This is a genomic window from Marinifilum sp. N1E240, from assembly GCF_009295825.1.
Lineage (GTDB): Bacteria > Bacteroidota > Bacteroidia > Bacteroidales > Marinifilaceae > Marinifilum_A > Marinifilum_A sediminis.
Genome location: NZ_WHKF01000003.1, coordinates 115,343 through 230,685 on the forward strand (window position 1 = coordinate 115,343; position 115,343 = coordinate 230,685).

At 34.5% G+C, this 115,343-nt stretch carries 98 protein-coding genes, 1 tRNA gene and 2 pseudogenes (1 of these 101 cut by a window edge); 51 read left to right on the top strand and 50 right to left on the bottom strand.

Translation table 11 applies throughout. The features are described from left to right. Window positions 1-223 precede the first annotated feature (223 nt). Entirely contained in the window at window positions 224-799 is a 576-nt protein-coding gene (locus tag GCQ56_RS09485) for a Crp/Fnr family transcriptional regulator (RefSeq protein ID WP_152734236.1), read from the bottom strand. Between the two features lie 335 nt (window positions 800-1,134). Between GCQ56_RS09485 and GCQ56_RS09490 the strand changes: the two genes are divergently transcribed. Then, on the top strand, window positions 1,135-2,472 hold the full coding sequence (locus GCQ56_RS09490) for an MATE family efflux transporter (protein ID WP_152734237.1): 1,338 nt from the start codon (window positions 1,135-1,137) through the stop codon (window positions 2,470-2,472). A 26-nt stretch (window positions 2,473-2,498) separates the two neighbouring features. Here the strand turns inward: GCQ56_RS09490 and GCQ56_RS09500 are convergent, their stop codons facing one another. Continuing rightward, entirely contained in the window at window positions 2,499-3,746 is a 1,248-nt protein-coding gene (locus GCQ56_RS09500; RefSeq protein WP_152734238.1) for a hypothetical protein, read from the bottom strand. Window positions 3,747-4,266: 520 nt separating this feature from the next. Further along, entirely contained in the window at window positions 4,267-4,557 is a 291-nt protein-coding gene (locus tag GCQ56_RS09505; RefSeq protein WP_152734239.1) for a hypothetical protein, read from the bottom strand. Window positions 4,558-5,037: 480 nt separating this feature from the next. Here GCQ56_RS09505 and hpf point away from each other — a divergent pair, with 480 nt between their 5' ends. The 5 genes from hpf (at window position 5,038) to GCQ56_RS09530 (ending at window position 10,803) form a co-directional block, all read left to right on the top strand. Next, complete coding sequence (hpf, locus tag GCQ56_RS09510; RefSeq protein ID WP_299993572.1) at window positions 5,038-5,358, top strand: ribosome hibernation-promoting factor, HPF/YfiA family; 321 nt, start codon at window positions 5,038-5,040, stop codon at window positions 5,356-5,358. Window positions 5,359-5,502: 144 nt separating this feature from the next. Further along, complete coding sequence (locus GCQ56_RS09515) at window positions 5,503-6,048, top strand: RNA polymerase sigma-70 factor (RefSeq protein WP_152734240.1); 546 nt, start codon at window positions 5,503-5,505, stop codon at window positions 6,046-6,048. 190 nt (window positions 6,049-6,238) lie between these two features. Beyond that, a complete protein-coding gene (locus GCQ56_RS09520; RefSeq protein WP_193323760.1) occupies window positions 6,239-7,186 on the top strand; it encodes a FecR family protein in 948 nt (315 codons plus the stop codon). Between the two features lie 106 nt (window positions 7,187-7,292). Next, window positions 7,293-9,875 (top strand): TonB-dependent receptor, encoded by a 2,583-nt coding sequence (locus GCQ56_RS09525; RefSeq protein WP_227006042.1) that lies wholly within the window; start codon window positions 7,293-7,295, stop codon window positions 9,873-9,875. Between the two features lie 4 nt (window positions 9,876-9,879). Beyond that, on the top strand, window positions 9,880-10,803 hold the full coding sequence (locus GCQ56_RS09530) for a DUF4249 domain-containing protein (RefSeq protein ID WP_152734242.1): 924 nt from the start codon (window positions 9,880-9,882) through the stop codon (window positions 10,801-10,803). A 47-nt stretch (window positions 10,804-10,850) separates the two neighbouring features. Here the strand turns inward: GCQ56_RS09530 and GCQ56_RS09535 are convergent, their stop codons facing one another. Then, on the bottom strand, window positions 10,851-11,294 hold the full coding sequence (locus GCQ56_RS09535; protein WP_152734243.1) for a (4Fe-4S)-binding protein: 444 nt from the start codon (window positions 11,292-11,294) through the stop codon (window positions 10,851-10,853). 256 nt (window positions 11,295-11,550) lie between these two features. On the opposite strand from GCQ56_RS09535, the gene GCQ56_RS09540 reads away from it, so the two are divergent. Continuing rightward, window positions 11,551-11,623 (top strand) — tRNA-Trp (locus GCQ56_RS09540). A gap of 163 nt (window positions 11,624-11,786) precedes the next feature. Here GCQ56_RS09540 and GCQ56_RS09545 read toward each other — a convergent pair. Together GCQ56_RS09545 and purB are read right to left on the bottom strand one after the other, a co-directional pair. Further along, entirely contained in the window at window positions 11,787-13,610 is a 1,824-nt protein-coding gene (locus GCQ56_RS09545; protein WP_152734244.1) for an ABC transporter ATP-binding protein, read from the bottom strand. Between the two features lie 120 nt (window positions 13,611-13,730). Beyond that, entirely contained in the window at window positions 13,731-15,068 is a 1,338-nt protein-coding gene (gene purB, locus GCQ56_RS09550; RefSeq protein WP_152734245.1) for an adenylosuccinate lyase, read from the bottom strand. A gap of 210 nt (window positions 15,069-15,278) precedes the next feature. On the opposite strand from purB, the gene GCQ56_RS09555 reads away from it, so the two are divergent. From GCQ56_RS09555 to GCQ56_RS09575, 6 genes and pseudogenes are all read left to right on the top strand, one after another. Further along, the gene (locus GCQ56_RS09555; RefSeq protein WP_152734246.1) at window positions 15,279-16,064 is read left to right on the top strand and encodes an EI24 domain-containing protein; all 786 of its coding nucleotides are present in this window, start codon (window positions 15,279-15,281) and stop codon (window positions 16,062-16,064) included. 50 nt (window positions 16,065-16,114) lie between these two features. Further along, a pseudogene (locus tag GCQ56_RS20760) lies at window positions 16,115-16,492 on the top strand (SDH family Clp fold serine proteinase); the annotation flags it as partial. A gap of 171 nt (window positions 16,493-16,663) precedes the next feature. Then, window positions 16,664-17,542 carry a nodulation protein NfeD gene (locus tag GCQ56_RS20765; RefSeq protein ID WP_370452666.1) on the top strand — a complete coding sequence of 293 codons (879 nt, stop codon included), beginning with the start codon at window positions 16,664-16,666 and terminating at the stop codon, window positions 17,540-17,542. Then, complete coding sequence (locus GCQ56_RS09565) at window positions 17,535-17,960, top strand: N-acetyltransferase (RefSeq protein WP_152734248.1); 426 nt, start codon at window positions 17,535-17,537, stop codon at window positions 17,958-17,960. Before GCQ56_RS20765 ends, GCQ56_RS09565 begins: the two co-directional genes overlap by 8 nt. A 17-nt stretch (window positions 17,961-17,977) precedes the next feature. Then, a complete protein-coding gene (locus tag GCQ56_RS09570) occupies window positions 17,978-18,688 on the top strand; it encodes an MgtC/SapB family protein (RefSeq protein ID WP_227006043.1) in 711 nt (236 codons plus the stop codon). A gap of 57 nt (window positions 18,689-18,745) precedes the next feature. After that, window positions 18,746-19,615: a bifunctional 2-polyprenyl-6-hydroxyphenol methylase/3-demethylubiquinol 3-O-methyltransferase UbiG gene (locus GCQ56_RS09575; RefSeq protein ID WP_152734249.1), complete on the top strand. Its 870-nt coding sequence runs from the start codon at window positions 18,746-18,748 to the stop codon at window positions 19,613-19,615. A gap of 111 nt (window positions 19,616-19,726) precedes the next feature. On the opposite strand, the gene GCQ56_RS09580 is transcribed toward GCQ56_RS09575, so the two are convergent. The 6 genes from GCQ56_RS09580 to gldF form a co-directional block, all read right to left on the bottom strand. Then, window positions 19,727-21,523 carry a long-chain fatty acid--CoA ligase gene (locus tag GCQ56_RS09580; protein WP_152734250.1) on the bottom strand — a complete coding sequence of 599 codons (1,797 nt, stop codon included), beginning with the start codon at window positions 21,521-21,523 and terminating at the stop codon, window positions 19,727-19,729. Window positions 21,524-21,757: 234 nt separating this feature from the next. Next, window positions 21,758-22,369, bottom strand: a complete 612-nt coding sequence (locus GCQ56_RS09585; protein ID WP_152734251.1) for a fumarylacetoacetate hydrolase family protein — start codon at window positions 22,367-22,369, stop codon at window positions 21,758-21,760. Window positions 22,370-22,392: 23 nt separating this feature from the next. Further along, window positions 22,393-23,160, bottom strand: a complete 768-nt coding sequence (locus tag GCQ56_RS09590) for a 3'-5' exonuclease (RefSeq protein WP_152734252.1) — start codon at window positions 23,158-23,160, stop codon at window positions 22,393-22,395. Window positions 23,161-23,266: 106 nt separating this feature from the next. Beyond that, window positions 23,267-24,397: a DNA polymerase III subunit beta gene (gene dnaN, locus GCQ56_RS09595; RefSeq protein WP_152734253.1), complete on the bottom strand. Its 1,131-nt coding sequence runs from the start codon at window positions 24,395-24,397 to the stop codon at window positions 23,267-23,269. Between the two features lie 293 nt (window positions 24,398-24,690). Further along, on the bottom strand, window positions 24,691-26,385 hold the full coding sequence (gene gldG, locus GCQ56_RS09600) for a gliding motility-associated ABC transporter substrate-binding protein GldG (RefSeq protein ID WP_152734254.1): 1,695 nt from the start codon (window positions 26,383-26,385) through the stop codon (window positions 24,691-24,693). 4 nt (window positions 26,386-26,389) lie between these two features. Next, the gene (gene gldF / locus GCQ56_RS09605; RefSeq protein ID WP_152734255.1) at window positions 26,390-27,109 is read right to left on the bottom strand and encodes a gliding motility-associated ABC transporter permease subunit GldF; all 720 of its coding nucleotides are present in this window, start codon (window positions 27,107-27,109) and stop codon (window positions 26,390-26,392) included. A gap of 99 nt (window positions 27,110-27,208) precedes the next feature. Here gldF and GCQ56_RS09610 point away from each other — a divergent pair, with 99 nt between their 5' ends. Together GCQ56_RS09610 and GCQ56_RS09615 are read left to right on the top strand one after the other, a co-directional pair. Beyond that, complete coding sequence (locus tag GCQ56_RS09610; protein WP_152734256.1) at window positions 27,209-28,321, top strand: acyloxyacyl hydrolase; 1,113 nt, start codon at window positions 27,209-27,211, stop codon at window positions 28,319-28,321. Further along, entirely contained in the window at window positions 28,308-29,051 is a 744-nt protein-coding gene (locus GCQ56_RS09615; protein WP_152734257.1) for a GIN domain-containing protein, read from the top strand. Before GCQ56_RS09610 ends, GCQ56_RS09615 begins: the two co-directional genes overlap by 14 nt. A 1-nt stretch (window position 29,052) precedes the next feature. Here GCQ56_RS09615 and lpxB read toward each other — a convergent pair whose 3' ends face one another. The 3 genes from lpxB to surE all read right to left on the bottom strand — a co-directional run bounded on the left by lpxB (window position 29,053) and on the right by surE (window position 31,331). Further along, on the bottom strand, window positions 29,053-30,183 hold the full coding sequence (gene lpxB, locus GCQ56_RS09620) for a lipid-A-disaccharide synthase (protein WP_152734258.1): 1,131 nt from the start codon (window positions 30,181-30,183) through the stop codon (window positions 29,053-29,055). Between the two features lie 91 nt (window positions 30,184-30,274). Then, window positions 30,275-30,574 (bottom strand): hypothetical protein, encoded by a 300-nt coding sequence (locus GCQ56_RS09625; RefSeq protein WP_152734259.1) that lies wholly within the window; start codon window positions 30,572-30,574, stop codon window positions 30,275-30,277. After that, the gene (gene surE / locus GCQ56_RS09630; RefSeq protein WP_152734260.1) at window positions 30,558-31,331 is read right to left on the bottom strand and encodes a 5'/3'-nucleotidase SurE; all 774 of its coding nucleotides are present in this window, start codon (window positions 31,329-31,331) and stop codon (window positions 30,558-30,560) included. Before surE ends, GCQ56_RS09625 begins: the two co-directional genes overlap by 17 nt. Before the next feature lie 219 nt (window positions 31,332-31,550). Here surE and pheT point away from each other — a divergent pair, with 219 nt between their 5' ends. The 3 genes from pheT (at window position 31,551) to GCQ56_RS09645 (ending at window position 35,621) form a co-directional block, all read left to right on the top strand. Next, on the top strand, window positions 31,551-34,001 hold the full coding sequence (gene pheT / locus GCQ56_RS09635) for a phenylalanine--tRNA ligase subunit beta (protein ID WP_152734261.1): 2,451 nt from the start codon (window positions 31,551-31,553) through the stop codon (window positions 33,999-34,001). Window positions 34,002-34,314: 313 nt separating this feature from the next. Beyond that, on the top strand, window positions 34,315-34,848 hold the full coding sequence (locus tag GCQ56_RS09640; RefSeq protein WP_152734262.1) for a DUF4395 domain-containing protein: 534 nt from the start codon (window positions 34,315-34,317) through the stop codon (window positions 34,846-34,848). 104 nt (window positions 34,849-34,952) lie between these two features. Then, the gene (locus tag GCQ56_RS09645) at window positions 34,953-35,621 is read left to right on the top strand and encodes a PrsW family glutamic-type intramembrane protease (protein ID WP_152734263.1); all 669 of its coding nucleotides are present in this window, start codon (window positions 34,953-34,955) and stop codon (window positions 35,619-35,621) included. A 33-nt stretch (window positions 35,622-35,654) separates the two neighbouring features. On the opposite strand, the gene GCQ56_RS09650 is transcribed toward GCQ56_RS09645, so the two are convergent. Continuing rightward, the gene (locus tag GCQ56_RS09650; protein WP_152734264.1) at window positions 35,655-37,358 is read right to left on the bottom strand and encodes a PAS domain-containing hybrid sensor histidine kinase/response regulator; all 1,704 of its coding nucleotides are present in this window, start codon (window positions 37,356-37,358) and stop codon (window positions 35,655-35,657) included. A gap of 44 nt (window positions 37,359-37,402) precedes the next feature. Further along, on the bottom strand, window positions 37,403-40,015 hold the full coding sequence (locus GCQ56_RS09655; protein ID WP_152734265.1) for a chemotaxis protein CheB: 2,613 nt from the start codon (window positions 40,013-40,015) through the stop codon (window positions 37,403-37,405). Between the two features lie 369 nt (window positions 40,016-40,384). On the opposite strand from GCQ56_RS09655, the gene GCQ56_RS09660 reads away from it, so the two are divergent. The 6 genes from GCQ56_RS09660 to GCQ56_RS09685 all read left to right on the top strand — a co-directional run bounded on the left by GCQ56_RS09660 (window position 40,385) and on the right by GCQ56_RS09685 (window position 43,697). Continuing rightward, a complete protein-coding gene (locus GCQ56_RS09660; RefSeq protein WP_152734266.1) occupies window positions 40,385-40,690 on the top strand; it encodes a helix-turn-helix transcriptional regulator in 306 nt (101 codons plus the stop codon). Between the two features lie 75 nt (window positions 40,691-40,765). Next, the gene (locus tag GCQ56_RS09665) at window positions 40,766-41,002 is read left to right on the top strand and encodes a thioredoxin family protein (RefSeq protein WP_152734267.1); all 237 of its coding nucleotides are present in this window, start codon (window positions 40,766-40,768) and stop codon (window positions 41,000-41,002) included. A gap of 11 nt (window positions 41,003-41,013) precedes the next feature. After that, entirely contained in the window at window positions 41,014-41,481 is a 468-nt protein-coding gene (locus GCQ56_RS09670) for a nitrophenyl compound nitroreductase subunit ArsF family protein (protein WP_152734268.1), read from the top strand. Window positions 41,482-41,488: 7 nt separating this feature from the next. Continuing rightward, window positions 41,489-42,193 carry an aromatic aminobenezylarsenical efflux permease ArsG family transporter gene (locus GCQ56_RS09675; protein WP_152734269.1) on the top strand — a complete coding sequence of 235 codons (705 nt, stop codon included), beginning with the start codon at window positions 41,489-41,491 and terminating at the stop codon, window positions 42,191-42,193. Window positions 42,194-42,209: 16 nt separating this feature from the next. After that, the gene (locus GCQ56_RS09680) at window positions 42,210-43,247 is read left to right on the top strand and encodes a permease (RefSeq protein WP_152734270.1); all 1,038 of its coding nucleotides are present in this window, start codon (window positions 42,210-42,212) and stop codon (window positions 43,245-43,247) included. Window positions 43,248-43,274: 27 nt separating this feature from the next. Further along, complete coding sequence (locus tag GCQ56_RS09685) at window positions 43,275-43,697, top strand: thiol-disulfide oxidoreductase DCC family protein (RefSeq protein WP_152734271.1); 423 nt, start codon at window positions 43,275-43,277, stop codon at window positions 43,695-43,697. A gap of 57 nt (window positions 43,698-43,754) precedes the next feature. Here GCQ56_RS09685 and GCQ56_RS09690 read toward each other — a convergent pair whose 3' ends face one another. After that, the gene (locus GCQ56_RS09690; RefSeq protein ID WP_152734272.1) at window positions 43,755-44,849 is read right to left on the bottom strand and encodes a 6-phosphofructokinase; all 1,095 of its coding nucleotides are present in this window, start codon (window positions 44,847-44,849) and stop codon (window positions 43,755-43,757) included. Between the two features lie 299 nt (window positions 44,850-45,148). Between GCQ56_RS09690 and GCQ56_RS09695 the strand changes: the two genes are divergently transcribed. Next, window positions 45,149-45,649 carry an O-acetyl-ADP-ribose deacetylase gene (locus GCQ56_RS09695; RefSeq protein WP_152734273.1) on the top strand — a complete coding sequence of 167 codons (501 nt, stop codon included), beginning with the start codon at window positions 45,149-45,151 and terminating at the stop codon, window positions 45,647-45,649. Here GCQ56_RS09695 and GCQ56_RS09700 read toward each other — a convergent pair. From GCQ56_RS09700 to GCQ56_RS09710, 3 genes are all read right to left on the bottom strand, one after another. Next, the gene (locus tag GCQ56_RS09700) at window positions 45,642-46,076 is read right to left on the bottom strand and encodes a rhodanese-like domain-containing protein (protein WP_152734274.1); all 435 of its coding nucleotides are present in this window, start codon (window positions 46,074-46,076) and stop codon (window positions 45,642-45,644) included. The two genes, GCQ56_RS09695 and GCQ56_RS09700, sit on opposite strands and share 8 nt — an antisense overlap. A gap of 94 nt (window positions 46,077-46,170) precedes the next feature. Beyond that, window positions 46,171-46,638 carry an HAD family hydrolase gene (locus GCQ56_RS09705; protein ID WP_152734275.1) on the bottom strand — a complete coding sequence of 156 codons (468 nt, stop codon included), beginning with the start codon at window positions 46,636-46,638 and terminating at the stop codon, window positions 46,171-46,173. Between the two features lie 121 nt (window positions 46,639-46,759). Beyond that, window positions 46,760-48,391 carry a DUF3078 domain-containing protein gene (locus GCQ56_RS09710; protein ID WP_152734276.1) on the bottom strand — a complete coding sequence of 544 codons (1,632 nt, stop codon included), beginning with the start codon at window positions 48,389-48,391 and terminating at the stop codon, window positions 46,760-46,762. A 567-nt stretch (window positions 48,392-48,958) separates the two neighbouring features. Between GCQ56_RS09710 and GCQ56_RS09715 the strand changes: the two genes are divergently transcribed. Both GCQ56_RS09715 and GCQ56_RS09720 read left to right on the top strand, forming a co-directional pair. Then, a complete protein-coding gene (locus GCQ56_RS09715; protein ID WP_152734277.1) occupies window positions 48,959-50,338 on the top strand; it encodes a tryptophanase in 1,380 nt (459 codons plus the stop codon). Between the two features lie 213 nt (window positions 50,339-50,551). Further along, window positions 50,552-50,878: a hypothetical protein gene (locus tag GCQ56_RS09720; protein ID WP_152734278.1), complete on the top strand. Its 327-nt coding sequence runs from the start codon at window positions 50,552-50,554 to the stop codon at window positions 50,876-50,878. A 48-nt stretch (window positions 50,879-50,926) separates the two neighbouring features. Here GCQ56_RS09720 and GCQ56_RS09725 read toward each other — a convergent pair whose 3' ends face one another. Beyond that, window positions 50,927-51,613, bottom strand: a complete 687-nt coding sequence (locus GCQ56_RS09725) for a hemolysin III family protein (protein ID WP_152734279.1) — start codon at window positions 51,611-51,613, stop codon at window positions 50,927-50,929. A gap of 249 nt (window positions 51,614-51,862) precedes the next feature. Between GCQ56_RS09725 and GCQ56_RS09730 the strand changes: the two genes are divergently transcribed. The 4 genes from GCQ56_RS09730 to GCQ56_RS09745 all read left to right on the top strand — a co-directional run bounded on the left by GCQ56_RS09730 (window position 51,863) and on the right by GCQ56_RS09745 (window position 54,601). Further along, entirely contained in the window at window positions 51,863-52,750 is an 888-nt protein-coding gene (locus tag GCQ56_RS09730) for a hypothetical protein (RefSeq protein ID WP_152734280.1), read from the top strand. A 113-nt stretch (window positions 52,751-52,863) separates the two neighbouring features. After that, entirely contained in the window at window positions 52,864-53,622 is a 759-nt protein-coding gene (locus GCQ56_RS09735; RefSeq protein WP_152734281.1) for a DUF4197 domain-containing protein, read from the top strand. A 3-nt stretch (window positions 53,623-53,625) separates the two neighbouring features. Further along, the gene (locus GCQ56_RS09740; protein ID WP_152734282.1) at window positions 53,626-54,168 is read left to right on the top strand and encodes a GNAT family N-acetyltransferase; all 543 of its coding nucleotides are present in this window, start codon (window positions 53,626-53,628) and stop codon (window positions 54,166-54,168) included. 241 nt (window positions 54,169-54,409) lie between these two features. Continuing rightward, a complete protein-coding gene (locus GCQ56_RS09745; RefSeq protein WP_152734283.1) occupies window positions 54,410-54,601 on the top strand; it encodes a cold-shock protein in 192 nt (63 codons plus the stop codon). A gap of 188 nt (window positions 54,602-54,789) precedes the next feature. Here GCQ56_RS09745 and GCQ56_RS09750 read toward each other — a convergent pair whose 3' ends face one another. Continuing rightward, a complete protein-coding gene (locus GCQ56_RS09750; RefSeq protein ID WP_152734284.1) occupies window positions 54,790-55,248 on the bottom strand; it encodes a cold-shock protein in 459 nt (152 codons plus the stop codon). 287 nt (window positions 55,249-55,535) lie between these two features. Between GCQ56_RS09750 and GCQ56_RS09755 the strand changes: the two genes are divergently transcribed. Beyond that, the gene (locus GCQ56_RS09755) at window positions 55,536-56,003 is read left to right on the top strand and encodes a hypothetical protein (protein WP_152734285.1); all 468 of its coding nucleotides are present in this window, start codon (window positions 55,536-55,538) and stop codon (window positions 56,001-56,003) included. Window positions 56,004-56,084: 81 nt separating this feature from the next. Here the strand turns inward: GCQ56_RS09755 and GCQ56_RS09760 are convergent, their stop codons facing one another. The 3 genes from GCQ56_RS09760 to GCQ56_RS09770 are packed head-to-tail and all read right to left on the bottom strand — an operon-like array spanning window position 56,085 to window position 58,811. Beyond that, the gene (locus GCQ56_RS09760) at window positions 56,085-56,393 is read right to left on the bottom strand and encodes a hypothetical protein (protein WP_152734286.1); all 309 of its coding nucleotides are present in this window, start codon (window positions 56,391-56,393) and stop codon (window positions 56,085-56,087) included. A 10-nt stretch (window positions 56,394-56,403) separates the two neighbouring features. Then, on the bottom strand, window positions 56,404-57,477 hold the full coding sequence (gene cydB / locus GCQ56_RS09765) for a cytochrome d ubiquinol oxidase subunit II (protein WP_152734287.1): 1,074 nt from the start codon (window positions 57,475-57,477) through the stop codon (window positions 56,404-56,406). A gap of 2 nt (window positions 57,478-57,479) precedes the next feature. Then, entirely contained in the window at window positions 57,480-58,811 is a 1,332-nt protein-coding gene (locus GCQ56_RS09770) for a cytochrome ubiquinol oxidase subunit I (RefSeq protein ID WP_152734288.1), read from the bottom strand. A 422-nt stretch (window positions 58,812-59,233) separates the two neighbouring features. Between GCQ56_RS09770 and GCQ56_RS09775 the strand changes: the two genes are divergently transcribed. From GCQ56_RS09775 to GCQ56_RS09790, 4 genes are all read left to right on the top strand, one after another. Further along, a complete protein-coding gene (locus GCQ56_RS09775; RefSeq protein ID WP_152734289.1) occupies window positions 59,234-59,554 on the top strand; it encodes a DUF4405 domain-containing protein in 321 nt (106 codons plus the stop codon). 374 nt (window positions 59,555-59,928) lie between these two features. Further along, entirely contained in the window at window positions 59,929-60,489 is a 561-nt protein-coding gene (locus GCQ56_RS09780) for an AraC family transcriptional regulator (protein WP_227006044.1), read from the top strand. 96 nt (window positions 60,490-60,585) lie between these two features. Beyond that, window positions 60,586-60,810, top strand: coding sequence for a hypothetical protein (locus GCQ56_RS09785; RefSeq protein ID WP_152734290.1), 225 nt, complete (start codon window positions 60,586-60,588; stop codon window positions 60,808-60,810). Window positions 60,811-60,958: 148 nt separating this feature from the next. Further along, window positions 60,959-61,222: a hypothetical protein gene (locus tag GCQ56_RS09790; protein ID WP_152734291.1), complete on the top strand. Its 264-nt coding sequence runs from the start codon at window positions 60,959-60,961 to the stop codon at window positions 61,220-61,222. A gap of 88 nt (window positions 61,223-61,310) precedes the next feature. Here the strand turns inward: GCQ56_RS09790 and GCQ56_RS09795 are convergent, their stop codons facing one another. Together GCQ56_RS09795 and GCQ56_RS09800 are read right to left on the bottom strand one after the other, a co-directional pair. Further along, window positions 61,311-61,829, bottom strand: coding sequence for a GNAT family N-acetyltransferase (locus GCQ56_RS09795; protein ID WP_152734292.1), 519 nt, complete (start codon window positions 61,827-61,829; stop codon window positions 61,311-61,313). Window positions 61,830-61,837: 8 nt separating this feature from the next. Continuing rightward, a complete protein-coding gene (locus GCQ56_RS09800; RefSeq protein ID WP_152734293.1) occupies window positions 61,838-63,001 on the bottom strand; it encodes an ATP-grasp domain-containing protein in 1,164 nt (387 codons plus the stop codon). A gap of 164 nt (window positions 63,002-63,165) precedes the next feature. Here GCQ56_RS09800 and GCQ56_RS09805 point away from each other — a divergent pair, with 164 nt between their 5' ends. The 3 genes from GCQ56_RS09805 to GCQ56_RS09815 are packed head-to-tail and all read left to right on the top strand — an operon-like array spanning window position 63,166 to window position 65,357. After that, the gene (locus GCQ56_RS09805; protein WP_152734294.1) at window positions 63,166-64,107 is read left to right on the top strand and encodes an NAD(P)-dependent oxidoreductase; all 942 of its coding nucleotides are present in this window, start codon (window positions 63,166-63,168) and stop codon (window positions 64,105-64,107) included. 24 nt (window positions 64,108-64,131) lie between these two features. Next, the gene (locus GCQ56_RS09810; protein WP_152734295.1) at window positions 64,132-64,899 is read left to right on the top strand and encodes a type III pantothenate kinase; all 768 of its coding nucleotides are present in this window, start codon (window positions 64,132-64,134) and stop codon (window positions 64,897-64,899) included. Beyond that, window positions 64,899-65,357: a CYTH domain-containing protein gene (locus GCQ56_RS09815; RefSeq protein WP_152734296.1), complete on the top strand. Its 459-nt coding sequence runs from the start codon at window positions 64,899-64,901 to the stop codon at window positions 65,355-65,357. The genes GCQ56_RS09810 and GCQ56_RS09815 overlap by 1 nt, the downstream gene beginning before the upstream one ends. Here GCQ56_RS09815 and GCQ56_RS09820 read toward each other — a convergent pair. After that, window positions 65,328-68,438 carry a glycoside hydrolase family 3 N-terminal domain-containing protein gene (locus GCQ56_RS09820; RefSeq protein ID WP_152734297.1) on the bottom strand — a complete coding sequence of 1,037 codons (3,111 nt, stop codon included), beginning with the start codon at window positions 68,436-68,438 and terminating at the stop codon, window positions 65,328-65,330. The two genes, GCQ56_RS09815 and GCQ56_RS09820, sit on opposite strands and share 30 nt — an antisense overlap. A 487-nt stretch (window positions 68,439-68,925) precedes the next feature. On the opposite strand from GCQ56_RS09820, the gene GCQ56_RS09825 reads away from it, so the two are divergent. Further along, window positions 68,926-69,459: a hypothetical protein gene (locus GCQ56_RS09825; protein WP_152734298.1), complete on the top strand. Its 534-nt coding sequence runs from the start codon at window positions 68,926-68,928 to the stop codon at window positions 69,457-69,459. Here the strand turns inward: GCQ56_RS09825 and GCQ56_RS09830 are convergent. The 4 genes from GCQ56_RS09830 to GCQ56_RS09845 form a co-directional block, all read right to left on the bottom strand. Then, window positions 69,456-70,607, bottom strand: a complete 1,152-nt coding sequence (locus tag GCQ56_RS09830; protein WP_152734299.1) for a cysteine desulfurase family protein — start codon at window positions 70,605-70,607, stop codon at window positions 69,456-69,458. The two genes, GCQ56_RS09825 and GCQ56_RS09830, sit on opposite strands and share 4 nt — an antisense overlap. Before the next feature lie 15 nt (window positions 70,608-70,622). Then, window positions 70,623-72,560, bottom strand: coding sequence for an OmpA family protein (locus GCQ56_RS09835; RefSeq protein WP_152734300.1), 1,938 nt, complete (start codon window positions 72,558-72,560; stop codon window positions 70,623-70,625). Window positions 72,561-72,919: 359 nt separating this feature from the next. Next, window positions 72,920-75,784 carry a PD-(D/E)XK nuclease family protein gene (locus GCQ56_RS09840; protein WP_152734301.1) on the bottom strand — a complete coding sequence of 955 codons (2,865 nt, stop codon included), beginning with the start codon at window positions 75,782-75,784 and terminating at the stop codon, window positions 72,920-72,922. Between the two features lie 49 nt (window positions 75,785-75,833). Continuing rightward, window positions 75,834-76,874, bottom strand: coding sequence for a YiiX/YebB-like N1pC/P60 family cysteine hydrolase (locus tag GCQ56_RS09845; protein WP_152734302.1), 1,041 nt, complete (start codon window positions 76,872-76,874; stop codon window positions 75,834-75,836). Between the two features lie 248 nt (window positions 76,875-77,122). On the opposite strand from GCQ56_RS09845, the gene GCQ56_RS09850 reads away from it, so the two are divergent. The 3 genes from GCQ56_RS09850 (at window position 77,123) to GCQ56_RS09860 (ending at window position 82,554) form a co-directional block, all read left to right on the top strand. Then, a complete protein-coding gene (locus tag GCQ56_RS09850) occupies window positions 77,123-79,978 on the top strand; it encodes a 2-oxoglutarate dehydrogenase E1 component (protein WP_152734303.1) in 2,856 nt (951 codons plus the stop codon). A 115-nt stretch (window positions 79,979-80,093) separates the two neighbouring features. After that, complete coding sequence (gene odhB / locus GCQ56_RS09855; protein ID WP_152734304.1) at window positions 80,094-81,326, top strand: 2-oxoglutarate dehydrogenase complex dihydrolipoyllysine-residue succinyltransferase; 1,233 nt, start codon at window positions 80,094-80,096, stop codon at window positions 81,324-81,326. A 340-nt stretch (window positions 81,327-81,666) separates the two neighbouring features. Continuing rightward, window positions 81,667-82,554 carry a YitT family protein gene (locus GCQ56_RS09860; protein ID WP_193323761.1) on the top strand — a complete coding sequence of 296 codons (888 nt, stop codon included), beginning with the start codon at window positions 81,667-81,669 and terminating at the stop codon, window positions 82,552-82,554. A gap of 82 nt (window positions 82,555-82,636) precedes the next feature. Here GCQ56_RS09860 and GCQ56_RS09865 read toward each other — a convergent pair whose 3' ends face one another. The 4 genes from GCQ56_RS09865 to hutI all read right to left on the bottom strand — a co-directional run bounded on the left by GCQ56_RS09865 (window position 82,637) and on the right by hutI (window position 87,950). Continuing rightward, window positions 82,637-83,368 (bottom strand): DUF6261 family protein, encoded by a 732-nt coding sequence (locus GCQ56_RS09865; RefSeq protein ID WP_152734306.1) that lies wholly within the window; start codon window positions 83,366-83,368, stop codon window positions 82,637-82,639. A 442-nt stretch (window positions 83,369-83,810) separates the two neighbouring features. Next, window positions 83,811-84,458, bottom strand: a complete 648-nt coding sequence (locus GCQ56_RS09870) for a hypothetical protein (protein WP_152734307.1) — start codon at window positions 84,456-84,458, stop codon at window positions 83,811-83,813. 380 nt (window positions 84,459-84,838) lie between these two features. Then, window positions 84,839-86,539, bottom strand: coding sequence for a glutamate formimidoyltransferase (ftcD, locus tag GCQ56_RS09875; protein WP_152734308.1), 1,701 nt, complete (start codon window positions 86,537-86,539; stop codon window positions 84,839-84,841). Window positions 86,540-86,696: 157 nt separating this feature from the next. Further along, complete coding sequence (hutI, locus tag GCQ56_RS09880; RefSeq protein WP_152734309.1) at window positions 86,697-87,950, bottom strand: imidazolonepropionase; 1,254 nt, start codon at window positions 87,948-87,950, stop codon at window positions 86,697-86,699. Between the two features lie 291 nt (window positions 87,951-88,241). Here hutI and GCQ56_RS09885 point away from each other — a divergent pair, with 291 nt between their 5' ends. Continuing rightward, entirely contained in the window at window positions 88,242-89,837 is a 1,596-nt protein-coding gene (locus tag GCQ56_RS09885) for a YfcC family protein (protein ID WP_152734310.1), read from the top strand. A 61-nt stretch (window positions 89,838-89,898) separates the two neighbouring features. On the opposite strand, the gene GCQ56_RS09890 is transcribed toward GCQ56_RS09885, so the two are convergent. Together GCQ56_RS09890 and GCQ56_RS09895 are read right to left on the bottom strand one after the other, a co-directional pair. Further along, window positions 89,899-91,278, bottom strand: coding sequence for a RagB/SusD family nutrient uptake outer membrane protein (locus GCQ56_RS09890; RefSeq protein ID WP_152734311.1), 1,380 nt, complete (start codon window positions 91,276-91,278; stop codon window positions 89,899-89,901). 16 nt (window positions 91,279-91,294) lie between these two features. Then, entirely contained in the window at window positions 91,295-94,318 is a 3,024-nt protein-coding gene (locus GCQ56_RS09895; protein WP_152734312.1) for a TonB-dependent receptor, read from the bottom strand. A 714-nt stretch (window positions 94,319-95,032) separates the two neighbouring features. Here GCQ56_RS09895 and GCQ56_RS09900 point away from each other — a divergent pair. Continuing rightward, window positions 95,033-95,227, top strand: a pseudogene (locus GCQ56_RS09900) (YfcC family protein); the annotation flags it as partial. 58 nt (window positions 95,228-95,285) lie between these two features. Here GCQ56_RS09900 and GCQ56_RS09905 read toward each other — a convergent pair. The 3 genes from GCQ56_RS09905 to GCQ56_RS09915 all read right to left on the bottom strand — a co-directional run bounded on the left by GCQ56_RS09905 (window position 95,286) and on the right by GCQ56_RS09915 (window position 100,485). Further along, a complete protein-coding gene (locus tag GCQ56_RS09905) occupies window positions 95,286-96,686 on the bottom strand; it encodes a RagB/SusD family nutrient uptake outer membrane protein (RefSeq protein WP_152734314.1) in 1,401 nt (466 codons plus the stop codon). Window positions 96,687-96,705: 19 nt separating this feature from the next. Further along, complete coding sequence (locus GCQ56_RS09910) at window positions 96,706-99,708, bottom strand: TonB-dependent receptor (protein WP_152734315.1); 3,003 nt, start codon at window positions 99,706-99,708, stop codon at window positions 96,706-96,708. Between the two features lie 606 nt (window positions 99,709-100,314). Continuing rightward, the gene (locus tag GCQ56_RS09915; protein ID WP_152734316.1) at window positions 100,315-100,485 is read right to left on the bottom strand and encodes a DUF362 domain-containing protein; all 171 of its coding nucleotides are present in this window, start codon (window positions 100,483-100,485) and stop codon (window positions 100,315-100,317) included. Between the two features lie 181 nt (window positions 100,486-100,666). Between GCQ56_RS09915 and zupT the strand changes: the two genes are divergently transcribed. Further along, entirely contained in the window at window positions 100,667-101,485 is an 819-nt protein-coding gene (zupT, locus tag GCQ56_RS09920; protein ID WP_152734317.1) for a zinc transporter ZupT, read from the top strand. A gap of 12 nt (window positions 101,486-101,497) precedes the next feature. On the opposite strand, the gene nth is transcribed toward zupT, so the two are convergent. Next, the gene (gene nth / locus GCQ56_RS09925) at window positions 101,498-102,160 is read right to left on the bottom strand and encodes an endonuclease III (RefSeq protein ID WP_152734318.1); all 663 of its coding nucleotides are present in this window, start codon (window positions 102,158-102,160) and stop codon (window positions 101,498-101,500) included. 154 nt (window positions 102,161-102,314) lie between these two features. On the opposite strand from nth, the gene GCQ56_RS09930 reads away from it, so the two are divergent. The 5 genes from GCQ56_RS09930 (at window position 102,315) to nadD (ending at window position 107,819) form a co-directional block, all read left to right on the top strand. Continuing rightward, a complete protein-coding gene (locus tag GCQ56_RS09930) occupies window positions 102,315-104,180 on the top strand; it encodes an ABC-F family ATP-binding cassette domain-containing protein (RefSeq protein WP_152734319.1) in 1,866 nt (621 codons plus the stop codon). Window positions 104,181-104,262: 82 nt separating this feature from the next. Then, window positions 104,263-105,603 (top strand): MATE family efflux transporter, encoded by a 1,341-nt coding sequence (locus GCQ56_RS09935; protein WP_152734320.1) that lies wholly within the window; start codon window positions 104,263-104,265, stop codon window positions 105,601-105,603. A gap of 112 nt (window positions 105,604-105,715) precedes the next feature. Beyond that, entirely contained in the window at window positions 105,716-106,594 is an 879-nt protein-coding gene (locus tag GCQ56_RS09940) for a YicC/YloC family endoribonuclease (RefSeq protein ID WP_152734321.1), read from the top strand. Window positions 106,595-106,673: 79 nt separating this feature from the next. Continuing rightward, window positions 106,674-107,240, top strand: a complete 567-nt coding sequence (gene gmk / locus GCQ56_RS09945) for a guanylate kinase (RefSeq protein WP_152734322.1) — start codon at window positions 106,674-106,676, stop codon at window positions 107,238-107,240. A gap of 3 nt (window positions 107,241-107,243) precedes the next feature. Beyond that, a complete protein-coding gene (gene nadD / locus GCQ56_RS09950; protein ID WP_152734323.1) occupies window positions 107,244-107,819 on the top strand; it encodes a nicotinate (nicotinamide) nucleotide adenylyltransferase in 576 nt (191 codons plus the stop codon). Window positions 107,820-108,092: 273 nt separating this feature from the next. Here nadD and GCQ56_RS09955 read toward each other — a convergent pair whose 3' ends face one another. From GCQ56_RS09955 to GCQ56_RS09985, 7 genes are all read right to left on the bottom strand, one after another. After that, entirely contained in the window at window positions 108,093-110,156 is a 2,064-nt protein-coding gene (locus GCQ56_RS09955) for a pitrilysin family protein (protein WP_152734324.1), read from the bottom strand. Between the two features lie 68 nt (window positions 110,157-110,224). Further along, window positions 110,225-111,550: a pitrilysin family protein gene (locus GCQ56_RS09960; protein WP_227006045.1), complete on the bottom strand. Its 1,326-nt coding sequence runs from the start codon at window positions 111,548-111,550 to the stop codon at window positions 110,225-110,227. A gap of 258 nt (window positions 111,551-111,808) precedes the next feature. Next, window positions 111,809-112,360, bottom strand: a complete 552-nt coding sequence (locus tag GCQ56_RS09965) for a 2-oxoacid:acceptor oxidoreductase family protein (RefSeq protein ID WP_152734325.1) — start codon at window positions 112,358-112,360, stop codon at window positions 111,809-111,811. Between the two features lie 34 nt (window positions 112,361-112,394). Continuing rightward, the gene (locus tag GCQ56_RS09970) at window positions 112,395-113,168 is read right to left on the bottom strand and encodes a thiamine pyrophosphate-dependent enzyme (RefSeq protein WP_152734326.1); all 774 of its coding nucleotides are present in this window, start codon (window positions 113,166-113,168) and stop codon (window positions 112,395-112,397) included. A gap of 3 nt (window positions 113,169-113,171) precedes the next feature. Beyond that, a complete protein-coding gene (locus tag GCQ56_RS09975; protein ID WP_152734327.1) occupies window positions 113,172-114,257 on the bottom strand; it encodes a 3-methyl-2-oxobutanoate dehydrogenase subunit VorB in 1,086 nt (361 codons plus the stop codon). Window positions 114,258-114,306: 49 nt separating this feature from the next. After that, complete coding sequence (locus tag GCQ56_RS09980) at window positions 114,307-114,534, bottom strand: ferredoxin family protein (protein WP_152734329.1); 228 nt, start codon at window positions 114,532-114,534, stop codon at window positions 114,307-114,309. A 192-nt stretch (window positions 114,535-114,726) separates the two neighbouring features. Then, window positions 114,727-115,343: the final stretch of a pyridoxal phosphate-dependent aminotransferase gene (locus GCQ56_RS09985; RefSeq protein ID WP_152734330.1), read on the bottom strand. The gene runs 712 nt beyond the window's last position; the window shows 617 of its 1,329 coding nt (coding positions 713-1,329); its start codon lies off the right edge, out of view — the gene reads right to left on this strand; it ends in the stop codon at window positions 114,727-114,729.

Below are 115,343 nucleotides of genomic sequence, written 5' to 3' on the forward strand. Positions count from 1 at the left end.
AACTTTTTTTAGGGAATAAACAATAAATCATTCCTAATTCCTGCCAATTAATTAGCTTCCCGTAAATAGTTTCACTCCTATACAAGCCACATTTTTTTTAAAGCTTTCTCCTCCGAAAGTGGTAACTTAGGCGAATACCGAAAAGTTTGAATCATGAAATACTCAAACATATTGTTGCAGTATAACTCATGAAGTATTCACAAAAAATTGTTGTTTTCACCTCCTATCTTCCGCCCAATTCTTTTCTTAATCGACTTATGGTAACAGCCGATACCCCCAAATAGGATGCAATATCTTTTAAGGGTACTCTTTCCTTCACATTCTGATTTTGTCCAATTAAGCTGAGATATTTTTCTTTCGCTGTTAATGCCTTATACTCATCCAATTCCTTTACTGTTTTTATAAAAACATTTTCCATGAAGCAACGTCCCCAATTTGCCCAATCCAAATAATCCTGAAACAAAGATTTCACATGAACTATTTTCACTCTATAAAACAAACTATCTTCAATCAATTCGGTGGTTTCGTGCATATACGACATGTTGATATAAGAATTTAGAGAAAAACAAATGTCGCCTTCGAAACCGAACCAAACCACTTGTTTGTTGCCCTTATCATCGATATAATGATTCTTCACAGCTCCTTTTTCGATAAAATATAAAAAAGGTGACGACCTATGTTCATGTATCAAAATATCGCCCTTCTTCAAACGGAAAGGTTCAAGCTCACTAATGATAAGATCTTTGCTTTGATTCGACAACTTATAATACCTATCGATGGCAGACATTACATTCCTCATAAAAACAATTTTCGATTAAGACTTAACAAATGTAAAGCAAAAAGCTATTAGACTAAAATATATTTGCAGTCAGAACAAACAGGGTATAGAAATACAACGACTCGTTTGCATCGGATATTTGTTTTGCCACATTTCACAGCTTGAAATCCGTAACGCCAGTTTCGAAAAGAGTACAAAACAAAAGAGGTAAACTATAGGGTAAGCTTTCGTTTTATTCCCATTTCATTTATTAACAACATCTGTATTTCAATTGCAGAATATCTTATTTGTTTGTGAAAATATCACTTAGCATTTAAGATATAGGATTGAGTATACAGGTCAATTTTAAGCTTATTATGAGATTTTGGAAGCAAGAAACTGGTGAATACAAAAAGACACTTTCACTAAGCATTCCTGTGATTATCGCACAGGCAGGACAAATTACCGTCGGATTAATCGACAATGTAATGATTGGACAATTGGGTACCATACCCTTTGCCGCGGCATCATTCACAAACACCTTATTCAGTCTGGTATTGATATTCGGAATGGGATATTCCTTTGCCTTAACCCCGCTAATTGGCAAAAGCTGGGGCGAAAAAGATCACGATTCAATAGGATCATGGATAAAAAATGGGATACTCGCCAATGCCTTTATGGGCGTAGCTTTAGCCTTACTATTACTGATTTTATATGTATTGATTCCTTACATGGGACAACCCGAATCCATCCTGAAACCTTCGCGGGATTATTTGGCAATATTAATGACATCGGTAATCCCAATGATGGTATTTTATGGCTACAAACAATTTGCCGAAGGTGTGGGCGATACAAAAACAGCCATGAAAATTATGCTTTGGGCTAATGTGATAAACACGATGGGTAATTATGTGTTTATGTATGGTAAATTTGGCGCTCCCGAAATGGGGCTAACTGGTGCGGGTATTGGAACCTTATTGGCTCGAATATTTATGGCTCTCTCTTTTATCATTCTTTTTTATAGAAATAATAAATTCAAACTCTTCGCGAAATTGCACAAGCAAAGCGTTTTCTCCTGGAACAGATTTGTAGGTATTATAAAACTGGGAATTCCTTTGGGCGGACAAATTGTGATGGAAGCTAGTGCTTTTGGTTTATGTGCTATTATGATGGGTTGGCTAACCGAAGCCGACCTGGCTGCACACCAAATAGCAATTACCCTCTCTACCCTCGGTTTCATGATTTATCAGGGCTTAGGAGCTGGTACAACCATCCGTGTTAGTCACTATAAAGGTGAAAACAATAATGATGGGATTATTAGAGCGACTAAAACAGCGATGAATTTAATGTACCTCTATTCTGCTATTATTGTTATTGTATTTATAGGTGCACGCCATCTGTTACCTCTCCTATTTACAAAAGATATTACAGTTATAAACCTGGCGGCACAAATGCTAATTGTTTGTAGTATCTTCCAACTGGTAGATGGAATTCAAATTATACTTGCGGGAACCTTAAGAGGTTTTGCCGATGCTAGAATTCCTGCCATCATCACATTTATCTCCTATTTTCTTATTTCTATTCCATTCAGTTATCTATCTGCTTTTAAATGGAATTTTGGTGCAGTAGGAATTTGGTTCGGATTTCCAGTAGGATTGCTAGTTTGTTCGGTTCTTTTCCAAATACGATACAAATACATCCTTAAAAAGTACTAAGATTATTTTTCCATGGGTGCTGAGGATCAACTCGATTCCAGCACCTCATCGGACACCTCCTGCTTTCCACTTTTGATATAATCTCTTAAGCCATCCAAATTGGCAGTTTGCATGGCTTCAACCGAGAATTCTTCATTATGGAGTTTAAACAAATCTCCACAGCCCGCCTCTTCGAACATGGCAGATAGTTTAGGATATTGTTCTGCATCCACATTCATAAAAGTACTCAAGCGATCTATCTTCCAGTAAGGCACATCATTTCTTCCCAATCCACAGATCTCTTTTAGTTTATCTCCTTCCGGAGTGGTAGCATGGGTAATAAACAGGAAGGTTCGAATTACAAAATCATCCTTAATAATATTGGCAATAAAGTAACCTACTTTGCATTGAAACAATTTAATTGTAATTAAGATGTAACCGTTACTTAAGATAGTGAATTGAAGTGCATCAAAATTTTCGTATATGGCATAGTTGATAGCTTCTTCATCCAACAAGTCTAACCTTTCCCTTAAGCGTTCCAAGGCATGAGATTGAATATATATATCCAGCATTTTCTTATTTCCGCTATACACCTCTTTTAAGTCTGAAGCATACATTTGCCCATACCAAGGCTCATTATGTATGCGTGGCAAAACAAATCGATAAACCAATCTGGAATTCCCATTAATATCAATTGATTTTTTACTTGCATATCCAACGCCCAACCGATGACCAAATTCTAATGCAGGATTATTTGGATCACAATACGTTTCACGCAGATCCAAGCTATAAATCATATTTCTAACACTCGAAATAGCTGTAACGGTTTTTCTAAATGCAGCTACATAATGCATAGTTATTTGATCAGGACTTAATTCAATTTTACTGGCACTCCCAATATACTGCCACAATTCCATACGCCTTTGAGGTGTAGTATTATTGTTATTCATATTATTAAAATAGCAATACAACAATCCCAATTCAATAGTACTGTACCATTCTCCATCATGACATAACATAGGTTCACGCAATTTCTTTTGAATAATATGTCCAATTCGATTCAGTTCATTGGCACTCGTATTCTGACCTTCGGTTTTGACCGGATTTGGCACCACAATCCGATAAATATACATGTACTTCATTTCTTTTTGTGTAAAACGAAGCTCGTATTTATGAGGAAACTTGTTAATTAAAAATTCATACATCTTTTTTTCAAACACCTTAATACCTTCCTTTCTAGTTAAGGGTTTACGTATAACTTGCTTGTTTTTGCCTTTTTTCTTCTTTTTTGCCATAACAAATAGTCCTCCTTTTCATAAGTATTCCTCAATTTAAGAAATATCTTATTAAAATGTTAACTAATTATTAACTTTTTAGCTGTATTTACATCTTGCTTTTGTTAAATTTAAATCGCGAAAGAACTTTTCGAAAGCAAAACTCTGACAGATCCACGGATGTTGTTAGCATTTTATCGCCCATCTGTCCACCTCAATAATTCCAGACAACAATAAAAAAACTAACAAGATTATGTCTCCATCAACATCTTATTACTATTAAGATTTAATAGTAATGAGAAAATTTTAATAGTATAACAATATGAATATTCACCCTCACTATTAGCTTATTATTTACATCAGGCAATACTCACCCACAACATTACCCATAAAGTAAAGTTCGAGGTAAAACATAGGCATATTTACGTAAGAGACTACAGTTTATAAATGAAAGTAGATATTCATCAATTACAAAATTGAACTTTTGCAATTGCATGGCTTCATTTAATACGTCAAGATTATATAATCAGAAAAAGTACAGCTATAATAAATGTATCAACAAACTCATCAAATTCAATAGAAGGCAATACAAAAAACCATAAAACAGATCTTTTCTCTTTATTAATCCAAATACAATTGTTCCAATAAACGATATACCTAATATTAATGTATATAAAAATATAAATCTGACATATTGATGTCCAATACTCAATAAAATCTTATCAATAACATTCTCATTTATAAATTTATCCGAATAATCTACATCGAGTAGAAACCATGCAAGAATCAAAATTAAAATATTAACTGCAAATACTATTAAACGTATTTTCATAAACCTTACTTATGCCTTATTAAAAAATTAATTATTAACTCTATACTTTAAAAGTAAATATTTCTTTATTGATTCCCCTCTATTACAAGAAGTAACATCTTTTCAATTTAACAATTAACACACAAACAAAAACTGATTTTTATCATGAAATCTGCATATAAGTGATCATTTTATAAAACAAAATAGCTCAATATCAGTTATTTTAGCAGTAATCATAGGCATTAAACAGAATATTCAAGTGTTAAAATTCCTCAACAGTTTTAACATTTAAAAAACTTAAAATTTTAGTAGGCTTATTTTGAATACTTTGAAAATTAATATTTGTTAAACTTCAATAAAAACGCTTGTTTGGTTTCCTAAGCTTAGAATTTTTACGTACTTTCAAAGTACAAAGATTAATCGAAAAGGCTTAACGAAGCTGAACATACGCGCAAGAAAAGAAACCGGTTTATATTTATCAGAATATTAACTTATACACCCGTGTGTATATCAAATATAGGAGGAATTGTGATGAACATGAAAATGCAATCCGTAGGTTTTAAGGCAGATGAGAAGTTAGAAGCATTCATTAACCAAAAATTAAAGAAACTTGAGAAGTTGGAGAATAAGGTTACAACATACGATGTAATTTTAAATGTAGACAAGGCAAGTAACAAAGAGAATAAAGTAGTTGAGGTAAAAATGAATGTTCCAGGTAACGAATTGTTCGCCAAAAAGAAAAGCAAGACATTCGAAGAAGCAACAGATTTGGTAACTGAAGCATTAAGAAGCCAAATTCTAAGATATAAAGACAAGAGATAATCTCAAGGTTAAACCTCCGCAAAAAGCGGAGGTTTTTTTATGCCTACTCCCCTCCAAAATAAAGATTAACGTTTCTTCACATTTAATCTCACCAATTAATTGGATAATATTTCTATTTTTGGACAATTCAAAGGAGAATGAGAAATGCAAATATCCACCCCCACTAAGGACATTGATTTTGAAACCTGCTTCAAAGAGTACTACTCTCCTTTGTGCAATTATGCCTATTCTTTACTTTCTGATCAGGACTTGAGCGAAGATTTAGTACAGGAAATCTTTCTTAAAATTTGGGACAAGAAACCCAATATCAACAGTTCTATATCATCCTATCTGTATCGTGCGGTAAAAAATGCCAGTATCGATGCAATAAAGAAAAAGATGCAACAATCTATTCTTCCTATTGAAGAAATAGAGGATCCTATCGACACATCTTTCGAATTAAACCGGGAACAAAATCTTTCTGCCATTAAAATTAAGGTTGAAAAAGCAATAGACAATTTACCTCCACGCTGTCGCGAAGTATTCATCATGCGACGCAATCTAAAAATGTCATACAAGGAAATTTCAGAATCTCTAAATATTTCAAAAAAAACCATTGAAAATCAAATGAACTCTGCTATAAAAAAATTGAGAGCTCAATTGAATAAATCTGATTTACTGATTTATTTTCTATTTTCAAGAAGAAAATAACACATATCATAATCAGAAAGTTCATCACAAGCACAACTTATTTTTCAAAAAAACAAATTTTGAATAGGGGTAAATGAATTTTGGCTGTCTTACCTATAGAGTAAAGATTTACCGGGATTCTTTCGCCATCTATATTTCAAAAGAATAAATGGTGTTACTCTACAAAAAATGCAATTTAAAATTCAGGGTCATGAAAATTAATACCGAATTACTCACTGATTATTTAAATGAAACATGTAATGAACAAACAAAACAGAGGATAAAAAAATGGATAGAAAATGATCCCAAAAATATAGCATACTTCGAAGAGCTTCAATTTTACTGGGATTGCAAATCAATAAAATCTAAACAGATAGTATTCGATTCGGAAAAAGCTTTGCTTGAACTACAGAAAAAGAAGGCAGCATCAAAAAAGTTTCAAATTAGAAAACTGATGCGATATGCTGCGCTTATTGCCATATTAATTGCAACTAGTATCACTTCTTTTTTCGTATTTATTGGAGATTCAAACCTAATTTTGGTAAAGAACAATACAAATATTGATAAGGTTTTGAATTTAGAAGATGGAACAAAAATCCTACTGGCCCAGAATGGAACTATCTCTTATCCAAAGAATTTTTCAGAACATAGTAGAACTATAAAACTAACAGGAGAAGCTTTTTTCGATGTAGCAAAAGACAAAAGCAGACCTTTTATTATCACCACCAGTCTGACTAAAACAAAAGTGTTGGGTACATCATTTCGAATTTCGGAAGGCATTAGCAAAACCTCTATTACAGTTGAATCGGGAATTGTAGAATTTATGCAAGTTGATGATCCGGGGAACAAGGTTAGACTGGTGAAAGGTGATTTTGCCAATTATATTGCCAAACAAAAAGTTGTATTATTAGGCAAACACTCAAACAACAATCAGCTAAAAATTAAATACTTAGAATATGAAAATGAGAAATTAGAATTAATCTGTAATGATTTAAAAGAGCTATATAATATCAATATCAGGATAAAAGGTCATATTATCCCACAGCTTGTAATGACCGCTACTTTCGAAGATCAGGATTTAGATCATATACTTGAATCCATTTCCTTTTCCTTAGATCTTGAAATCGAAAGAAATAAAGAATACATCCTACTAAAATAATTTTAGATGAAACGAACATGAATTTTAACATTCCACAATTCATACAAAGGAATAATTAAAATTCATCGGGAGTTCCATGTAGCAAATAAAAAGAAATAATAATCACATGAAAAATATATTTCTTCCCCTTACAATACTATTCTTACTATTTGGGGCGAATACTGGTATGTCTCAATCAAAAGACACATACACTATTAAAACAAATCAGGAGAACTATGTTTTCGAAGATTTGATGAAATTAATACAGAAGCAAACAGGTTTAAATGCAAGTTATCCTGGAAATAATAACTTGGGTAAAAAGAAAGTTTACCTGGGTAAAAAATCCTATCAGCTAAGGGTAATTTTAGATAAAATAAGTCTGCAATTACAGGTAAAATACAAGATTATTGGAAAGCAAATTGCCTTTAAACAAATCCCTCCAAAAACTGTTACCATAAGTGGATACATTAAGGATGCAAATAATGGTGAAGATTTAATTGGCGCCGCTTGTTATATCAAGGAATTAAAAAAAGGAACCATAACCAATCCTTATGGATTTTATTCCTTAAGTATCCCTTCAGGTTACTATACGGTAAGCTTCTCTTTCCTGGGAACAAAAACTCAAACTCAGGTATTGGAAATAACCGATAACAAGAATATAAATATAGAATTGGCTGCTGATAATTTGCAAATTCAAGAGGTAGTAGTGCGAGGAGAAGCGGCTGCAAGTAATGTGGAAAGAGCAGAAATGAGTGTTGTTAAAATACCTGCTTCAACCATAAAAAAGTTACCCGCCTTAATGGGTGAGGTTGACCTAATTAAGGCGGTACAAATGCTTCCGGGAGTAAAACCTGCAGCTGAAGGATCTAGTGGCTTTAGCGTTCGTGGCGGAAATCCGGATCAAAACCTATTGCTTCTCGACGAAGCTCCTGTTTACAATGCCTCTCACCTACTTGGCTTTTTCTCGATATTCAATAATGATGCATTAAGCGATATGAAACTGTACAAAGGTGACATTCCTGCCAGTGTTGGAGGTAGATTGTCCTCTTTTCTGGACATAAGAATGAAAAATGGGAACAGCAAAAAATTTAGTGGCAATGGTGGCATTGGAACGGTTTCTTCAAGATTGACTTTGGAAGGACCTATCGGTAAAAATGAAAAAACTTCTTTTATGCTTTCAGGAAGAAGAAGTTATGCCGATTTGTTCTTAAAGCTATCTTCGGATGAAGATGTAAAAGACAATACTGTTTATTTCTATGACGTTAATGCGAAAATCAATCATCGATTTAATGATAAAAACAGGCTTTTTGTTTCCACTTATTTGGGAAAAGATAAATTCAAGAGTAATGAAAATGAATTAAACTATGGAAATAAAACAGTAAGCCTACGCTGGAATCATCTTTTTTCAAATAAGCTATTTTCTAATGCTACCTTCCTTTATAGTAAATACGATTACGAACTATCGAACCGATTGGGTGCTGATGCTTTTAAATGGCAATCAAACATGGAAGATTATTCAGCTAAACTGGATTTCAACTACTTTCTAAATGCCAATAACAACATCAAATTTGGTGGGATATTTACCTATCACAAATTAGAACCTGGTCATGCCTTTGGTTTGGGTGAACAATCTTTATTTTCAGATTATCGTGTAAATGAGTCCAATGCATTGGAAGAGGGATTATACATTTCAAATGAACAAAAAATTGGCGATCGCCTAACCTTAAAATACGGTTTGCGCTTTAGCATGTTCAACAATGTTGGTAAGGGCACTGTTTATGATTTTGATGAAAACTATAATGTAGTGGATTCTACTACCTACAAAAAAGGTGATATTTTTAACACCTATACCAATTGGGAACCACGATTTGGATTAAAGTATACCGTCGGACCTACTTCGTCGGTTAAGATGAGCTATTCCAGAACCACTCAATACATGCAACTGACTCAAAACTCTACTGGTGGTTTGCCATTAGATGTTTGGTTTCCTGCATCTCCAAATGTAAAACCTCAAACATCCGATCAGTTTGCAGTTGGCTATTTTAGAAACTTTCGCGACAATACTATAGAGATGTCATTAGAAGGATACTATAAAAAGATGCACAATGCAATTGATTTTAAGGATTTTGCGGATCTATTACTCAATAAACATCTGGAAGGTGAACTGAGAACAGGATCGGCGGAAGCCTATGGTTTTGAACTCACAACGAACCTTAGTTTTAACCGATTACAAGGTTGGATTGGATATACTTGGTCTAGAACAAAAAGAACAATGGAAGGCATTAACAATGGTCAATCCTATCGCTCACCTTATGATGTGCCACACAATATTAAAGCAGCTTTAAGCTATAAGCTCACAAAAAGAACAACTGTATCGGCGAATTTCACTTATTCTACTGGATCTCCTGTAACCTATCCAGTTGGGCGCGCCGAATATCAGGGAGCATTAATCAAAATATATTCTGATAGAAATTCATATCGAATGCCAGACAATCATCGATTGGATTTAGCTGTAACCTTAAAAGGCAAAAAGAAACCTGGTCGCAAGTGGGAAGGAGAATGGAACTTCTCTCTTTACAATGCTTATGGTAGAAAAAATCCATGGTATATTAGCTTTACTCAAGATGATGACAATCCGAACGTGATGAAGGCTGAGAAAACGTATTTGTTCACATTTGTACCATCCATTACTTATAACTTTAAATTCTAAAATCATGCAAATATATTTTAAGAACATGATCTTACATTTCTGCTCCTATAAAAATCATATAAAGCCAATATATTTATTATTACTAAGCTTTTTATTGGTTTGCTGTACCGAAGAAATCAATGTTGATGTTGATAGTGGCGAAACCAAATTATCTATTGAGGCAACTCTTACTTCCGATTTTAAGAAACACTTTGTGATACTTAAAGAGTCAAGTGATGTTTTCTATAATGAAGAAGCACCGTCGGTAGCCAATGCAACAATTAATGTAAGCAATGGAAATACTAATTATAATTACCTGGAAACAAAACCGGGTTATTATGAAAGTGAATTGGAATTTGCGGGTGAACCAGGAAAAACTTATTCTTTGTCAATCACAAATGTAGATATCAATAAGGATGGAACCATGGAAGAGTATGTTGCGCATTCTACTATGAAGCAGCCATATAAAGTTGATTATATCGAAATGAATTTTGATCCGGATTACGAATCGGAACGTGGAAGAGATGATGATGATAACGGAGCTTTCTGGTTGGTTTCATTATATATGCAAGATAATATTGAAACTGAAGATTACTATGGATTTGCCTGTAGAATAAATGATGTATTGGTACATGATACCATTACAGAAGTTTTAGTACAAGAGGATACCTACTTTAATGGAGAAAAAACAAAAGGTAGTAATGTAGGTGAATTTAATCAATATAAACCTGATGAGATTCTCCAAAATATGGATAAAATCACATTAGAGACTTATGCTATTGATGAAGGATATTATGATTTTGTGAATCAATTACAAGAAATGGATCAAGGGCAAAGTATGTTCTCTGGTCCTCCAGGTAATATCACATCAAACATCACAAATAATGCAATTGGCTATTTTGCGGTCTATTCCATAACGCGAACATCAGTCATTCACAAAACAGACTAATATACAGAAAGAGGCTTCTCTTGCATGGCAAGATGGAAGCCTCTTTTTTATTCTTTAAATCCAATATCATGATGAGAGCCATCACAAAATGGTTTATTTTTTGACGAACCGCACCTACAAAAATAACAAGCCTCATCAAAAGCCTCCCTTTTGCCATCCGCTCCTATAACGGTCATTGGACCTTCAACCATTAGAGGACCATCTTTTAATACTTCCACCTTTTTACCTGTTTCCAGAGCCTTTGTGGGACCTTTATTAGCCTCACCTGTATCAGGAGAATTCATATAAAAAGATAAAGCCCGGGAAGGACATTTTTGAACCTGTTTCATGATTTCTTCAGTTTCGCCACCACTCATTTTAATCCATGGACGCGTGCCAGGTTGAAAAACCTGAGGTAAACCTTTAAAACATGCACCTGAATGAATGCACAATTCAGAGTCGTAAACTACCGTAACTTCTCCATTCGAATATTCTTTTTTGGTATTCTTCATAGCTAAGCATTTTTCAAATTAAAAGCATATCATATAATTTACTACATTTTTAAAACTTATGCAGAAAATATTTACAATTGGCATAAAAAATCTTAACTAGACAAAACACTCATCCTGAACCTACTGCAATCAAAGGGAAAATCAGCAATTATAAAATGTAATAATTAGCTCCACAAAGAACTTGCAGATAAGAAAAAATGTTCTACTTTTGTCGAAGACTTTTGAAAAGGCAAACATACAGACTTGCCGAAAACACACGGGTGTAGCTCAGTTGGCAGAGCACTGGTCTCCAAAACCAGGTGTCGGGAGTTCGAGTCTCTCCTCCCGTGCTAAGAAACCTTTCTATTTATTTAGGAAGGTTTTTTTATATCCAATAATTTCTACTTTAATGCAAAAAAAACGCACCACAGTATTCAACCATGATGCGTTTAATATTTTAAATAGATCCTTCAATTTTGCTCAGAATCCTATTTTATCTCTTTTGTTAAGCCATTATAATAGCTGCATATCATACAGTTTCTTATAAGCTCCATTTTTCTCAATTAATTCATCATGCTTTCCACGTTCAACAATTTCACCTTCGTGAAATACACAAATTAAATCGGCATTCTTAACTGTTGACAAACGGTGAGCAATTACTAGTGAAGTTCTGTTCTGCATCAATTTGTCCAAAGCATCCTGAACTAATCTTTCAGATTCGGTATCTAAAGCTGAAGTAGCTTCATCCAAAATCATAATAGGAGGATTTTTAAGCACCGCTCTTGCAATACTCAAGCGCTGACGCTGACCACCGGAAAGCTTACCTCCACGGTCACCAATATTGGTATCATAACCATCTTCAGTGGCTGTAATAAAGTCATGAGCATTGGCAATTTTCGCAGCTTCAATTACATCTTCCATTGTTGCATTTTCAACACCAAAAGCAATATTATTAAAGATTGTATCATTAAATAGAATCGATTCCTGATTTACATTTCCCATCAGGTTTCTCAAATCCTTCATTTTGTAATCGCGAATGTCAACACCATCTACATTGATACTTCCTTCGTTTACATCATAAAATCGAGGCAATAAATCTACAAAAGTGGTTTTACCTGAACCTGATTGACCTACCAAAGCAACCGTTTTTCCTTTAGGTATTTCCAGCTCGACATTTTTCAATACTTGTCTTTCGCCATTGTATGAGAAGCTTACATTCTTATATTCAATTGCATTCTCAAATTTTTCAACTTGCTTGGCATCATCTTTATCTACAATAGTTGATTCTGCATTTAGTACCTGATCAATTCGATCCATGGCTGCCAAACCTTTCTGTATACTATAATAAGCTTTAGAGAACGCCTTTGCAGGATTAATGATAGAATAAAATACAACCAAATAAGTGATAAAGTCAGCACCATTCATGTTCCCTTCACCATTAATGATCAAACGACCACCATACCAAAGAACAATTACGATAACCACAGTTCCTAAAAACTCACTAACCGGATGAGCCAAAACTCTTCTTCTCATCAATGAATTCATTGTTCTACGGTAATCATTATTTTCATCAACAAATTTTTCAGTAACCTTTTTCTCTGCAGTAAATGCTTTAATAATTCTCAATCCTGAAAGCGTTTCTTCAATGGTTGAAAGAAGATCTGCCATCAAATTCTGTCCTTTTCGAGATCTGCCTTTCAAAGTTCTACCAATTCGTCCAATAATAGTTCCTGCAATAGGTAAAAGTACGAACACAAACAAAGTCATTTGCGGACTCATCTTAATCATTACAACCAAAGAAACGATTATTATAATCGGATTTTTAATGAACATATCCAATGAGTTCATAATCGAATTCTCAACTTCCTGAACATCACCTGTTGATCTGGCAATAATATCCCCCTTCTTTTCATCTGTAAAAAATGGGATAGGCAGACTTACTATTTTATCATAGATTTTAACTCTTAAATCACGAACAACAGCATTTCGAATATTCACAACATGATAAGATCCAAAATAAGTAAAACCAACTTTAAGAAAAACTGCTATTATTAAAACTATACCAACAAAAATAAGTGCTGAATCAGCACCGTATTCATTCTTCATTTGGGTAGTATAATAATAGAAATTGTGATATAATGCACTTGAACTAAATTCCCACGGAACCACAGTATTAATTGGCTCTGCCTCATCAAAAAGAATTTCTAAAATTGGTTTTAACATTACAAAGGAGAATACGCCAAAAATAGCGCCCAATAAATTGTAAATAAAACTCAGAAGTAAATCCCCTTTATAAGGAGGCAAAAAGCGCTTAAGTATACCAAAAAAATCTTTCATTAATGATTAAATATGTGAAACAAAATCATTGAGAAAACCGCAATTCTCCCAATAAAAATAGGCTGTAAAAGTACAACTCTTACAGCCTAAAAACAAGGTATTAACAATTATTAATGTTTTCTATATTCCTGTATAATTATCAGGACTAATTGTCTTTAATTGAGCTTTTAAATCATCGCTAATTTCAAGAGTATCTATAAATGCAGCAATACTATCCTGAGTAACGTGAGTATTTGTTCTTGTTAAAGCTTTTAGTGCTTCGTAAGGGTTTGGATATCCTTCGCGACGAAGAATTGTTTGAACTGCTTCAGCAACTACTGCCCAGTTCGCTTCCAAATCAGCTTCGAAAGCTTCTTTTGAAATAATCAGCTTATCTAAACCTTTTAATAAAGATTTAAATGCGATAATGGTATGGGCAAATGGTACACCAATATTTCTCAAAACAGTAGAATCAGTAAGGTCACGCTGCAAACGAGAAACTGGCAATTTGGTAGCCAAATGTTCGAATGTTGCATTCGCTAAACCAAGGTTTCCTTCCGAGTTTTCAAAATCGATAGGATTTACTTTATGAGGCATTGCTGATGATCCAACTTCACCTTTTTTAATTTTCTGTTTGAAGTAATTCATAGAAATATACGTCCAGAAATCACGGTTCAAGTCAACCAAAATGGTATTGATACGCTTCAAGTTATCGAAGATCGCACCCATATTATCGTAGTTAGAGATCTGAGTAGTTAACTCTTCTCTTTCTAATTTTAGAATGTCATTCACAAAGTGATTCCCAAACTCTTTCCAATCCACTTCTGGATATGCTACGTGATGTGCATTAAAGTTACCTGTTGCTCCACCAAATTTAGCTGAACAAGGTATACTCTTCAATAAATCCAATTGTCTTTTTAAACGGTAAACATACACTTGAATTTCTTTACCCAAACGAGTTGGAGAAGCTGGTTGTCCGTGCGTACGAGCCAACATTGCGATCTCTTTCCAATCATCAGAAAGGCTTTCTAATTTTCCTATTAATTGGTCCAATAGTGGATAATACACATCGTGCACTGCATCACGCAAAGAATATGGTGTGGCAGTATTATTAATATCCTGAGAAGTTAATCCGAAGTGGATAAATTCTTTGTATGGCTGAAGATTTAAAGCATCGAATTTCTCTTTAATGAAATATTCAACTGCTTTTACATCATGATTTGTTACACTTTCAATGTCTTTAACTTTTTGAGCATCTTCTACCGTAAAATCAAGGTAAATGCTACGCAAATCAGTAAATAGATCATTGTTAAAATCTTTCAACTGAGGAAGAGGTACTTCGCAAAGTGCAATAAAATATTCTACTTCAACCAACACTCTGTAACGCACCAAGGCATACTCCGAAAAATACTCTCCTAGTGCATCAACTTTGTTACGGTAACGCCCGTCAACCGGCGAAATTGCTGTCAAACTTTGCATTTCAAAAAAATTAAATGTCAATAATGGTTATTTAGAGCCACAAAGGTAGTTATTTGAGATGACTCACAAAAGCATTCATTAATTAGATTTAAGAAGTTAAAACACCCACTTACAAATCATAAATAAGCAAACGGGGAAATCATTTTAGCTTGTAGCTTGTAACATTAAATACTATTTTTGTTTACATACACACAAACAAAGTTATCTAGTATGAAACTGATCAAAGATTTTGGATTTGGCTTACGCACCTATTCAGAAGCCATGCATTACATATTTCGAAAAAAATTAGCCTGGTTTTTTATATTCCCTTTGCTACTCAACATCTTACTTTTTTGGTTTGGATGGGAGTATATTGGTAATTTATCGGAGCAATCCAGAGTATTTCTTGAAAATTGGATAGATCTTGAAAATGCAGATTTTTGGGGTTCTGGCTTCCTACGCGCAACCATAGGTGGCTTTATTTGGATAGTCTTTAAAATCTTATTCTTTCTGATATTCGCCTATTTTGGCGGATATATCATCATTATTCTCATGTCTCCGGTATTTTCCTATTTATCGGAACGGACCGAAAAAATTAAAACAGGAAACGATTATCCATTCCAATTTAAACAGTTTGTGCGCGATATCATTCGAGGTATATTCATTGCTGTTAGAAATTTATGCATAGAACTATTGCTTACAGTATTAATGTTCATTCTAAGTTTTATTCCAATTATAGGTTGGGCTGCTGCAATCTTTTTGTTTTTTATATCGGCATATTTTTATGGTTTTTCATTTATGGATTACGCCATTGAACGCAAAAAATTAAATATTACTCAAAGTGTCCAATTCATGAGAGAAAATAAAGGAATTGTTATTGCTAACGGCTTTGTGTTCTCCTTGTGTTTAATAGTTCCATTCTGTGGCGTTTCCTTCTCGAGCTTTGCCGCTGTAATTTCTGTTGTTGCAGGAACATTGGCTGTAGACGAAATTTGGGAAAAGGAAAACCGAGAATAAACACATCATCTTTAATTTTGTTATCTTAGATATAGATTAATAATAAATATATGAAACTGCACAAACTACTTCTTCCTCTACTGGCAATTCTTTTAAGCCTGAATCTTTATGCTCAGGATACCATTATTGATAGTACGGAAAATTCGAATAATAAAGTTGTATATAAATTCGATATTAAACGTGAAATAGGACCTGCTGCATGGCGTCAAACCAAGGATGCTTTTGAAGAAGCAAATGAATTAAATGCAGATTTGATTCTAATTCATATGAATACATACGGTGGAATGGTCATTCATGCAGATTCCATAAGAACTGCCATTTTGAATAGTGAAATTCCGGTTTATGTTTTTATCGATAACAATGCGGCATCGGCTGGTGCTTTAATTTCAATTGCTTGTGATAGTATTTACATGCGAACCGGTGCAAATATTGGAGCTGCTACTGTAGTCAATCAAACAGGAGAAGCAATGCCTGACAAATACCAGTCTTACATGCGTTCTACTATGCGTGCCACTGCAGAGTCTCACGGAAAAGATACCATTATTCAAAAAGGTGATACCATATACAAATGGCACAGAGATCCGTTAATCGCTGAAGCTATGGTTGATCCGAGAACCTATATTGAAAATGTAATTGATACGGGTAAAGTACTAACTTTCACTCCTGACGAAGCTATTAAAAATGGATATTGCGAAGGAATTGCCAATAACGTAAAAGAGGTATTGGAAACCGCTGGAATAAAAGAATATACTCTCAAAAGCTATAAACCGTCAGGAATTGAAAAGGTAGTTGATTTCATGATTAATCCGGTTCTACAAGGAATACTTATCATGATTATAATTGGAGGAATCTATTTTGAATTGCAGACTCCTGGCATAGGATTTCCAATTCTTGCATCGGCTGTTGCTGCTGTCTTATACTTCTCTCCTCTTTATCTGGAAGGAATGGCTGAAAACTGGGAAATTATTCTTTTTGGAGTCGGCATTGCCTTACTTGCGGTGGAAATATTTGCAATACCCGGCTTTGGTGTAGCCGGAGTTTCAGGTATCATATGCATTATCACCGGACTGACTCTTAGTATGGTTGATAATGTCGCATTTGACTTTGAACCTCGTCATATTAAAGCCATAATATCAGCTTTACTCCTGGTTATATTCTCAATGCTGGCATCTGTTCTTGGCTCAATTTATCTAACACAAAAATTTGTTTCTTCCAACTCATTCCTTGGACAAATAGCATTAAGCGCAGTTGAAAATGCCGAAGATGGATATGTAGGTGTAGATATGGCAGCGAAAGAGATGGTTGGTAAAAAAGGTGTTGCAATGAGTGTATTGCGTCCATCAGGTAAGGTTATAATTGACAATCAGATTTACGATGCAAAATCAGAAGATGGGTTTATTGATAAAGACACAATTGTAAAAGTTATTCGATTTGAAACAGGACAAGTATACGTGATAACAGAAGAACAAGATGAATAAAATCAGACTTAGATCTTATGAAGTTAATGATTTCACTTCCGTGATAGAACTTTGGAAATTGATTGGCTTGACTGATGCTGAAAGAAATGATTCAGCCATTACCATCGAAAGAAGTTTAAAATATGGAGGAAAATTCTGGATACTTGAAGATTTAAACTCTGAAGAACTTATTGGCACTTGTTGGCTTACCAATGATTCCAGAAGACTTTATTTACACCATCTGGGCATACATCCAAATTATCAGCAAAAAGGATATGGCAGATTTCTTTCGGAGAAGGCTTTAGAATATGCAAAAAAAATTAACATGCAAATAAAACTTGAAGTTCATGCCAACAACAAATTTGCAATTAAATTATATGAAAATTTAGGCTTTCATTATCTTGAAAAGTATGGAGTTATGATTAAGCGAAAGCACTAAAAGAAGGAAAAAGAAGTATGATGGATTTTTTAAATCAACTTATAACAGAGACGGAAATTACTAGCAAAACTATTCTATTCAGACTGTTCCTGAGTTTTGTGGTTGGTGCTATAATTGGAATAGAAAGAGAAACACACAAACAACCTGCTGGCTTAAGAACTCATATTCTCATCTGTATGGGTTCGACTTTAATCATGTTACTTTCGATCTTTATTCCGCAAACTTTTCAGAACTTTCAAAATGGTGATCCTTCCCGAATAGCTGCTCAAGTAGTTTCAGGAATTGGTTTTTTAGGTGCCGGCGCCATCATGAAATTTGGAGTTAGCGTTAAAGGTTTGACTACTGCAGCATCTATATGGGTAATAGCAGCATTAGGATTAACCATTGGAGCAGGAATGTATACCGGTGTTATTTGGGGAACAGCAATTCTACTTGTAGCTCTTGTTCTTCTTGATATTATAGAGAAAAGATTATTCCCCAGTAAGTTTATAAAACGTTTAAACATTTATACAAAAGGCAGTAAGGTATCTCAAGAAGATTTTATGCCTATCCTGAAAAAACATAAAATATCCTTACGAACCATTGATTTAGAAAACTCTTTCGAGGAGGATAAACTCAACTACTATCTTACCATACAAATTTCAGAAACTGTCAATTTGCAAGAGTTAACCACTGATTTAAATAGTATATCAGAAATTAAAAGAGTAAAATTGCAGCAAATTTTATAAGACCTAAGATCATTAAGCAATCGTATTTCTATTAAGGTCTTTAAAACACCATACCACATGAAACTAATATCGGATAAGGGCTTGATTGACTTTGTAAAGCTGGATGAAATAACTAGGAAACCAAAACTATTTGCTAAAGATGACGGCAATTTTTGGAAAGATCCCTATATCTCGGAACACATTCTGTATGCGCATTTGAATGATGAAACCGACGAAGGATCACGAAAATACGATACAGTTATTCAATCCGTTAAATGGTTAAGCACTTACCTAAATCTTCCTGAAAATAGCAAATTACTTGATCTGGGTTGTGGTCCTGGGTTGTATAGCGAAAACTTCTTTGGTCAGGGATTTGATGTTACTGGAATCGACATCAATCCAAATTCAATTGAATACGCCAAAAATCAAGCTAAAGAATGCGGTTATCCAATCGAATACAAATGCCAAAACTATTTGGATATTGATTTCGAAAACAAATTTGATGTGATAACTCTGATTTATGGTGATTTGTGTGTTCTATCGCATCAAGATAGAGATTTACTCCTTACAAAAGTAAAGAAAGCACTAAAGCCAAACGGTTATTTAATATGTGATGTATTCACCAAATACTATTTTAAAAATCAGGAAAACAAACAAGAATGGTATGTTAGTGGTGAAGAGGGATTTTGGACTGAAGAGGAGCATTTATTGCTTCAATCTCATTACAAATACAAAAAAGAGAAAGTCAGATTAGACAAATATACCATCATTCAAAAAGATGGTACGGTGAAAACCCATCACATTTGGAAACACTATTTCAATAACAAAAGAGCAATTTCAATGATGGAACAACATGACTTCTCCGTAAAGGAATACTGGTCGAATTTACAAGGAAAGCCATTCGAAAAAAAGAGCCCATGGATTGGAATGATCGCACAAAAAAACTAAGAAGTAGCACAATGGAATTGGGGTATTTTTCAATATTGATTTTGGTATAAAAAAGAAAAGTCTATTGATATCAATTTATCAATAGACTTTTTCTGTAAGTAATATTTAACTTTAATCTTTATACATCTTCTCGATAAGATGTTTGTATTTTTCTTGAATTACCTTACGTTTTAACTTCAGTGTAGAAGTAATTTCTCCTGCTTCAATTGTAAATTCTTTTGGCAATAAAGTAAACTTCTTCACCTTTTCGAATCTTGAAAATTCCTCTTGTAATTTTTCAAATCGCTTCTCGAAAAACTCAATTATTTGAGAGTTTGACAATAATTCTTCTATCGAATTAAATACAATATTGTGTTGCATTGCATACGCCTGTAATGGTCCTAAAGCAGGAACTGCAAGAGCTGTTACAAATTGTCTGCAATCACCAATAACTGCAATCTGTTCAATAAACTGATCATTAATCAAGGTCGTTTCAATCTTCTGAGGAGCAATGTATTTTCCGCCAGAAGTTTTCATTAAATCCTTTATTCTATCGGTTATCACAAGACAACCATTTTCGTCAATTTTACCAGCGTCACCAGTACGAAACCAGCCATCTTTCATTACTTCGGCAGTAGCTTCTGGTTTTTTGTAATAACCTCGCATTACACCAGGACCTTTAACTAAAATTTCATCATTTTCACCAATTTTAATCTCGGTTCCAATAATAGTTCGTCCGGTTGTGTTATAGTCTATATTTGTATCTCCATACAAGCAAACCGTAGCCATGGTTTCTGTCAAACCATATCCCATTTTAACATTCAAGCCAGTTGCATGGAAAAATTCTAAAATTTCTTTTGACAATGGTGCTCCACCACAAGGCATAAAGTTAATACGTCCACCAAAAATTCCTCTTAATTTACTCAACACTAACTTATCTGCAAGTTTGTGTTTCATATTTAAAATAGCAGGAGAGTTTTTTCCCTGTCTTTTATGATGATTGTAATATTTTTCGCCAACACTTACCGCCCAACTCATTAGTGCGCGCTTTACTGGCGAAGCTTCTTGAGATTTCTCCTGAATAGCAGAATAAATTTTCTCGTAAATACGAGGAACTGTACACATTACAGTTGGCTTTACCTCTTTCATCACCTCGCCAATTTGCTTTGGATCACGATTAAAGTAAACCTCTATTCCACGATGAAAACAGTAAAAACACCAACCACGCTCATACACATGACTTAAAGGAAGAAAACTAAGTGAGACATCCTTTTCCGAAATGTTCAGTTCCTTATCATGTGAAACCAAGACACTAGAAATGTTCTTGTGATCGATCATCACACCCTTAGGCTCTCCGGTAGTTCCCGATGTATAAATCAAGGTTGCCAAATCATCAAACTCACCTCTCGAAAATCGATCTTCGAACTCATGTCCCACTCCTGAGTTTTGTCCGTAAATCAGAAATTCATCCCAATACATTGATCTGTCGTGATCAGAAAGCTTTGTTTTCTTATCGAAAACAACCACCATTTTCACGTGAGAAACCTCTTTAATAAGTTCCATTGCACGATCATATTGTTCCTGCTCACCAACAAAAATGACTTGAGCTTCGGAATCTTCAACAATATATTTGGCTTCGCTTGTAGAGTTTGTAGGATAGATTGGAACGGTAACTCCACGAACACTCATAATAGCTAAATCCGCAGTGATCCATTCAGGCATGTTTTGTGAGAATATAGCAACTGATTGCTTCTCGTCAACACCCAATTTTATAAGAGCTTTTGATATTTGGCGAATTTGTAACCCAAATTCATTCCAGCTTACACCAACCCAGTTATCATTCTCTTCATCTTTATAGCGCATAGCTATTCGCTCTCCGAACTTCTCAATTCTGTTGCGAATCAACTTGCCCCAATGTTGATACTCCATAAAAGTATTTTAGTTGTAAATCCTAGCAAAGATAATGATGTTTCACTGATTTGAAAGGTTTTCGCTGCAGCATTGGTAGCTGCAAACAGTTAAACCTTGTTAAATCACAACATAACACAACTCTCAATAGGATTAGAACATCTTATCTATCAATAGATTACGAAAAACGCTCATCAACCTATGTCGATGAGCGCTCTTTATATCCTAAATACGGAATAAATCCGATAATTAAATCTATTTTACATGGAAATCCAGCATTTTTTCACCTTCCAATTCTGCCACCAAATGATCGCCAATTTTAACAGGTCCCACTCCTTCTGGTGTTCCAGTATAAATCATATCGCCAATTTTTAGTGTGAAAAATTGCGACAAGTAAGAGATCAAGTAATCCACAGAAAAGATCATATTGGTAGAATTACCTGTTTGTACTCTCTCTCCATTGATATCTAAATTAAAGTTTAAGTTCCCAACTGATTTGAATCTATTTTTAGGAATAAACTTACTAATAGGCGCTGCACCATCGAATGCTTTCGCTTTTTCCCAAGGCAAGCCTTTCTTTTTACACTCAGCTTGAATATCGCGAGCCGTAAAATCAATTCCTAAGGCTACTTCTTCGTAATATCTGTGAGCAAACTCTATTGGAATATTCTTTCCTACCCTGTTAATTTTTATTACCAGTTCCAATTCATGATGAATATCTTTCGAAAAATCAGGATAATAGAAATCATTATTATTTTTCAATAAAGCTGAATCGGGCATAGAAAAAACCACTGGTTCCTGAGGTACCGGATTGTTCAATTCTTTTGCATGATTCACGTAATTTCGTCCAATTGCTAAAATCTTCATAGTAGTAATTTGAAATGGCAGACCTATTTATTAAATCCTCTTAGCTTAATCTCGGTTAAGATTTTCTTTGTATACAATGGGAAATCTGAATTCATCACCCAACCATAATATCCTGGCTGAGCCTCAAGAACTTCCTCAACAGTTTTTCCTTTGTTCTTACCAAAATTAAAACGTTCAATACCTTTTTCATCGATAATGATAAATCCTGCGAAATCTGCATTTTTATTCTGTGAAGAAAATTTAGCTAGATAATCAATATCATTTTCAAGATTATCATATTTATCCAACTGGGACTTAAGTACTTCGTACGTAGCTTTGGTATCAGCTTCAGCTCCGTGAGCTCCTTCCAATTCCTTATTACAATAAAATCGATAGGCTGCTGTTAAAGTACGTTGCTCCATTTTATGAAAAATAGTTTGCACATCAACAAACTTTCTTTTTTTCATATCAAAATCGATATCCGCTCTAAGAAATTCCTCCGCTAATAATGGAAAATCAAATCTATTAGAATTGTAACCTGCCAAATCGCATCCTTCAAGGTATTTTGCGATGATTTTCCCCAACTCTTTAAAGCTTGGTTCATCTTTTACATCCTCATCCTTAATACCATGTATGGCTGATGATTGCGCCGGAATAGGCATTCCAGGATTCACTCTAAATGTTTTCACCTCTTCGTCGCCATTTGGGCTAACTTTAACGATACAAATTTCGACTATACGATCTTTAGCAACATTAATTCCTGTTGTTTCTAAATCAATAAATGCGATTGGATTCTTTAAGTTCAGATTCATTTGATGCTTTTCTTATGAATTCATTAATGGTGTAAAAATATAAAACCTAACAGAGAATTACACTCCGTTAGGTTTTTAATATTTTAAAATTTGATTTTAATGTGCATTAAGCGTTAATCATCATTGGCATTAACAACATTAACACATCTTCGTCAGCATTTTCATTATCATATGGTAAGAAAATACCGGCTCTTGTAGGATCTGACAATTCAACCATTACATTCGCTGAAGAAATGTTTGAAAGGATTTCCAATAAGAACACCGATTTAAAACCTATCTCTAACTCTTGTCCTTCGTACTGGCATAGTAATCTTTCTCTCGCTGAAATCGAGAAATCGATATCCTGAGCAGAAACAACTAATTCGTTAGCTTTTAACTCAAATTTAATTAGGTTACTTGCCGGATTGGAGAATACAGAAACTCGCTTTAATGTATTGTACAATTCCACTCTATCAATAGTTAAAACATTTGGATTATTTTTAGGAATTACCGAGTTGTAACTTGGGTAATTTCCTTCAACCAAACGACAAATCAACTTGTAATTTGATAGTGTGAAGAATGCATTTTTATCATCAAACTCAACTTTTACAGGATTCTCTTCTTTTGGAAGAATGTTACGTAAAAGTGAAGCTGGTTTTTTAGGAAGAATAAATGATGATTCCACATCTGATCTACCATCAAGACGCTTGTAACGAACCAATTTGTGTGCGTCGGAAGCAACAAAAGTTAAATCGTTGTTTCCCAATTCAACAAAAATACCATTCATTACCGGACGAAGTTCATCGTCAGCAGTAGCAAATAAAGTTTTATTTACACCTGTTAATAGAACATCACTTTCAACTGTGATATTCACAAGGCTATTCTCTTCTTTTTCCGGAAGTTTTGGAAAATCTTCTCCATTCTGACCAACAATACTGAACACACCATTTTCCGAAGTAATCTTAACTGCTAACGAAGTAGAGTCGATATCGAATGTTAATGGTTGCTCAGGAAATTCTTTCAAAGTATCAGTCAAAATCTTAGCAGGAAAAGCAATTACACCTTCACCAACCGAAGTTTCAAGAGGAATGGTAGTAATTAATGTAGATTCCAAATCAGATGCTGTTGCTACCAATTCGTCATTTTTTAACTCAAACAAAAAGTTATCAAGAATTGGTAAAGTATTTTTACTACTAATTACTCTACTGATTGCTTGTAAATGACTTAACAATTCTGTACTTGATACTACAAATTTCATTTGCATAATATTTAAAAGTTTACCTAATTTTCTAAGTTTCAAACCTTAACAAAACTTTACAATGCGTCAATTTAAGATTTGTATTAAGTGGTGAATATACAAATTTATTAAGTATTGTTCTTATTCTTATTTCAAAAAAAATGTTAATCTCTTTTAATTAAAAATACACATTTTTTTGATCATCTGAATTTACTTCTGAGTAAAACTTTGAAAATCATTAAATCAATCAGTTTTACTAGCTTAATCAACTTGTAATTCGCAACAAAAATAACATTTCAGATAAGAAGATAAGTTTAATTTCTGGCAAATTTTCGTTTGCGTAGATAAAAACGAATCAATCCAAAAATCAATAAGAAAAACAATGGTAGGAATAAATTAATTCCTTGCCAAAACAATCGTTCAGATCGTATCTTATTTTTATCCAACATGCGCAACTTTACTTCTCGGGTTCTTAGCTCCATCCAACCTTCGTTATCACACAAGTAATCAACACAATTTAAAAGAAAACTCCTATTACCGTATGTCTTTCGAGAATATCTATCGTAGCCCAAAGCTTCAATTTGGCGATTATTCCCAACTCCTCTTACTCTATTTTTTATCAAATCACCATCTGATATTACAATCATTTTGGCAGGCTTACTTTCTTCCCTAAACGTATTTCTATCAATTCCTTTCCATGCTCTGTTTTTAAATACAGAGGTGAATTTTCCTTCCATTAATATGGCAATATTTTTTCTGCCTGCAACAAAATCATTAGGTGAAGGCTTTTTATTCACTATTTCCAGACTAACCACGCTTGGCACTTTTTCTAATCGTGTATAATCTGAACTACTCAATAGTACTTTTCTGCGAATGTTCTTATTATCTCCAACCCAATCAATAGAATTGGCAAATTCAGCTTTAATAACATTTAAATTTTTGCTTATTGGATGATCTGGCGGACAGCTTAAAAGGGGTGAATAATACCATGGTGCCGGAGTAAATTTGGCTTGTTCTCCAGGCAAAGCAGTTTGAACAGGAATTAATTGTGCCTGAATATCCAGAACTAAGTCTGGATTAATTCTTACACCATAAGAAAACAGCTGATCTTCAATATTAAGCGGCTTGTAATAGGCAATCATACTCTCTTTTACGGTAAGACTGTCCATACTTGCCTGAACCTCATCAACCAAATACAAAAGATTCCCGCCATTCATCAGATATTGATCGATCTGATATTTATCTTCTCTGGAAAATTCCATACGTGGTTGCGCAATTATTACAGTAGAATAATTGGAGTTTTCGAGATTGATATCAGAAGACCTTACTCTTTTCACTTCATATTTTTGCAGTAACGAAGCAGTTATATCCGCAACTTCGTACTCGTTTAATTCTCCATGCCCAGTTAAAAAGGCTATTTTTTTAGGTTCTGTATTTTGTAACATTCGAATTGCATTCGATAACTCAAATTCTAAAGATTCAATTGAATGATTCAAATTTTCTTCTGCTGACAATCCATTGGAGCTTTTTAGCAAATGAATAGCTGTTTCCTTCTCTTGATCGTGTACAATTATTCCCGGAACTATTATCTTTTGCTTCAAACTTCCATCAGTCGTTTTTTCCTGCAAGCTTGTTGGTTTTAATCCTCGAGAAACCAGCTGCTCGAAATACTCATTCTTCTTTTTAGAATTTCCAATGTCGTTTGGATTAACTATAGCATATTTGATCTTCACATTTGAATAGGCTGCTAACTCATCTATCATTTCCATGCTGGCTTTTTGCAATTTTGAAAAACCATGAGGCAAGTCTCCAGCCAGATAAATCTCAAAATACAAATCCTTATCAAGAGACGAAACCAATTCTTTCGTATTAACAGAAAGGGAATATCTTTTTTCATCTGTTAAATCCCATCGAATAAAGTAGGATTGAAAAATTTGAAATGCTATCAATATAACAATCAGTGAGAGCAGAAGATTCAATAGGTCTTTTTGTTTTCTGTTTTTAATCATAGCCTTACCATTTTCTGCTTTTAAGTACTGTTCTTGTCATCAAAAGAAATGCGACAATCACACCTCCAAAATAAACTACATCTCTTGTATCTATTACACCTCTTGCTAATGATTTATAATGCTCATTAATTCCCAAGGAGTACATATTCTGAAAACCAGACAAATCAGCCAAATAATCAAAGCCAATAAATAAAGTAAAGGAAAGAACCAATGCCATTAGAAATGCAACAATTTGATTTTCGGTTAAAGAACTACAAAAAATCCCAATACTAACATACACACCAGCTAATAAGAACAATCCGATAAATGATCCAAAAAATGCAGCTGAATCTATACTTCCAACCGGATTTCCCAATTTATAGATTGAAAAATAGTAAACCAAACAAAAAAGTAATGATACCATTACAATTAAGAGTGCTGCAAAATATTTTGCCAGCACAATGCCCATTTCACTTACTGGTCGAGTATAAACCAATTCAATAGTACCTTGTTTTTTCTCATCCGAAAACATTCGCATACAAATTGCTGGTATCAAAAAAAGATAAATCCAGGGTGAAATCTCAAAAAACACATTCAAATTTGCATAACCCGAATCCAATGGATTCGATGCTCCAGGAAATACCCAAACAAATAATCCGGTTGCTATTAAAAAAACAGATAGAGTTAAGTACCCGATAAGTGAACTAAAAAAAGTTCTAAACTCCTTAATGAGAAGTGGTAGCATATAGTATATTCTATTAAATCTTAATCATTACAAATTTGCAAAATAATTTTTGGAGAAAAAACCTCTTTGCCAATTCATTTAACTTACATAAATTTGAGCATGAAAAATAGAATTCTACTATTTCTATCTCTTATAGTATCGTATTCAACTATGGCTCAAGAAATTCCTGAGAAGGATATTTTTACCGCGACCATACGATATCACTATGGAATAATTCTACCTCATCATAAATCAATCAGTTATTTAGTAAATGATCAAATTTCTGGCATTGAATTTAACCTGGGAATAATTCCAAATCAAAATAAAAACTGGGTTTCATTATACAAACAACCTGAATTTGGTTTAGGAATTTATCATACGAGCCTAGGAAATGACAAAATACTAGGCAAGGCAACCGCAATTTATCCCTATGTTAATTTTCCTCTAATAAAAAAGAACAGGTGGGATTTCAATTTACAATTGGGCTTCGGACTCGCCTATACAAAAAAGCATTTTGATCCTGTTGAGAACTACACTAATTTGGCTATTGGCTCAAAATTTAACGCATTTTTTAAGCTCATGGCAAGCACCTCTTATAATTTTCACCCAAGATGGAGTATGAATGGTGGAATTGGCTTTTTTCACATTTCGAATGGTGCGATAAGTATTCCCAACAAAGGATTAAATGCGGTTACTTCAAATTTTGGTCTTTCTTATTACTTAAATGGGAATAAGCCTAAGTATAAGTCCATTCAATTAAAAAATTATAAATTGGACGATGAGTTTTCGATTATTTGGAATAATGGAGTAAAACAAACTGAAGTAAAAGATGAGCACAAATATTATAAAACAGGACTATCATTTACATATCTAAAAGGAATAAATGCCAAGCAAAAAATAGGTTTAGGTATTGATCTTTTTTACGATGAATCAGCCAATAGAGGTAAATGGAATTTTGATCCAAAAACCGATTTTAAAAATCGATTTAGTCAGGCAATATTCATATCGCATGAACTATTTCTACACAAATTTAGTATTGTAGCAAATATTGGTGCTTATACCATTTATGAAACTAAGCCTGAAAAACCTGTCTACCTAAGAGTTGGGTTAAAATATGGAATCAATAAACATTTTTTAGCCAGCTTATGCTTAAAGGCACACATGGGAAAAGCTGATTATATTGAATGGGGTATTGGATACAGAATAAAGACTAAGAAAAATGAAAAACAATAATATACTCTTCGCTTTACTACTAATCCATCTGACTGCCTGTAGTTCATTTAATCCTTTCGAAGATGAAGGTGAATACGTAGAAAAAAGAGTAGAAATTACAGGGATAACTGCGATTGAAAACCTAAATACCTTTCAGATACAATTGGTTCAGGATGACCAAGAGTACATCATTTTTAAAGGTGGAGAAAATCTTGTTTCAAAAGTAAAACAAAGTTCTACTGATGAATATCTAAAAATAGATCATTCCTACAGTAATAACGCGCGTAATTTTGATTTGATTATTGCAGAAATTCATGTAAAAAATCTTACAAAATTAAAATGTTCTGCTCCGGCTAAAATTTCAAACGAAAACCAATTAAATGGCAAACACCTTGATATCATCATCATCTCTGAATCAGAACTTGTGGAAATGGATCTTGATCTGAAATACGAGAGTTTAAAATTCCATTCCTATGGAAATGCTACAGGCGGATATGAATTCTCAGGATCCTGTCCGAATGCTCATTACATTCTTAATGGTGTAATAAATATTAAAGCAGGCAGTTTGCAAACCAGCAATACTCATCTTGTACAAAACGGGGTTGGCGAAGCTCACATTTGGGTTGAAGATAAACTTAAAACAACCATATACAGCAGTGGTGATATCTACTACAAAGGAACTCCCGAAATTGAAATCAATAGAATTCAAGTAAACAACCAAAGTCCTGTGGCAAAGGTAATTCCCGAATAATTTATTGGATTTTCAAATCTTCAACAATCATCTTTGCAAAACGAACTGATGCGCCTGCACCACCTAATTTTTCATGAAGTGCCTGATAATTATTCAACATCTCTGTCCTGTATTCTCCTTCGGTTATAATATTTTTAAGCTCCTCAGAAATGGCTTTTTTATTGCAGAATTGCTGGATTAGTTCTTTCACAATAAGCTTGTCCATAACCAGGTTTACCAATGAAATATACTTGACTTTCAACAATCGTTTCCCAATGGCAAAAAGTAATTTTCCACCTCCTGTAAGGTAACAAACAACCTGAGGAATATGAAGTAATGCTGTTTCAAGCGTAGCTGTTCCCGAAGTTACCAGTGCGGCTCTTGATTGTTGTAATAAATCATAAGTTTGTCCATAAACAAATTTTACATTTTTATTACCAACAACTTGAGCATAAAATTCTTTTGTAATAGATGGAGCTGCTGCCACAACGAATTGATAATCTGCAAAATCAGTAACTGCATCTAGCATTACTGGTAATATTCGTTCAATTTCCTGCTTTCGACTTCCTGCAAGCAAAGCTACTATTGGCTTTTCAGACAAAGCGTTCTTTTGAATAAAATTCTCAAATGATTCATCTTTATTCGGTCGATTTTCTATTGCATCCAATAATGGATTTCCTCCAAAACTTACTTCGTAATTGTGCTTCTTGTAAAACTCAGTTTCAAAAGGAAAAATGGTAAACATCCTATCTACATATGCTTTAATCTTTTTAACTCTTCCCTCTTTCCAAGCCCATATTTTTGGTGAAATATAGTAATGAACACGAATTCCATGGTGCTTGGCAAACTTAGCCATACGTAAATTGAAACCAGGATAATCCACCAATATCAGCACATCAGGTTTGTATTCTAAAAGATCTTTCTCGCATAAGCTGAAATTTGCTCGAATCTTTCCCAGATTTTTCAATACTGTTACAAAACCCATAAAAGCAGTTTCGCGATAATGCTTCACCAACTCCCCTCCTTGAGCCAACATTAAATCTCCTCCCCAGAATCTAAATTGAGCTTCTTTATCCTGAAGATTTAATTCTTTCATTAAGTTGGAGGCATGTAGATCTCCTGATGCTTCACCCGCTATGATATAATATTTCATTTTCTTGAGACTTGAGTTTGGAGACTTGAGATTTGAGAAACACAATTTATTCTTCTCCGATCTTACTTCATTTATCTCCTATCTATTTTATTTACATTCCAACACGGAATAACATAATTGCAAAAGTGTAGAGAATTGTAGCCAATAACACTCCTCTTGCAGCCTTTAATAGATCTGTTTTTATAAAAAGGAAAAAGAAAACAATATTCCCAAAATAAACACCAAGAGACATCACTTTGGTATAAATCTTATGAACAAACAAACTATCATAGAATTCATAAAGAGTCATTTCACCTTGGAATTTCACCAAATATGCCAAAAGAATAGATAAGATTGGAACTATAATTCCTATCACTGTTCCTAATGCAACTGAATTAATCTTCGACTTCATAATCCCAGGCTTTAAGATCTTGCATTAACTGATGAGCTGTCATATCTATTTGTGTAGGAACAAGCGATGCATATCCATTCTGAATTGCCCATTCGTCGGTCTCTTCAGCATTTGGTTCTGCATTTTTAAAATAGCCAGTCAACCAATAATAATCACCTCCGAAAGGATCTTGCCTGTGATCAAATTCCTCTTTCCAACGCCCATCCGCCTGACGACAAACGCGAATTCCTTTAATCTCCCCTTTAGGAAAATTAACATTCAAGCAAATGTCTTTTGCCAATCCTTTTGTTACCAGGTTCGCAAATATCTTACGTCCGTATTTTATACTTTCCGAAAAATCTGCATCTGCATTAAAATCATTCAATGAATAACCAATGGATGGAATTCCATTCAGACAACCTTCGATAGTTGCACCCATAGTTCCCGAATACAAAACACTAACCGAAGTATTTGCACCATGATTGATCCCCGAAACCAAAAAATCAGGCGTTCGAGGTAAAATCTTATTCAAAGCCAATTTCACACAATCAACAGGTGTTCCTTTACAAGAATAAATGTGCAGATTCTCTTCATCACGAACCTTTTTAATTCGAATAGGAATTTCTACAGTAATAGAATTCGATTTTCCTGAATTGGCACGGTTTGGTGCAACAACATAAATATCGCCGAAACCTTTAACAATCTGAACCAAAGCCTTAATTCCCTTGGCGTTTAATCCATCATCGTTGGTAACAAGTATAATTGGTTTATCGCTCATATTTTTATTTTGATAATTGTACAAATATATCCGAATTTGGGGCAATAAGCAATTCCAATCTTACAGAATTAAATTAAGTAAAAACTTAACCACTTTATCCTTAGATCATCTTTGGTACTTGAGCCTAAAATTTCTACTTTTGTAAGCTTGTAAACAGGATACAAACAAATTCTGTTTCCCTATATAATTCGATAATTATCTGATAAAATATACATACAAATGAAGGTATCGTACAAATGGCTGAAAGATTATATTGACATTGATCTTTCTCCTGCAGAAATGGATGAGATTCTAACTCAAATTGGATTAGAAGTTGGTGGAATCGAGAAGTTTCAGTCTATTAAAGGTGGATTGGAAGGATTGGTTATTGGCGAGGTTAAAACTTGTGTACCACATGCAAATTCAGACCATTTAAGCATTACTAGCGTTGATGTTAACGGCGAAGAACTTCTACCTATTGTTTGTGGAGCACCAAATGTTGCTGCCGGACAAAAAGTAGTAGTTGCTACAGTTGGAACAGTATTGTACGATGGCGATGATAACTTTACCATTAAGAAATCGAAGATCAGAGGTGAGCTTTCGATGGGTATGATTTGTGCTGAAGACGAAATTGGACTAGGAAAAGGTCATGATGGTATTATGGTTCTTCCAGAAGATGCTGTGGTAGGAACTCCTGCTGCTAAGTATTTCAATATCGAAGATGACTTGACCATTGAAATCGATTTGACTCCTAACCGTATCGACGGAGCATCGCACATTGGTGTGGCTCGTGATATGGCAGCTTACTTGAAGCAACAAAAAGATATTGATTATAAATTGCCTTCGGTTGAGGATTTCAAAGTTGAGAATACCAACTTGCCTATCGAAGTTAAGGTCGAAAACAACGAAGCTTGTCACCGTTACTCAGGTGTTTGTATCAGTGGTGTTAAAGTTGCTGATTCTCCAGAATGGTTGCAAAATCGTTTGAAAGCAATTGGATTAAATCCAATCAACAATATCGTGGATATTACTAACTACGTATTATTTGAAACAGGGCAGCCATTACACGCTTTCGATTACGCTAAAGTAACAGGTAACAAAGTGTTGATTAAAACTTTAGCTAATGGTACCCAATTCACTACTTTAGATGAAGTAGAGCGCGAATTGAACGAGAAGGATTTGATGATTTGCAACGAAGAAGCACCTATGTGTATCGCAGGTGTATTTGGTGGAATTGAATCAGGAGTAAGCGATTCTACAACTGACATCTTCCTGGAGAGTGCTTATTTCGATTCAGTATTTGTTCGTAAAACTGCTCGTCGCCACGGATTAAATACCGATGCATCATTCCGTTTCGAACGTGGAACAGATCCTAACAACACCATTTATGCTATGAAGCGTGCAGCTCTTTTAATCAAAGAGATCGCAGGTGGTGAAATTTCATCAGAAGTTGTAGATATCTATCCAAATCCTGTTGCCGATTTTAAAGTTGAGGTAAGCGTTGAGCGTATCGAAAGCTTAATTGGTAAGCAAATTGGTAAAGAAACCATCAAAAATATCTTGGAAGCTCTTGAAATCAAGATCGAAAAAGAAGATGGTGATACTTTAAACCTTTTGGTTCCTCCTTACCGTGTTGATGTAAAACGTGAGGCTGATATTGTTGAAGAAGTTCTTCGTATTTATGGTTTCAACAATGTTGAGGTTCCTTCAAAAGTGAATGCAACCTTAAGTTATGCACCAAAACCAGATGAGCACAAGTTGAGAAACATTATTGCTGATATGTTGACTGGAGCTGGTTTCGCAGAAATCATGAACAACTCACTTACCAAGGCTTCTTACTACGAAGGTTTGGAGAGCTTGAAATTAGAAAATACAGTTCGCATTTTTAATCCACTTAGTGGCGATTTGAACGCAATGCGTCAAAGTTTACTATTTGGTGGTTTGGAGTGTGTAGCTTACAATATCAACCGTAGAAATGCTGATTTGAAATTCTACGAATTCGGTAAATCATATCAGCACATTGTAAATCCTGAGAATGAAAATCCGGTTGACAACTATTTCGAAAGCGAGAAGTTAGGATTGTTCATGTGTGGTAACAAAACCACTGCAAACTGGAATTTGAAAGAAGAGCCAACTAACTTCTTCCACATGAAAGCATTTGTTGAAAATGTATTGAAACGTTTAGGATTCCAAATCGATAAACTAAGAATTAAGGAAACTGAAAACGATCAGTTTACCGAAGGTTTGAGCTACGGTATCAAGAAAAGAGTTTTAGTTGAGTTTGGAATGGTAAGCGGTAATATTTTGAAAAACATGGATGTTGACACTCCTGTTTACTACGCTGATTTCGATTGGGCTTTACTAATTAAGGAAGCAATGAAGAATAAGGTAACTTACACCGAATTGCCAAAGTATCCTGCTGTGAAGCGTGACTTAGCATTACTAATCGACAAGAAGATTACCTTTGCTGAGATTAAAACAATCGCTTTCAACTGCGAGAAGAAACTATTAAAGTCTGTTTCTTTATTCGACGTTTACGAAGGAGAAAAACTAGGTGCTGATAAAAAATCTTACGCCGTTAGTTTCATTCTTCAGGACACTGAAAAAACATTGAACGATAAGCAGATTGAAAAGATCATGCAAAAGCTGATTAAAAGCTACGAAAAACAATTGGGAGCTGAGCTTCGTTAATTGTAGTTAGATATTAATTGAGAGCCGATTCCTTAAGGAGTCGGCTTTTTTTTATCTCCATTTTAAAAAAACAACATCCAATCTCTGTGATAAATGAGATCATTCCAATCTCCGGGATATATCCCAGGGCAAAGTATACTCTACACTATATAATTGAAACTTGATTCTTGGAACTTGTTTTTTGAGAGTTTGGAGTTTGGAGCTTAGAATCAGAACTTGCCCTCCCCTTTAACATTTGCTTAACCATTCCAATAAAATACCAAAAGGTATTTTTACTACTTTGCACTCCGATTTTTAATTTAAATGCAAAAAGATGTCAATATTGAGTTTTGGAGAGTACAAAAATGGAATTAGCTATAAGGTTTTAAATGAAAGAGAAGTGCGTGCGACAGCAGGCTTACTGTTCTTTACCATTTTGGTAACACTAATAGCTGCTGTATTTTTCAAGAAATACGAACCTATTCCCTACGTATCAGGATTCATAATGCTCAACTTTACAATTGCAATATTTATCAATCCGAAATTTGCACCGGCGAATCTTCTTGCTCGTCTTATCGTTATTAAACAAGAGCCTATATACATTGGTGCAATTCAAAAACGATTTGCCTGGAGCTTGGGACTTGGATTATCTGCATTAGCATTCTTCATGTCTATTCAGCTGCAGACTGATGCAACTTTATTTGAGCCAGTATGCATGATTTGTCTTATCTGTATGCTATTAATGTTTATCGAAACCGCATTTGGCATTTGCATTGGTTGTCAGGTATACTATTTAGGCATGCGCTTAAAACTGGTAAAACAACCAGAAATAAAACCAAACTGCATGGGGAATTCTTGCGAAGTATAAAGCAACTTTAAATACCAATTACTTACAATAATTCAAGAGTCAACTTCAAAAGAGTTGGCTTTTTCTAAATTTGAGATCTTTCGTTTCAGCCTAAAATAAAAAACATGAACCTTCTTCTGATTTCAGTAGCTCCAATATTCATAATACTATTCTACATTTATTATCGCGACAAGTATGAAAAAGAGCCGATTCCTCTTTTAGTAAAAGGTCTGGTTGCAGGAATGATTATTACCATACCTGTTATATTTGCTGAGCAAGCGGTTTCATCCCTACTACCTGAATTCTTTAACGGGAAAATTGGATATGCTTTTGGTAACGCATTTTTAGTAGCTGCACTTTGCGAAGAAGCATTTAAACTCCTGGCAGTTTACATTCTGATATGGAGAAACCCGAACTTTAACGAACAATTTGATGGTATTGTTTATGCCGTTTTTGTTTCTCTGGGATTTGCACTAGTTGAAAACATCATGTACGTCTTTTCTAACGGAATGAGTACTGGAATTGCAAGAGCGTTTACTGCAGTTCCAGCGCATGCTATGTTTGGAATTATGATGGGCTATTATCTAGGCTTGGCTAAATTCTCCACTAAAGGACGTACACTATTGTTTCCATTGGCATTCTTCATCCCATTTTTGATTCATGGTATTTATGATTTTATTTTGATGGTTCAAATCAACTGGGTATTGATTCTATTTTTCCCATTCTTGCTATACCTGATGTATAAAACCAATGTGAAAATGAATAAACTTGAGTCGAATTCCATATTCAGGTAAAGCAGTAAAGAATTACAAAAAAATATATTTCTTTTATTGATTCCAGAGGTGTTCATTAATCATAGATAACAATAAATCTCTTTTAATAGGCTTACTAATATAGTCGTCCAAACCTTCATTCAATGCTTTCATTTGATCATAACTCGAAGCATATGCAGTTTGGGCAATAATTTTCAATTTAGGTTTAAATTGTCTTATTTCACGAGAGGCTTGGTAACCATCCATATCTGGCAGTTGGATGTCCATTAGTACCAAATCGACAAATTTAGTGGATACAATTTGGACAGCTTTTTGACCTGTTTCTGCAAATATTAAATTAGCACCTGTATTTAAAAGTACTTCTTTAACATATTCCATATTATAAAAATCATCTTCAACGATTAAAATGGTTTTGTCCTTAAATAAGTACGATTCTGTTTCATTAATTACCTTAATTGATTTTGGCAAGGAATTCATTAATTTAGATGGAAAGGTAAAAGAGAATTTACTGCCCTTGTCTAATTCTGATTCCAGGAATATTTCACCACCTACCAAATTTACTAAACCTTTAACAATTGACAAACCCAATCCCGTACCTCCAATAGATCTATTTACAACATATTCCAATTGCATGAAACGATCAAATACAACATTTTGTTTATCCCTAGGAATACCAATACCTGTATCAGATACATAAAACATAAGTTTATCATCACCTACTTGTTCATAACCGAATTCTATAGTCCCGGTATCTGTAAATTTAAAGGCATTAGTGATAAGGTTAACAAAAATCTGTTTCAACTTAATTTTATCTGTTATAATTAGTTTTCCTAACAAATCATTATTATACTTCATACGAAACTGAATATGCTGTTTATCATATTGCAACTGATAGTTTTTAAATTGCGAATTAATTTCATTAAATAAATCAAGAAGGTCGAATTCTTCCAAATTTACAGTTAATTCACCCGATTCAATTTTAGCAATATCCAGAATATCATTAATAATATCAAGCAAATCATCACATCGCTGATCAATTATTTTAGTAAATCTTTTGAGTCTAACTTCATCTGAGTGGTTTTCAACCAATAATCCAGAAAAGCCTTTTATAGCATTCATTGGGGTCCGAATCTCATGGCTCATGTTTTGTAAAAAGGCTGTTTTAAGATTGTCGCTTTCTTCCGCACGTTCTTTTGCCTGTAATAACTCCATCTCAAGTTTTTTTCTACGACTTATATCGGTTGCTGCTATAAAGCAATTATTTTCTTTTACAACCCCCGAAAGATAAACATAAGTTTTCAAATCACCATTGACTGATAAGTTTACTTCACAGCTTTCTGTAGTTAAACTAATAAATATTTTTTCGATAAAATTATTAAAAACAACTTTTGAGCTATCGGATACAAATAAATCAAAACGACAATTTTGCAAGAATAAACGCTCCTTCCCGAGCAAATTTGCCCCCTCAAAATTCAGTTCAACTATTTTACCATTTCTTGTTAGTGTAAAATAACCTACTGGGGCAAAGTCATACAATTCGAAGAATTTTTCAGAAGCTTGTTCTGCATGTTCTTTTGCTAATAATAACTCTTCGTTCTGCAATTCCAATTCTACTTGATGTACCTGCAATTCATGTATCAGTTTTAACCTATCAGCTTCCGAAAGTTGTCCTTTGGCTTCAAATCGTTTTTGTTTCAGCAAGCCTTCTGCTTTTTCACGAAGTTTTTCAGATCCTGATTTTTGATTTGATTTTTTCATAATAACATATTATTATAAACATTAACTGATCACGATTACTATACTTAATTATTTAAATTTTTGCTTAAAGCCACATTGGCTTCTTTAAGTTCAAATTCTAACTTTTTATATGTAGTAATATCATTAAAAGTAATTACCAAACCATCAATACGATCATCAATTGTTCTATACGGCATTATGCGAACATTATACCACTTTCCACTAATCGTGGTAATTGCTTTTTCGATTGAGACAAGTGTTTTAAGAACCTTACGGGCATGAGTATCAATATCAGGATATTGTAAATCGGTAACTAAATCGGTAAAAGGACGACCAATGTCAGTATTTCTAAGTTTAAATATATCAGTCATCGGATCGGTAAAACGTCGAATATTCAATTCTTTATCTAGAAAAAGAGTAGCAATTTCTGTACTATTAAGCAGGTTTATCATATCGTTATTAGCCTGCACAAAATCGTTCACTTTGCTTTGTAGTTCAATATTAACAGTTTGAAGTTCTTCGTTTAAACTCTGCATCTCTTCTTTCGAAGTGGTAAGCTCTTCGTTAGTTGACTGAAGTTCTTCGTTTGTTGACTGAAGCTCTTCGTTTGTCGATTTTAATTCTTCTTGCGATGTTTGCATTTCTTCACGGGTACTTTGTAGTTCTTCAAAAGTTCGCTGCAATTCCAGCTCAACCTCTTTTTGTTTCGAATTTGAAGTTGGTTTTCCGGACTTTAATTTCGAACTCTTAGTTTCAGCCACTGGTATCACATCATTAAAAACTAAAATAATCATTCCCCTTACCGATTCAGGAGCTTCAATACGCTGTATGATTACATCAACAAATAAAGGATCTCCACCTGTTTCAATTTTTACATTCTTTAAATTTACTTCTTTATAGTCTTGTTGAGCTTTTCGAAAAGCAGAAGGTAACTCGTTTCGTAATCCTTCACGTGCCATCGCATAAATATTCCAGTTGGCTTTCCCTGCAACTGGTTCAAGATATTTTCCTGTTCTACCGGTAATATAGATAATATCACCATCTTCATTTACAAGTACACTAACAGGTGTAAAGCGCTGAAGTAATATATTATAGGTTATGGTTTGAATATTTTCGTTAATCTTAACAGGTCTATTTTTCGACGCACTTTGGGTTTTATTATAATAAAAAGAACTTGGAAAATCTGAAAGTTCTGTTGTGCTTGTATTTGATAAACATTTATAAATTTTAAGTTTCGGATCAAGTTCTTTAAAGCCATGCTTAATATTACCAAGAGTTTCCGAATTCCCTAAAAGCATAATTCCACCAAGGTTGAGACTATAATTAAATAGAAGCAACAGCTTTTTTTGCAATTCGGGCTCCATATAAATAAGCATATTACGACACGAAATAAAGTCTAGTTTTGTAAACGGCGGGTCTTTAATTACATTTTGCGGAGCAAAAACAACCATTTCGCGTATTGTATTATTTATCTTGTATCCATCTCCTTCTACTGTGAAATACCTACTCAGTCGTTCAGGATTTACATCGTTTGAAATATTAGAGGCAAATAGTCCTTTTCTAGCTTTCTCTATGGCATCATTATCTATGTCTGTAGCAAATATTTGTAAAGTTAAATTTTTAGGATTTTTCAGCCTTCCCATCACTTCTTTAAAAAGGATAGCCAGAGAATATGCTTCTTCTCCTGTTGAACATCCCGGTATCCAGGCACGCATCACGTGCCCATCAGGCAGATCATCGAACAAATCTAGAAGAATACTTTGTTTCAGTTTTTCCCATACTGTAGTATCACGGAAAAATCCGGTAACACCTATTAACAGCTCTTTAAAAAGAAGATCTATCTCTTTAGGGTTTTCTTGCAAAAAGCGAACATAGCTATGTATTTTTGTCAACTGATGAATTCCTTTCCGTCTCTCGATTCGGCGAAATAAAGTATTTTTCTTATACTGCGAGAAGTCATGACCGGTTTGCTCCCGTAACAAAATAATTATTTTATCGAGATCACTTTTTGTTTTCCTATCTATAACTTTATCTGTTTTTACAGATGAATTATAATTTATAAAATTTATAAGTTTAACAGGCAATTCCTTAGCACTAGCCACAATATCAACATTAACAGCCTCCATTGCACTTCGCGGCATTCCATCAAATTTTGCATCAATAGGATCTTGTACTAAAGTGATCCCTTTTTTTTCCTTTAATGCTTTTAATCCCAAGCTACCATCAGTCCCCATGCCAGATAATATTATTCCTATACTTTTTTCTTGTCTATCATCAGCCAATGATTTAAAAAAGATATCAACAGGCAACCGTAATCCTCGAGATTCAATAGAATCAAACAAATGCAGGTAACCATTTAGTATAGAAAGGCTTTTATTAGGTGGTATCACGTAAACACAATTAGGTTTAACCTTAAGATGGTCACTAGCCTGAGTGACCTTCATTTTGGTAATTCGTTGTAATAGTTCAGGCATAATCCCTGGCTGATTTGGATCAAGATGCTGAATTACAATAAATGCCATACCATTATCTGAAGGAGTATTGGTAAAAAACTGTTCTAATGCTTCCAATCCTCCGGCCGAAGCTCCAATTCCAACAATCGGAAACTCTAACTGATTAGATTTCATCATCTTATTTTTCCCGACGTTATCTATTTGCACAAGTTTTTTACTCTTCATTATAAAAGTTTAATTAAAAAATCATAATCAAAGTTACAATCAATTTTTGTGTAATCCATTAACCAATTATTGAAATAATTCTTTAGAATTAAGCAAATTGAGAAATTATTGACTACAAAATGAGACTTATATAAAAAATAACACTTAAATACTTATACGAACTGTATCTTAACTAAAGAAAAAAATACTATAGGATACTATCAACATATTCTTTTAAACAATTTTAATTTACTTAACACTCAAAACAGACATAATAATTGAATTTCCAACAAAAAACTCAATTCCCAAACTCTTTTTTTCACGGCTAAGATTCGCTTTTAAAAAAATTCCCCTTACCTTTGTTTCGTAGTTTTACGAAATACGAAACATATGGAAGAAGTTAAAGAGTTTTATTCCGTTGATGAGAAACAGATGGCAAGATTTGCCAAAGCACTGTCGCACCCGGTAAGGGTATACATTTGCGATATCTTGTCGAAACAATCTTGTTGTTACAGTGGCGATTTGGCTGCAGAAGTACCAATCGCACGTTCTACCCTATCGCAACATCTTAAAGAATTAAAAAACTCAGGTTTGATTCAAGGAGAAATTAATCCTCCAAAAATCAAATATTGCTTAAATAAGGAGAACTGGGCACAAGCTCAACAACTGTTCAACAACTTTTTTAAACAAAAGTAGATAGATGAAAGGAGAATACAATTCTCACTTTATCAAATCATTAATACAATACTATTAACTCAAACAAGAAATAATATGGAAATTAAAGTATTAGGTCCGGGATGCAAAAAATGCAACACATTAGCTGAAGCAACAAACAAAGCTATTGGCGAATTGGCAATAGAGGCTAATGTTGAGAAAATTGATGATATGGTTAAAATTTTATCTTATGGTGTAATGTCTACTCCTGCCTTGGTAATCAACGAAAAAGTTGTTTTTAGCGGCAAAGTACCTTCTGTATCAGAAATTAAAGAGATTATTCAAAACGCATAAAACCCCAAACAATGAAACACATTATAACATTAAGCATTCTCGCTTTAGGATTAAGCTTTGGAGCTTGCCAATCAAATACAAAAAAAGAAACGGCAAAAGCAGAACAATCAACTACGTGCAAAAGTGATTGTACAAAATGTGAGAAAACATCAGAAACCAAATTGGCTTCAAACCAAACTGAGGCGGGCATTTACTATTTCCATGGCGACAGAAGATGCAAAACCTGTAAAGCTGTTGGTGGCAAAGCAAAAGAAGTTGCAGAAAGCCTAAATGTAAAATTCTACGATATTAATTTCGATTTGGAAGAAAACAAAGAATTAGCAAAGAAGTTCCAAGCAAGTAGTTCTGGTCTTTACATTAAAAGTGCTAAATCTGGAGATATTGAGGACCTAACAACTTTCGCATTTCGTAATGCAATAAACGACACTCCTGCTTACGTGGAGAAATTACAAACTGTAATTAAAGCAGAACTTCAATAGATTGTAAATGGATTACTTAGATCAATTACTTGCGCAAAGCAATTTTCCAATATTTTCAGCTTTCCTACTAGGTTTAATGACTGCCATTAGTCCTTGTCCATTGGCTACGAATATTACTGCAACAGCATATATCAGTAAGAATTTAGGCAATAAAAGAAGAATTTTCTTCAATGGTTTGATTTATACTTTGGGTAGAGCAATTAGCTACACTGCTGTAGGAACAATTCTATTTTTTGGAGCCAGTAAATTCGATATTTCCAGTTTCTTTCACACTTACGGAGAAAGATTGCTAGGTCCATTATTGATTATTATTGGAATATTCATGCTGGATTTAATTTCGATCAATTTCCCAGGAGTTGGAAATTTAACGGAGAAATTAAACGGAGAGAAAATCCGTGGTAAATATTGGGGTGCCTTACTTATGGGGATGATATTCGCACTGGCTTTTTGTCCATATAGCGGCGTACTTTATTTCGGCATGCTAATTCCACTCACAATTTCACAAACTGATGGATTAATACTACCCATTGTTTTTGCAATTGCAACAGGATTGCCTGTAATTATCATAGCTTATTTATTAGCTTTTACCCTTTCGGGAGTAGGTAATTTTTACAATAAAGTAAAAAGTTTCGAGTACTGGTTTAGAAAAATCGCTGCTGTCATTTTTATTCTTGCAGGCTTATATTTTACTTACATATTTTTCATTCAATAAATAGATTCGAAAAAAAATGATCAAATCAATTCAACTGACAAATAACAAACAGCTGATATGGATTCTGTTGTTATTACCAGTTTGGTACATTTTATATATCAACTTACAGAATATTTCAGATTTTATAATTGATGGAATATTCTCTATGCCAAAAGAAGCTCACCTTACAGAAACTCTTAGGTTCTTTATTTTCGAAGTCCCAAAAGTTTTGCTCCTACTAATTCTAATTATTTTCGGAGTTGGAATAATTCGAAGCTATTTTTCTCCTGAGAAAACAAGAAAAGCCTTAGCAGGTAAGTCAACTTTCTTTGGAAATGTATCAGCTGCCTTATTAGGAGTTCTAACACCATTCTGTTCCTGTTCTGCAATTCCTTTATTTTTAGGGTTTGTTGAAGCTGGTGTGCCATTAGGTGTTACTTTTAGTTTCCTGATTGCTGCCCCAATGGTAAACGAGATTGCATTAATTATGCTGGTAGGATTATTTGGCTGGAAAACAGCTATTATTTACACCCTTACGGGATTATTAATTGCCATTATCGCTGGTTGGCTTATAGGAGTTTTAAAGCTCGAAAAATATGTTCAAGAATGGGTTTTTCAAGTTAAAACAGGACAAGTAGAAGGTGATGAAACCAAAATTCCATTTTCTGAAAGAATTAAATCGGGCGTAGATTCGGTTAAAGAAATTGTTGGAAAAATCTGGTTGTATATAGTTATTGGTGTAGCTATTGGTGCAGGAGCTCATGGTTATGTTCCCGAAGATTTTATGGCAACACTTATGGGAAAATCTGCCTGGTATTCGGTGCCTTTATCTATTATTATTGGAATACCAATGTATTCTAATGCTGCGGGAATTATCCCAATTGTAAGTGTTCTGATAGAAAAGGGAGCATCTTTGGGAACTGCATTAGCATTTATGATGTCAGTAATAGGTTTATCCCTACCTGAAGTAATCATTCTTAAAAAAGTTTTAAAAATGCCTTTGATATTGGCATTTGTCGGAATTGTAGCATCTGGAATTTTACTAGTCGGATTTATTTTTAACTTTATCTATTAAATAGATATGAGTTAAGAAATTTCCAGCATGCATAAAAATGCTTCAAATACAAAAATTACTAACCCTGTCGTTTTATTCGACGGGGTTTGTAATTTATGTAACACTTCGGTTCGCTTTCTTCTTGCCTACAATCGCAAAGAGAACCTACATTTCGCTCCACTTCAATCTGAATATGCACAACAACATCTTAAAGCGTTAAATTTACACAATGAAGATTTTAGAACTGTCGTTTTCATTGAAAATGGGCTAGTATTCACAAAAAGCACAGCAGCCTTTGAGATTACCAAACATCTGATCTATCCTTGGAAAATTATCTATCATTTCAGATTCATACCTAAAAAACTGACCAATTGGGTTTATGATATTATTTCCATTAACCGCTACAAGGTATTCGGCAGAAAAAAAGATTGCATGATTCCTAAGCCTGAATGGCAAAATCGCTTTCATTAAGGCACAAAAAAACCGGAACCATTACGATTCCGGTTGATAATATTTCCTTGCTCCGAATTAGTCTCCGAATGCAATTCCAACACCTTTTGCTGTCTGAACCAAGTTCGCTTTTGGATCAACAAGGTTCTGTTGTCCGATAGCCTCTGGAAGAGGTACGCCAACAACTTCAGGGTGACGGTAAGCAACCATCTGTCCAAATTTTCCTTCCAATACCATTTCGAAAGCTTTCACTCCGAACTGAGTAGCTAAAACACGGTCGTAAGCTACAGGAATACCACCACGTTGTAAGTGACCTAAAACAGTAGTACGAATATCAGCTTCAACACCAGCAGCTTTTAATTCCGCAGCTAAACGATCAGCAGCACCAGCTAATTTCAAGTTAGGATTACCAACTTCAGTACTTTCCTCTGCTAAAGCAGTACCACCTTTAGGCATAGCTCCTTCGGCAACAACGATAATACCAAAACCTTTTCCTTTCAAGAAACGAGTATCCAACTTCTGCTTAACCTTCTTAATATCATAAGGAATCTCAGGAATCAAACAAGCTTCTGCACCACCTGCAATAGCAGCACTTAAAGCAATCCATCCCGCATCACGTCCCATAGCTTCCAAAATGAAAACACGATTGTGAGAAGCAGCAGTAGTCTTCAACTTATCAACAGCCTCTGTACAAATCTGAACAGCAGTTTGATAACCAAAAGTAAAATCGGTAGCTGAAAGGTCATTATCGATAGTCTTAGGTACGCCAATAATGTTCAATCCTTTTTCGTAAAGTGCTTGCGAAATTTTTTGAGAACCATCACCACCGATACTAATTACAGCATCAACTCCCAAATATTGTAATTTACGAATCATCTCGTCTGAACGATCTGCAGATCCCCATGATCCATCTTTGTTCTTTACAGGCCAAGCGAAAGGTCCACCTTTAGTAGTAGTACCAATTATAGTTCCACCTTGATAGTGGATACCCTTAACTGCTGCATCATCTAATATCTTAATTTCTGTTGGCTCTTTCAAAATTCCATCGAAAGACTGAATACTTCCAACAACTTCCCAATCTTTTTCCTGAGCTGCACGTTTCACAACGGCGCGAATCACAGCATTTAATCCTGGGCAATCACCACCCCCGGTTGCAACTAATACTCTTTTCATAATTGTCAATTTAATATATTTCAATCAATTTGCTTGGCTAGCGCGGCTAAAATAAAAATATTTTTCCAAACCGGAACAAACATTTTCACAATCAATGAATTGCAATCGATTTCGAAATGTTTTTTTATAATGAATTTGAATTGGTAAATTTATAGTGCCCCATCTTCACATTTAGTATAAGTTAAATTGAGAAAGAAAACCAGTAAAATAAAGCTTTGGTTTTGAGCTTAAAAAGAACAGAATAAGTTAGGATTATTACAGGCAACAAAAAAGTAAAACAAGTAAATCTTGATAAAAAAATGGAAATTAAAATTTTTAAGGGAGATATTACGACATTAAATGTAGATGTTATTGTTAATGCAGCAAACTCAAATTTATTGGGAGGTGGTGGAGTTGATGGTGCAATTCATCGTACAGCTGGTCCTGAACTTCTGCAAGAATGTAAAAAATTAAATGGATGTGATACAGGAGATGCTAAGATTACCAAAGGCTACTTATTGCCTTGTCTACATGTTATTCATACGGTTGGACCAATTTGGAAAAATGGAAATACAGATGAGCCTAAACTATTAAAAAATTGCTATAAAAAAAGTATACAATTAGCAGAGAAAAATAAACTACAAAGCATAGCATTTCCGAACATAAGTACTGGCGTGTATGGATATCCTAAAGTGGAAGCAGCACGTATAGCCGTAAAAACAGTAAAAAAACAACTGGCAAAATGTGAGCATCTAATTGAAGTAACATTCTGCGTTTTCGATGATGAAAATTTAAAGATTTATAACGAACTACTCAAATAGTAATGGTTTCTTCCACAACCTCATCGAATTTCCAACGCTTGTATTTTCCCCAATTTAACATTTGATCATAACCTTTCTCTTCAAGAAACACAATCACGTTTTGGGTTTTTAAACTTAAATCACAATATAAAATTAGCTTTTTGTTTTTAGGTATTTCGGAGTACCACTGATCGACTTTATCATGAGGAAAATTTTTAGCTCCTGGAATGTGACCTAAAAGAAAATTCTCTTCTTCCCTCACATCCAAAATCCATATATCTTCATGATCCTGTTTCGACAATAACAGAAGCTCATCTGGTGAAAGATATTTCTTCATATCTTCTCCACGTTTAGTAATGTACCCATAATAATCCGGTACATGAATAAAATACCAATACACTCCAAAAATAAGTGCTAATACCGAAAAAACAACCAATATTACATCCATAGTACAATCTAATAGTAGAGAAAAAATAGCTCTTAGTTCGCAAGTATGCAAAAAAAATCTCCTTTCGGAGATTTTTATATCAATTTTAAATCAATTATCGTTTCATTGTGGCAATAAATGTATCCTCATCAAGGAAAAAATCCAATGCGTCATTAATGGATGGCACAATTACATCAACATGATCGATTATATCCTTATGAATACCTTCACTTTGCAAAGTTGCAATAGATACAATTGACTGAACAAAAAGTCCAATATCAATACGAGCATTACCAATTGCAGCAACATTATTACTTCCAAGAGATAACAATACGTCTTCTTTTTCTCTTGAATTGTTCGCTTCATAATAAGCAATCCCACTCGATAAAGCTAAAGCACGCGCATTTCCTCTTTGATCCGAAGAAATCATAACCACATTTACGCCTAAACTTTGAAGACGATGAATTCTCTCAACTACACCAGGAACCATCTCACCTTTGACGGTTAATGTTCCATTCGAATCTACCACCAAGGTATCGATAGTAATCGTTCCAACACCAGGAACCGCAAAATTTAAACTCATAGATTAATGTTTTAATTCTATCACAAAATAATGGTTTTTAAACGATTAAAACAGGTTTAAAAACACACTTATTTACTTCACTATTCAATAAATTGGGTATTTATACCCTTGCAAAATAATTTTAAAAACGATAACTCACTCCAACCGAAAGGTTCTCTTTAAACTGAACTTTCGACCCGGTATCATCATCGGATATGATATGTGTTGAAATCTTAGTAGACAAATATTGATTGATTGGCATTGTTAAAATTAGTTCCCAATCAATATCAATATTCTTAGGTTTCTCCGAATAATTCGAATAAAGCGAAACTTTGTTCTGCAATTCCATATCCTCCCAAAATTTCAGTTTATGAGAAAAATTAACATACGAACCAACCTCTTTTTTCACTTTCTCATCTTCATCGATACCATATTGAGTTTGATCAATTAGAATTGTATCATTTACAATTGTGTATTTAGCTGATAAAGGCGAAAGAAGTATTGATAAGTTTTTATTTGGCTTATAATCCATACCAATTGAAGCAATAATATAAGCAGGAGCAAAAAAGTTCGATTTCAGTTTTCGTGGATTATCAGCTGGATAATCGTACCCTTTTAACATTTGTGTTTTAAGATTAAACTGTGCTGAATAATACCAATTCTTAACCGCTTTCTGTCCATACTTGGTGTTGAATTCAATTTTATCTTCATTTTTTCTAAAACCATTATCACCTGATTTCAACAAACCATATTTTACATCCAAACTATTATCCCATGTATGAATTCCCTTTTTATAATTGGCAAAAGCATTAATAGTTGAAAGTGTAGCTATAGAGCTCTCGCCACCGCCAGACCAGCTATCACTAACATGCCCCTGGTTAAATGATAAACCAATTGTTGCTCCCAATTTCCAAATCTGCGAATATCGCTTATATCGTCCTAGTTTAGCTAACTTATATTGATCTGCAGACATCTTCTTAACCAGTCTTACACTTGTTCCTCTAACTTTCGATCTTTGAACGGATTGTTGATAAACATCATCATCAACCAAAATTCGCACTGACCTATCTGTAGTATTTTGAATCCAAATTCCAATTGAATCCCGTTTATTTTTTTTCAGCCAAAACCTCTTAAAATCTTGTTTCCCATTATTAATCCAAAACTTAACAGAATCATTCATGAAATTTTTCACGCCCAGAAATACAGAATCCCTGCTTATCTCTCTTATCCACTGATGTACAGGATCCTTCTCTACATAATTATACAATTCAGTTAAGGCTTCACCCTTCCATGAATTATTATCTGGTACTTCTTGTATTTGATCTAAATCTGGCTGATAACTTAAAACTCTTTCCAATTCAGCTTGCTTTTTAACCTCGCGCAAAGCATCCTCTGTTTTTCTATTGTCAATATATTCCTTTAGATAGAAAACCATATTACGGATACTATCGTTTTTTACATATTCCAATAAAGTATTTACAGCTTCTTGCACAGAATCAGTTTGGTGATATTGTTTCGAATAGTCCATTGCAAGTTCTCTCACAATGAATCGAAAACCGACATTATTGAGGTGATACAAAGGATCTTGAATTTGAGTTAAGACCGAATCATGAGCAAAATGCTTTAAAGAATCGGTAGAATTTTGCTTTAAACGATACATTGATTCGTCTAAACGAATCGTATCAATTAATATGGAATCTTTCTGAACTTTTGATTGAGCAAATAATGCTATTGGCTGAATTAATATCAGTAAAACACAAAAAAAACGAATCATGGGCGTAGTTCTGTTCTTATTTAAAATTAATTGGGCTTTTGGAACTTACACAAGTACATACAACAAATCAATGTTGCACAAGGCACCTGCAAAAATGTCAAAATTATTTCGTTCTTAAAAGAAATAATGAACTCAATATTATCAAAAAACAGACCAAAAATAAGGCTTTCCAACAAATCATTTCAACTCAAACGTTTGCATTTTCTCGTTCAAGTATTTTTATATCATCAGAAAATAATTTAAATTTGGCGAAGTAGAAAAATCAGAACCTATGGAAATAAAATATCAACTTCCAAAACTGACACACAAAGTCTACCTTAACATTAAAAACAGAGACGAGTTTCATTTCTAAACTCGTTTAGGGATCATTCGTCCCAACATTTCCAAATTAATTTACTAACAGCAATAACTGAATAGCATAAATCTATTTGGTTAAATTGTTCGTATACCTATACAAACTAGTGCCAACCCAGACATTTACAAGAATCAAAATGATAAAATCATTTGAAGCTTAGTTTGTGATGGCATGTACAATCAAGAAAATTAACAACATTCAATATAATTATCATGAAATTACCATTTGCAGAATCATATAAAATTAAGATGGTTGAAACCATCAGAAGAAGCACTCGTGAAGAAAGAGAACAATGGCTTAAAGAAGCCAATTACAATCTGTTCAATCTAAAAAGTGATCATGTTTTTATTGACTTACTTACCGATTCGGGTACAGGTGCAATGAGTGACAAACAGTGGTCGGCAATGATGCTTGGCGACGAAAGTTATGCTGGTGCTCGCTCGTATTACAATATGAAATCAGCCCTAAAAAACATTTTGGGTTTCGATCACTTTCTTCCTACTCACCAGGGACGTGCAGCTGAAAATGTACTATTCTCGGTATTGGTAAAAGATGGAGATATCGTTCCAGGAAATTCACATTTTGATACAACCAAAGGTCACATTGAATTTAGAAAAGCTAAAGCAGTAGATTGTACTATCGATGAAGCTTTTGATACAGAAATTGATCATCCTTTTAAAGGTAATCTGGATTTAATCAAATTGGAATCAGTTCTTTCTACTTATCCAAAAGAGCAAATTCCTATGATTATTGTTACTGTAACTTGTAACACATCAGGAGGACAGCCTGTTTCTATGGCAAATATAAAAGCAGTAAAAGAATTGGCAGACAAATATGAAATTCCAGTTTGTTTCGATTCAGCACGTTTTGCTGAGAACGCATACTTTATTAAAACTCGTGAAGAAGGATATCAGGATAAAACAATAAAAGAGATTGTAAAAGAGATGTATTCGTATGCTGATATGGCTACCATGAGTTCTAAAAAAGATGCTATTGTAAACATGGGTGGTTTCATTGGAATGAGAAGTAAAGAGCTTTGGAAGCAAGCATCTACTTATAATATCATGTTCGAAGGCTATGTAACTTATGGTGGAATGTCTGGTCGTGACATGAATGCATTGGCTCAAGGTTTAGATGAAGGTACCGAGTTCGAATACCTGGAGACTCGTATTAAGCAGGTGGAGTACCTGGGAGCTAAACTTGAAGAATATGGCATCCCATTCCAGAAGCCAATTGGTGGTCATGCCATTTTTGTGGATGCTAAGAAAATTTTGAGTCATATTCCTAAAGAAGAATTTCAAGCACAAACATTAGGTTGCGAGCTGTATTTAGAAGCTGGTATTCGTGGTGTTGAGATTGGCGCTATTCTTGCGGATAGAGATCCTGAGACCAGAGAAAATCGTTACCCTGATTTAGAGTTGTTGCGTTTAGCTATTCCTAGAAGAACCTATACAAACAACCATATGGATGTTATTGCTGCGGCTTTCAAAAATGTATATGATCGCAGATTAGAAATTAAGAATGGATTTAAAATTGTTGATGAAGCTCCAATTATGAGACACTTCACCGTTCAGTTAGAGAAAATCGACTAAGACAAAATCAAATCTTTATATTGCAAGGCTCCCTTTTGGGAGCTTTTTTTTTTTAATTCAAATAAAGAAATCAGTCTTTAATAATTTTTATTTTTTAGTACGTGTAAAATTCCTTAATTTTAGAAAAGATCAATAAATCAGAGAAATAAACAAACCAACACAAACCTTTAATAAAGAAAAAAAGAAGCAAATCCTAACCTAAATTAACAAGCTATGACTACAATTGATCTTAAAGTAACACTACAATTAAACGAGGAGGAATATTTTAAAGTTGGTGATCACATTTTCACTAAAAATGACAAATTAAAGTCTCTTGAAGATAAACTACATTTCTGTGGATCTTCAGCCATTAAAGTCTTTAAGGAGTACGAAAGCCTTTTAACCATGGAAATCATGAACGATTGGTCGAGGCTGATTAAGGCATTAAACCAAACCACTTCGTGTTGTGCTGTTTGGGATAATAAAAAAATTATCACCGAATTAGTAGAAAAAAGAGAACATCCCGTATCGTGGTATGTTAAAAATTGCAGAATTTGTTAATTGCCTGCACATTGCTACAAAAGGACTTTCTATACAGAAAGTCTTTTTTTATGGACTTACTGCATAATAAACTGCAATAAAATGAGACAAGCTGCCACCAAACACAAACAAGTGCCAAATGAAATGATTGAATGGCAACCTTTTCCACACATAGAACACAACGCCCAACATGTAAAACAAGCCTCCAACAAATAGCCACTTAAGACTTAAAACAGGAAGGGCTGAACTAAACGCTTTAAAATTGAAGACAAGAATCCATGCCATAAATAGATAGAGTAATAAAGATATCCAACGGTATTTTCCCAATAAATAGAGTTTGTATATGGTTCCCAACACCACCAAAATCCACAATATTGCCAAATACATTTTCCCTACAAAATTATCCAGATAAATCACAAGAAAAGGTGTATATGTTCCAGCAATCATTATAAAAATACTAATGTGATCGAGCTTACGGAACAAACTCCTTCTGGGATGATCAACCATATAATGATACAGCGATGAAGAACTATAAAGAATCAAAAATCCTAAAATGAATACCAAAACTGCTATAAATCCCTGCCAAGTCTGAGTTTGCCAGGTAGTATAAAGCAACCAAGTTCCAGCGGGGACTACAAACAAAATTCCCAGTGAGTGCGAAATCCAATTCATCAATTCATGAATCGACTCTTTGTCAGTTAAAAATCTCTTCTTCTCTCCCTCTGCCCAACTTATTAATATTAAGATCCACTTCATAGTGCGTATTTAAAGATTATAGCTCTTGTATCTAATGTCTGAAAAAGAAATGAACTTTCAAAAAAACAGAAATTCAATTTACACTCATTACAAATAGTTTCACACCCCTATATATAAAAGGCGTTTGGAATTGAGATGATCACATAATTTCTTTCAGTAAAAGAAAATATGCGCAACAACACATTCTACATGTTTTCATATTTATATATTGCAAAATCTAAACATCTTAATAACTATAATTGTAACGACATGAAAAAATTAGCTATCCTGGTTTTAAGTATCATTTGTTTGTATACAAGTTATGCACAAGAAACTAAACTATCTCCTTATTTTAAGGTTGGCAATTCATCGGAGAACATTAATACCCTAGCTGATCAAATTAAGACACAACTTCAATTTAAAGAATTTGAAATTATTGGTGATTATCAACCAGAATCGAATCCAAACCTGAAAGTTATTTGTTTCACAAGAAGCGATTTGAATGAACTTTGTTTAAAATCGAAAGATCGTGGGGCTTTGGCTAGTGTGATAAAAGTTGGTTTAGTTAAAAAAGGTGATAATATCGATATCAGTCTGCTTAACCCAGATTATATGTTTTGTGCATATTTACAAAATTACGAAACGGATAAAAACAAATTTACCTCAATTACCAATGATGTAAAAAATGCTCTAAGTTCTATTGGCTCAGAGTTCTCAAAATTTGGTGGAGAAGTTAAAATTCCAGCATTAAAGAAATATCATTATAAAATGATGATGCCATACTTTAAAGATCCGGTTGAACTAAACGAATTTGCAAGTTTTGAAGAAGGGCTGGAGTTGATTCGTAAAAACCTAAAAGCTGAAACAGGAAATACAAAATTGATTTACGAACAAATTTTCCCAGATAAAAAAACTGCCGTTTTTGGAATTGGATTACATGATGCTGAAGATGGAGAGAAACATTTCTTACCAATAATTGGAGAAGATCATATTGCTGCTATGCCTTATGATATAATATTACAAGGAAATCAGGTAACCATGCTTCATGGAAAATATAGATTTGCTCTTTATTGGCCAGAACTTACAATGGGGACTTTCATGAAAATAATGAGCACACCAGGCGATGTAGAAGATTTTATGGAGAATATTACCAAATAGACTGCACTGTACATTATCTTATCCCCGATGTTTTTGCTTCGGGGATTTTTTATTGATCGAATCTACAATTTTTGATACCTTGGCAATCATTAAAAACTTTTGACCAATAAAACATGAAAAAACTACTTGTTACTATATTTATTAGCGGAATGTTCTTCTCCTGTGCAGAGATGCAAGCCGTTCTCGAGCAATACAATTTTGAACAAACAGCTCCCTTAACAAGCGGAGAAGTTTCTACCGGATTAAAGGAAGCTCTTAAAGTTGGAAGTGTAAATGCTGCCAATATTTTATCAATAGAAGATGGCTTTTATAAAGACGAATTGGTTAAAATCTTATTGCCACCCGAGGCACAAACTATTACTAAAAATATTAGTTTGATTCCTGGTGGTAAAGATTTGGTTGATAAAGTAGAAATTCGACTAAACAGAGCAGCTGAAGATGCGGTAAAAGAAGCAGCACCGATTTTTGCATCTGCAATTACCGAAATGAGCATTGCCGATGCTTTTGGTATCTTAAAAGGTGGCGACAATGCTGCAACCCAATATCTACAGAATAAAACTACAGGCAAATTAAAAGACCTGTTTTTACCAAAAGTAAAAGCTTCGCTTGATAAAAAGCTGATTGCTAACATATCAACCAACGAATCGTGGAATTTACTTACAGGAAATTACAATAAAGTTGCAAGTAGTTTTGCTGGTAAATTGGCAAAGCTTGAACCTGTAAATACTCAATTGGACGAATACGTTACAGATAAAGCACTTCAAGCTCTATTTCTAAAGGTTGCAGAAGAGGAAAAACAAATTAGAAAAGATCCTTTAAAAAGAGTGAACAGCATTCTTAAAAGAGTGTTTGGTGAATTGGACAAATCTTAAATTATGGAAGTATTATCGGATAGGCTACAATTGGTAAAGCTGGAGTTAAATCACGTGAAGGATTTCTACAAATATCGAAGCGATGCAGAAACAAACAAATACCAAGGATGGATTCCTTATGCATTAGAAGATTGTTCGCATTTTATAAAAAATAAAATCGCTACACAAATTAATACTCCCAACACCTGGTATCAAATGGCAATTCTAAAAAATGACACTTCAGAATTAATTGGAGATATAGGCATTCATTTTCTCGAAGATGAACATCAGGTTGAAATTGGTTGCACTCTTAATAAGGAACATCATGGAATGGGATATGCACAGGAAGCTCTAACAGGTGTAATCAGTTTTCTTTTTAACGATCTAAACAAACATAGAATTACAGCTTCGGTAGATCCAGATAATTTAGCCTCGATAAAGATGGTTAAAAAACTCGGTTTTAGAAAGGAAGCACACTTTAAAGAGAGCCTAAACATTGATGGAACTTGGGTAGATGATGTAATATTTGCAATTCTTAATAGAGAATGGAAAGCCCATACAATCTAATCTCCTCATTATAACATTGATATAATTAAAAACAATTTTTTATAAAATTGTTTGGTATAAAGAATTTTTAATTACCTTTGGCGTGTTATAAAGTCAATAGGATGAACATCTCCTCTTTTAATTTCATTATCATTCGTTACTCTTTCATTCCCTTCCGGAATAAAAATTAATAGGATCGTTACTGGTATTACAGAGAGTTAAAGACTTTCAGCATTAAATTATTATTATTAAAAAAATTACCATGGAAGGAACAGTAAAATTCTTTAACGAGTCAAAAGGTTTTGGATTTATTAAACCAGCAGATTCAAGTGAAGACATCTTCGTACACGTATCAGGTCTTGTTGACGAAATTCAAGACAATGACAAAGTTGAGTACGACGTTGAAAAAGGAAGAAAAGGTTTAAACGCCGTTAATGTAAGAGTAATCGACTAATTAGATTACTTTGATATTGAAATAAAAAAAAGCAGCCAAATGGCTGCTTTTTTTGTTTTGGTCTAATATGTAATTTACAGGTGAAACTTTTACTTTTTAAAAGAAACTGTAACAATACAAAACTGACGATAAGCTATTAGCAAATCGTCAGCAATATACAATTGTATAATTTTATTCTATAATATAGATTACTTTTTAATCAAAGTTACATTCACAGCATTCATTCCCTTAGGGCCTCTTTCCGTTTCGTAAGTAACCTTATCATTTTCTTTGATATGATCTACCAAACCATTAACATGAACGAATACACTTTCTTTAGTTACTAGATCTTTAATAAACCCATAACCTTTGCTATCATTAAAGAAACTAACAATACCTTCTCTTCCACCTGCTTCTTCCTCAGCGTCACCACTGTTACGAGCACCCAATACGATATCTTCAACATTAATCTCTTCCTTCTTCTTATTTGGATCTGGAGGAGTTGAAGTAATGTTACCAAACTCATCAGTGTAAGCAATCATATCTTCGAATGATTTTCCACCACCTGATTCTTTACGTGCTTCTTTACGTGCTTCCTTCTCTTTTCTTTTCTGAAGTTTTCTTTTCTCTTTTTCCTTTTTGTTGTAAGTTTCTTGCGATCTAGCCATAAAATTTTTAACGATACATTAATGATTTCTATAACCTTAATGAATCAAATCCGGTAATTATTACTCTTTACTTTCACGCTTCAAAAAGGTCTTGCAATGTACGCATTTATTCTAAGAATTCCCTACTTTTTTCCAATGCATAAATTACAGAGGCAAAAAGATGTTAAATCAAATAGAATCAGTAACATTACACAGGTATTTTACAATCTAATTATTGTGATCTTAATAAATGATATTTACATTTGTAACAATCCAAATACTATTAAAATAAAGCAAGTAATACAATTATGGAATATAACAAAACCAACAACTACGAAGGCAGAGAAGCTAAAGCAATAGAATTCTCAGCACAATCGGTAATTTACCTGAACGAAACCCGTAAATGGACCATATTCTTATCCATATTAGGATTTATATTTTTAGGTTTATTAGTAGTTGTATCACTGCTAATGTCAACCATATTTAATACACTTTCCGCAGGTGCCATGCCTTTTCCAGGAATGGGTATAGCAATTGGCATTGTCTATCTATTGTTGGGAGCATTATTCTTCTTCCCTATTTATTACCTATACAAATTCTCTAGTCTTTCAAGAAAAGCTATATACAACGAAGATTCCGTGACCTTAACCCTGGCTTTTAAAAATCTAAAATCTCATTATAAATTCACAGGCATTTTTACCATTGTATTGTTATCGCTATACATGATATTTTTTATCGTAGCCGGGGTAAGCGGTGGATTAGGATCATTAATGTAAAAATCATTTGACCATCAAAACAAAAAGATCTGATTCATAAGAATCAGATCTTTTTTATTTCTCATTTGTCTTGTTCTTTAACTATTGATTATTGGTTTTGTTAAACTTAGTAGCAAGTTTACTTAGTAAGAAAACTGCCAAAACTCCACCACAAAAAGAAACAATTGCATTAAGAGCAAACAAGTTGATATTTGTTGTGCCTGTTTGCATGATTGCTTGTGGGCTAAATCCTAATCGCCCAATGGATTTAATAAAAAAAACACTTCCAAAAACTCCAGCAATAGTATTTCCAATAATTCCGAAGGAATATTTTTTGAAGAATAGACTAGTGCTATTCGCTCCCAAAATTCCAATCAGGATGCTTATTAATGAAATCAATGTATCAGTCATAATCAGTCTATTAATGTCCGTAATCCATATGGTCTATTTTTCCTCCCATCAACCTTTTCTGAACTATCATGTAAATAAACAGAAGAATAAAACCAACAATTGCCCAGCCCACAGCAACTGATAATCCATATTGCGATGCCGATGTATTGTAAATGGTTAGCGACTCGTTTATACTATTGGTAGAAGGCAATATCACTGGGAACATTGATGCCAATGAAGAACAGATTCCTCCTGCAATTAGTAAGGAAGAGCAAATAAAAGCATAGATATCTTTCTTATACTTTCCTATAAAAAACATGCCAACTAATCCTGTAATATAAATCAACGGGAAAATAATTAGCCAGGGATTTTCTGCGAAATTCGAAAATGGATTTGGCTTAATTAAATGCCAAATTGATATAGAGAAAATAGTAAGCAATACAAGTGCGATATTTAGCTTTACAACAACTGATTTAAGCTTTTCGTTAATTGATGCATTAGTTTTTAAAATGACCCAGTTGGCGCCATGAATGGTTAATGTAACCACTGCAATTACACCAATCACAATCGTGAACCAATCAATTACTCCGGGATGAGTTCCTTCCGGACTGAAACTACTATTCCAAAGTGGAAGGAAAAAATAATGTCCTTCGTAAGCAGATATCCCATTTTCAACACCTCCCAAATTTACACCTCTGATTACATTTCCTAATGCTATTCCAAAAAACAAGGTCAACAGCAAGCTGGAAACACCAAAGGCTTTATCCCAAATGTCTTTCCACATCTGAAAATTGAATTGACTACGTAATTCCAAACCAATTGCTCTGAAAATAATAAACCAAAGTACCAATATCAACGGAAGGTAAAAACCGCTAAAAACAGAAGCGTAAAAGGTTGGGAAAGCCATAAAAAGCAATCCTCCAGCTGCAACCAACCACACTTCGTTCGAATCCCAAAAAAGACCTGCTGCCTTTGTAATTACTTCTTTATCTTTTTCTTTTTTTGCAAAGAACAAATGAACGATTCCTGTACCAAAATCGTAACCGTCTAATATGAAGAAAACAGCAAATACAATTGCTATTATTATATACCAAAATAGTTCCATAATTAATGTGTTTGAGTTTCTGGTCCTTTGTGAATTGTTTTACCAACTAATACCAGGAATAATAAGCCCAATAGCATATACAAGCCAACAAAACCTAATAAAGTGAAAAGTGTATTTCCTGATGATACCGTTGGTGATACACCATCAACTGTTTTTAGTAAACCATACACCAAATAGGGCTGTCTTCCCAACTCGGCAACATACCAGCCTGTCATATTAGCAATATATGGGAAAGGAAATGAAAACATGATTGCCCAGAGCAAAGTATTCATCTTATAAAGCTTCTTTCTCCATAAAAAAAAGAGTGCCAAGCCCATCAATCCAATAAAAATGGTTCCTAAACCTACCATTATGTGATAAGAATAATAAAGAGCCGGGATATTATCAGGCAATTCTTCCTCCTCAAACTGATCCATTCCTGGAATTTGCTTGTCCCAATCCTGATAAGTTAAAAAACTGAGAATGTTTGGAACAGCAATTTTGTTGTCAATTTTCTTTTCAACCATGTTTGGCTGACCAATAAGGACAATTTCAGCACCAGCTTCTTCAGTTTCAAATATTCCTTCCATGGCAGCAAATGAAGCAGGTTGATATTTAGCGACATTTTTAGCATTCCAGTCTCCTGTTGGGAAAGCTACTAACATACTTGAAACGAATCCAAAAATTACGCCAGTTTTTACAAATAGTTTTCCGTATTCTACATTCTTATTACGCAATATATAAAAAGCTCCAATTCCAGCTACAACAAAAGATGAAGTGATAACAGATGCAAATTGATTGTGTAAAAATGCTGGTATCAACCAAGGGTTACTAAAAAGAGCCGAGAAATTATTCAGTACAAATTTCCCATTATCCAAAATTTCATACCCAACCGGATGTTGCATCCATGCATTAGTTGCTAAAATAAAATATCCACTTGCCCAGGAACCCAGAAATACAAGGAAACCAGTTAGGAGGTGTAACTTTTGCCCCATTAGTTTTTCACCAAAAATGAAAAGTGCTAAAAAAGATGATTCGAGGAAAAATGAAAACATTCCCTCCATTGCCAGGGTTTGACCAATAATTCCTCCTGTAAGTTCTGAGAATTTTGCCCAATTGGTTCCAAACTGAAATTCCATTGGAATTCCGGTTACCACTCCCATGGTAAAATTAATGGCAAATATCTTCATAAAGAATTTTGCCGCATTGTTAAACTTTTCCAGTTTAGTTCTTAAAAATTTCCACTTAAAATAAACTATCATTAAAGATAATCCCATTGTTAGTTGTGGAAAAATGTAATGAAATGTGATAGTAAATGCGAATTGCAATCTATCATAAAATATCATGTCTTCCATATCCTTATTTTTAATCGATAAAAATAAAGGTTTTTATTTGTTTTCACATGAAAGGACGATAATTAATTTTCGATATGTGAATTATAAATAGTCGTTCTATTTTAAGTAAAATAAACATCATTCTCTATTCCACATACTACTTAACCTTATTTATTAGTGAATTAATTACAATTCCACTAACATTTATAAACGAAAAATACAACAAGACAAATACGATAACAGATATAAAAAAATATACAGTCATTAATTTATTTGCATTTTATGTTACATCATTCACTTAGTGTAATTTCCATTCCATTGATTTCACATTACCTTTAAGAATTAACAATTGTTATCGTCTTCTCTTTTTGCTCAATTTATCTTTGCATTGATTAATTAATTAATTAATTAATTAATTAATTAATTAATTAAAGATTATTACAATGAAGCAAGAATTTAATAGAAGAGCATTTAGTTCTATTGGAATGTTTTTATCAGGCATTACTTTGCCCTTTTCTGGAGTAATGAACCATAACTTACAACTGGAAGCACTAACAAGTACTCGGGAGTATTGGATGGCAGTACACAATACTGCCGGATTTTTATTTGCAATCTTAATGATACTCCACATCGTATACAATTGGAAAGCCTTGCATAATCACATAAAAAAAGTAAAATACACCAAAATCAGCAAGGAAGCTTTATGGGCAATGGTAGTATTTTTAATTGTAGTAAGCTTATTTCCTTTGCATGCAATTATATAAAAGTAGAGCAGCTCTCGCATTAAAATATTCATTTTTTAAAGCTACTTAGCATTTCTTTGATGCCAAGCAACTTATGCCTTTAATACAATATTATTAAATTACGCCGTAAAATTAAGATAATTACCAATAGTAGTTTTATAAGAAATTGATGTTTTTTTTTGTAATTTGTAAACTAATAATATGGAGTTTTTAAATTACCTATGAAACCATTCCCGAAATGATTAATGGTCATACTAACAAGAGTTCCTACATTTTGATATCAAGCACGCAATATAGGAAAAATAGCCTATTAGAGCAGTAAGTAATCTGCACAAAGCTAGCGATGGAACTATGCTGATGAACAGTCTTTCTCGATAACACAAATTTGCGGAATTATGAAATTGTACATCAAATATATGGTTAGTCTACGGTGCAAAATGATCGTAAAAGAAGAGTTGGAAAAGCTTGGATTGCATTATATTATTGTAGACTTAGGAATGATTGAAATTCTAGAAGATATTAACGAAAATCAACGAAAATGGCTTAAAGAAAATTTGCAAAAGTCAGGTTTGGAACTAATGGACGATAAAAAAGCCATTCTGATTGAAAAAATAAAAAATGCAATTACCGAAGTGATTCATTATTCCGATGAAGTACCTAAAGAAAATTACTCCGATTATATTAGCGAAAAATTAGGCTATAATTATACTTACCTTGCCAATACTTTTTCAGAAGTTAAAGGTATAACCATTCAACAATTCATAATTATCAATAAAATTGAAAAGGTTAAGGAACTTCTTTTATACGACGAGCTTAATCTCACAGAGATTTCCTATAAACTGAATTACAGTAGTGTTGCGCACCTATCAAATCAGTTCAAAAAAATCACAGGACTATCCCCTTCCTTTTACAAGGAATTAAAACAAAAACGTAAAAAAAACTTAGAAAACCTGTGATATATGTAAAGATTTTAAATCAAAGTGTAACAATATCTATTCTATTGATTACCATATTTGTAATGTAATAATTCAATTACAATATGAATAATAAAAATGGATACAAATCGAAACAAAAGCAATGATGCTTTTAAGATTACAGGAAATTGGACAAACCAGTCAAAAAGACTGAAAGAAAAGTATTCACAACTTACCGATGCAGACCTAAAGTTTGAAGCAGGTAAGGAAAATGAATTGCTCAACAGGGTAGAAAGTAGATTGAACAAGAAACGAAATGAGGTGATTAACATCATCAAAAAAGTTCAACCGAGTCTAGTTTAATCTTCCTTGACAACCAAATAACAGCGTATTAATTAACATGAATTAATATATACTATTTGGAAATAATCCAAAGGACAGATTTAAAAATCTGTCCTTATTTTGCAGATTAATAAGGCTTTAAGTCTACGAAATATTAAATGATTTAGTTATGAATAATAACAAGTTATTACCAAAACGACATGCTCAAGAAAACAGAAACTTAAATAAATTGATTAATGAAATTCTTATTGTTACAATGGATATCAAAAATCAATTTCCTGAACACTATGAGCACTTAAGCGAAATTCCTTTGTTTTTATTGCATGATAAGAATGAAGTAAGAAATAATGATTTTAAACAATACCTTAACACTCTTAAAATGCAATTAAAACATCTTAAAAAAAATCAGGCTCCCATTTTCATAATGATTTGAAAAACTCATAACATTATTCAAGTAAACGGTCGCTTGGTCGATTTGGTATACAACTGCATATAATACTTCCTTTGTTTCTTATTCTAATTTACAATACTTTCCAAAATACCCAATTCTCATACTTACTATCGCCCATTTCGAAGAAGCATTTCCCTTTCATTAGATAATTTTGGCGATAGTAAAAGTCAATTGCCTGTCTGTTCTCGTGATAAGCTGTTAACCAAATACCAGAATATCCAGATTTTTTTATTTCTTTTTCTGCATGCAATAAAAGTTCTCTTCCAATTCCCCTACCATGAAAATGCTGAGACAAATAGAGTACCGACAATTCGGGTTCTTTTATTTTATTTACTGGGCAAGAGGTATCAAAATCCAACTGATAGCAGGCAATAATCCTTCCCTCCTTCTCAGCTAAAAACAATTGCTTTTTAGAATTTATAATTATAGTCTCTGTTTTCTCTTTGGTAATTTCGGTATTGAGATATTCGGCATATTCGGGCTCGATGCCATCGGTAGCATATGTGTGAAGCCAAACCTGAATTTTCAACATGGCAATATTGCATGCATCTTCAAGTTTGGCTTTACGAATGATAATATTTTTATCCATTACTGGTATTAGTTTTTCTCAACAAATCCCCTTAAATCAGAAGTCAAAATCTCCTCAATTTCAGCAAATTGATCTTTTGGTGTTTGAGTATAAAGCATCCCAAAAATAGAGTACATTTTATAATCTACCTTTCTTAATTCCAAAGGCTTTACAAATTTATTCAAAAGTGCATCGTAATCAAATTTTGCAATTTCCTTGGATGGAACACCTGTTGAATTGTCTAATATTACCAATGAGTAGAAATCATCGTCCATTTCCTCCAATATCTTGTTCCAATCAGGTTTGATATTATTCAAAAAACAGTGGTAAGGGTTCAGTTTAGTTGCATAATGAGTAAGATCAGCTGTGGTACACCAACCCCCAAAACGCATTGGGTTCACCTCAATAGGAATCAGTACTCCATTTTTATCAACACGTACCTCAACATGCACTGGAAAATTTCTCAAATTAGCTCTATCACCTAATTCTTTAACAAAATCTAAAAACTGTGGTAAGTAGGTTTTAATGGTGTCCTTCGAAGTATAGTAAACACGATCACTTACATCGGTTTCCGAAGAAAAAAGGTGCTTTGAAATTCCCAAAATAGTTGCCTCTCCGACCTCATCGAAATAAGCATCGAAAGCGAACTCCTCTCCTTCAATTATTTCCTCAATCAAAAAGCTCGATGCATTAACCACTTCAATAGGAAACAAACATTTTGCTTCGGTAAATTCATCACGGATCAATTGTTTTACTCTATCCCAATCGTTGTGACTTAAAACCTTATGAACACCCAAACTTAAAAAGCCAACCGCAGGCTTAATGATAAAAGGCATTGGCAATTCTTCCAGCTTGATCTCATCAATCTCGCTTAAACTTACCTCACGAAAAAAGAAGTTAGGATAGATTTGCTGGATCAGCTTTCTGAATTCAACTTTATTCTTAAAAACATTGATGTACTCAGGGAGTTTGGTAAATCCCAAATGGTTCACCACCCAATTTATTGAATTCTCTGAATTGGTATACAAACGACTGTTTGGATCATTACGAAAATTCTCGATCACCTCTTCGGGCTGAATTAGTGATAGCTCTCCTTTTTCCGTAATATTTCCGGTATCCAAAGCAGGAAAATCGTACTTTACAATGGTTTCTTTTAAGAAATTTGAAACATATGGTTTGTCCAATAAAATCATTTAGTGCAATGTTAGTTGTGAATTTGTGACAAATCTACAAAGAAAGCTCAAAACTTCAATTTTCAAAATTGTACCAAATTTTTCAGATTTTATAAAATCAAATACAGCTTATTAATAATGATTTCTTAAATTTCAACATCGAAAAACCTTAGAAAAACCAAGCGATGAAAGAGAAAATACTAGTTAGCTATTCTGTTCCTAAAGAAGGACTTGTTGAATTAAATAAGCATTTCGAATTGATTTATCCCGTGAAGGAATTTTTTACAAATGATGAATTAATTGCTCTTGTTCCTGACTGTGTAGCTCTTTTGTCAATTTTTAATCGCGAAGTACCTAAAAAATTAATATCAGCTGGGAAAAATCTTAAGATGATTAGCAATTACGGTGTAGGCTTCAACAATATAGATATCGCAACTGCAAATCAGCAGAATATTTTAGTTTGTAATACACCTGATGCGGTATGTGAACCAACTGCCGAATTGTGTTTAGCATTAATGCTTTCATTAGGTAGAAGAGTTGCCGAGTGTCATCATGCTTTAATAAGCAATCCTGATTTTGAATGGGGTGTGATGAAAAATTTAGGCAATACCTTAAAAGGGAAAACTCTGGGAATTGTGGGAATGGGCAAAATTGGTAAATCTATCGCCCAAAAAGCTGAAGTTTTTGGCATGAAAATCCTTTATCACAACCGTAAACCCAAACTTGAATCCAAATATAAATATGCAGGTTTTGAGGAGTTACTATCTAAATCTGATCTTGTTTCCTTAAATTGTCCATTTACAGAACAAACCCATCATCTTATTGGTGTAAAAGAATTAAAGCTTATGAAAAACTCGGCTTTTCTAATCAATACCGCAAGAGGACCTGTTGTTGACGAACAAGCTCTGGTTGATGCACTCAAATCAAATACAATTGCAGGAGCAGCTTTGGATGTTTTCGAAAATGAACCAAAAATTCATCCTGAATTGTTAAAAATGAATAATGCTGTTCTGGTTCCTCATATTGGAACAGCTACAATAGAAACAAGGATTGAAATGGCTTGTGAAGCCAGTGAGAACATTATCTCTTATTTGATCCATAATAAAGAAAAGAATAGAGTAAATTAGATCGAATAAATCATTCATAATTGTATGTTATTAGCCATTGATATAGGAAACTCGAATGTTGTTTGCGGATTATCAGAAAACAACCATTGGACCGAACAGTTCAGAATTCACACTGTTGCCAATAAAACTGCCGATGAATACGAAGTTATTTACAGAACACTCCTTTCAAGCAGAAATGTAGACTTGAATCAAATAGACCGAATTGTTGTAAGCAGTGTGGTTCCTTCGCTGATATCACCAATACAAGAAATGATTAAAAAGCTATTTGGTCAGGAAGCTTTAATTTTAGGTCCGGAAATGTATCCTCATCTCGATATAGGCATTCAAAATCCATACGAAATTGGAACCGATTTGGTCGCCAATGCAGTTGCGGCTTACAGCAAATACCAGGGCAACTGTATTGTTGTTGATTTTGGTACAGCACTCACTTTTACTGCCATAAAAGCTGATGGCAATCTCTTAGGTGTAAGCATTGCTCCTGGATTAAAAACAGCTATGTCTTCTCTCTCTCAAAAAACTGCCAAACTGCCTAATGTTGACATTGCTGTTCCTCCTTCATGCATCGGTAAAAACACAACTCATGCCTTACAAGCTGGAATTGTAATGGGTTACAAAGGATTGGTGCAATATCTTTTAGAAGAGATTTGTAAAGAATTGGATGGTAAAACAACAATTATCGCAACAGGTGGTTTATCACAAGTCATGAGCTCAATTATCGATAAATTTGATCATCACGAACCGATGCTAACACTTGATGGATTAAAGATTATAGGAAATAAATTTCACAAATAATGGGAGTAGAAATAGAACGAAAATATCTGGTAAAAAAAGAGAAGTTGAACTTACCGGAACAGGGTAAAAAGTTAGTTCAGGGATATTTGTGGAGCGATCCTAACAAAAGCCTTCGTATTCGAATTGCAGACACCCAAGCATTCCTTACCATTAAAAGTGGAAATGATATTTTAAAACGAGCCGAATTCGAGTATGAAATTCCTTTGTATGATGCTAAAGAATTACTCCAAATGTGCGATGCTAAAATTGAAAAATCACGTTACCTGATTCCCCAAGACAATCTTACCTGGGAAATTGATGTTTTCGATGGAGCAAACAGAGGACTAATTGTGGCTGAAGTGGAACTCTCTAATGAAAATGAAGAAATCAATCTACCCAACTGGATTGACAAAGAAGTTAGCCAGGATTCTCGTTACTTGAATGTTTCTTTAATTAAAAATCCTTTCACTAAATGGTGATACACTCAAATCGGTAAAATCTAAAGATTTTGTTGGCTGGGGCAATATTGACTTGTAAATGCACTCTTGAATTTTAGTTCGAACATCCATTTTCATCAATTTGGTATTCGACTCATCGGGGCAAATTCTATTCGATAAAAAGATGTAAACCAAATCATACTTTGGATCTACCCAAACCATAGTTCCGGTAAAACCAGTATGCCCATAACTCGATGGAGATGCTTCCTTGCAGGTGGGTCCTCCTTCTTCTTCAGGATCTAAAAATGGTTTATCAAAACCAATTCCTCTTCGGTTTTCTCCATCAGGAAATGCACGAGAAGTAAATTTCTTTATGGTTTCCTCACTTATATACGTTTCTCCACCATAACTTCCATTCTGCAAATACATTTGAATTAATTTCGCAAGATCGCCCGCATTACCAAATAATCCTGCATGACCAGATACTCCACCCAACATTGCCGATGTAGGATCGTGAACGTATCCTTTCACCCATTGTTTCCTAAAAAACTTATCATTTTGTGTTGGCACAATTCTCTCCAAGCTAAATCTTTTCTTAGGATGATATCCCAAACTTCCTGCACCCAACATTCTGTAAAAATGCCTGCTTGTAAACTGATCCAAACTCTCATTAGAAGTTTCCTTTATCATTTCTCCCATCATGATAAAGCCTAAATCACTATATTTATACCCATTCTCTTCACGAAAATCCGAATCCAATATGTGTTGAATAATGGTATCCTTATAGTTCTTATGAATGAAGTACTTCTTTGCAATCTCAACCGAAAATTCCTCAGATTTTACATTGGAAAATATGCCTTTCTTAAATTTGTAATTTCTATCAATATAGAGACCATTTGCCACTTTCATACTGTAACGTCGGGAGTATCTTCTCCTAAAAAGCTGACCGTCAAAACTCGCAGAATCTACAGTTTCCCAATGGAAAGGTTTCCAACTTAACAGACGAGCTTCATGAGCTAAAATTTTCCTTAATATCAGGGTATCCTTATTCGTATTCTTCGCCTTGGTAAAATACTCGCCTAAATTTTTATCGATATCAATCCATCCTTCATCACTCAATTGCATCAAACTAGGTAGAGTAGCTGTTATTTTGGTGAGTGAAGCCAAATCATAAATATCCGGGTTTCTTACCTCAATCTTTTTGGCATAAGTATGGTGTCCGTATGATTTATTAAAAACGATTTTTCCTTTAGATGATACCAAAACCTGAGCTCCTGGTGTAGCTTTCTTTTTAATCGCATCTTTCACTATGGAATCAATCACATTCAATTTCAAAGTACTCAAGCCAACTTGTTCTGGCAATGCATATCCCAAACGATTTCGTGTACTCGGATATCCTGTTCCTACAGGAAACTTCTCGTTTATACTTACAGGCAGTTTTCCTTTGGCAGCTAATCCTCCAAAAATAATTTGCGCCGAAGCCATTTGTGCCTCTCTCGAGTCCTGATAGGAAATTACAATTCCCTCCAAATTATCCAGATCTTTATACAAATCCAAAGCATAAGGGTTGGCAAACAAATCAAAAATTACTTTTTTTTCTTTCGAGATATTGGATAAAAAATCTACAGTCTGACTAGTAACTCCAAATTTACGTGTAGCTCTCATATCGCTATCATGCTTGCTCACGATAATCAAATTGTACTTGTCCAATTTCTTCTGAAGCTTTTGATATTCTTCCTTAGAAGCACTCTTATCAATCTGATAAAAATCCATATCCGTATAGCGCCCTAAATATTCCTGAAATCTGTTACGAATAGATGCTCCCATAGCAACAGCAGCTATTTTAAGAGTATCCAAACGTTTTAATGGAAGTAGTTTATTTTCATTATTAACTATTGTTATGGCTTCCTCTGTCAGTTTTCTACATAAAATAAAACCCTCTTGCGTATTTAAACCTGACCAAAGTCTATTCATATCAACTGGCTTATACTGATTCAAACCAAGCCAATATTTAGCTTTTAATATTTTCTTACATTTTTGATTGATTTCGTCCCATGACAATTCACCTCTACCTATTGCCAATTTAATCTCATCCAAAGCAATTGCAACATCTTCGGTAAATAACAAAACGTCATTCCCTGCAATTAAGGCTTTAGCATCAACCACTCCTTTCGCATAAAATTTCCGAATGCCTTTCATGTTTAATGCATCAGTAAATACCAATCCATTAAAACCAAACTCCTCTTTAAGAACACCTGTAACAATTGGTTTCGATAAAGTTGCTACATGCTGCTCCCTATCCAAGGCAGGCACATTTAAATGAGATACCATAATCCCACCAATTCCCTGTTCAATTATTTTTTTAAATGGATACAACTCTATCGAATCTAAACGCAATCTGGAATGATTCACTATTGGCAAATCGTAATGAGAATCGGTATCCGTATCCCCATGACCAGGAAAATGCTTTCCTACTGGAATTATACCTGCATGTTGCATTCCCATTGCAAAAGCATATGATTTATTGGTAACATTGTATCTATCTTCACCAAAAGATCGACTGCTAATTACAGGATTGGCCGGATTGTTATTTACATCCATAACTGGAGAAAAATTAACATGAACTCCCAAACGCATGCATTCAGCACCAATCTGTTCGCCTAATTGATAAATCAGATCATTATCCTGAACTGCACCAAGCATCAGCTGACGCGGATAACTAATGGTTTGTTTCAATCGCATGCCCAAACCATTTTCAGCATCCATACCAATCCACATTGGAGTTTTCGACAAACTTTGATACCAATTGCTCAATTCTGCCTGCCTTCTAGGCTCTCCACTAAAAAATATGATTCCTCCTATTTGGTACTTGTTGACGAGGTTTGCTACTCGCTCTGAATCCTTTTTATTATTGTTGGAATAAGCCGCAATCATAAACAGTTGTGATATTCGCTCATCTTCGCTCATTGCCGAAAATACAGAATCAGCCCAAACATTTGATTTATTCAACTGATCAACAAACTGATACTGATCTTGAACGTAATTTTGAGCACTTGCATTTACAACAAGAACAACAGCTAAAATAAATAACAGAATCCTTTTCGGAGTATATATATCAATCATGAAAAATTCTCTTAAACCTAATAATACCGCGGTATAACAAAATTATAAATACCCTTTTAATAAAGAGAATGATTCATCATTAAAATTATTGGATTGATAAATTATTATAGGAAAGAAATTTGATTTTGCTGGCAAAAATAGAATGCAAAAGAAAAAGGGGCACTGCCCCTTCTCAATTACTTACAACTAAAACCATATTTAAAACTTGACATTGGATCGAATCAAGCTGAATATGCGAACTAAACATCATTTTTAATCGGTCTTATCATCCGACTTCAATAGTAAATGTATTCCAAGAATAATAGATAAACAAGTGTCAAGTTTGCCAAGTTTATTTAATTGAACGTAATATTACAATTAACTTTTAAAACAATTCTAATAACACCTCCCGAATCACTACTTATTCGGGAGTTTCACCACGTTTCAATTTTGATTTTAGTGAATAATTTCTTACTTTGAATCATCACCCAATATTAAATATCTGCTTATGAAAAAGTCAATTCTACTTATCCACCTACTGGTTTTCAGCATGATTCTTTCAAGCCAAATTAAAGAGAGTATTCAAATCGACATAGATCCTCAAGCCAATATTAGTGCTTCTATCTCTCTTCCTCAAGATCTGGTTCAATTCAACAGAATCGATGATTGGTTAGCTTCCAACAATGAGATAAACCTTGATTTTATTAATCATACAAGTAACAAGATTTTGATAAAAAGACAAACCGTTATCAACCTTAGTAAAGCAGAATCAGTATTTAAAACCAAAATGTTTTACTCTTTACATATCCAGAATGAAAAAGATAAAATCCTAATCGAAATTAAAGATATTTATTACGAATCCTACCCAGAATATGGCAAACAGGGCACGCCTTCAATTATCACCTATCCTTCGGACTGGTATTCAAAAAAGAAGTTGTACAAAAAATCAGGTAAAGAGCGTTGGTTAAATGCAATTGTGAAACAAAATACAATCGATAAAAGCAGTGAAATTCTCAACGAAGCTCTTGCATTTATTTACTAATTATTGCACTTACAATTGGATTCTTTAGTCCTTAATAAATTAACTGCCGTGATAATCTCGTTTATTGCGGCATCTATTTCGTCGGTTGTCGTATATTTTCCAACTGACAATCTCAAGGTTCCCATTGCATATTCAACAGGTATTTTCATTGCTGCTAAAGTAGCTGAAACTTTTACCGAATCGGTATGACATGCTGCTCCTGCTGATGCGGCAATATTTTTCATTTTTGCCAATATATCTCCAGCACTCAAATTTTTAAATGAGACACTTAATGTATTTGGCAAGCAAAACTCCTTATTTCCATTAAAACGAAGATCTCCTAAATGTTCTATGCCCGATTTTAGTTGTTGAATCAATTCTCTCTCTTTTTTAATTCTCTTGTCAGGCTCTTGCATAGCCAATTCTGCAGCACTCCCTAATCCGGCAATTTCCAGAATATTTTCAGTTCCTGCTCTTCTGTTTGATTCATGATCGGCACCATGAATTAGTTTTTGCAATTGAATTCCTTCCCGGATATACAAAACACCAATTCCCTTAGGTCCATAAAACTTATGCCCTGCAACTGTTAACAAATCAACTCCTAAAGCTTTAACATCAACGGGTACTTTCCCAACTGCTTGTGCACAATCCGAGTGCAATACAATTCCTTTTTCTTTAGCTATTGAGGATATTTCAGCTATTGGTTGCAGAGTTCCAACTTCGTTATTGGCATACATTACCGATATCAATATGGTTTCTGATCGAATAGCATTCCTCACATCTTCAATTCTCACTCGCCCAGTTTCATCAACAGGTAAGTACGTGATCTCAAACCCCTGAGATTCTACAAACTTACAAACTTCAATAATAGCTGGGTGCTCAATTTGGGTAGTTATGATGTGATTTCCCTTATCGCGATTAGCAAATGCATATCCTTTTAAGGCATAATTATTAGATTCGCTACCGCCGCTTGTAAATACAATTTCGCTAGAATCACAATTTAACAATTTGGCAAGTTTACTTCGAGAGGTCTCAACGGCACTTTTTGTTTTCTGTCCAAACCAATGTGAACTTGACGGATTCCCAAAAAACTCGCTTAAGTAAGGTTTCATTGCCTCTGCAACCTCAGGAGCTACAGGTGTTGTTGCATTATAATCAAGATAAATCATTTATATAGTATTAAGCTATTTTACAATTTTAAATTCTGTTCTTCTATTTCTGGACCTGCCAATTTCATTGGCATTTGTATCAATTGGTTTATACGAAGCATATCCTTTGTAAGTCAACCTGTCTTTCGAGATTCCTTTCATAATTAGATAATCACAAACCGATTTTGCACGATTCTTAGACAAATTTAAATTGTGTTCTTCACTACCAGTATTATCTGTGTGTCCACCAATTTCTATTTTCAAATTACTTTGATTTTTCAACAGCTCAACCAAACGATTCAATTCTAATTCCGATTTTGGCAGAATTTTCCATGAGTCCAAATTGAAAAACACATTTCGAAGTACAACTTCATTTCCAACATTCAATTTGTGTAAAGGAATATCCAACTCCTGCGGACTAGATTTCTCTTTTTCATCGAATAGAGAAAAATGATCGGAATAAAACAAATATCCTTCACTTTCTGCGGAAAACAAATATTCTCTGCCTGCAGGCAAACAAACCAGATAATTTCCATTTATTCTATCCGAATTGATTTGAGCAATGGTATCCTTTGTTGCCAAATCAATCAATTGTAAGGAAGCAAATAATTTCTTTTTCGATACCGCATCGAACACTTTTCCTTTTAGCCACGAAACTGCAGGAGGTTGATGCTCTAATGGTAAATCAAATATAAAAATATCTTTTCCTTTACCTTCCAATCTATCCGAAGAAAAATAGGCTTTATCACTTTTTGCATTGATCACCAATCCCAGCTCATCACCAAATGTATTGATAGGATAACCCAAATTCACAGGTTTAGTCCACATCTTTCCCTTATCAGAAGTACTCTTATACAAATCAAATCCACCCATTCCCTTCATTCCATCCGATGCAAAGATCAAATATTCATTGCTAGCGTGAATAAATGGCGACATTTCATTATCTCTGGTATTTACAGGTAAATTAATAGGTTGAGACCATCTCTGTCGACCATTTGACAATATTTCCAAGAGTGTAGACTGATAAATATCCATTTTACCTTTTCCTGTTTTTCGGTTGCTCACAAAATATAAAATGCGTCCATCAGCAGAAATACTTGGTTGAGCATCCCAAGCAGCAGAATTAACTGGCTTTCCCAGGTTTATCGGTTTCGACCATTCTTCACCTTCCTTAATCGAATAGTAAATATCACAGCGCCCCAATCCCTGCTTCCGATCACAAGCTGTAAAATACATGTATCTACCGTCGGCGGTAATACTTTGGGCACCTTCGTTATTACTTGTATTTATTGTTGTTGATAAAGTCTGTGCTGGTCGCCAGGTAGAATCGTTTCGAAACGAAACCCAAAAATCCTCCTGTCTCTTAACTCTAATTTCTTTCCCTAAGTTTTCAATTGGACTCAAACGGGTAAAAACAAGAATTTCTTCATCTGCTGTTAAGCTTGGCCAATATTCATCAAATTCAGAATTTACACCATCTCCAAGATTAATTGGATGAAATTCAACAGGATTTTTCATCATTTCAATCGCAAAATTACAATTATCCAATCGTCTTACAGCCAATTTCTTGTTCCTCGACGAGATCTTTGGAAAGGACAGGAAGTCCTTGTATTTCTTCTTTGCTTTTTCATATTTTCCAACTTTCAAATAGGAATTTGCCAGATTAAAATGAACATTTGGAAAATAAACTGCATCAATTTCAATTGCTCTTTTATAAGCTTCTATTTCCAAATCACTTTTCCCTAAGCTGTGCAATACATCAGCCTTAAAAAGCCAAGCCTCTATAAATTTTGGATTCTGTTTGATGGCTTGTTCCAATAGCTGAAGTGTTTTCTCATTATCCCTGTTTCGATAAGATTCCCCTGCCGATTCGTAAAGCGAAATTGCCTTTCGGGATTTAATGCTGTATTTTTTTTGAGAAGAAAGTGGAAGCACAAAAACAAACAGCAATATAAATAGAATAGAATATTTCATTATTAAAGATCAACTTAAATAAATAACTTCCAAAATCCTGAAAAAACAGCAATAATCGAAAAAATAGCAAGCATTACACTGGAAATAATTAATGCTCTTTTTTCTGATCTCCGTATTGATATTACAAGTAATAACAATGACACAATACCAAAAATTGCATAATAGTTTTGATATCCAAATTCCAACAACTCGGTAAGTCCAAATAAAGCTCTTGTTTTGCCCCAAGTTATAGACATATACCTTACCCAGAGCTCGTAATTTACCTTAATTGTAAGACAAATACTTATTGTACTTAGTACAATTGAGAAAATTGCGAATTTACTTTTCATCATTTATCGAATAAGGTCTTAAATCAAATTTTATCGATGACAAATTTCCGAGTACAAACAAGTTCTGCAAACATCCTGATTTTCTACTTGTAAAAACGGAACTTTCGGATTAAAAAGTTCCTCAATCAGCTCTTTCAACGAGTCTGTAAATTCTTGCTTATAGACTCTGTAATCAGCAACAGGTACAGGTTTCCCTCTTCCCTCTTTTTGTGATAAGATGCAATTGAACTTTCCTCCAAAGAACTCTTTCAAGCTATACACTCCAGGTGAAATTGCTTCTGCAGCTCTGGTTTTATCCTCGTAAAACAAGCAATACAAAAAGGTTTGAAATGCAGCTTTATTTCTATTCTTACCCTCTTTTTCGAACAAAGAATCAATATCTCTAAAAAATAAATCAGCTTTACCCGTCTTATAATCCAAAATTCTGATGGTATCATTTACCTTATCTACACGGTCAATTAGTCCACTAATATTCGCTTTTCTATCTTTCGATATTGGAATCTGTATTTTATATGTATCCTCCAAAGACAGAATTTGAAAAGGCGCAAATTGCTGATCCAAAACCAAAATTCTATCAATGTATTTTATCAGAATATCGAATATTAACAAGTTTCTACCTGATATTTCCAATGTTTGTTCCTCAGAAATGTGAAAGTAATTTTTGCGGAAAGATTCTCTTAAGGTCTCTTCAATCCTGTCTTTATCCTTTCGTAATATTTCTAAATCTTCCTTTTCTAAATTCTTACCGACATAAGGTTTGTACAGTTCCTCAAGAGTATCATGAAATAGATTCCCGAATGTGGGCGGATCGATCTCTTCCAACACCGCATCAGGCTCTTTTAATCCAGCCAAATATTTAAAATAGAAGCTTAAAGGGCAAGCCAAATAAGTATTTAAAGCCGATGGAGAAAAACTTCTGAAACTATCACCACAATATTCATTCAGACGATTTAAAATTCTCTGATTCTTAGCAACAGAAATTGGTTTTCCTTCTTTTAAAGAGATATCGTATCCAGGACTACTCTCGGTAATCTTAAAATCAGACTCGTATTTTAATTGATACAAAAATCGACTCATTTCACCAGTTCTTATGCCATCACTTTGTGTGGAATACAATAACTTAATATCATCGGCACGCTGAATTAATCTGTAAAAATAATAGGCAAAAATCGCATCCTGATGATCGATTGTTGGCATCCCAAATCCTTTACGTAAGTGATATGGAACAAAGGAATTGGCAGCTCCTGTTTTGGGCAGTTTTCCTTCATTCATCGATAGTACCACAATCTTCTTAAAATCGAGCAAACGTGTCTCCAAAATCCCCATTACCTGCAAACCTGCCAATGGTTCTCCTTCAAAAGGAATGCTTAAGGATTGAATCATTTTCTCCAAAATTTTGAAGAAAGTATCCTGTTGTATATCAATTTCATGCTGATCGAGCAATCCTTTCAATCTCTTAATAGCGAGAAATAAATGATAAATATACTCCTGCTCTATCTTATCAACCAGCGATTTTTCCTCATCTTCAGACTCCAATCGCTGATATACATTTTGCAACAAATTCAACAAGTACAAAGCAAATTTCTCAACATCACCCACAGGTGTGAAAAGACCTTCCAACACCTCATCTCCTTTAAGACTACTTTGCGAAACCTTAATTTTATTTGTTTTTAAAATTTCCTGAGTGAGCTTGTGAGCCAAATCTGGATTTACCGAATTCAAATACTGATGATTCAGCAATGCCAAAACCTGCTTGTGGTGGAACTCATATTCTCGCCCTGCTTTTTTAGCACTTTTCTGCAGTTCAATGACTAATCGTAACAAACTAGCTACCGGCGTATTTTTTGCCGGATATCCCATAGTTACATTCACATTCTCTATGCTTTCAGGAATGGAATGCAAAACTGGCAATAACAATTCCTCATCCGCCAAAACTATTGCAGTTTCCTCTAAAGCGACATCAGAGTCTTTGCAAAATTTTTCAACTACTGAATGAGCATATTTTGCTTGTCCTACTTCCGAAGAAAGAGATACAAATTCAACTTTAGCATTGTTTTCTTTAATACTATTAAAGGTCACATTGGTTTTTGGTGATGGAAATCTCTTTAAATTATCTCTCAAAAATAATCCTGCTTCATGATATGGATTCTTTAGATAAGATTCATCATAATCCCAATAAAAATCAGCAATATCCATCTTTTTTAATTGAGCAAACAAATCTATTTCACATCTGTTAAGTGCATTAAACCCGACAAATATGATTCGTTTTGCCTCAATTTGAATTTCTCCTGATTCTAATCGATCTACTAAACTTCTCGAAGCCATTCCCTCAAAAGCCAATCCCTCCGATTCCAATTCCTTTCTAAAATCAGAATAGATATGAAATAGATTTTCCCAAAGATTAACGAATTCTTTCTGATGTTCGGAATATTTTTCTGGTCGAAATGTGCTCCAAAAGGATTGAATTGCCTGAACCTGTTCCTCATCCAAATAATCAAAAAGGTTATCAATCTCTTTTTCCTCAGCTAAATTTTGAAACAAATGTTCCGCATTTACTCTGTATTTATCCAAATCATCGAAATCGCCCAGAAGCATCTCTCCCCAATGATAGAATTCATCGAAGCTCTCACTTACTTTCATTCTCTTAATGTAGATCTTATACAACCTAAAAAGCAATCCAAGATTATCCTCAATCTGATATTTTGAAAGTGATCGAAAAAACTCGCTAATGGTATGAACTTTCGGAGCCCAAAGAGGTTTCTCTACAAGTTCATTTAAATATTTCGAAAAGAACAATCCCGCTCGACGATTTGGAAACACCAATATACAATCAGATAGTTCATTAGAATACTTTGAATAAAGCTCTTTAGTTATTTGTTGTAAGAATGAGTTCATATATAATTTTAATGTGAAAATAAAAAATGTACCTGGTTAATTTAAGAGATTAAGGCACAGTAAACATTCCAGAAAACAAATAGTCTCTTTTAACTCTTTTAAAAGAAAAAAATAAACCATATGATCCTTCAGGAGCCTCTTTACATTTTATTGTATAACCAATTCTAATTATGCTATCATTGGAATAAGATGAAAAATCTTTATTCGTTAAGGAATCTAGATGCATCAGTTCCTTTAAGTGATTCTTAAAAATCATTTTTGCATCATAGTAGTCATTTTTTGTCTTAAAATTAGTATTACAATCAACACATTGAATTGTATCTAATGACTTCTTTGTTAAATATGCTAGATTCTTATTTTCCATTGCAGAAGCAAATTCAAACCATAAACTATCTACAATTTGCTTATTACTTAAATAGCTGTCAAACCTTCCATATGGAAGCACTATATCTATATTCTCCGATTGAAACATTCCATTCGGATTTAAACCTGGTTTACCTTCAGGAATTTCAACACCTAATTTTTGATAATAGTCAATCCAAAATGGGAGAAATTCATCCGATTCAGGAGCTTTGAAAGTCATTGGATTTAATTTAAAAACTTCGCTAGAATCAGATGTATTCACAAACATTTCATAAATCAATTCGGAACAATAGTAATTTGAATCTCCAATTATATACACATTATCGTAGGGAGCCCCAATCAAACTTTTACCATAGTCTAAGGCAGATTGTATTTTATTGGAATACTCCGATCTTAATCTCCCAACTGCAACTTTAGGGTTGCCGTTTGCATCTGTATTTCTATTCAAAAAGGAATCAATCGGTGTATAGCTAACGCCTTTTGATATTGCTTCCAGAACAAATACCTCTCCCTTTTCATTCAAATCCACTATTCCAATGTGCGAGAAATTCAATTGCTCCTTTCCTCCTGTTACTGATTCTATTGCATCACTTATGGAGTCAGAATCTAAATCCTGAAAAATCAAATCACCTTTCTGTAAATCAAAATGCGTTTTTTTTTGTAAATTATTGCAGCTTATAAATGTAGCTAAAGTAAGAATAGCAAAGGCTAATCGGAGCAAAGACATAATTAAAGTATTTGATGTTTCTGAATGCAAAACTAAAGTACTTGGAACTCTCTACAAATAAAAAATTATAGAAGTATTTTTTTATTCACTGTTAAACAAAATCAGCTCATAGAAAAACTCTATGAGTACATTAGAAAAAAAAATGACCTTTTCGTCTTTTATTCGATATTTGATATCTTGAAACATTTCAAAATTAATACATTTGTTTAAGTGACAACAAAAATCAGATAAGAACAACAAACAACTCTATGGATAAATTTAGTTTTTTGGGTAATAGTGAAATCGAATACATTGATGAACTCTACCAATCCTATAAAAATGATCCCGAATCTGTCGAAGAAAGTTGGAGAACCTTTTTCCAGGGTTTTGATTTTGCATCGGCTAAATTTCCGGTAAAGCAGACTTCGGTTTCAGATAATGCACCTGCAAGCGAATCGATGAGCAAGGAATTCAATGTGATGAATTTGATTCAGGCGTATCGTCAGCGTGGACACCTGTTCACAAAGACAAATCCGGTTCGTACTCGCAGAAAATATTTCCCTACTCTTGACATCGAAAATTTCGATTTATCCGAATCCGATTTAGAAACCGTATTTCATGCTGGTAAAGAAATTGGAATTGGAGTTGCCAAATTGAAAGATATTGTGGCTCATTTGCAAGAGACCTATTGTAAATCGATTGGTGCGGAATATGTATTTGTGAGACATCCGCAAATGTTGCGATGGTTGCAGAAAAAGATGGAGAGCTCTAAGAATACTCCACAATTTACGGAAGAACAACGCAAGCACATTTACTATCATCTGAAAATGGCTGTTGGATTCGAGAACTACATTCACAAAAAATTCGTTGGTCAGAAACGATTCTCCTTAGAAGGTGCCGAAACCTTAATTCCTGCATTAGATGCAATGATTGAACGAGGTGCTGAGCTTGGAGTTCAGGAGTTCATTTTTGGAATGGCACATCGCGGAAGATTAAATATACTCGCTAATATTTTGGAGAAACCTTACGAGAATATCTTCAAAGAATTTGTTGGTGAGGAATTCGAAGAGGACATTGCTTTAGGTGATGTAAAATATCATTTGGGCTATGGAAATACCGTTAAAACGGATGATGGAAGTGAAGTGAAATTACATTTGGCTCCGAATCCATCGCATCTGGAAACTGTTGGTGCTGTTGTTCAGGGAATTTCTCGTTCAAAAATAGATAACGATTATTCCGGGGATCAGGATAAATTGGTTCCTGTTGTGATACATGGTGATGCGGCTATTGCTGGTCAGGGAATTGTTTACGAAACAGTTCAGATGTCTCAGTTGAAAGGATATAAAACAGGTGGAACCATCCATTTGGTCATCAACAATCAGGTTGGATTTACAACCAATTACCTGGATGCCAGATCGAGTACGTATTGTACCGACGTTGCGAAGGTAACCAGATCTCCTGTATTCCATGTGAATGGGGATGATGTGGAAGCCTTAATTTTCACGATTAAATTAGCAATGGAATATCGTCAGGAATTCAATACCGACGTTTTCATTGATATTCTTTCGTACAGAAAATACGGACACAACGAAGGAGACGAACCTCGCTTCACTCAACCAATATTGTATAAGGAAATTGCTAAACATAAGAATCCACGAGATCTTTATGCAAATCATCTTATCGAAAAGGGAGTTTACACACCTTCGGAAATTAAAGATATAAACACGAATTATAACAAATTGTTAGATCACAAATTTGAGCTTTCAAAAACATTCGACAAGGTTATTATTCAACCATTCCTGGATAACTATTATGAAGGAATAAGATATTCTTGTGATTCTGATTTTGAAAGCTCACCTGAAACGGGTGTAAATAAAAAATCTTTACTGAATCTGGCTGATAAAATTACCCATCTGCCTGATGACCTCCATTTTTTCAAAAAAATCGGTAAGCTTATGTCCGATAGAAAAAATATGGTTACCAATGACCGAATGGACTGGGCAATGGGTGAGCTATTGGCTTATTCGAGCTTGTTATCCGAAGGTAATTCGGTAAGAATTAGCGGACAGGATTCGGAACGAGGAACTTTCTCGCACCGTCATGCAGCTTTGGTTATCGAAGAGACGGATAAAAAATATTTCCCTCTTAAAAATATAGACAAAGATCAAGCTCCATTTCATGTTTACAATTCATCTTTGAGTGAATATGGTGTGCTTGGTTATGAATATGGATATGCAATGGCGCATCCTTCTGGATTGACCATTTGGGAAGCTCAATTTGGAGATTTCCACAATGTTGCTCAGGCTGTAATTGATCAATACATCAGTGCTGCTGAAGACAAATGGGGAATTAAGAATGGTTTGGTTATGTATCTTCCTCATGGATATGAAGGACAAGGTGCAGAACATTCAAGTGCAAGAATGGAACGTTTCCTTACTCTTTGTGCCAATAACAACATGCAAATTACCAATCCTACAACTCCAGCCAACTTGTTTCACATGTTAAGACGACAAGTTAAACGTGAGATTCGTGTACCATTAATTTGCTTCTCTCCTAAGAGTTTACTGCGTCATCCAGCTTGTATGTCGAGTATGGATGAATTAGCAAAAGGGCATTTTCAGGAGGCAATTGATGATGACAATGTAATTGCTGAAGAGGTTCGAAGAGTAGTTTTCTGTTCGGGTAAGATCTATTACGATTTATTAGCTCAAAAAGAAAAGTTGAATGCTCAGGATATCGCCTTGGTGCGTATCGAACAATTGTATCCGTTCCCACACAAACAAGTTGATCAAATTTTAGAAAGATATCCAAACGCAATCCTTCATCTTTGGGTTCAGGAAGAACCGGAAAATATGGGTGCTTGGCAGTTTGTAAATTACGAGTTCAAGTACAAGGATGTAAAATTGGTTCCTGTTGCACGTCAGGCTAGCGGTAGTCCTGCTACAGGATTGGCTAAGATTCACATGCTTGGACAAAACGAAATCATCAACAAGGTATTTAGAAAGTGCGATTGTGATCGCAAGCTAAAATATTGTGGATTACAATGTGTAGAAGGAAGTTCTCATGAGGAAATCCTTCAAACTCACGAATATTTCGAAGAAAAAAAGAGCAAGTTGTTAATGTAAATCAAAAAGACACAAGTATAAAGAACAAAGTATCAAGACAACTCACGCAAGACATCAAACTCTATCTTGATACTTTATACTCTTTACTTGATACTAAAAACAATAACATATTCAAATGATTGAAATAAAAATACCTAGTCCGGGAGAATCCATTTCCGAAGTAGAAATAGCCAGTTGGTTTGTTGCCGATGGTGATATTGTTGAGAAAGATCAAGACATTGCTGAGATTGAATCAGATAAAGCCACACTTACTTTGGTTGCTGATGAAGGAGGGAAAATCCAGATTCTTGCACAGGAAGGCGATACTGTTGAAGTTGGATCGGTTGCTTGTAAAATCGACACTAGCTTTGCAGGTGAAGCTCCAGCAAAGGCTGAAACTAAAAAAGAAGAGGCTACAGCTAAAGTAGCGGAACCTTTAGCTGCTGAAAGCAAGAAGGTAGAATCAGACAATTTCAAGGATGTGAAAATCTCTCCTATTGCAAAAAAGCTAATGGAAGAAAATCAACTTTCGGTTGATGATGTAATTGCAGGATTGCAGAGATTATCGAAAAAAGACATTCAAGCGGTAGTCGAGAATAAAAACAATCAGCCTGTTGCTGCTGAACCAAAAAGTATTTCTCGCGATCAGAAGCGTACAAAAATGACCAATCTTCGAAAGAAGTTGAGTGCACGCTTGGTATCGGTAAAGAACGAAACTGCTATGTTGACCACTTTTAACGAGGTGGACATGAGTGCAGTTATGGAAATGAGAAAAAAATACCAGAAGAAGTTTGTGGAAACTCACGATATCAAACTGGGATTCATGTCCTTTTTTACAAAAGCAGCTTCAGAAGCTTTAAAATTGCATCCGGCAGTTAACTCAATGATTGATGGAGATGAAATTGTAACACCTGAATATGCTGATATTGCCATTGCAGTTCAAACTCCTAAAGGATTAATGGTCCCTGTAATCAGAAATACCGAGAGCTTAGGTCTAGCCGATATTGAAAAGAACTTAATGGCTTTGGCAAACAAAGCTCGCACAGGTAAAATTAGCCTGGATGAAATGACTGGCGGTACTTTTACCATTACAAATGGTGGAGTTTTTGGCTCTTTATTGAGTACGCCTATTATTAATCCTCCACAATCGGGGATTTTAGGAATGCACAATATCGTGGAACGTCCTGTTGCTGTAAATGGCAAGGTTGAAATTCGCCCAATGATGTACATTGCCCTATCCTACGATCATCGTGTAATTGATGGTAAGGATTCGGTTGGTTTCCTTGTAAAAATTAAAGAAATGATTGAAAACCCACACAAGATGCTATTCGATGGTAAAGATCCGGATAGTTTGTTGTTGGGATTATAATATTTAATTTACCCATACCTTAGGGACATGCCATGGCATGTCCCTTTTTTTATTTCCAAACCATTTATCCTTCATTATTTTTTCCTAATTTCGCACACAAGTTCAAGCGATTACAAAAGGTCATGAGATTTAAAAAAGAATTAAGAAAAAGATACCCGTGAATATTACTAAGGATGTTGCCTCAATGTCCTTCCAATAGCTATGCTTTTCTCCATAGCTCTAATCTTACATTTATTTATTGCATTTAAAAGTTCCGACATCATTAGTGTCGTAGCTAATTGTATGCGCACATTTTTAATTCTGCCGAAGAAAAATCCTTTGGTTATAAAATCGTATGATCATGCCTCAATATAAAAAGAAGTCATTTCCACAGGAGAAATTATTCTCATCCTTATGGTTTCGTAACTACTCTTTAATTGTTTTCGGATCCCTTTTAGTAGCTCTTGGCTACAATTTTTTCATTATGCCACACAAATTGGTTCCCGGTGGCGTATTTGGTTTTAGTATCATCTTAAATCAACTGATTGATTTCCCTGTAGGAACCATAGCTCTTTGCATTAACATTCCTTTGCTTGCCTGGGGCATTAAAATTCTGGGTGGTAAGTTTGGCATAAAAACCATACTAGCTATGGTGCTGGGATCTGTCTTTATCGACGGAATAACCTATCTATACGGAAATCCAATCATCACAAAAGATTTGCTGGTATCCTCGATGTTTGGAGGAGCTATAATAGGTTTAGGTATCGGATTGGTTGTGACAGCAGGAGCCACAACAGGAGGAACGGATATCATAGCCCGTATTTTTTCAAAATGGTTCCGTGTTTCATTAGGACAAATGTTTATTGTAATTGATGGATTTATTGTTCTAACATCTATCCTCGTTTTTCAAGATATTGATCTGGCTCCCTATTGCATCATTGCTATTTTATGTATCTCCAAAACCGTTGATGCCGTTTTAATGGGTATGGATGCCAAGAAGGCTGCCTTAATTATCTCCGATAAGCACGACGAAATAAGAAATCGAATATTAGATATGGACAGAGGCGGAACCTACCTAAAAGGAGAAGGTTTATTCCACAAAGATCAGAAGAAAATCATCTTTACAGCCTTAAACAGAAAAGAACTGGGTCAGCTAGAAACATTTGTAAAAGGAATAGATCCCGAGGCGTTCATTGCGACACTCGACACCAATGATGTGTATGGGAATGGCTTTAAGCCGATACAGTAAAATAAAAACCTGTCAGGTATTAAGATCCTGACAGGTTTATCCTAAATTTTATAATAAAGTCGTTTTATAATTGAACTAATTACTATTCTTCTGTTATAATTTCTTCCTCTTCTTTATGGTTTCTGGCGGCAAGCACAGCATTGTACTTTTCAATTAAACTATTGGTTAATTTAATAATGTTAGCGTACTCCACCCCTTCGCCAATAGTATCAAAAGCTGCAATTCTATCTATAAGCACATGATAAGCTTCATTAATTTGCTTTCTTAAATCCACAATCTTCACTTCTGGAGCTTCAGCATTTTCTTTCACACGCTCCAAATAGTCTGTATTGAATTTGGTGTTTGATGTTTCCAGTTCATTCAACCAATCAGTCAAACTTAACTTACTCAAAGCATCAACATAAACCGCTTCTCGTTTCCATTCTTCAACAATAGAATCGATAATTGCAGTTTCAGCCTGATAATTTTGTTTGGCTATACCAGTACCATACTTTTTCATCGAAGGTAATAAAACATTAGCTGCACCTTTTACTTCCACATCGTAATGATATGTATATGCAAATATCGCAGATTGTATCCCATTAATAGCCTTATCTCTTCTTTCATCGTCTTCTTGCAGAAGCTTTGTTAATGCACTACCCCTATCAGGCATATACAAGGCAATCATATTCTCAATCAAAGCTGAGAGACTATCCGATTGTGTTTTAATTTTTAAAGTTTCAAGATCATAATCGCTTAAAATCTCTAAAAAATTACGAATAAACTGAATGTATTCGTTGTGACGTAAGTTTGCTAAATGAACTGATTCAAACATAAGTATAAATTTTAATTTAAATAATAGTTATTTGAATTTAGCAATTATTACGATAACTGAAAAATAATTTCATTATTTTTAATTGCATCAATATCAGAAGAAAGCAAACAAATACAATAAATAAAAGAACAAACAATGTGATATAAATAGCCTCCACATCTGGTGAATATCTACTCTACCTGGCACTACAAATTCACCAACTTGTGAAAAGTTCGCTCCGGTGGCAGCATACTTTCACCAATCAAAATTTTTCTTCTACCATCGGCAGGAAGCTTTCACAGCTTCGTGAAAGTGTGTTTCTCGCGAGAAACATGTTTTCACAACGAATAATTAGTTTTTGCTAAAGGAAGGGAGGAATCTCAAAGATGGCTTGGTTCTACTATCCATTTTTTAATTGCGTAATGATTACTCACTGCTCATTGCAATAGTTGACGGGAACTACTTATTCCAAATTCAAATAATTAATAGCAGTCCAGTGAATAGGATGCTTGGAATCGATAATAATCACGTAAAAACTCCCTCGAGCCTTATATAGAACAACAACAGAAGGAATTTTTTCTTGATAATCAAAAAGAATTTGATGTTCTCTATATTCATTACTAAAGGACATTTTACTTATATCGGCAGAAAAACCTTTATAATTAGCTCCTTCAAATCTTTTGCGTATTTCTGATTGTTTATCTAAATGTATACTAAAAGCATTATTAAAAGAATATCCATATTTAACCCTTACTCTATTTTTTGCGTTAGGATTAAATACTTCTCCAGACCTAATATCAACTTCATCTAAAGTAAATTTTTCGTCAAAGAAGATATTATCTAGATCTATTTTACCCAAATCCTTAAACTCCCAGATTACGAATCTAGTGTGATTATCATACCAAAATAAAGTATGAATCGCTCTTTCCCTTACATTACTATGACCAATATCAACATGTTTTTCAGAGTCCTTTATAAGCCACGTATATTCCTTCCATTTTTCCCAACTTCTAGAGTGAGAATATCTTAAAGACTCATATACAAAAAATGCAACACATGATATTACCAAAGCTATAGCCCCTGAGACTATTATTTTAACTATTTTATTCATTATAGCAGAAGCTTTATTTATTTTTTATAAAGTTATGAAAAACATATAAAGTTCAATAGAACTTAATGAAAAGGTGACAGTTTGAGAGTTTCACTTTTTGTTCCCGATTCTCGGGATCAATAAAAAGCAATTGCAATTAGTCATACCCCGACATTTACAGCTTGCTTAGAATCGGAGCATGACTGCATAAAAAAACCTGTCAGGATTTAGAATCCTGACAGGTTTAATAAATATGATTATCGTGGTACAGCTAATTATACCGATTAAGAATCAAATGATGTTTTAGTTCGCGTACTCCTAAAACATCTTTGCTTCTAAGTCGGCATATCCATTTAATATCTCTCTGTTTCGTTAATCACTCACAAAGAAATTTAAATGGTTTAGATCTTAGCATTTACCATTTCAACGATTTCGTTCTCCAAAGCAACAGCCTTGTCAACAATAGCTTGTCCTTTAGCGATGATATCTGCAGCCCAAGCCTTATCGGTAAGGTCAACTGCATTGATCTTCACATTCATGAAAGCACCAATAACACCCGAACGTGCAGCTAATGCACCTACACCAGCATCAGTCACCGAGTTAGGGTTTCCGATCTCAGCCATTGCCTTAGCAACATCCATAGAACCTAAGCAAAGCTCCATAGTTTGGAAAGGAACCATAGTAGCAAATTTAGTTGCTTCTTCCATAGCCTCGGCACGAGCAGCTTTCTCCTCCTCCGTTTTCTTTGGCATACGAACAGCATCCATAATCTTGTTGAAGGCATTGGTATCCTCATCAACCAACCAATTTAGTTTAGAGTGATACTCTTTTCCTTTTTCAGCCCAATCAGAGAACTCTTCCCAACGATCGTCCCAACCTGGCTTGTGAGCCGAAAGGTTAGCAACCATTGAACCAAGAGCAGCACCCATTGCACCCATATAAGCAGAGATAGATCCTCCACCCGGAGCCATAGATTCAGAAGCAGTTTCTTCAACAAAAGCAGTTAAGCTCATATCAACCAATTTCTTGGCATCTTTCTTCGCTTCATTCTCCAAAATATACTCAATGATCTTCTTGTCAGCATCGAATGGATAAAGCTCATCTAATCCTAAAGATTTAACGGCAATTTTAATGATCTCGCGATCGGCGATACCAGTAGAACGACCTTGCATGCGTAGGTAGTGCTTACCTGCATCCAACATCGCTTTCAAAGGCACAACACCTACCAACTCAGATCCAGTTACTCGAATACCACGAGCTTGAGCCTTAGCACAAACCTCATCGAATGCCTGGTGAATAGAAGTGATAGAGATATCAGTCATGTTCATAGAAATCTGAGCAACGCCAAACTCCTCGATAAACCAACCAATTGCTTTAGTAGCTTTCAAAGTACCCGGAGTCATTACCGGTTTACCATTCTCATCTTTTACAATCTTTCCAGTGATAGGATTTCCTTCACGCATAGTACGACCTCTCTCACGAACATCGAATGCAATAGCATTGGCACGACGAGTTGAAGTTGTATTCAAGTTGAAGTTATAAGCAACCAAGAAATTACGTGCACTTACTGCTGTAACACCCGATTTAGCAACAGCATCAGTAAACTCAGCTGGTCCGAAATCCGGCTTCCAACGCTCAGTTCCAATACGATCTTTTACTGCTTCGTACTCACCGGCACGACAAACAGCTAAGTTCTTACGTTCTTCGATACGTGCTGCATTTTCGTAACAGTATACTGGTACGCCAGCTTCTTCACCAATACGCTGAGCCAATTTGTGAGCATACACAACAGTTTCTTCCATTGTAATGTTCGCAACAGGAACCAACGGACAAACATCGGTAGCACCAAAACGAGGGTGAGCACCAGAGTGCTTGCTCATATCGATTAGTTCAGCTGCTTTTTTAACAGCACGGAAAGCTGCTTCGCAAACCTCATCAGGAGTACCTACCATAGTTACAACCGTACGGTTAGTCGCTTTTCCCGGATCAACATCAACAAGGCTTACACCTTCTACAGATTCAATTTCATTTGTAATCTGCTTAATGATATTCATGTCGTTCCCTTCAGAAAAATTAGGAACACATTCGATTAATTGTTTCATTATAGTGTTTGTGTTAATCTAGTATCAAGTAGCAAGAATAAAGTCTCAAGATTACTGATAGTAGATATTTTATTATTGATTTATTTGTTTCAAATTCAACGCAAAGACACGAAGACGCTAAATTTTTCTTTGTGTCTTTCCGTCTTAGCGTTTATTCTTAAAGTCTTTGCCCTCTTAAAATCACAGCATCAATCAGATTGCTACCATAAGCATATGGCATGAACTCGATAGATGGAATTTCTTTGGTGATGAATACATTGGCAATTTTACCTTTGGCAATACTTCCTAACTCTTCCTGAACGCCCATTGCGTAAGCCGAGTTAATTGTAGTAGCATTTACAGCTTCCTGTGGCAACATCTTGTAGTTGATACATGCCAGTGACATGATGAATTTCATATTACCCGATGGAGATGATCCCGGATTGAAATCAGAAGCCAAAGCAACTGGTAATCCTGCGTTCATCATGTTGCGAACAGGAGAACAGACCATGTTTAAAAAGAAAGCTGCACCAGGCAAAACAGTTGGCATAGTTTCAGATTTCTTTAAGCACTCAATCTCTGCATCTCCTACAAACTCAAGATGATCAACCGAAAGAGCATTGTACTTCACTCCTACCTGAATACCTCCTGAATAATCCAATTCATTGGCATGGATTTTTGGACGCATTCCGTGTTTCATTCCAGCATTCAAAATACGATCAGTTTCCTCTACAGTGAAAAATCCTTTATCGCAGAATACATCAATATAATCAGCCAATTCTTCGGCAGCAACCATTGGAATCATTTCGTTGATTACCAAATCAACATACTCTCCCTGACGACCTTTGTATTCAGCAGGAACAGCATGAGCTCCCAAAAAGCTTGCCTTAATAGTTAAAGGTGTGGTTTCTTTAATTCGCTTGATTACGCGAAGCATCTTCAACTCATCTTCAACAGTCAAACCATATCCACTCTTGATTTCAACAGCACCGGTTCCCATGCTAATGATTTCGTGAATACGTTCCATTGCTGATGCATACAATTCATCTTCAGTAGCATCGTGCATGCGCTTGGCTGAATTTAAAATTCCACCACCACGCTTTGCAATCTCCTCATAAGAAAGACCTTTAATTTTATCGGTATACTCAATTTCGCGACTTCCGGCATAAACCAAATGGGTATGCGAATCGCAGAAAGATGGGAATACCATTCGTCCGGTAGCATCAATTTCTTCTACCTGATCGAATCCTTCTAATTCGTCGTAATTTGGCACATCTTCCATTTTACCGAAATCAGCTATCTTTTCATCTTCAATCAGTAAATATGCATTATCAATGCAATTTAAGTTTGCCATATCAGTTCCAGCCACCCATTTACGTGGATTTTCTTCAACCTGAACTAAGGTTTTTATATTGCTAATCAACAACTTCATATTGGTAGTATTGTATAATTTATGATTTTCGAACTTAGCAATTAATACTAATATTCGAATATGCAAATATTAGGGAAAATTGGACAAATTGCAAACCTTTTCGATATGCCTTTTAATATTATTTTGATGCTCCAATTATCTTGATATTTTTCTATTTTTACGCATTCAAAAACAATTTAGCTGAGGGTCTCACTCAAAGTGAGGTTCTCAGTTATTATTAGCAATTGATACCCTCACTGAAAGTGAGAGCATCAACACTTTTAATTTGATACTATACCTAAATCAATACAAATGTTTAAAAAAATACCACATACCTATGTAATTGTATTTGCAATAGTGGTTCTATCTGCAATTTTAACATGGGTAATTCCTGGAGGAGAGTTCGACAGAACTACAGTTAATGTGAATGGAACCGATCGAGAAGTTATCGTTCAGGGATCCTATCATGAAATCGAAAGCCAGGGGCAATCTTGGGAGATATTCTCTTCTTTCTTCGAAGGATTCGTTGACAAAGCCGATATCATCATGTTTATTTTAGTGATTGGTGGCGCATTCTGGATCATGAATGCCAGCAAGTCTATCGATGTTGGTATTTATTCCTTCCTAAAATTCACGCAAAAGCTCGAAAAGAATAAAGCCATCCGGAAAATTGGGGTAAACAATATCATCCTAACTTTAATCATGCTGGTGTTTAGTGCCTTTGGCGCCACCTTTGGTATGAGTGAGGAAACCATTGCATTCGTTATCATCTTTGTGCCAATGTCTATAAAAATGGGCTACGATTCTATTGTGGGTGTATGTATTTGCTTTGTTGCTGCCGGACTTGGGTTTGCAGGAGCACTTCTGAATCCTTTCACTATTGGTATTGCGCAAGGTTTATCTAACCTACCAGTGTTCTCTGGTATTGAATATCGTCTATTCTGCTGGGTGGTAATTAATGTAATTGGATTTGCATTTATACTAAGATATGCGGCAAAAATTCGCAAGGACCCAACAAAATCGTTAGTTTATACCGATGATGAATATTGGAGAAAACACAACGATGTGGATATGGAAGAATTGGAATTCTACACTCCAAAATCAGCTTGGCTTACTTATTTCATTCTTCTGATTACCATGGTGGTATTTTCTTATCACTACCCACAAAGCACCTTGAAAGTTGGTAATTCAGAAATGACTACCTACGTTCTTCCGATAGTGACAGGTCTGTTCGCTATTTTGGGGCTTATGTCTCTAAGAAAATCAGTGCATTTCTATATTTTGAATCTACTTCTTTTCACCATCATATACCTTATTGTTGGTGTAATGGGATATGGTTGGTACATTATGGAAATTGCTACGTTGTTCTTTGCCATGGGTATCTTCTCAGGTATTGCTTTCAACAATACAGCAAACGAAATCACTCATTTATTCCTTGAAGGTTCTAGAGATATCCTTTCGGCAGCTATGATTGTTGGTTTGGCAGGCGGTATCCTTATTGTATTAGAAGATGGTAATGTAATTGATTCCATCCTTTACTACATCTCACAATCGATGAATGATTTTGGAAAAATGGCTTCAGTTTCTATCATGTATCTGATACAAAATTTCATTAACGTTATCATTCCATCAGGTTCAGCAAAAGCTGCTTTAACCATGCCAATGATGTCGCAATTCTCCGATTTAATTGGAGTTCCTCGTCAGGCAACGGTTATGGCTTTCCAATTTGGTGATGGTTTTACCAATATGATCACTCCAACTTCGGGAGTATTAATTGGAGTTCTTGGAGTAGCAAAAATCCCATATGACAAATGGGTAAAATGGATAGGTGGATTTATGGCAATTCTGCTTCTTTTAGGATTACTACTACTTATTCCAACAGTAACTATGGAACTAAACGGATTCTAAAAAACTATATAAGTAAAGGGGCTCACATGAGCCCCTTTTTAATTCTACTAACCTTTTGGAATTAATATCCGGGATTTTGGGAAAGATTATCATTCACATCAATTTCCCTTTGAGGAATAGGAAAAACCAGACTTGGAGCATTCCAAGGTACAGTTTCTCCGGCTCGCGTCGCAAGACTATAACCGACAGGCAATTGCCATCTTTGAAGATCATACACTGCATGACCTTCAGCAATAAACTCTCTGATGAATTCCATTCTGATGGAATCCCTTAAATCCATACCTGTCACGGATATATCGGCTAAGTTTGCTCTATTTCTAATCACATTTAACATGTCGGTTGCATCATCTTCACTTCCTCCTGACTCATACAATGACTCAGCACTAATCAAATACATTTCTGCTAGCCTAATAATAGGAAGATTGGCATCATCCGCAATCCACTTGTTTGACCACATCTGATCATCATCTTCCATAAACAATGAGCTCAACCTTGCATCTCCAGCTGGAAATAAATCTAAGGTACTCTGAGGTATTGAAATATCCGCTCTCTCGGTTGGTGAGAAGTAGTCGTTCAAACCTGCATTCGTATTAGATAAATTATCTGTGGAAGTGTGAACTATTGCAAATACAGATTCAAGCGAACTAGCAGGTCCAAATGAACTTGCAGGATTTCCATCTAATGAGAATCCGCCATTGTCAATTACATCATTGGCATAATTATTTGCATTGGTATAATCCTTCATAGTCAAATAAACTCGAGCTAGAAATGCTTTTGCAGAATACATGCTTACTCTTTCGAAAGCAGCTGCAGCTGGTAATAAAGTTTCAGCATCCTCTAAATCGCTCACTATTTGACTAAATACTTCACTCACGGTTGCCCTAGTTGAACCAACTTGTGCATCACTTACATCAGAAGTTCCTGTTAAAATAATTGGTACACCGGGATCAGAAGCTGAGCCTGAATTATAAGGAAGTCCAAAATTTCTCACCAATTCATAATATGTAATGGCGCGTGCAAATAAAACTTCTCCTTTAATACGATCTTGCACAGCCAAAAAAGCAGGATCATCAAGTCCATCAACTAAAGCATCTAGTACCTTATTGGCACGGTTTATTACATCATATCCATCTACCCATAATCGAGTAGATTCTGCGTTAACTGTTGCCATTGTCTTGGATGCAATTTCTGAGTAACTGGTAAATGATCCACCCCAAATTACATATTGAGCCTTCACTTCAGCATCCTGAATCACATTTGCCCCATACACATCTGCATCTTGTAATCCATCGTAAACACCTGCTACTGCATTTTCAAACCCTTGCAATGTGGTAAACACAGCATTATCATCAACTGATTGAAAAGGTGTTGTGTCCAACTCATCCTCACATGAAGTAAAGATTGCCAGAAAAAACACCACGATTAAATATATTTTTTTCATGATTATAGTTTTTAAGTTATAAGCCAATATTTACTCCAAATGTTAATGTTTTTGAAGGAGGTGCCTGGAAAAAATCTTGTCCTTGTCCAATATTTACAGTTCCTTCAGAGCTAACCTCAGGGTCATGTCCACTATAATCATCGAAAGTAAACCAGTTCTGAGCCTGCGCAAAAATTCTAACATTTCTAAGGTGTAAACGTTCTACAATAGTTTTAGGTAAAGTGTAACCAAGAGTAATATTCTTAACCCTTAAATAAGATCCATCTTCAATCCAACGTGAAGAACGTCCAGATCCATTTCCTGAAAATAGTTCAGCTCTAGGTACATCAGTGATATCTCCAGGCTTCTGCCATCTATTTAACTGATCAACTGATTGATTCCAAATACTATTTGCATTATTAGATACAAATCTACCTGCATCACGATAAATGTCATTACCATAAACAAATTGTAAAAGAACACTTAGATCGACTCCCTTATAAGAGAAAGTATTTGTCAAACCACCAGTAAAATCCGGATTTGGATCTCCAACAATCTGTCTGAATTCATCACTATAAGTACTGGTTTTGTTTCCATCCAAATCGTAATACAACGCATTACCATTATCGGGATCAACACCAGCATACTTTACTGTAAAGAAAACACCAATCGGCTCTCCTTCAATTGCTCTAGAAATACCATTTGTAATAATTTGACCATCTAGATTGGTAATTTTGTTCCTATTAAACGCAATATTAAAGTTAGTATTCCATTTAAAATCTTTGACAAAATTTCGAGTATTCAAATTAAATTCGAATCCTTTGTTTTCCAGTTTACCAATATTATCAAAATAGTCCTCGTAACCACTAACCGATGGTAAAATGACATTCAACAATAAGTCTTTTGTTTTCTTAATGTAGTAATCGGCTTCAAGCTCAACTCTATTATTAAATAAACCAATATTTAAACCTACATTAAACTGAGCTGTTTGCTCCCATTTTAAATCTGGATTTGCAAGCTGACTAGGTGCTAATCCCGGTTGTCCGGCATAATCAGATCCTCCAATATACAATCCCCTTGATGGGAAATTTGCACCTGTGGCCTCTGAAGTTGCATCTGATAAAACTTCTGAATTACCAGTTAAACCATAACTAGTACGTACCTTTAGGAATGTCAACCATTCGTTTTCACTCAAAAAATCTTCATCACTAACCACCCAAGCTAAAGATCCTGCCGGGAAATAGGCATATTTATCATTTTCTCCAAATCGAGATGAACCATCTCGTCTCAAAGAAAATTCTGCAAAATATTTATTGTCATAATTGTAATTGATTCTGGAAAAATATCCATCAAGAGCAACATCAGAAATAGAACTACCTCCATTCGTTATATTGGCAGCATTATCCAACGAACTTAAATCATTATTAGGAAATCCTTCTCCGGTAACATTTGAATTCTCAGAACGAGTTTCCTGATAAGAGAAACCCAATAATGCAGAGAAGTTATGCACCTCATTAAAAGTCTTTGAATAACGTAAAGTTTGAGTTTGAATCCAGTTTGTTCTTCTGTAACTAAGAGCCTGACCAATACCTCCGGAACCACCTCCGTCACCAGAATTAACTCCCCAGAATACTTTCTCCGACACATCGATATAATCCAATCCCCATTCTGATCTAAAAACTAAATCAGGAATAATTTCATATTCGGCAAATAAGTTAATGAATGGTCGGATCGTAATAGCCTCATGAGAATTTTCTTCATCTTCTTTTACTAAATTATATGCAATATTATTAAATACATTTACCCCTCTTCCATCATAAAATGTTCCTTCTGGTCCATAAAGTTCAGATCCATCTCCATATATAGGAACATTTGGATAATTTAGAAATGCCGACGTAGAAGGTGACGAAACAGAATTATTATTAGATATTCTTTGATTCACAACACGAGAGAAACCAATATTTGAACCAAATTTCAACTTCTCTGAGAATTTATGATCAACGTTTACACGGGTTGAAAGTCTATCAAATTCGTCTCCAATAGTATAACCTTCCTCTTGTCTATAACTAAACCCAGTATAAAATTGGGTTTTTTCATTTCCTCCTCTAGCAGATAAACTCCATTCGTGTATACTACCAGTTCTTGATACAGCATCCCACCAATTAGTATTGATTTGTTCTTCCGGACTTCCCAATATCTGAGGATCCGAATCTCCAGCATTAAAATTGGACTCATTCCAAAGTTCAGCAAACTGAGTTCCATTTAAAACATCAAACGTATTGGTTTCCTTCAATATACCACCATAGTAAGAAAAGTCAATTTGAGTTTTTCCAGCCTTACCTCTCTTAGTAGTAATCAAAATTACACCGTTAGAAGCTCTTGCACCATATAATGAAGAAGATGCCGCATCTTTCAGAACTTGAATAGACTCTATATCGTTTGGATTAATATTAGCCAATGGTGATTGCTGTGTGTTATTCCCTGTATACCCAATAATATAATCTCCTTGTGGAACACCATCGATAACATATAATGGCTGAGAACTAGCACCTATAGATGAAGTTCCTCGAATACGCACTGAATTAGCCTCACCTGTACGAGAACTGGTATTAATCTGTACACCTGCAGTTTGACCTTGCAAGGCATTCTCAAAACTCGGAATTGGAACATTCTCTAATTGTTCTGATTTTATACCAGCAACAGATCCTGTTAAGTCTCTTTTTCGCTGCGAACCATAAGCCACAACAACAACCTCGTCCATACCAACAGAAAGTGCACTTAAAACAATGTCGATTACATTTTGATCACCAACTAATACTTCCTGCGATTGCATTCCTACAAAACTGAACACCAAGATATCTGTACTTTTTGCATCAATAGCATATTTTCCATCAATATTGGTACTTGATCCTGTAGTTGTTCCTTTGATAATAACGGATACTCCTGGGAGTCCCAGACCATCATCACTTCCGGTTACAGTACCGGTTACCTGTTTTGTTTGGGCATTTATCAGTTGAATTGACATGATAAAAGCACAAACAATAAATATCAGTCTTTTCATGAAATTAATTTTTAGTTAGTCTTTCACATTAAACTTTCGAGCATATAAGAGCTCGCTATAACAATATAGCTTTAAGTAATATGGTTTTCTGTATACATTTTATTCTCTCTAATACAATTTGATGTACCTGAGTGTAAATTCTAGATATCCATTTAGAACAAAATGCAATTGATGCTTCCTGCATCATAGAACAATTCAATACTCAAATTATAGAACTGATTGCTCTTCCAATAAATAATGGTGGATTCGGGCTTAAAGCTAGAAGGGATAAAATAACAATCGCTATGAATCATTAATGCCGACAAATAATGATTAATATAACGATTCAACGATTACTAAAAAGTAATCGACTTTAATGACAAATTAAATTCTTAATTGAATTTTTCAGATAGTAATTTCATAACAAAGGTTTTTTATAGGTTAGCAGAATTTTTATAAACACTATTCGACATTCCCCTACAGAATCGAATTAAATTAGTGCTTTCAATATCGAATATGATTATTCAAATCATTTCCTTCATTCAATTTAAGACTTTTTTTTGAAAAAAAATAAAATAAAAATAGAATCTTATAAGATTCCTTTTAATATACACCTGGTTATTACACCTATCCTCTTTTCAAAATTACCTCTTAAGGATAATTTTCATAACAATTTCATTGACATTACAATACTAAGGTTGAATTGAAGTTTTTCCTTAGACAACTGTTAAGGCTTTCCAATTTGGTGATGGTTTTACCAATATGATTACACCAACTTTGGGAGTATTGATTGGAGTACTTGGTGTTGCCAAAATTCCATACGATAAGTGGGTAAAATGGATAGGTGGATTCATGGCAATTCTGCTTCTTTTAGAATTGCTACTATTATTTCCAACCGTAGCCATGGAATTAAACGAATTCGAAAAATAAAAACAAATAAGTAAAGGGGCTCACATGAGCCCCTTTTTAATTCTACTAACCTTTATCACTAATATCCGTCGTTCTGGATTAAATTATCATTTACATCCATTTCTCTCTTCGGAATAGGCATAACCAATGATGGGGCATCATATGCTAAAGTTCCTACCGATTCTTTCCAACGCTTAATATCGTGAAGTCTAAACCCTTCAAATGCCAATTCAAGCTTCCTTTCGGTTCTAATTATATTCTGAGTAACCGATCCTAAAGGAGATAATCCAGCTCTGTCGCGAATAGTATTTATATCTTCCAAAGGAGTTGCTCCAAGTGTGTTTCCACTCTCGAAATTTCCTTCTGCCCTGGTCAAATACATTTCTGCCAAACGAACAAATGTTAAGTTTGTTTTAAAATCAAGCCACTTTGCACAATAATTTCCACCTGAAGCATTTGAACCAAATCCCAAATAATAAATACTATTTACATCCGTAATTTTTGAATCATCATCTAAATCCGTTTGAATCAATCCTCTTAAATCACCAGCTTCATATTTATCGGTTTGCACATTTGTAATTTGAAAATCGGATCTTCCTGTAGCATCTGTACTGGCATAAAAAGTTGCCATACCAGCATTATTCTCCCCGATATTATCATCATTATTTTGCTGAAAAGTAAAAATATCCTCAAAACCATTTGTCTCATTATTGTATGCATCAAAAGGATTCTCTGCTAAATCAAATCCGCCTTCAGTTATTACATAATTGGCTTCAATTGCCGCTTCCTCATACATTCCTTTTTGTAAATAAATCCTGGACAAAATTGCTGCTGCAGCATATTTATTTGCATAAAAGCTACTATTCCCTAATAAACTTTTCGCCATAGATAAATCTGAAATCGCCAAATTATACACTTCTTCGACTGTAGATCGTGCCGGATATTCCACTTTACTAACATCAAAATTAGACTTCAGTACTATAGGAACCCCAAGTTGAGTATTCGATTGACCTGCCTCATAAGGTTTAGCATAAAATCTCACTAAATCAAAATACACTAATCCACGCAAGAAATATGCTTGTCCACTCAGTTCATCTCTATCACCTTCATCTAGTACATCAGTATAATCAAGAACAATATTAGCTCTATTTATTGCATCGTAAGCCAATTCCCAAGCATCATCAGCCCAAGAAAAATCATCAACCAAATTTTTACTTATTAAATCGCGAGGTTGAGAAAAGGTTCCTCTAAAGTCAAATTCACCATCATCAGCCAACAACTCACTAAAATGAAACAAATTTTGACCGTAAGCATCTCTAACAACAGGATAAGTACCTACCAAAGTAAGTTCAATACTTCCAGCATCAGTTAATACTTGATCTGTATCAATTGACTGTTGTGGGTCCAAGTCCAAAAAGCTATCGCATCCTGCAAAAATGAAGATGGATAAAACGATTAATATTGATTTTATAAATTTCATATATTTTATTTTTTTTGGATTAGAAACTTAAATTAACTCCGAACATATATGTTTTTGCCTGAGGAGTGGAATAATAATCAATTCCTTGACGTATATTGGTAGTCAACTGTGTTCGATTACTTCCTGGAGCACTTACCTCTGGATCCCATCCCTTGAAATCAGTATGTGTCCATAAGTTTTGCCCTGTAAAGTATATTCGCACTTTATTAACATTAATCTTCTGTGTCAAGCTCTTAGGCAAAGTATATCCCAGTGTCAAATCCTTCAAACGAATATAAGATCCATCAGAAATCCATCTGGAAGAAGTTCTTGTTCCATTACTATCTCCAAATCTTGCTTGTGGAATATCAGTAATGTCACCAGGCTTTTGCCAACGATCCAACTGATCACGAGTTTGATTATCCACCCAATCACCATTGGCAGACATAAAACGCCCAGCATCGTTGTAGATATCATTTCCATATACAAATTGAAAGAAAATTCTAGCGTCAAATCCCTTATATGAAAAAGTATTGTCCAATCCTCCGAAAAAATCAGGATTAGGATCACCAACAACCATATCCTCTGCGAGATTATAATTATTTGTAGTTTCATCACTTCCTTCCTCAATATAGTATAGAGCATCTCCATTATCTGAATCAACTCCGGCATATTTTTTCATGTAAAATACACCAATTGGTTCCCCTACCATAACTCTATTTACGCCACTTTGGATAGGATCAATTAGTTTGATGATTTCATTTTTATTAAATGCAATATTGAAACTAGTACTCCAAGTAAAATCTCCAATTAAATTATTGGAATTTATAGTAAACTCCCATCCTTTATTTTCCAATTCACCAACGTTTTCTGCTATACTTGAATAACCAGATGTATATGGCAATAATCTATCCAATAATAAATCGGTAGTCTTTTTATAATAGTAATCGATCTCACCATTTATTCGATTATCAAATAATCCAAAATCAATTCCAATATCAGTTTGTGCAGTTTTCTCCCACTGCAATTTTGAATTTGCTAACTGTGTAGGCTCAATAGCTGAATTTCCAGAATATCTTGTTCCGCCAAATAATCCTCGGGAAGGGAAATTTCCAATTTCTGAATTCCCAGTAATACCATATGAAGCTCGAAGTTTCAGGAAGCTCATCATTGGATTATCTAACAAGAAATCTTCCTTAGATATAATCCATCCTAGAGAACCAGCATAAAATCCACCATAACGATTATCATCACCAAACTTACTAGACCCGTCAACACGATAACTTAAAGTTGCAAGATATCTATCCAAATACTTGTAGTTTAATCGAGAAAAATAAGATAAGTATGAATATTCTGTTTTAGAGCTAAAAAAATCATCATTTTCTGCAGCTGAAGCTATCGTTTGAAAATCATCCGATGGAAATCCTTTTCCACCAACTCTATCGATACGGCTTTCTGCTTTTTGAATGGACATTCCTAATACCGCCTCAAGTCTATGATTTTCATTAAACTCTTTAGTAAAGGTGAAATAATTATCTAACGAGTAGTTTAATACATTCACATTTCTCAAATACGCCTTACCAGCTGGTGCACCATCGTCAGTTTTTCTACTCCAATATTGATCTTCCCTTTGATTAAGATTATCAAGTCCAAATACTGATTTAAAAGATAATTCAGGAAGAATCTTATAATCTACATAGGCATTAGCAAATGTTCTGTAGACTAGAGTTTCATACGAATTGTATTTAGACGCTAACAATCCATTAAAATAAAATGTATCTCCAAAAGGTTCACCTGATTCATCATAAGCTGGAAAATAAGGAGCCTGAGCAATTAATTGAGTTGGAGTTGAAAATGCATTATCATCAGATACACGATCTAAAACACTCCTGACAAAATTAAATTTTATGCCAAAATCTATTTTTTCACTAAGTTGGTGATCCAGATTCAATCTACCACTCATACGTTTGAAATCATTATCAATCAAAATACCTTCCTGATCTGAATATGACAAACCTGCATAAAATCGGGTTTTCTCATTTCCACCTGAAGCACTTATATTATAATTAGATGAAACGGCAGTTCTAAACATTTCATCTTGCCAATCGGTATCAGCTGTTTCATCTATAGAACTAAAACCACCCCAATCAAGTATCGATTCCTGACCGTTCATACCTGGAGATAGAGCCCAACCAGAATTCTCCATTCCTTCACCAAGAAGCTCAACATACTCCTGAGTATTCAAAACATCCAATCTATTGGTTTCTTTAGCTATAGCAACTGAATAATTAACATTTATTACTGTTTTCTTATTTTTCCCACCTGATTTAGTCGTAATAATTACAACTCCATTAGAGGCTCTGGATCCATATATAGAAGCAGCAGATGCATCTTTTAATATTTGAATCGAAGCGATATCATCAAAGTTTAAATCAGCAATTGGGTTCGTTGGTTGATTACCTGTACTTCCTTGGTCTTGAGATGTAACAACCACTCCATCTACAACATACAAAGGTTGGTTACTCGCGCTCAACGAAGAAGCTCCTCTTACACGAATATTAATTCCTTCACCAAGTTTTCCTGTACTTTGTTGAATAAAAACTCCAGATGTTTTTCCTTGCATCGAAGTCTCAAAAGAAGGCGCAGGTACTTTTTGCAACCCTTCAATATCAACTTTTGAAATTGCACCTGTCAATTCAGATTTTATCTGTTTTCCGTATCCAACAACCACAACTTCATCCATTCCGATACTTTCTGTGTCCAGGGAAATATTAATAACGGTTTGTTCACCAACAAGAATTTCTTGTGTTACCATGCCAACAAAACTAAACACCAGGTAATCCGTAGGCTTAGCATCAATGGAATACTTCCCATCTATATTAGTACTAGTTCCAGTAGTAGTTCCTTTAATAACAACAGAAACACCTGGCATTGCTATACCGTCATCTGAACCTGTAACGGTACCTGAAATCTGTTTTGCTTGTGCATTTATTAGCTGTATTGACATAATAAATAAACAAACAGTAAATATCAGTCTTTTCATGAAATTAAATTTTAGTTAGTATTTCATAATAAATCTTTCGAGTATCCATACTCGAATAAATAAAATAAAGCTTTAACTGATTGATTTCCTTGGAATACACTATAGCTATGCAAGTACACTTATAGGTACCTGATCACTGACTCATAACAATCATGTTTGAATCACAATGCGAATACTCGTGTATTAAAAGAACATTCCAGTATCAATCTCTGATCTGATAGTCCTCCATAATAAATAGTGGTGTTTTCGGGCTTAAAGCTTGGAGAGATAAAATTGCAATCGATATTCTTTATTACTGCCGACAAGAAATAAATGAATAGCGAATCTTTATTTACAATAATTTTGTAAACAATTGGGTTTTTAATTTAAATTCTCACAGGAATTTTCTCAATAATAATTTCATTATTACAATATTTAGGTTAGTAGAATAGTTTCTGGCATTTTTCACTTCAAACAATAATAAATTAACATTGTATTTAAACGCCCTACATTAATAAGATGATTAACAACCCATCTACCCCATCTAATTTAACACTTTTTTTTTAAATAAAACAAAATAAAAAATGAGATCTTATAAGATCCCATTCAATATAAAACTAATTATTGTTATTCTCCTTCTGAAATTGCCTCTACCGGACAAACTTCCGCACATGCTGCACAGTCGATACAAGTATCCGGATCGATAACATAAATATCTCCTTCCGAAATAGCATCCACCGGACATTCATTGATACATGAACCACAAGCAGTGCAATCATCTGAAATAACGTAAGCCATAATTTATTTCTTTTTAGTGTAAAATTGATAATATATTATTACTGATTAAGACTAAATTTACGACATGAATATTTTTCAAACAAGACCTTAATATCCTAAATTCTTATTTATATTAATTCCAAACAAATCATTATATTTAGCCTCATTCTTACTGATCAAATAAAAAAACAATAATCTATATATGGAATTTGAATTCAATACAGTAGCAATTGCATTTGGAATGACCTTATTCGCAGGTCTTGCCACGGGAATAGGAAGTGCTATTGCTTTTTTTGCAAAACGCACCAACACTAAATTCTTAGCACTTTCTCTTGGATTTTCTGCTGGTGTTATGATTTATGTCTCATTAGTCGAAATATTTCAAAAAGCAAAAGATGCACTCATACTTGACCATGGCGTAGTATCGGGTACCTGGTATACTGTAATATCATTCTTTGGCGGAATATTATTCATTGCCATTATCGATAAAATGATTCCTTCATTTGAAAATCCTCATGAAGTAAAGAAGATTGAAGATCTTGATGGTAAAAAGCCTATCGATCGAAAATTAATGAGAATGGGAATGTTCTCTGCATTGGCAATTGGAATTCATAATTTCCCTGAAGGTTTAGCCACATTTGCAGCTGCTTTAACCGATCCAACCATCGCTATTCCAATTGCAGTAGCAATTGCCATACACAATGTTCCGGAAGGAATTGCAGTTTCTGTTCCTATTTATTATGCAACTGGAAGTAGAAAAAAAGCATTTTTATATTCCTTTCTTTCAGGATTAGCTGAACCTGTAGGCGCTTTAATTGGTTTCATTTTAATCTACTCTTTCCTAGGATTAAACAATACTATATTTGGTGTCTTATTTGGTGGTGTTGCTGGTATTATGGTTTTCATCTCCTTAGATGAATTATTGCCTACCGCAGAAGAGTATGGAGAACATCACGTTGCCATTTACGGATTAATTGCAGGTATGGCAGTCATGGCTTTAAGTTTATTACTGTTTCTTTAAAATACAAAAGCCTCAAATTGAGGCTTTTTCTTTTTTCTTTTCTTCTTTCTGATAATACTTACAATACTCCTTCAATCCACAAGGTTTACATTTCGGCTTACGCGCCAAACAAACATATCTCCCATGCAAAATAATCCAATGATGAGCTGTTGCAATTAACTCTTCAGGAATATTTTTCACTAGCTGCTTTTCCGTTTCTAATGGAGTTTTTGAATTTGTGGTTAAACCTAATCTTTCTGAAACCCTAAAAACATGAGTATCTACAGCCATAGCAGGTTTGTCGTACACCACCGATGCAATAACATTTGCTGTTTTTCGTCCAACACCAGGTAATTTTTGCAATTCCTTAATATCATCTGGTACAATTTCCTTAAAATCTTCAACCAACATTTTAGCCATTCCTAATAAATGTTTGGCTTTGTTGTTTGGATAAGAACAAGAACGAATCAAATCAAAAATATCATCTTGCGTAGCATGAGATAAATCGAATGCACTCGAATATCGATCGAATAAAGGCGGAGTAATTTGATTCACTCTTTTATCGGTACATTGTGCTGATAATATTACTGCAACCAGCAATTCATATGGATTGGTATAATTTAATTCTGTTTCAGCAATGGGCATGTTTTCCTGAAACCAAGCTATTACTTTTTCAAACCGTTCTTTCTTACGCATAAGTTTCTTAATTTATTCTGAAGAAGAACGAAAATACTAAACTCTCCCTAAAAATTAGTTCTTAACTAAAGAAATCAATACAATTTATAAAGCAAATGCAATTGCAAGCTACTTATTTGTAAATTTGCAATCACATATTTAAGAATTGAGCCAAATGATATCATATTTACAGGTTGAAAACCTTAGCAAAAGTTACGGAGATCTTACGTTATTCGAAGGAATACACTTTGGTGTTGGACAAGGGCAAAAGATTGCGCTTATTGCCAAAAACGGAACGGGCAAAACTTCTCTTCTAAACATTATTGCTGGAAAAGATTCTCAGGATAATGGTGAAATTATCTTTCGTAATGATATCAAACTAGCATATCTTCAACAAAATCCTGAACTGGATAATAACAATACCGTTCTTAATGAGGTTTTCAATTCAGATGATCCAGTTCTTTCTGTTATTAGAGATTACGAAAAAGTAATTAATGATAACGATGAAGAAAAAATGACCGAAATTCTTGAAAAAATGGACCAGTATAAAGCCTGGGATTACGAGAATAAGGTAAAACAGATTCTTTCAAAACTTAAAATTACAAAATTCGATCAGATAATTGGAGAACTTTCAGGTGGACAAAAAAAGAGAGTTGGTTTGGCAAAAGTTCTAATAACTGATCCTGATTTTTTGATTTTGGATGAGCCTACTAACCATTTGGATCTTGAAATGATTGAGTGGCTTGAGGAATATTTAAATAAATCGAAAGGCACACTTTTAATGGTGACACACGACAGATATTTTCTGGATCGTGTTTGCAATGAAATTATTGAAATGGATGCCAATTCCATTTATACCTACAAAGGAAACTATTCGTATTATCTTGATAAAAGATCAGAACGTATTGAAAACACTAATGCTGAGGCTGGTAAGGCACAGAAACTTTTAAAAACAGAACAGGAATGGATGCGAAGAATGCCACAAGCGCGAGGAACCAAAGCAAAATATCGTATTGATGCCTTTTACGATTTAAAAAAGAAGGCTGCTGGCGGATTCCGTGAAGACAGCATGGATTTAGATATTAAATCAGCTCGTTTGGGTAAAAAAATACTTGAGCTGGAAGGTTTACACAAAAGCTATGGTGATCTCAAAATTCTGGAAGACTTTAGTTACAAATTCCAACGAGGAGAGAAAATTGGTATTGTTGGTAAAAACGGAACTGGAAAATCAACCTTTCTGAATATCATTACCCGTAATATGGAAGCTGATTCTGGTTCTATCGAAATTGGTGAAACTGTAGTTTATGGATACTACAAACAGGATGGAATTACAATCAACGAAAACGAAAAAATTATTGATGTAATCAAAGATATTGCCGAATCAATTGATTTAGGTAATGGCAAAGTGATGTCGGCCTCTCAATTTTTGGAGTATTTCCTTTTCCCTACAAAAACACAATACAATTACGTTTCGAAATTAAGCGGTGGAGAAAAGCGTCGTTTGTATTTAATGACGGTTCTGATGAAAAATCCAAACTTCCTTATCTTGGATGAGCCTACAAATGATCTTGATATCATGACCTTAAACGTTCTGGAGGAATACTTAATGAACTTTAAAGGTTGTTTGATCATTGTTTCTCACGACAGATATTTCATGGATAAGGTGGTTGATCAGATGTTTGTATTTGAAGGAATGGGAAAAATTAGAAACTTCCCAGGCAATTACACAATTTATCGCGATACTGTTGAGGAAGAAGAAAAAGAACTAAAAAAAATAGAAAAAACAGTAAAGCCGAAAAAAGAAAAACCAAAATCGAACAATACAACTAAAAAACTATCCTTTAACGAAAAAAGAGAATTTGAGCAATTAGAAGTTGATTTGGAAAACTTAAATACAGAAAAATGTGAACTCGAAACGGCAATGAGTTCGGGAACCTTATCGAATGATGATTTGATTCAAAAATCAACAAGAATTGAAGAGGTGATCAACTTGATTGATGAAAAAGAACTAAGATGGCTTGAATTAAGTGAAAGAGCCTAATCGTTAAGCTCTGTTAAACATGTTTTCTTTTTTTGTGAATCGATAGAAAAATAAGAGCTTTGTAGTTCTAAGCCGTTAGTGCATGAAAGATTTTACCTCAGGAAACGTAAGCAAATTAATTTTCCAATTTACCCTCCCAATGCTTTTGGGAAATGTATTTCAGCAACTGTATAATGTTGTTGATAGTATTATTGTGGGTAAAGTTCTGGGAAAGGAAGCTCTTGCTTCTGTAGGTGCATCTTTCCCAATTATCTTTACTCTTATTGCACTGTTAATTGGTATTGGTTCAGGGTTTTCAATAATCATATCTCAATTTTATGGTGCCAAAGATATCGACAAAGTAAAACGCTCTATCGATACCATGTACATCTTTTTGTTTGTTGCAGGTTTATTGGTTACAGTATTTGGTATTTATTTTAGCGAAGAACTATTTCTATTGCTACAATTGCCAAAAGAGCTTATACCACAGGCTACAACATATCTAAACGTATACATGGCAGGAATGATTCTCTTCTTCGGATTCAACGGAACCAGTTCTGTTCTTCGGGGATTGGGCGATTCAAAAACCCCTCTTTACTTTTTAATACTTGCATCCATCTTCAATATTATTTTTGATGTACTGTTTGTGATGGTATTTAATTGGGGAATTGCAGGAGCCGCATGGGCAACGGTTATTGCACAGGGAGGTGCATTTATAACTGGAATTATCTACCTGAACCGAACTCACAAAATCATGAAGTTCTCGCTTTGGAACTTAGGTTTCGATAAAGAATTATTCATTAAAAGTTTGAAGATAGGATTGCCTTCGGGTTTGCAACACACTTTTGTTGCGCTGGGAATGATGGCCCTACTTGGTATTGTTAACACCTTTGGGACCGATGTTATTGCAGCATACACCGCAGCAGGTAGAATCGATTCTCTAGCTATGATGCCAGCTATGAATTTCTCTCAAGCTGTAGCAGCTTTTGTAGGACAGAATTTGGGTGCCAATAAAATTGATAGAGTTCGTAAAGGATTCAAGGCAACCTTTATCATGTCGAATCTGTTCTGTCTTTTAATGACTGCAATTATTGTGATATTCGGTAGCCAGCTCATGAAAATGTTTACCACCGATCCTAACGTTATTGCAATTGGAGAAAAATACCTGATTATTGTTAGTTCATTCTACCTACTTTTCTCCACCATGTTTACAACAAATGGAGTTCTACGTGGTGCGGGTGATACTTTAATTCCGATGTTTATAACTCTGTTCTCCCTTTGGATCATTCGAATTCCGGGAGCATATTTTCTTTCTGATAAAATTGGAGAAACCGGCATTTGGTGGTCGATTCCTTTAGGCTGGTCGATGGGAACATTATTCTCCTATCTGTATTACCGAACGGGAAGATGGAAAACAAAATCGGTTGTAAAACAAGCTGTATAACTACAATTTATTAATACAAGTAATAAAATTGAATTAGATGCAATAGGCAATTCACTAATTGTTTGAAAATCCGCATCAATCTCTTACCTTTGCGGAAATCAATTTCTCGAATATGTTAATATCGATGACAGGCTTTGGTAAAGCCACTCTTGAATTGGAAAACAAAAAGGTTTCCATCGAAATTAAATCCCTAAACAGCAAGCAGCTTGACATTAATACTCGAATGCCAAATCTTTACAAAGAGAAAGATTTAGTGTTGAGAAACGAGATCAAGAATAAGCTTGAGAGAGGTAAAGTTGAGCTTTCTGTTTTTATTGAAAGTGTTGGTACCGATAAGGAAACTAAAATCAACAAACCTATTGTTGAGGGATATTACAAGCAACTGTCAGAATTATCTACAGAACTTGGGATTCCAATGGAAAAAGAGCCAATTCTACAGACAATTGTGAAACTTCCGGATGCTCTTAAAACAGAACACCAGGAACTTGATGAAGAAGAATGGAATAAGATTTTTGCAGGTTTTAAAGCGGCAGTTAAAGATTTAACTTCATTCAGAAATCAGGAAGGTAAAGCATTACAAGAAGATATCTTTGCTCGTATTACAAACATCGAGAAATTTTTAGAAGAAGTTCCACAATACGAATCGGATAGAATTGAAACGGTAAAAACCCGAATTAATGACAATTTGAACGATTTTGTTGAGAAACAGAACGTGGATAAAAACAGATTCGAACAAGAGATCATTTACTATCTTGAAAAATTGGACATTACGGAAGAAAAAGTTCGATTAGCAAATCATTGTAAATATTTTATCGAGACAGCTGGTAACGGTACTTCTATCGGTAAAAAACTAGGTTTTATTGCTCAGGAAATTGGTCGTGAGATCAATACTTTAGGATCTAAAGCAAATGATTCCAACATTCAGAAGATTGTGATTCAAATGAAAGACGAATTGGAAAAAATAAAAGAACAATTACTAAACGTCTTGTAACAAAATATTCTATTTCATTAAAGCGTAGGGTCCAAAACTCTGCGCTTTTTTATAAATTTAAAACAACAAAGCATTAAATATGTCGGGGAAACTATTCATATTCTCAGCACCAAGTGGATCGGGTAAAACAACGATTGTACGTCATCTGTTACAACAGGATTTAAAACTAGAATTTTCGGTATCGGCAACCAGCAGAGCTAAGAGAGGCAACGAAATTGATGGCAAAGATTACTATTTTTTAAGTGCTGAAGATTTTAAGCAAAAGATTGCTAACGATGAGTTTTTAGAATGGGAAGAGGTTTACGAAGGTTGCTTTTATGGTACCTTAAAAAGTGAAGTTGAACGAATTCGTAACAAAGGAAACAATGTAATTTTTGATGTTGATGTTGTTGGTGGAGTAAATATTAAAAAGTTTTATCAAGATGATGCTTTGGCTGTTTTCATTCAACCTCCTTCAATTGAGGAATTGGAAAACAGATTGAGAAGTAGAAATACCGATAGTGATGACGTAATTGCCAACCGAGTTAAAAAATTCAAATTCGAATTGGCTTTTGCCGATCAGTTTGATACGGTAATTATCAACGACAAGTTGGAGGATGCACTAGAGGAAGCTGAAAACAAATTACAAAACTTCATAAATCAATAAAAAATGAAAATCGGTTTATACTTCGGATCATTTAACCCGATACACATTGGTCATTTGGCAATTGCCAATTATATGGCTGAATATTCCGATTTGGATCAAATCTGGTTTGTGGTAAGTCCTCAAAATCCATTTAAGCAAAAAAGTAGTTTATTGAGCGATTACCATCGATTAGAGTTGGTCAATCGCTCGATTGAAAACTACACAAAGTTAAAAGCATCTAATATTGAATTTGGTTTGCCAAAACCATCTTATACAATTGATACTTTAACTTATCTGAAAGAAAAATTTCCAGCTAACGAATTTTCTTTAATTGTAGGATCTGATAACCTGAAAAGTTTTTCAAAATGGAAGAACTACGAATTGATTTTGCAAAATCATGATTTGTATGTCTATCCTCGACCAGGCTTTAAAGACGAAGAAGTACAGTTAGAGGGGAACATCCATTTGGTAAATGCTCCCTTAATGGAAATCTCATCAAGCTTTATAAGAGAGGCAATTAAGAACAAAAAAGAGATTCCTTACTTTATGCCAAAAGCGGCATATCGCTATTTAAAGGAGATGCATTTTTACGAAAAATAGCATAAAAAAAAGGCAGGTCCCCACCTGCCTTTTCTAACCCAAAATGATTTCCAATACGAAATTTTAACCCTAAAACCTTATACAAGTCATATTGAAATACCGATTCGATCATCGTGCCTAACCACTACACTCCCGAATCGGAGTGCAAAGGTAATCATTATTTTAAAACCGCAAAGTTTTTATTTCTGATTTTGATTCTTTTTTTAATAAAAATAACGCATAAAAAAAGGCTGCAAATTGCAGCCTTTTATATTTTAAAATTTACATCACACCTTAGTTAAAAACAGAATCATCTACACCTTTATTTACAGATAGTTCTGTAATCGTAAGTGGCATTTCCTGTGGTCCCATTTTAGTAATGGCTGAGTATGGATATTTGATACCTTCAACTTCCGTATAGTTCTTATACAAAGTAGTTACACTCATACCTTGTTGCTGTGCAATAGTTTTTAGCTTTAAACCAGAATCAGCACTAAAAAACTCGTACTTCGTATTGCCTTGAGAATCTTTAACTTCAAGCTTGTAAGCTTTTTCGCCATCAACATTTTCAGCACCAACAATTTTCATGCTGTAACCTAATTTTTCCATGTTTAACTCAGGACACATCTGTGCCTGCTGCTTGAATCCTGCCAATTGAGCTTCATTAGCTACCATTTCGTTTCCTTGAGCAACAACTCTACCTGATGTACCATTGTAATACATTGCTTGCATCACCTGACCATTCATTGTCATTTTCATGCAAAACTTCTCATTGTTTTTCTGAGCTGATTCTACATTAATACTCATTGGTCCCATTTTCATCTCACCTTTAATGCTAAGATCTTTAACTGCCATCCAGTTATCACGACCGCCAATAGCATCAACATAGTTTGCGATTACAGTTTTACAGGTCAATCCTTCAGGAATTGCATTTGGATCTTCCTTAACAATATCACCTTTGTAGTCGTACTCTTCTACCTTACCAGTCGAGCTTAATTTAGCCAATTGCTTCTTGTATTTCTTATCACCTACCACCAAATAAACGGCATTATTAGGATCAACATACTTTTTAGCCATTGCCTGAATATCTTCCAATGTCACTTTATCTAATTTTTCAAGATAAGTTGCATAATAATCTTCAGGTAAATTGTAACGCTCAATAGCCATTGCAAATCTTGCAATTGTTCCCGGATCTTCAAGAGATCTCGCAAAATCACCAGCCATAGTTGCCTTAGTCATATTCAAATGATCTTGAGTCAATTTGGTATCTCTAATACGATCCATTTCTACCACCATTTGCATTAAAGCACTATCAGTAACTTCTGCTTTTACTTCAGAACTGGTATAGAATCCACCTACCAATTTATCTGAATAAAGTCTGGAACCTGCACCATAAGTATAAGCTTTATCTTCACGTAGATTTTTCATTAATAATCCTGAGAAACCACGACCCAACATAGCATTCATAACTGAAGCTGGAATCACATCAGCATTTCCCTTCTTCAATTCAAATGAATTGTAAATGCGAACTAAAGATTGAAGAGCAGCATCTTTATTCGATAAAACCACTCTCTTACCTTCCATTTTTGCAGGCATTTCATATTTGTGATTTGGTACTTCAGCAGATTCCCAATCTCCAAAATATTTCTTCACTAATTTTTTAGCTTCTTTTGTAGTGATATCACCAACAATTGCCATTAAAGCTTTGTTCGGCTTAAAGTAAGTAGTGTAATATTTTTTACAATCTTCAACAGTAAAGCTCTTAACAGTTTCCTCAGTTACAACATCTCCATAAGGATGATTCGCAGGGTAAAGAACTCTGCTTCTCATATTGCTTGCCATTGAATTAGGATCCGTCTTGTTTGCTTCTAATCCTGATAAAGTTTGCTTCACAATCTTATCAAACTCTTCTTGTGGGAAAGTAGGATTCTGAAGAACATCAGCCATTAATTCAATAATTTTCTCTTTATAGCGAGACAAACCACCTGCATCAACACCGCTTGATGAAACACCCAATTCAGCACCAATAAAATCGATCTCTTCAGCAATTTGCTTACCCGATCGTTTTGTGGTTCCTCTATCTAAAAGTTGACCCATAACCGATAAGTAACCCGCTTTGTCACCTTCGGCAATAGGATCGTTTAGTAATGAAATTGCAAATCCTACTTGTGGCAATTTGTGATTGGCAACAACCAATACTTTCATTCCATTCTTTAGAGTAAACGTATCATAATCCCCTAATTGAACTTTAGGTGCAGGACCAGCAGCCGGAGCTTTTGTTCTATCAACCTGAGCACTTGCGGAAATCACAAAACAAACTGCGATTAGAAGTGCAAATAATCTATATAAATTTTTCATTTTTCTCTTTTTTCAGTTCGTGAATAATTAAAACATCTAAATCTTAGATATTACTATTCCTGAGACTATTAATTTTGCTTTGGTAAATAGTAAAGAACGACTCTATTCTTAGGTACAAAGTACTTTTTAGCTACTTTACGGATATCCTCTCTCGTAACTGCAAAGTATTTATCCAATTCCTTATTTACTCTTTCTGAATCTTTAAAATAAGTATAAGCCGTTGCAAGATTTTCAGCACGTCTCTCTATTGTTGAATTAGAGCTTACCAATTCATTTTCAATCTTATTTCTTAATTTCTGAAACTCTTTTTCCGAAATTAATTCATCACCAACCATAGCAAATTGCTTGTCCATCTCGTCTTCCATAACTTTAGGATCAACACCCATATTAGGAATACCAAATGCAAGAGTTAAACCTGGATCTTCATTAGGCATTGGGAAAGCCATCAATTGAATAGCCAACTGTTGCTTATCAACCAATTCTTTATACAAACGAGAACTTTTACCATCTGTCATCAATTTCGACAACATGTCAACAGCATAAAAATCTGAAGTTCCAACTGCTGGAATGTGGTAAGCCTGGATAACTGCAGGTAACTGAATGTTATCAAAAACTGTATCTCTTACTTCTGCAGTTTTTTCTGGTTCTACAATATTCGGACGATAAATTTCTTTTGTTCCTTTAGGAATCTCAGCAAAATAATCGTTAATCAATTTCTTAGCCTCATCAGTTTTAAAATCACCACAAATGGTTAAAACAGCATTGTTAGGCACATAAAACTCTTTGTAGAAATTCAAGAAATCTTCATCTTTTGCATTACGAATATGCTCTTCATCTCCAATTGGAGTCCAACGGTAAGGGTGCTTTGTATAAGCATGAGCCATTGTTTGAGGCAGGATAGTTCCGTAAGGAGGATTATCATAGCGTTGCTTCTTCTCTTGAATTACAACACCTTTCTGAGTCTTAATTCCTATCTCCTCAACTTTTGCGTGTAACATTCTTTCTGACTCTAACCAAAGACCTAAAGCCAATTGGTTCGATGGTAACATTTCGAAATAGTAAGTTCTGTCAGTAGAAGTATTCGCATTCAATTCTCCTCCTGCTCTGGAAACATACTTATCGTATTGGTGACGCGGAATATTTTTGGTTCCTTCGAACATTAAATGCTCAAAAAAGTGTGCAAATCCAGTTAATTCAGGACTTTCATTTTTTGAACCAACGTGATACATTACAGATACTACGATATTAGGAGTAGTATGATCCTGCTGTAAGATTACGTGCAAGCCATTCTCTAAATCGTATTCTTCAAACTCGATTTTCCCATTTTGAGAAAAACCGCTTGCCAATACTGAAACTACCAGCAAAGTAAGTAGTAGAAGCCTTTTCATCATCATTTGATATAGTTTTACATTAAAATTAATTCGATTGTTCTCGAAATCTGACAAGCAATATTAATTGATTTGCAAACTAATGTCAATTTTTTTGGATGAACTCCTACTTAGCACGATAAAACCAAGTTTGACACGGTTTAATTATTTCTGATAAACAAAAAATATAAGATTAGTTAATTTAATTGTTCATTCTACTAAACAAAAAGAGGAGTTCTATAATAGAACTCCTCTTGATTAAAAGTATATTAGTTTTGTTGTAATCTATACTTCCTGTATTACTTCAACACTACCAATTCCTTTTTGAATTGCTTCAATATTTAAAGGAATTAATTTGTGGTGACGCTCAGGAAGAGATTTCTCTAGTCCTTTCTGTACATTCTCAATCTTCACAATAGGCTTCACCTTAAGGAATCCACCCATAATGATCATATTGAAAGTTTTTGGATTACCCATTTCAGTAGCAAGTGCAGCACCAGGAACCTTAAAGATATTAATATCTTTTCTTTCTGGGTGACGAGTGATACCATTTGGATCATACAAAAGTGTTCCACCAGGCTTAATATCCTCTTCGAATTTGTCCATCGATTGCTGATTCAAGATGATAGCAGTATCAAACTTTTTCAACACTGGAGAACTAATTCTATCGTCACTCAAAATTACGGTCACATTTGCAGTACCTCCACGCATTTCAGGACCATATGATGGCATCCATGAAACTTCCTGATCTTGCATGATACCTGAGTAAGCTAAAATTTTACCCATTGAAAGTACACCCTGACCACCAAATCCTGCAATGATAATTTCTTCTGTCATTTTTTTACAGTTTTAATTGATTTAAAATGAAGTTCTATTCATCTTTTAATGTACCCAATGGATAGAAAGGGAACATATTTTCTTTCATCCAATCGTTAGATTGAGTTGGAGATAATTTCCATCCGGAACTACAAGTTCCAACTACTTCGATAAAAGAAAGACCTTTCATCTCTCTGGTATTTTCAAAACCTTTACGGATAGCTTTCTTCAACTTTCTAACCGCTCCAGCTGTTTCTGCTGATTGACGAGTTACAAAACGTGTACCTGGTAACAAGCTAACCATTTCACTAATCTTCATTGGAGCACCTGTTAAAGAACAATCACGTCCGTAAGGAGAAGTTGCAGTTACCTGATTTTCCAAGGTAGTTGGAGCCATTTGTCCTCCAGTCATACCGTAGATTGCATTATTTACGAATACAACCACAATATTTTCACCACGGTTACATGCGTGAATAATTTCAGCACATCCAATTGATGCCAAATCGCCATCTCCCTGGTAAGTGAAAACATATTTTTCTGGCATTAAACGAGAAGTTGCAGTAGCCAATGCAGGAGCACGACCGTGAGCAGCTTGTTGCCAGTCAATATCAAGGTAATTGTAGGCTAATACAGAACAACCCACTGGTGAAATACCAATTGTTTTCTCCTGAATATCCATCTCATCGATAACTTCAGCAATTACTTTATGGATTACACCGTGAGTACAACCCGGGCAATAGTGCATTTCGTTATCTAAAAGAACTTTGGTCTTATCGTACACCAAGTTCTCTTTGCTAATAATATTATTGATTTCAGTTGTTGCTGTCATAACTTATTTTCCTAAAATTTTTTCTTCCAAAGCTTCTACAACCTCTTCTGGAGTAGGAATAATTCCACCATAGCGACCGTAGTGCTCTACAGGAACTTTACCATTAACTGCTAGTCTAACATCTTCTACCATTTGACCAGCACTCATTTCTACAGATAGGATACCCTTAACTTGTCCTAGCATTTCTTGAATTTGCTTCGTTGGATAAGGGAAAAGAGTTATTGGGCGTAACAAACCTACTTTAATGCCTTTTTCTCTCGCAATTTCAACAGATTTTTGACAAATACGAGCACTTGAACCATAAGCTACGAATAAGTAATCAGCATCATCGCAAGCAATTTTTTCGAAACGAACATCGTTCTCTTCCATTGCGCGATATTTTGCCTGAAGCTTATGATTGAAAATTTCTTGTTTTGCTGAATCCAAATCAAGAGATGTAGAAATATTACGTTTAACGCCTGGCTTTTTACCATTTGTTGCCCATGAACCAGAAATCTTCTCGATCTCTTCTGCAGTCCAACGTGGCTTAAAGTCAGCCAATTCAACTTTCTCCATCATCTGACCAATAACCCCATCAGAAAGGATCATTGTCGGATTCAAGTATTTAAATGAAAGTTCAAATCCTAAATCAACAAAGTCGTTCATTTCCTGAACTGATGCAGGAGCCAAAACAATTAATTTATAATCACCATGACCACCACCTTTTACAGCTTGAAAATAATCAGACTGTGCTGGTTGAATTGTACCTAAACCAGGTCCTCCTCGTACAATATTAACAATCAAAGCAGGAAGCTCAGCACCTGCTAAATAAGTAATCCCTTCAGCTTTCAAACTGATACCAGGACTAGATGACGAGGTCATTACTTTCTTACCACATGATGCACCACCGTATACCATATTGATAGCAGCAACTTCACTCTCAGCTTGCAGAACCACCATTCCTGTTTCTTTCGCAGGTTGGCGGATCATTAGGGTCTCCATAATTTCGGATTGAGGGGTAATAGGGTAACCAAAATACCCATCACATCCACAACGGATAGCTGCTTCAGCGATCACCTCATTTCCTTTCATTAAACGAACGTCTCCCATTACAAATATTTTTATAAAATTTCAGTTTTACTATTTAGCACCTATTGTACTAGCTTGCCTTTACTCTATACACTGTAATAACAGTATCAGGACAAACTAAACCGCAACTTGAACAACCGATACAAGCGTCTGGATTAGCCATGTGTGCATAATGGTAACCTTTACCATTTACATCTCTTGCCAACTCGATAACCTTAGTAGGACAAGCAACGGCACAAAGACCACATCCTTTACATTTTTCGGTTTCGACTACAATAGCACCTTTAAATTTTGCCATAGCATTAATGATTAAAAATTAAATGTTTTTCACACTATAAAGGTAACAATTCAAAAGCATTTATCACGATTTAGCTTACAATTCATCACCTCTCTAAATCAACTGAACTTCAATTCATTACACCTAAACAATTGAATTTACATTCAGTCTAAATAATATAATCTATTTAGGATTAAGATATTAAGTATCAAATTACCCTAACTTATTCTCTAATTGATAATGCTTTGCAAACTCATTTAGCCTGTATTCCAAATCTGGAAACTGACTTCTTGATATTTGCGAAACACATGCGCGTAAACCTTCTTTCAAACTTCCCGTCTCTACTAAGCATATTGCAGAAATTCCATAATACAGTAATTTCTTATTCAATTCTGCTCCTGTCATTCCCGGATAAGAAATGGTAAAATAAAATCCATCAGCCAATGGCTCATTTACGTCTGTATCATAAACCAATTCAAAACCATTATCCGTAAACAGTTTTTTCATGATTTGTGCTCTTTCTCCGTACTCCTTAACATCGCTGATAAAATCAAAACTTCCTTCATTTGCAGCTTTCAACATTGCACTAAGTGCATATTGTGCTGAATGAGATGTTCCGGAAGATAGAGCATAAATTATTCGGTATATTACTGTATAGCCAAACTCTTCACCACCAAATCTGGCTTTAAGGTTTTCGTATTTTCTTTTGTACAATTCATCTGAAATGCAAAGTAAACCAATTCGTTGACCAGCATAACTAAATGCTTTCGAACTTGAAATCATCAACACATAATTATTGGTATAATTTGCAACTGTTGGTTGATATGGAG

Coding starts and splice junctions, on each gene's coding strand:
- GCQ56_RS09975 (WP_152734327.1), bottom strand. CDS start 114,257: ATGGGAGACGTTCGTTTAATGAAAGGAAATGAGGTGATCGCTGAAGCA.
- GCQ56_RS09720 (WP_152734278.1), top strand. CDS start 50,552: ATGACTACAATTGATCTTAAAGTAACACTACAATTAAACGAGGAGGAA.
- GCQ56_RS09585 (WP_152734251.1), bottom strand. CDS start 22,369: ATGAAGATTTTAGCAATTGGACGAAATTACGTGAATCATGCAAAAGAA.
- GCQ56_RS09980 (WP_152734329.1), bottom strand. CDS start 114,534: ATGGCAAAATTTAAAGGTGCTATTGTAGTCGAAACCGAAAAATGTAAA.
- GCQ56_RS09830 (WP_152734299.1), bottom strand. CDS start 70,607: ATGATTTATCTTGATTATAATGCAACAACACCTGTAGCTCCTGAGGTT.
- GCQ56_RS09670 (WP_152734268.1), top strand. CDS start 41,014: ATGAAACACATTATAACATTAAGCATTCTCGCTTTAGGATTAAGCTTT.
- GCQ56_RS09545 (WP_152734244.1), bottom strand. CDS start 13,610: ATGAAAGATTTTTTTGGTATACTTAAGCGCTTTTTGCCTCCTTATAAA.
- GCQ56_RS20765 (WP_370452666.1), top strand. CDS start 16,664: ATGGTTGATCCGAGAACCTATATTGAAAATGTAATTGATACGGGTAAA.
- GCQ56_RS09760 (WP_152734286.1), bottom strand. CDS start 56,393: ATGACTGATACATTGATTTCATTAATAAGCATCCTGATTGGAATTTTG.
- gmk (WP_152734322.1), top strand. CDS start 106,674: ATGTCGGGGAAACTATTCATATTCTCAGCACCAAGTGGATCGGGTAAA.
- GCQ56_RS09580 (WP_152734250.1), bottom strand. CDS start 21,523: ATGGAGTATCAACATTGGGGCAAGTTGATTCGCAACAGAATTGAGAAG.
- GCQ56_RS09565 (WP_152734248.1), top strand. CDS start 17,535: ATGAATAAAATCAGACTTAGATCTTATGAAGTTAATGATTTCACTTCC.
- surE (WP_152734260.1), bottom strand. CDS start 31,331: ATGAGCGATAAACCAATTATACTTGTTACCAACGATGATGGATTAAAC.
- GCQ56_RS09755 (WP_152734285.1), top strand. CDS start 55,536: ATGGAATATAACAAAACCAACAACTACGAAGGCAGAGAAGCTAAAGCA.
- GCQ56_RS09790 (WP_152734291.1), top strand. CDS start 60,959: ATGAATAATAACAAGTTATTACCAAAACGACATGCTCAAGAAAACAGA.
- GCQ56_RS09660 (WP_152734266.1), top strand. CDS start 40,385: ATGGAAGAAGTTAAAGAGTTTTATTCCGTTGATGAGAAACAGATGGCA.
- GCQ56_RS09750 (WP_152734284.1), bottom strand. CDS start 55,248: ATGGCTAGATCGCAAGAAACTTACAACAAAAAGGAAAAAGAGAAAAGA.
- GCQ56_RS09735 (WP_152734281.1), top strand. CDS start 52,864: ATGAAAAAACTACTTGTTACTATATTTATTAGCGGAATGTTCTTCTCC.
- GCQ56_RS09835 (WP_152734300.1), bottom strand. CDS start 72,560: ATGAAATATTCTATTCTATTTATATTGCTGTTTGTTTTTGTGCTTCCA.
- GCQ56_RS09505 (WP_152734239.1), bottom strand. CDS start 4,557: ATGAAAATACGTTTAATAGTATTTGCAGTTAATATTTTAATTTTGATT.
- GCQ56_RS09740 (WP_152734282.1), top strand. CDS start 53,626: ATGGAAGTATTATCGGATAGGCTACAATTGGTAAAGCTGGAGTTAAAT.
- pheT (WP_152734261.1), top strand. CDS start 31,551: ATGAAGGTATCGTACAAATGGCTGAAAGATTATATTGACATTGATCTT.
- GCQ56_RS09525 (WP_227006042.1), top strand. CDS start 7,293: ATGAAAAATATATTTCTTCCCCTTACAATACTATTCTTACTATTTGGG.
- gldF (WP_152734255.1), bottom strand. CDS start 27,109: ATGCTACCACTTCTCATTAAGGAGTTTAGAACTTTTTTTAGTTCACTT.
- GCQ56_RS09650 (WP_152734264.1), bottom strand. CDS start 37,358: ATGAAAAAATCAAATCAAAAATCAGGATCTGAAAAACTTCGTGAAAAA.
- GCQ56_RS09960 (WP_227006045.1), bottom strand. CDS start 111,550: ATGATGATGAAAAGGCTTCTACTACTTACTTTGCTGGTAGTTTCAGTA.
- GCQ56_RS09865 (WP_152734306.1), bottom strand. CDS start 83,368: ATGTTTGAATCAGTTCATTTAGCAAACTTACGTCACAACGAATACATT.
- gldG (WP_152734254.1), bottom strand. CDS start 26,385: ATGATTAAAAACAGAAAACAAAAAGACCTATTGAATCTTCTGCTCTCA.
- GCQ56_RS09815 (WP_152734296.1), top strand. CDS start 64,899: ATGGGAGTAGAAATAGAACGAAAATATCTGGTAAAAAAAGAGAAGTTG.
- GCQ56_RS09770 (WP_152734288.1), bottom strand. CDS start 58,811: ATGGAAGACATGATATTTTATGATAGATTGCAATTCGCATTTACTATC.
- GCQ56_RS09530 (WP_152734242.1), top strand. CDS start 9,880: ATGCAAATATATTTTAAGAACATGATCTTACATTTCTGCTCCTATAAA.
- GCQ56_RS09555 (WP_152734246.1), top strand. CDS start 15,279: ATGAAACTGATCAAAGATTTTGGATTTGGCTTACGCACCTATTCAGAA.
- GCQ56_RS09775 (WP_152734289.1), top strand. CDS start 59,234: ATGAAGCAAGAATTTAATAGAAGAGCATTTAGTTCTATTGGAATGTTT.
- cydB (WP_152734287.1), bottom strand. CDS start 57,477: ATGGAACTATTTTGGTATATAATAATAGCAATTGTATTTGCTGTTTTC.
- odhB (WP_152734304.1), top strand. CDS start 80,094: ATGATTGAAATAAAAATACCTAGTCCGGGAGAATCCATTTCCGAAGTA.
- nadD (WP_152734323.1), top strand. CDS start 107,244: ATGAAAATCGGTTTATACTTCGGATCATTTAACCCGATACACATTGGT.
- GCQ56_RS09485 (WP_152734236.1), bottom strand. CDS start 799: ATGAGGAATGTAATGTCTGCCATCGATAGGTATTATAAGTTGTCGAAT.
- GCQ56_RS09745 (WP_152734283.1), top strand. CDS start 54,410: ATGGAAGGAACAGTAAAATTCTTTAACGAGTCAAAAGGTTTTGGATTT.
- GCQ56_RS09520 (WP_193323760.1), top strand. CDS start 6,239: ATGAAAATTAATACCGAATTACTCACTGATTATTTAAATGAAACATGT.
- GCQ56_RS09625 (WP_152734259.1), bottom strand. CDS start 30,574: ATGAAGTCGAAGATTAATTCAGTTGCATTAGGAACAGTGATAGGAATT.
- GCQ56_RS09780 (WP_227006044.1), top strand. CDS start 59,929: ATGAAATTGTACATCAAATATATGGTTAGTCTACGGTGCAAAATGATC.
- GCQ56_RS09910 (WP_152734315.1), bottom strand. CDS start 99,708: ATGAAAAGACTGATATTTACTGTTTGTTTATTTATTATGTCAATACAG.
- GCQ56_RS09690 (WP_152734272.1), bottom strand. CDS start 44,849: ATGAAAAGAGTATTAGTTGCAACCGGGGGTGGTGATTGCCCAGGATTA.
- GCQ56_RS09955 (WP_152734324.1), bottom strand. CDS start 110,156: ATGAAAAATTTATATAGATTATTTGCACTTCTAATCGCAGTTTGTTTT.
- GCQ56_RS09490 (WP_152734237.1), top strand. CDS start 1,135: ATGAGATTTTGGAAGCAAGAAACTGGTGAATACAAAAAGACACTTTCA.
- GCQ56_RS09535 (WP_152734243.1), bottom strand. CDS start 11,294: ATGAAGAATACCAAAAAAGAATATTCGAATGGAGAAGTTACGGTAGTT.
- GCQ56_RS09615 (WP_152734257.1), top strand. CDS start 28,308: ATGAAAAACAATAATATACTCTTCGCTTTACTACTAATCCATCTGACT.
- GCQ56_RS09570 (WP_227006043.1), top strand. CDS start 17,978: ATGATGGATTTTTTAAATCAACTTATAACAGAGACGGAAATTACTAGC.
- GCQ56_RS09805 (WP_152734294.1), top strand. CDS start 63,166: ATGAAAGAGAAAATACTAGTTAGCTATTCTGTTCCTAAAGAAGGACTT.
- GCQ56_RS09655 (WP_152734265.1), bottom strand. CDS start 40,015: ATGAAGAGTAAAAAACTTGTGCAAATAGATAACGTCGGGAAAAATAAG.
- zupT (WP_152734317.1), top strand. CDS start 100,667: ATGGAATTTGAATTCAATACAGTAGCAATTGCATTTGGAATGACCTTA.
- GCQ56_RS09640 (WP_152734262.1), top strand. CDS start 34,315: ATGTCAATATTGAGTTTTGGAGAGTACAAAAATGGAATTAGCTATAAG.
- GCQ56_RS09675 (WP_152734269.1), top strand. CDS start 41,489: ATGGATTACTTAGATCAATTACTTGCGCAAAGCAATTTTCCAATATTT.
- GCQ56_RS09935 (WP_152734320.1), top strand. CDS start 104,263: ATGAAAGATTTTACCTCAGGAAACGTAAGCAAATTAATTTTCCAATTT.
- GCQ56_RS09700 (WP_152734274.1), bottom strand. CDS start 46,076: ATGGATGTAATATTGGTTGTTTTTTCGGTATTAGCACTTATTTTTGGA.
- GCQ56_RS09885 (WP_152734310.1), top strand. CDS start 88,242: ATGTTTAAAAAAATACCACATACCTATGTAATTGTATTTGCAATAGTG.
- GCQ56_RS09710 (WP_152734276.1), bottom strand. CDS start 48,391: ATGATTCGTTTTTTTTGTGTTTTACTGATATTAATTCAGCCAATAGCA.
- purB (WP_152734245.1), bottom strand. CDS start 15,068: ATGCAAAGTTTGACAGCAATTTCGCCGGTTGACGGGCGTTACCGTAAC.
- GCQ56_RS09730 (WP_152734280.1), top strand. CDS start 51,863: ATGAAAAAATTAGCTATCCTGGTTTTAAGTATCATTTGTTTGTATACA.
- GCQ56_RS09930 (WP_152734319.1), top strand. CDS start 102,315: ATGATATCATATTTACAGGTTGAAAACCTTAGCAAAAGTTACGGAGAT.
- GCQ56_RS09845 (WP_152734302.1), bottom strand. CDS start 76,874: ATGTCTTTGCTCCGATTAGCCTTTGCTATTCTTACTTTAGCTACATTT.
- lpxB (WP_152734258.1), bottom strand. CDS start 30,183: ATGAAATATTATATCATAGCGGGTGAAGCATCAGGAGATCTACATGCC.
- GCQ56_RS09905 (WP_152734314.1), bottom strand. CDS start 96,686: ATGAAATTTATAAAATCAATATTAATCGTTTTATCCATCTTCATTTTT.
- dnaN (WP_152734253.1), bottom strand. CDS start 24,397: ATGAAATTTGTAGTATCAAGTACAGAATTGTTAAGTCATTTACAAGCA.
- ftcD (WP_152734308.1), bottom strand. CDS start 86,539: ATGAAACAATTAATCGAATGTGTTCCTAATTTTTCTGAAGGGAACGAC.
- GCQ56_RS09500 (WP_152734238.1), bottom strand. CDS start 3,746: ATGGCAAAAAAGAAGAAAAAAGGCAAAAACAAGCAAGTTATACGTAAA.
- GCQ56_RS09665 (WP_152734267.1), top strand. CDS start 40,766: ATGGAAATTAAAGTATTAGGTCCGGGATGCAAAAAATGCAACACATTA.
- GCQ56_RS09840 (WP_152734301.1), bottom strand. CDS start 75,784: ATGAACTCATTCTTACAACAAATAACTAAAGAGCTTTATTCAAAGTAT.
- hutI (WP_152734309.1), bottom strand. CDS start 87,950: ATGAAGTTGTTGATTAGCAATATAAAAACCTTAGTTCAGGTTGAAGAA.
- GCQ56_RS09890 (WP_152734311.1), bottom strand. CDS start 91,278: ATGAAAAAAATATATTTAATCGTGGTGTTTTTTCTGGCAATCTTTACT.
- GCQ56_RS09860 (WP_193323761.1), top strand. CDS start 81,667: ATGCCTCAATATAAAAAGAAGTCATTTCCACAGGAGAAATTATTCTCA.
- GCQ56_RS09915 (WP_152734316.1), bottom strand. CDS start 100,485: ATGGCTTACGTTATTTCAGATGATTGCACTGCTTGTGGTTCATGTATC.
- GCQ56_RS09850 (WP_152734303.1), top strand. CDS start 77,123: ATGGATAAATTTAGTTTTTTGGGTAATAGTGAAATCGAATACATTGAT.
- GCQ56_RS09590 (WP_152734252.1), bottom strand. CDS start 23,160: ATGAATCTGAACTTAAAGAATCCAATCGCATTTATTGATTTAGAAACA.
- GCQ56_RS09795 (WP_152734292.1), bottom strand. CDS start 61,829: ATGGATAAAAATATTATCATTCGTAAAGCCAAACTTGAAGATGCATGC.
- GCQ56_RS09645 (WP_152734263.1), top strand. CDS start 34,953: ATGAACCTTCTTCTGATTTCAGTAGCTCCAATATTCATAATACTATTC.
- GCQ56_RS09725 (WP_152734279.1), bottom strand. CDS start 51,613: ATGAAGTGGATCTTAATATTAATAAGTTGGGCAGAGGGAGAGAAGAAG.
- GCQ56_RS09715 (WP_152734277.1), top strand. CDS start 48,959: ATGAAATTACCATTTGCAGAATCATATAAAATTAAGATGGTTGAAACC.
- GCQ56_RS09705 (WP_152734275.1), bottom strand. CDS start 46,638: ATGAGTTTAAATTTTGCGGTTCCTGGTGTTGGAACGATTACTATCGAT.
- GCQ56_RS09825 (WP_152734298.1), top strand. CDS start 68,926: ATGAAAAAGTCAATTCTACTTATCCACCTACTGGTTTTCAGCATGATT.
- GCQ56_RS09800 (WP_152734293.1), bottom strand. CDS start 63,001: ATGATTTTATTGGACAAACCATATGTTTCAAATTTCTTAAAAGAAACC.
- GCQ56_RS09695 (WP_152734273.1), top strand. CDS start 45,149: ATGGAAATTAAAATTTTTAAGGGAGATATTACGACATTAAATGTAGAT.
- nth (WP_152734318.1), bottom strand. CDS start 102,160: ATGCGTAAGAAAGAACGGTTTGAAAAAGTAATAGCTTGGTTTCAGGAA.
- GCQ56_RS09970 (WP_152734326.1), bottom strand. CDS start 113,168: ATGACAGCAACAACTGAAATCAATAATATTATTAGCAAAGAGAACTTG.
- GCQ56_RS09680 (WP_152734270.1), top strand. CDS start 42,210: ATGATCAAATCAATTCAACTGACAAATAACAAACAGCTGATATGGATT.
- GCQ56_RS09685 (WP_152734271.1), top strand. CDS start 43,275: ATGCATAAAAATGCTTCAAATACAAAAATTACTAACCCTGTCGTTTTA.
- GCQ56_RS09870 (WP_152734307.1), bottom strand. CDS start 84,458: ATGAATAAAATAGTTAAAATAATAGTCTCAGGGGCTATAGCTTTGGTA.
- GCQ56_RS09515 (WP_152734240.1), top strand. CDS start 5,503: ATGCAAATATCCACCCCCACTAAGGACATTGATTTTGAAACCTGCTTC.
- GCQ56_RS09895 (WP_152734312.1), bottom strand. CDS start 94,318: ATGAAAAGACTGATATTTATTGTTTGTGCTTTTATCATGTCAATTCAA.
- GCQ56_RS09610 (WP_152734256.1), top strand. CDS start 27,209: ATGAAAAATAGAATTCTACTATTTCTATCTCTTATAGTATCGTATTCA.
- GCQ56_RS09810 (WP_152734295.1), top strand. CDS start 64,132: ATGTTATTAGCCATTGATATAGGAAACTCGAATGTTGTTTGCGGATTA.
- GCQ56_RS09820 (WP_152734297.1), bottom strand. CDS start 68,438: ATGATTGATATATATACTCCGAAAAGGATTCTGTTATTTATTTTAGCT.
- GCQ56_RS09940 (WP_152734321.1), top strand. CDS start 105,716: ATGTTAATATCGATGACAGGCTTTGGTAAAGCCACTCTTGAATTGGAA.
- GCQ56_RS09965 (WP_152734325.1), bottom strand. CDS start 112,360: ATGACAGAAGAAATTATCATTGCAGGATTTGGTGGTCAGGGTGTACTT.
- GCQ56_RS09575 (WP_152734249.1), top strand. CDS start 18,746: ATGAAACTAATATCGGATAAGGGCTTGATTGACTTTGTAAAGCTGGAT.
- GCQ56_RS09785 (WP_152734290.1), top strand. CDS start 60,586: ATGGATACAAATCGAAACAAAAGCAATGATGCTTTTAAGATTACAGGA.